This is a genomic window from Kitasatospora sp. MAP5-34 (assembly GCF_029894335.1).
In the GTDB taxonomy this organism is placed as follows: Bacteria; Actinomycetota; Actinomycetes; order Streptomycetales; family Streptomycetaceae; genus Kitasatospora.
In genome coordinates this window covers 1-112,269 of the sequence record NZ_JARXZC010000001.1, presented here as the reverse complement: position 1 = coordinate 112,269, position 112,269 = coordinate 1, and the positions used below count along the sequence as shown (strand labels likewise).

Genomic DNA, 112,269 nt, shown 5'->3' with positions numbered 1-112,269 from the left:
GCTGGGGTGGCGGCCGGAGGTCTCCTTCGCCGAGGGGATGACGGAGTTCGCGGCGGCGCCCCTGCGGGGGTGACTGGTGGGCACCCGGGTTACCAAGAGGGGCGCGAGGAACTGCGCGAAGCGGGACGCTGCGGGCCTGTGCCTTCCGGTTTCGCGCGCGCAGTTGATGGAACAGAGCCCCGCGCCCCTGTCTGCGGCTGGCGCCTCACCGCATGGACGCCGCCGGGAGGGCGATCTCGAAGCAGCAGCCGCCGCTCACGTTGCGCACGCTGGCCCGTCCCGAGTGCGCCTCGACGATGCCCCGGACGATGGCGAGCCCGAGCCCGGCGCCGCTGTCGCCGTGCTCCGGCCGGCCTCCCGGCGCGGGGGCACGCGGGGTGCGGGCCGCGCCGCCGCGCCAGCCGGTCTCGAAGACCCGGGTCAGGTCCTGTTCGGGGATGCCTCCGCAGCCGTCGGTGACGGAGAGCACCACCTCGTCGGCCTCGCGGCGGGCCGCGACCGCCACCACGCCGTCCTCGGGGGTGGAGCGGATCGCGTTGACCAGCAGGTTCCCGAGCACCCGGGTGATCTCGCGGCCGTCCACCTCGACGGGCTCCGCCGCCACCTGCTCCCCCTCCAGGCGGATGCCGCGCTGCCGGGCCAGCGGGTACGCCCCGGCGATGGCGTCGCCGACCAGGTCGTAGACCGACACCCGGGCGAGCGAGAGGCTCAGTGCGCCCGCCTGGATCCGGGAGAGTTCGAAGAGGTCGTCGACCATCCCGGTGAGGCGGTCCACCTCGGTGCGGATGCCGAGCAGGTAGCGGGCCGGCTCCTCGGCCACCCCGTCCTCCAGCGCCTCCGCCATCGCGCGCAGGCCGGCCAGCGGGGTGCGCAGGTCGTGCGAGATCCAGGCGATCAGTTCGCGGCGGGAGTGCTCGAGGGCCTTCTCGCGCATGCGGGACTCGGCGAGCCGGGCGCTGGTTGAAGCCAACTCCTCACTCAGCGCGGCGAGTTCCGAGCCGAGCGGCTGGGCGGGGGCGGCGAAGCCGGTGTCGCTGCCGACCGTGCGGGCGGCCACCGTGAGGGCCCGGCTGCCCGCGACCACCTGGCGGCCCAGCAGGGCGGCGGTGATCAGCGAGACGACGGCCGCCATGCAGAGGACGGTTATCACCACGCCGAGGTCGTGGCCGGAGAGGAACATCGCCTGGGCGACGGCGACCGTCCCCGAGGTCATGGCCAGTACCGTGACGACGGCGACGGCGAAGAGCGAGAGGGCGACGGACCGGCGGCGCAGCAGCCGGATGACCGGCCAGCCGAGCAGTCCGGCGCAGCCGGCGCCGAGCGCGGCGAACAGGGCGATCAGGAGCAGGTCTTTCACGGCGGGTCAGCCCTTCACCGGGTCGAAACGGTAACCGACGCCCCAGACCGTGCTGATCAGCACGGGCGCGGCGGGGTCGTCCTCGATCTTCTCGCGCAGTCTGCGGACGTGGACGGTGACGGTGGAGAGGTCACCGAAGTCCCAGCCCCAGACGCGCTGCATCAGCTCCTCGCGGCCGAAGGCCGTCCCGGGGTGCCGGAGCAGGAACGCAAGCAGGTCGAACTCGCGGAGCGTGAGCAGGAGTTCACGTTCGCCCCGGTGGGCCCGACGGGCCTGCGGGTCGAGCCGCAGATCACCCGCCGTGACCAGCCCGGGGGTGGGGGCGGGTCCGGCGGCGCGGGCGCGGCGCAGTACCGAATGGACCCGGAGGACGAGTTCGCGCGGGCTGAAGGGCTTGGTGACGTAGTCGTCCGCGCCCAGCTCCAGACCGAGGATGCGGTCCGCCTCGTCGCCCTTGGCCGTCAGCATCACCACCGGGAGGGTGGCGCCGTGCCCGGTGGCGCGCAGGCGGCGGCAGACCTCCAGGCCGTCGATCTCGGGGAGCATCAGGTCGAGTACGAGCAGGTCGGGGCGGAACGCCTCGGCGCGGACGAGCGCCTCGCGGCCGTCGGCCGCGCGGTCGACCTGGTAGCCGGCCCTGGTCAGGTAGCCGACGACCACCTCGGCCACGGTGGGGTCGTCGTCCACCACCAGGATGCGGCCGGCGGGGGGCGGCGCGGCGGGGGCCGGCTCGGCGGGTGTCTGTGTCACACCTCTGAGGATAGGAACACCGCGCAACCGGCCGGGCCTGCCGACCGCCCCCGTACGACTTCCGTAAGGTGCCGATGCGGCAATTGTCCGGATTCCGGTCGGTAGCGTGAGCCGCGTGACCACTCCTCCCCTGTCTGTAGACGTGGTGCTGCCCTGCCTGGACGAGGCTGCGGCACTCCCCTGGGTCCTCGGCCGGATCCCGGCCGGCTGGCGCGCGATCGTGGTGGACAACGGCTCCACCGACGGCTCCGCTGAGCTGGCCCGCTCGCTGGGCGCGACCGTGGTCGCCGAGCCACGGCGCGGCTTCGGCGCGGCCTGCCATGCCGGGCTCCTCGCCGCCACGGCCGACCTCGTCTGCTTCCTCGACTGCGACGGCTCGCTCGACCCCGCCCAACTGCACCGGGTGACCGGCCCGGTGCTGGACGGCACCGCCGACCTGGTGCTCGGACGGCGGCGTCCGACCAGCTTCACCGCCTGGCCGCCGCACGCCCGCCTCGCCAACGCCGAACTGGCCCGGCGGCTGCGCGCCCGTACGGGAGCCCGGCTGCACGACCTCGGCCCGATGCGGGCCGCCCGGCGGGAACGGCTGCTCGCCCTCGGGCTGGGCGACCGGCGCTCCGGGTACCCGCTGGAGATGGTGCTCGCCGCCTCGGCGGCCGGGATGCGGATCGTGGAGCGCCCGGTCGACTACCGGCCGCGCGCCGGGCGGTCCAAGGTGACCGGCACGCTGCGCGGGACGCGCCAGGCCATCAGCGACATGCGGTCCGTCCTGGCCGCGCCGCCGCCGACGCTGCTGGTGATCGCCAAGGAGCCCGTCCCCGGCCGGGTGAAGACCCGGCTGACCCCGCCGTTCAGTCCCGAGCAGGCCGCCGCACTGGCGGAGGCCGCGCTCGCCGACACCCTGGACACGCTGTCGCAGGTGCCCGCCGGGCGGCGGCTGCTGGTGCTGGAGGGCACGCCGGGCCGCTGGCTGCCGCCGGGGTGGCAGGTGGCGGCGCAGTGCGGCGGCGGGTTGGACGAACGGCTGGCGGCGGCGTTCGCGCACGCCTCCCCGGACGCGCCCGCGCTGCTGGTCGGGATGGACACCCCGCAGCTGACCGGGCGGATGCTCGCGGAACCCCTGTCGAGCGCCCGGCGCGCCGGGGTGGACGCCTGGTACGGGCCGGCGGCGGACGGTGGCTTCTGGGCCCTGGGCCTGGCCCGGCCGACGGCGGAGCTGGCCCGGCGGCTGCTGGTGGGCGTACCGATGTCGACCCCGGGGACGGGTGCGGCACTGCTGGACCGGCTGGCCGCCGCTGATCTGACGATCGGTCAACTCCCGGCGCTGACCGACGTGGACACCGTACGGGAGGTGGATCAGGTCGCGGCGCTGGCTCCGAACGGCCGCTTCGCGGCCTGCCGCCGCTCCATGGACCTCGGGGCCGACTTCCGCCCGGGGGTGGCGAGTTGACCCTCACCATGACCACCGCCTGGGTCGACGACCCGTTCGCGGAGGCGATGCGGACCGGTCGCGGTCCGCTCTGGCTACGCCGGACGGACGGCGGCCGGCTGCGGCTGGAGGTCGAGCGCTGGTGCGACCCCGCCACGGGCGCGGATCACAGCCTGCTGCTGCGCTGCCTCCAACTGGCCTCGCCCGTACTGGACCTGGGCTGCGGGCCCGGGCGGCTCGTCGCCGAGCTGCTCGCCCTCGGCGTACCGGCGTTGGGGGTGGACGTGACTCACGCGGCCGTCGCCCGCACGCTCGGCCTCGGCGGGCCGGCGCTCTGCCGCTCGGTCTTCGACCGGCTGCCCGCCGAGGGCCGCTGGGGCACCGCCCTGCTCGCCGACGGCAACCTCGGCATCGGCGGCGACCCGGACGCCCTGCTCCGCCGCACCGCCGAACTCCTCGCCCCGCGCGGGGTGTTGCTCACCGAGGTGGAACCGGAGGAGCTGGACGAACGCTTCACCGTCCGGGTCGAGGGAGCGGGCGGGCGCTGCGGTCCGCCGTTCGAGTGGGCCCGCCTCGGCGCGGACGCCACCGCCCGCCGGGCGGCCCAGGCCGGGCTGACGGAGGTCGAGCGCTGGACCTCGCACGGGCGGCGGTTCCTGGCGCTGCGGAACGACCGGGGGCGGCCGACGCTCTGAACGGGGGCGCAGGGGCCGCGCGGGTGCGGGAGGCTGCTGCCTCTCGCTCCCGCGCGCGCAGTTGAGCAGACAGAGCTCCGCGCCCCTACCGTGGCTGCCCGATCGCCTCTTGGTCAGGCGAACTCCACCGAGCGCAGCACCAGGCGGTCCGAGGCGCCGATGCCCGGGTGGAGCGGCCAGCGGGCGCCGTGGCAGTCGGTACCCACGTACACGATGGCGAGCGCGTCGGTCCTGTTCTGCGGCGCGAAGGCGGGCGGCAGGTCGTCGTCCCTCCCTGGGAGGTTGAGGCACTCGCCGCTCGGTGGGTTGTTCATGAAGCCGACCATCTCGTAGCCGTCGGGGTTGATGAACGTGTACCGGAACTGACCGGTGGCGGCGAGGGCGGATCCGGGTACGGCCAGGACGAGTCCGAGAGCGGAAACGGCGGCGACGACGGCGTTACGAAGGCGCATGAGCGGTGGAACCTCTCCAGAAAGCGGGGGAACCCGTTGGGTCTTGACCAGCCTAGAGATGGAGAAGTCCGGAAAAACGTTTCTCCTAAGCCGCTTGGTCGGGCGCCGGATTGACGTCGCCGGGGAGCGACATATCCGCAGGTCAGAGTGGTTCCAGCCGCAGCATCCGGGCTGACGTCCGCCCCACGGGCATCACTCGTTCAAGTGATGACCCGCCTCTTCCCGTACCCGCTGACCAGGAGTGCCCCGCCTCCGAGCAGTCTGACGTCCCGTCAGCTGACGTATCGCCACCCCGGCCAGTACCACCCCGAGCGCGGCGCCGTACGCCTGCTGTTGCACCTCGCCGCCCAGCAGATAGAGCGCCTGCCCGGCGGCCGGGACGGCGAGCCACTCCCACCGGCCGTCGAGTGCGACCAGGGCCACCACCAGCAGGCCGTACCAGGGGTAGTTGGGCGCGATCACCAGCAACGCGGTGCCCGTGACCAGCAACGCGCCGCTCCACGGGCGGGCCGGATCGCCGCGCCGCAGGACGTACAGCACCACGGCCAGCAGCACCGCGCCCGCCGCGTACGGCGCCAGCGCGTCGGGAAAGACCAGGCGCAGCAGTCCGAAGCGCTCGATGTGACCGTCGTCGTAGCCCTCCTCCCGCAGATAGCCCGGCAGGTAGCCGAGCACCCCGGTGCCGGAGGCCGCGAGGTACGGCAGGTAGGAGAGCGCGAAGACGCCGAGCGCGACGGCGGGCAGCAGTAGGTCACGCGGGCGCGGGCGCCGCGCAAGCGCGCCCGAGAGCGCGCCCGGCAGGGCGAGAGCCGGGATGAGCTTGGTGGCGATGGCCGCACCGAGGAGTGCGCCGCCCGCCACCGCGCGGCCGCGCGCGGCGTAGCCGAGAGCCGCGACCATCAGCAGGACCCCGAGGGTGTCGACGTGCGCGTCGTTGACCGACCAGACCGCGAGGCCCGGGCACCACCCCCACAGGGCGGCCCGCCAGTCCCGCCGCCGGATCAGCAGCAGCACCCCCGTCGTCGCGACCGCGAGCAGTGCCCCGCCGACCTGTGGCCCGCGTACCCCTCCCCCGAACGGGTGCAGCGCGAGGAAGTACGCCTCGGCGACGGGCGGGTAAATCGTGTGCACGGCGGGCCGGTTGATGTGGGTGCAGTCCCCCGCCGCCGTCCGGCGCTCGTCCCAGCTCGTGCAGGAGCCGGCCGGGAACAGCCCGGGGTCGCGCAGCCCGGCGAGCGCCGGGTCGTCCGGCGCGTGGGCGTACGGGGAGATCCTGGCGGCCTGCACCCTGCCGTCCCAGACGTAGCGGTACGCGTCGTCGCTGGTCCGTGGCGGGGCGAGCAGGCCGGTGCCCGCGACCGCGACACCGCCGACCAGCACCAGCGCCGCCACGGACCGCCCGGGTACGCGCCGCAGCAGCGCGACGGCGAGTGCGAAGAGCGCGGCGTCGGCGAGGTACCAGCCGTACAGCGGATGGGGGTTGCCGAGCGTCCCCCCGCCCGTGACGGTACGGGCCAGCGCGGCGACGAGGGCGGCAAGGGCGAGGACGCAGGGCGGCACGGTACGGATGGGCACCCGCCCACCCTGCCACCGGGCGGCGGCCGACGGGCCTGGCGGCGGCGGGCCGTTCGACTTCCGTAAGCCCTGGAAGGCCCGGTCCGCAATTCCTGTCGGGCACCTGCCAATATTTCCGGACCATCACCCATCGTCACTGAATTGGGGCGCAGAGCGCCTGAATAATAACCTTCAGCCATCAACCGAAAAACGATCACCGGACGCCAAATTCAATCTTGGGACCACTCTGTTCGGGCCGTTGACACGAGTCTGAAACACATGCAAATCTGTCGATGCGTCAAGTCGGGTGAATAGTCGATCACGCGACGATCACGCCTCGTGCACCACTTTTGTGACGAGCTCCCGAGAAATCGGGTACGCCGATGCGCCCCCGCGCCCGGCGAAGTGCGAGAGAGAAGGAGAACAGCATGAAGAAGATCGCCGTTCGCAAGGCCGGCACCGTCCGGCTGACCTCGGCCGCCGCCTCCGCGTACTGCTGCGGCACCAGCGCCTGAGCCCTGGCCCGACCCATGCGATAAGCGCCATCCACCCCCGGTGAACCCGCCGGGTCCTGGAGGTGGCGCCGCAGGCCGGCCCGGGGCCCGCTCGTCGTGCCCCGGGCCGGTCACCAGGATTTCCGGCGACCTTGGGGAAAGCAATGGACCCGACTTCTGTGGATCTGGACAAGCCGCTCAGAGTTCACCCGTTGACCTATCTCGAAGAAGGCGACGAGGTCACCGTCGGGCGAGCGGACATCAATTCCTACGGCCTTTTCCCCACCGACGGCGCCGCACTGCTCAGGCATCTTGAAGAAGGGCATTCACCGAACGAATCGGCCCGTTGGTACGCCGAGCAGTTCGGAGATCAGGTCGATATACTCGAATTCCTCGAAGTGCTGACGGAATTCGAGCTGCTGGTGCAGGACGGCGAGGAGGCCGCCGAGGCCGCCCCGGTGCGTTGGCAACGGCTCGGCCGGGCGCTCTTCTCCCCCGTCGCCTGGGCGGCGTACGCGCTCCTCACGGGCGCCGGTGTGGTGGCCATGGTCCGTGACCACAGTCTGGTGCCGAGCTACCAGCACTTGTTCTTCACACGATCCTCGCTGGTGCTGCTGATGCTCGGGATCGTGCTCGGCCAGGTGCCGTGGATTCTGCTGCACGAGGCCTTCCACGCGCTCGCCGGACGGCGGCTCGGACTGAACTCGACGCTCCGGATCAGTCGCAGGTTCTACTACGTGGTTTTCGTGACCTCACTGGACGGCCTGGTCGCGGTACCGCGCCGAAAGCGGTATCTGCCGATGCTCGCCGGCATGCTGCTGGACGTCCTGGCGATCGCCGCGCTCACCCTCGGGGCCGCCGCCCTGCACTCGGCCGGCGGCTTCGGCGGCCTGGTCGGCAAGCTCTTCCTCTCGATGGCCTTCGGCGTGGTGCTGCGCCTCGCCTGGCAGTTCTACTTCTTCCTGCGCACCGATCTGTACTACCTGGCCACCACCGTGCTGGGCTGCAACGACCTGCACACCGCCGCCCGCCAGTTGATAGCCAACCGGGTCAACCGGCTGCTTGGCCGACGCGACAAGCTGGTCGACGAGGCCGACTGGCACCCCCGCGACGCCGCCGTCGCCCGCTGGTACTCGTGGCTGATGGTCGCCGGGTACGCGGTGCTGACCGTCCTGCTGGTCACCGCCGTCGTCCCGGCGGCGATCAGCATCACCCGGCTCGCCCTGCACAAGCTGGGCGCCGACCTGTCACCGCTGAACATCTTCGACGTCTGCCTGTTCCTGGTGCTCAACTTCGGCGAGCTGGTGCTCGCCGGGGTCCTGGCGCTCCGTCAGTACCGTCGCCGCGCCCGACCGACCGTCGCGTAGCGCGACGTCGTCTCACCGAGGAGGAATCCCCCATGGACGACGCACTTCCCCGCCACCTCTGGATCCTCGGCGGGCTGCGCACGGACCGGTCCGCGCTGGCGGCTACGCTGGAGCTGCCGCCCGCGCTGCTGCCGCCGGTGGACGCCCACCTCAACCTGCGCGGCCCGTACACGGCGGCCGGCACCCTGGCCCGCGCCCTGGTACCGGAGGCGCTGCACCGGGACCCGGCAACCGTACGCCGGTACGACATCGAACTCCTGTCGATAGCACCTGAGTTGAGCAGCATCCTGCCCAACTCCCGGGAGACGCTGACCTCCATGGCGATCCCCACCGAGCGGACCAGGTTCTACGCCCGGCTGCGCACCCGGCGGATCTCGCACGGCCTGGTCGAGTTCCTGCACTCCTGCCTCCGGGCGGACAGCCCGCGCACGCTGGTGGTGGAGAACGTCGACCACGCCGAGCACACCGACCTGGAGTTCCTCGCGGCCCTGGTCCGCCGCACCGACCCGGCCCGGCTCCGCGTGGTGCTCTGCTCGGCGGGCGACACCCTGCCGGACGAGCAACTGCTCGCCGACCTGCGGGCCCACACCGAACAGCTCAGCGCCGTCCGGGCGGAGAGCTCCTGGAGCGGTACGGACGCCGCCTGGGCGTACGTCAGCACGGACGGCACCAGCGACCTGCCCGCCCTGCTCGACGCCTACGCCGACCTCGACCCCGCCGCTCGCGCCGCCCTGCACGACCGGCGGGCCGCCGAACTGACCGCCCTGGACCAGCAGTCGCTACGCCTCGGCGCGATCCCGTACCACCTGGAGCACGGCAGCGACCCGGCCGGCGCAGGCGTCAAGGCGCTGTACGCCGCGCAGGATTACTGTGTCTGCATCGGCTTCTACCAGGCCACCGTCGGCTACGGGCAGCGCGGGCTGGCGCTGATCGACCCCCGGGAGTCGGAGCACCAGTGGTGGGCCGTCGCGCTGGAACTGGGCCTGGCGCTCTCCATCCTGTCCCGCACCCACGAGGCGATGCGGCTGTACGACGAGGCCCGGCTGGTCTCCACCCGCCCGGCCGTCCACATGGCGGCCGCGTACTCGACCGCGATGCTCTACACCCGGCACAACGAACCCGAGGAGCGCGACGAGAAGTTGGCCAAGTCCTGGCTCAACTCGGCGATCGCCACAGCCTCGTTGCTGGAGGACCGCAGCGAACGGGCCTTCCAGAGCGCGTTCTACCGGAACGGCAAGGCGCTGGTCGAGGTCAACCTGGGCGACCTCGACGAGGCGTTGCGGCTGGTGAACGAGTGCGTCGCCTCGCTGGACGAGCTGCTGACCCCCGACGAGCACCGGCTGCACCGCTCGGTGCTCAAGAACAACCGGGCCCGGGTCTACCTCGGCCTCGGACGGCTGGACGAGGCGCTCGCCGACTACGCCGTCGTCATCGAGCAGGACCCCAACCACGCCGAGCACTACCTCGAGCGCGGCAACATCCTGCGCCGTCTCGGCCGGCCCGAGGAGGCCGCCGCCGACTACCGGCGGGCCATCCAACTCTCCCCGCCCTTCCCGGAGATCTACTACAACCGGGCCGACCTGCTGCTCGGCGAGGGCGACACCGAAGGCGCGCTCGCGGACTTCAGCTACGTCCTGGAGCTGGAACCCGACTTCGTCGACGCGTACGTCAACCGGGCCGGCATCCACCTGGAGGCGGGCGACCTGGCGGCGGCCGAACAGGACGCCGTCGACGGCCTGCGGCGCGACCCGGAGAACCCCTACCTGCACGCGGTGCTCGGGCAGGTGCGGGCCGAGCGGGAGGAGTTCAAAGCCGCCCAGGAGTCCTTCGACCGGGCGGTGACCGCCGACCCCGGCATGATCACGGCGCTGGCCGGCCGGGCCACCGTCGCCTACCGGACCGGCAACCTGACCGCCGCCCTGGCCGACCTGGCGCATGCCGTCGAGCTGGAGCCGGACGATCCGGCGCTGCGCTACAACCGGGCCTTCGTCTACCAGGACACCGGCCGCTGGGACGAGGCGCTGGCGGACCTGACCACCGCGTCCGCGCTCGCGCCCGAGGACGAGGACATCGCCTCGGCCCTGGAGATCTGCCGCCGCATGGTGGCCTCGGCCCGATGAGCAACGACGACGGACCCTCCGGACACCGGGCGCTGCGGGAGGTGCTCGGCCGCTACGCCACCGGCGTGGCGGTCGTCACCACCCGCCACCTCGGCCGGGCCGCCGGACTGACCGTCAACTCCTTCACCTCGGTCTCGCTGGACCCGCCGCTGGTGCTCTGGTGCCTGAACCGCGCCTCCGCCAATCGCCCGGCCTTCACCCTCAGCCCGCACTTCGCGGTCCACGTGCTCGCCGCCGACCAGCGCCGGCTGGCGGTACGGTTCGCCGGGCCGGGCGACCGCTTCGAGCGGCTGCGGCCGCTGTCCGGTCCGTACGGCCTACCGCTGCTGGAGGGCGTCCTCGCCACCCTGGTGTGCCGCCGGGAGCAGGTGATCACCGCCGGGGACCACGTGATCCTGACCGGTACCGTCCTGGAACACCGCGCGGAACCGGGACCACCCCTGCTCTTCCTCGACGGCCGGTTCCACGCCGGCCCCCACCCGGCGGCCGAGAACACGCACGCGGGCCTGCTCCCCGCACCTCCGGGAGCGGGCTGAGCCGGGCACCCTGGCTCAGAGGTTGGTGAGCTTCTCCCCCTTGAGGTCCTGCAGGGTGTGGTCCACGCAGACCGCAAGGATGAGCAGCAGCGTGGTGTCCTGACGGCTCATCACATCGACCGCGTAGGCGTCCCGGAGGCTGAACCAGCGCCGGGAGATGTGGGCCAGGGTGGTTCCCTCGTGCTGGATGTCGAACTCCCGGTCCCAGAAGTTGCCGACTATCCGCAGCCGTCGCCCGTCCCGCAGCCGGACCTTGAAGCGGTCCCCGAAGAGCTTGAAGATCCGCTTGCTGATCCGCGCCTCCACCACGCCGTCCTGCTTGATCAGGATGGTGTGGTGGAAGGTGAGGGCCTTCTTGACGATGCTCGCCACCTGCTCGCCCTGGGTGTCCACGAAGGCGAAGGTGCCCCGCAGCCGGAGCAGCTTCCGGTTGACCTTGTACACCTTCTCCCGGTGCTCGGTCTCGATCCACGCCTCCTCGTGAAAGGCGAACATGCGATCACGTATCAGGTAGCGCATGGGTAGGGGCCCCCGTCCAGCTCGGTCCTGCCACCAGGTCGGTGGCACTGTGTCGCCCCCGAGCCTAGTTGGGGGCGCCGGAACGGAACCGGAGGGGACACCTGGGCGGCTGCTCACCGGAGGTCGGGCCGGACGTCGGACCGGGGCACGGCCTGCGGACCGGGGGCCTGACCGGTGGTCAGCCGCCCAGCAGGAGCTTCTCCAGGGCCTCCCGGGCCCGGGCGTCGGAGCGGGCGCGTTCGGCGAGCGAGGAGGCCAGCGCCATCGCCCACTCGTCCAGCGGCACCGGCTTGCGCGAGAGCACCACGCCCCGGACGACCGTGGCGATCTCACCGGCCGGGCGGCCGTGCGCCAGGGTCAGGACGAGCCGCCGGTCGTCCAGCGAAACCTCCAGCTTCTCGACCTTGCCCGCCCGGCCGGCGAGCCGGTCGCTCATGCTGCGCCTGCGCTCCAGCGCGACCGCGCCGGGCGGCAGTGCCTCGGCCAGCGCGCCGGTCAGGACCTGGGCGTAGACCTCCAGATCGGCCGAGTCGCGGCGCAGCGCCGCCGCCAGCAGGTCGATCGAGGTGCCCGAGTCGGCAGGACCGGTGCCGGGTGCGGCGTCGCCGGGCAGCTCCGGCGGCCGGCCCGCCCCCTCCGGTACGCCTGGCAACGGATCGTGCTCACTCATGGGATTCCCTGCACTCTCGTACGTCGATGACCGAATTCCCGCCCTGTGGTGGAGGCGCGGGCGCGCCTCCACAACGTGTGTTACCCGTCCAGGCTGAGCACCATCGTCGGGCGCTCGATCTCGTGGTCCTCGCGCAGCGGTCGCACGGCGGTGCCGATCGAGAAGAACTCGGTGGTGTGCCCGCCCCAGCGGTGGTTGTGCGCGTTGAGCTGCACGCCCACCACGCCTTCGGCGTGCAGCGCCTCGGCCTCGGCCTGCATCCGCGCCATCGCCAACTCGCGGGCGTCGTAGAGCGCCTGGGTGAACTGCTCGATCTCGACGTTCTTGCCCATGTTGGAGAAGACCGCGCCCATCTTCTGGTGGGCGATGTGGTAGACGCAGGTGCCCATCACCATGCCGAGCGGCGCGTACCCCGCGCGGATCAGCGTCCAGAAGTCCTGGCCCGAGAGGTCGGAGGTGAACGGCTGGCCCTTGTTGTTGAGCCAGCTGGTGCCGCCCGGCGCCGGGCGGTCCGCCTTGACGGCCGTGCCGATGGCGATGAACTCGGCCACGTCGTTGCCGAACTCCCGGGCCTCGACGGTGAGTCGGACACCGACGATGCCGTCCGCCCCGAGTGCCGCCGCCTCCGCCTCCATCCGGGTCATCGCGAGCTCGCGCGCGTGGTACATCGCCTGGCTGAGCGTCCCCAGCTCCTGGTTCTTGCCCCAGCGGCCGATCTGGATGCCCACGTGGTAGATCGAGCTGCCCAGCACCAGGCCGATCGGCTTGAACCCGGCCTCGCGTACCAGCAGGAACTCGTTCACCGACAGGTCGCTGGTGAAGATCGATCCGGGCTTGCCCGGTTCCATCTCGGCGAGTCGGCGCATGGCGTCGGCCGGGACCCCCTGGGCCGTCGGGTCGAGATTCGTCATCTGACTACCCCTTTGTCCACTCTGTCCACTTGAACGTACTGATCTGACGGTTGGTTGCCCGACGCACGCGCTCAGCGGCTCCGGGCGGGCCGGTCACCCCTGACCGCCCACGTCGTTCAGCTCCTCGACGAGCTTGCGGTACTCCAGGCGGTCCCCGTACGGGCTGGACGCCACCGCCGCCAGCCGTTTGCGCAGCCGGTCGCCCCGGTTGCCCAGCGGCATCACCGTGAGGGTGGCGGGCCGGGTCTTCTTCGCCTCGAACCGCGCGATGGTGGTACCGACCATGGTGGCCTCGGCGACGTGGTCCTCCTGCTCCCCGGACGAGTTGAGACGACCGGCCGCCCGGAGGCAGCTCTCCCGCCAGACCCGCAGCGAGCCGCTCGCCAGGACGACCCCGTCCCCGCCCAGCCGCGCACCCTGCCGCTGCAACTGCCCCCGGGCATCGGCGCGGACGTCGTGCACCAACTGGCTCCACCCGGTGACCTCGACGTTCTGCCAGGAGTACGACTGGGACTGCGTCCGGTAGTCGTCGTGGCGGACCCCGACGGACATGCCCACCAGCAGCTCCACCGGCACCCAGCCCGCCATCACCAGCTTGGCGAAGCCCTGGCCGTCCAGGTGCGAGGTGAACGGGGTCTTCGGCCGTACCGGCCCCTGGGCCCGGACCGCCGTGCCGATCACCTTGAACTCCAGGCAGTTCGGCTGTGCCGGGAAGGGCTCCATCGTCAGCTCGGCGGCGACCACGCCGTCACCGCCGAGCGCGGCGCACTCGGCGGTCATCCGGTCCAGCGCGGTACGCCGGGCCTGTTCGAACACGTCCACAAGCGCGGCGGACGGCGCCCCCTGACCGGAGAGCGCCACCGGCGCGGGGCCCGCCCCGCCGCCGAAGCTGTAGCCGAAGCCCGCCCCGGGGTAGAGACAGTCGTGGTAGCCCCAGTACCGCCCGCTGCGGCCGACGTGGTAGACGGCCGAGCCCATGACCTGCCCGACCGGTTCGAAACCGACGCTGCGGACCGCCGCGAACTCACCCGTGGAGAGTGCGGAGGACCACGTCCCGCTCCCCCGCACCTCGGCCATCCGCTCCGCCGCAGCCGGCGGCAGCCCGCTCCCGCTCCATGACTCCGACACCTGTCATCCACTCCCATCCGGCGCATGACCGCAGACCCGACCACTGGCACATTAGCCTGCGTGTTTCGCTCCGCTCGGCCCGGCTCGTGATCGGGCGGGTGTTCGTGGCCGGCCAGGGGTCGGTCGGCGGGCAGGCAGGAGGGTCGCCAGTGGGGGACGCGAGCGCCCACGTACTGTCCGTACGACTTCCGTAAGCACGTCGAAGCCGCTCGGGAGGCCCTGCGGGCGGTCTGATGGACCGGTGAACGACGACACCTCCCGCCGCAGGCCGTACGACATCCCGCTGCCCACCCCGCCGGACGCCCTCCGGCGCGGGCCGCTGCGCGAAGGCACCTTCCGGTCGGCCCTGCACGACCCGCGCACCGCCGTGGTGCTCGGCCGCTGGCTCGGCGCCGCGCTGCTCACCTGCTTCCTGACCGGCCTGTTCAGCCATCTGCTTCAGCAGCCGCCGAGTTGGCTCGCCAACCGGCTGCCGAGCCGCCCGGTCAGCGGGTACCAGATCACCCAGGGGCTGCACGTGATCAGCGGCATCGCCGCGATCCCGCTGCTCGGCGCCAAGCTCTGGGTGGTCTATCCCAAACTCTTCGAATGGCCGCCGGCCCGCAGTGTCGGCCACGCGCTCGAGCGGCTCGGGATCGCGGTGCTGGTGGCCGCGATGCTGATGGAGCTGTTCACCGGGCTGCTCAACACCCTGCAGTGGTACGTCTGGCCGTTCCCGTTCCGCCAGACGCACTTCTGGGTCGGCTGGCTGGCCACCGGCGGGCTACTGCTGCACATCGCGGCCAAGGCGCCGCTGATCGCCCGACACTGGCGGCGGGTCAGGCCCGGCCTGGCGCAGCGCCGGGCGTTCCTCGGCGCGGTGACCGCCTCGGTGGCCGTTGTCACGCTCACCACCGCCGGGCAGACCGTGCCGTGGCTGCGCCACCTCGACCTGTTCGCCCCGCGCCGCCCGGACCTCGGCCCGCAGGGCCTGCCGGTCAACCGCACCGCCGCCCAGGCCGGCACCACCACGGCGCCCGCCGACTGGCGGCTGCGGGTCGACGGCCCGCAGCCGTACGAACTGACGATGGATCAGCTGCTCGCGATGCCGCAGTACGAGGCGGAGTTGCCGATCGCCTGCGTGGAGGGCTGGAGCGCCACAGCCCGCTGGGCGGGAGTCCGGGTGGCCGACCTGCTGGCCCGCGCCGGCGCACCGGCGTCGGCGCGGCTGCGGGTCACCTCGCTGGAGGCGGACGGCCCGTACCGGGTGATGGACATGCCCGCGACGTACGCCCGCGACCCGCTGACGCTCCTCGCGCTGCGGGTGAACGGACAGGTACTCGACCCCGACCACGGCTACCCCGCCCGGATCATCGCACCCAACAGGCCCGGCGTCCTGCAGACCAAGTGGGTCGCCCGGATGGAGATCCTCTGATGCGCACACTACGGACACTGCTCGCCCTGGCCGGCCTGGGCCTGACCGGGTTCGGCCTGTACGGGATCGCCACCGACCACTACATCGACCTCGGCCACCACCCGTTCGACATCCTGCGCTGGGCCATCGGCGGACTGCTGATCCACGACGGCCTGTGGGTACCGCTGACCTGTGCACTCGGGGCCACCGTCGCCCGCAGCACCCCCGTCCGCACCGGCCTCATCCTCGCCGCCGCCGTCACCGCAGTCGCCCTGCCCGCCGTCCTGCGGGCGGGCGTGGACCACGGCAACCCCACCCTCCTGCCACTCCCCTACCTGCGCAACTGGCTCCTGGCCCTGGCCGCGATCACCCTCCTCACCGCCGGCTGGGCAGCCCTGCTGCACCGCCGCCGAAGGCGCCGCTGACACCGCACGCCGCGTGACACCACAGTGGGCCCCCGGCAACCGCTCGAGGTGCCAGGGGCCCACCCGGGGACCTCAGTACTGCGTGGTGACCGTGACTCCACTGAACGTGGTGTCGGCGTACAGGCTGATGTACCGGTAGCCCGCCGTCGTGTTGGTGACGGTGAGGCTCTGGGCGGTACCGGAGGTGTCGTAACTCCAGCTCCATCCGCACTCCCACGCGCCCTCGCAGTGCAGCCGAGTTGCATGGTAGTCAGAGAAGCGGCTCAGGGGGTGCGTGAGTGCACCGAGGGACGGTCAGGCTTCGCCGGCGTGCCGGATGGCGTCCAGCACGATGTGCGCGATGTGCTCGTCGGTGAGCGAGTACTCGATCTCGCGGGATCTTCGGTGGGCGGTGACGATCCGCGAGGTGCGCAGGACTCTCAGGTGCTGGGAGACCAGCGGCTGGCTCACCCCGAGCGCGTCCACGAGTTCGTGGACCCGCCGGCGCCCGCCGGCGAGTTCGCGCACGATGCCCAGGCGCACGGGTGCGGCCAGTGCGCGCAGCAGCTCGCTGGCGGCCTGCAGGTCGGCGTGCGGCTCGTCCTGCCGGTCGGTGTGCGAATCGTCCTGCCGGTCGCCGGGGGCTGGATGCGTGGCCATATGCATACCTTAATACCTGGGAATGGATGTCATCTCCCCTCGACCGGGACGGAAACGCTCCGACCGGAACGCTCCGACCGGAACAGCGGAAGGCGGACCGACCCCGAGGGTCGATCCGCCTTCCAGCCTCCCGCCATGCGTCAGTGGTCGTCCCAGTGCCCCTCGTGGCCGGCGTGGCGGTGCCCGTCGTGGACGTAGTCGACGTGGTCCTCGTGCGGCACGGCGACGTGGCCGCAGCCCGCGCCGTGCTCGTGGCCCTCATGCCCCTGGTGCATCGCGTGCTCGGTGACCGCGCACTCGTCCACGTGGCCGTCGTGCACCCGGTGGATGTGGCTGTCGTGCGCGTAGTCGACGTGGTCGCCGTGCGGAATGGCGACGTGGCCACAGCCCTCGCCGTGAACGTGCGGGTGGTCGGCGTGCGTCTCGTGCTGCGTTGCGGTGGACATCCGGGGACTCCCTCTCGTATGTGTCGCCACGCCGGCTACCGGCACACAACTGCGGTGCGCGGCATGGCTGCTGCGCAGAACATCTACGAGTCAGCATATAGCAATGTGTGCATGTGTTGCACCCACGCCACCACAGTGAAGTGCGTGCCCCCGGTGCGGGAGATCAGCTGCCGGCGTCCGCCGCCACGCAGCCGACGCAGGTGCCGGCCAGTTCCACCGTGTGCTGGACCTGTGCGAAGCCCGAGGTCCGGGCGATCTCGTCGGCCCAGGCCTCGACCGGGCCCGAGTCCACCGGGACGCTGAGGCCGCACCGACGGCAGATCAGGTAGTGCCGGTGGTCGGTGTCGGGGCGGTAGCGGAAGAGCCTCTCACCGTTGACATCGCGGACCACGTCGGCCCGGACGGCGGCGGCGAGTGCGGTGAGCGTGCGGTAGACCGTGCTCAGGCCGACCCGGGAGCCGGCCGCGAGCAGGCCGGCGTGCAGCAGCTGGGCGCTGATGAACTCCTCGCAGCCGGCCAGGGCTTGCAGGACCTCGGTGCGTTGCGGCGTCGGCCGCCCGATCAGTTCGACCTCGTTCGGTGGCGCGGGCGGCCGCGCGGCATCGACCGCTCGGCTACCGCCGAAGCGGCTGGCGCTCCCGGCTGCCCTGCGGTCGAATGCGGCGGCGAGGGCGGAGACGCCCCGGTCGTTCATGTTCTTCCCCCGTGAGCCCACCATCGTCAGGCCGCTACCGGGCGAGCGGCTCGGCTCGGGCGGATCAGGAAGGTCGCGGCGTAGACCGCGCTCGCGGTGGCCATGATGGCGAAGCTGGGCGGCAGCTTGGGCGCTTCGGCACTGAGCAGCAGGCCACCCCACATCTCGCCGACCGCGAGCCCGGCGGAGAGCGCGAGTGCGTGGAAGGGCCGGTTGGTGAGGCGGATCGCGGCACCGGCCGGGGCGGCGAGCAGGCCGAGCAGCAGCAGCGAGCCGACGGCCTGGGTGGCCTCACCGGCGGTCGCGCCGACCAGGGCGAGGAAGCCGAAGCCGAGCAGCCGTACCGGGACGCCGCGCGCCGCCGCAACGGCCTCGTCGAGGGTGGCGAACAGCAGCGGGCGGGCGATCAGCAGCAGGACCACGGAGATCGCTGCGGCGATCAGCACGGCGAGCTGGGTCTGGCCGCTGCTCAGGCCGAAGATCGAGCCGAACAGCACGGTGGTGCCGGCGCCGCCCTGGGCACCGCTGCGGGAGGTGGTGTAGATGGTGAGGAAGAAGGCGCCGAGGCCGAGGATCCACGCGAAGACGCTGCCGATCACCACGTCGTCCGGGCGGCCCCGGCGGCCGATCCCGCCGAGCAGCAGTCCGACGCCGACGGTGGCGGCGAACAGGCCCAGGCGCAGGTCGTAGCCGCCGGCCAGCGCCGCCATCGCGCCGGTGAAGGCGACATGACTGAGCGCGTCGCCGGTGAAGATCTGGGCGCGCAGGACGAGGAAGTACCCGACCAGCCCGCAGGCGAGTGCGATGGCGGTGCCGGCCAGCAGGGCGTGCTGGAAGAAGGGCTGGGTGAGCACGTTCATGCCGCACCCCCGAGCCCGAACGAGGACCCCCGGGTACGGCCGAGCGCGCCGTGCAGGGCGCGGCCGAGGTGGGCCAGGACGTAGCCGGTGAAGGCGATGGTGGTCACGAAGAATCCGAGCGGGTAGGGCTGGTAGTAGGCGGCGATCAGCCCACCCCAGCAGCAGGCGAGGCCGATCAGTGCGGCGAGCAGCAGGCTCAGCCCCGGGCGGCCGGTGAGCTGCTGGGCGGTGGCGGCCGGCACCACCATCAGCGCGAAGACCAGCAGGGTGCCGGTGATCTGGCTGGCTTCGGCGGTCGCGGCACCCAGTAGGACGAGGAACAGGGCGGACAGCAGGCGCACCGGCACCCCGCGCCCGGCCGCGACTTCGGGGTCGACGGTGGCGAAGAGCAGCGGACGCCCGATGACGGCCAGGACGGCGAGCACGACCGCGCCGACGACCGCGAGCAGCAGCACCTGTCCGGTGGTGATGCCGAGGAAGCTGCCGAACAGCAGCGCGGTGGGGCCTTCGAGCAGGCCCTTGTACAGGCTGATGAACAGGTAGCCGCAGGCCAGCGCGAAGGCCTGGACCGTCCCGGTGACGGCCGACTCCTCGGCTCCGGCGTCCCGGCCTTTGCGGCCGAGCGCGGCGATGACCAGGGCGGCGGCCACGCAGAAGCCGAAGTAGCCCAGACTTGTGCTCACGCCGACCAGGATCGCCAGTGAGGCACCGGGGAACGCGGCGACGGACAGCGTGTGCCCGGCGAAGGTCTGGCGGCGCAGCACCATGAACCAGCCGACCACCGCGCAGACCACGGAGACGATCGCGCCGGCCCGGAAGGCGTTGACCATGAACGGGTACGCCCACATCTCCTGGAAGTCGGCGAGCAGGTTCCAGGAGAAGACGGGCGAGTTGGCGTCAGCCAGCAACATGGCCGCCACCCCCCGTCCCGGGCTCCGGGTGCCGGTCGCTGTGCAGCGCCGGGGCCTCGGGCTGGCCGACCACCACGAGCCGGCCGTCGCTGGTGCGCAGCACCTCGATCGGCGTCCGGTAGAGGCGGGTCAGCGTCTCGGAGGTGATCACCTCGGTGGGTGTGCCGGCGACGGCGCCGCCCTCGGCGATGTAGACGACCCGGTCGAGGTGGTGCAGGATCGGGTTCACGTCGTGGGCGACCATCACCACCGACACCTGCTCCTGGTGGCAGATCCGGCCCAGCAGGGCGGCGATGGCACTCTGGTTGGGCAGGTCGAGGCTGTCCAACGGCTCGTCCAGCAGCAGGACTTGGGGCCTCCGTATCAGCGCCTGGGCGATCAGCAGCCGCTGCTGCTCGCCGCCCGAGCACTGGCCGATCGGCCGGTGGGCGTAGGCGGACGCGCCGACGAGTTCGACGACCTCCGCCACCCTCTCGCGGGCGGCCTGGCGTCTGGCGCGGCCCAGACCCGGGACGGGGATCCCCCAGCGGTCCCCGTCCAGGCCCAGCCGCACCACGTCCACCCCACGGATGCGCACGCTCGCGTCGAAACTGCGCCGCTGCGGCAGGTACCCCACGGCGCCGCTGCGCGCGCCCGGCGCCCCGCCCAGCACCCGCACCTCGCCGGCCGCCGCCGGCAGCACCCCGAGCAGCACCTTCACCAGGGTGGACTTGCCGACCCCGTTGGGGCCGAGGACGGCTGTGAACTCCCCGGCCCCCACGGTCAGATCGACACCCGACCACAGGGTCCGCCCGCCCACCCGCACGGCCACGCCGCGTAGCGACAGCACCGGATCGGGCTCGGGCTGCTTCGCCGCCGCCATCGCTGGGACCTCTTCGGTCGGGTGGATGCTCACTTGCCCGTCGCCGCCTTCAGCGCGTCCGCGATGCCCTGCAGCTCCTGGGTCTGCCAGTCCTGGAAGGTGGCGCCGGCCGGGGCGAGGGTCTCGGTGACCTGGGCGACCGGGATGCCCTGTGCCTTGGCGGCGTTCACCTGGGCCACCACATCGGGATTGGAGTTCTGGGTGTTGTACACGTAGATCTTGATCTGCTTGCCGGAGATCTGCTGGTCGATGGTGGCCTTGTCGGCGGCGGTGGGGTCGGTGCCCTCGCTCTCCGCGGACAGGAACGTCGCGGGCGTCATCATCTTCAGGCCCGTGCTCTCCGCGAGCGGCGTCACGATCGACTCGGACGCACCGATCGGGGTACCCGCGTACTTCGCCTTGATGTCCGACTCCAGCTGGTTGTACTTCGCCAGCGTCTGGGTCTCGAAGGTCTGCTTCTGGGTGTCGAAGTAGGCCGCGTCGGCCGGGTCTATCTTCTTGTAGTCGGCGATGACCTGGTCGATCACCTTGTACAGGCTGTCGTGCGAGTACCACTGGTGCGGGTTGTCGCCCTCCTTCTTCCCCACCAGGTCACCGACCTTCAGCGTGGTGCGGCTCGGCGCCGGGTTGGCCGCCAGCAGCTTGTCCGACCACGCGTCGTACCCGATCCCGTTGGTGATCGCGTAGTCCGCACCCGCGATCGTCCGCGCGTCGCCGGCGGTCGGCTCGTAGGAGTGCGGGTCGGTGTCCGGGTTGGTGATGATGCTCGTCACCTTCACGTGCGAGCCGCCGAGTTGGGTGGCGATGCTGCCCCAGAAGTTCTCCGCCGCCACCACCTGGATGGTATTGGAGCCGGCCGCAGCGGACGGACTCGCCTTCGCCGTCGAGGAGGACGTCGAGCAGGCACTGGTGGCCGCGAGCGCGGCGACGGCCGCGGCGCTCAGCACGAGGCGAGCGGGGTGTCTGCGGACGGAACGGGGAAGGACGGCGCGCATGGTGAGGGTACTCCTCTGAGAGCTGCGGACCCCTGTGACAGGGCCCGCCTCGGCTGGACGATGCCAACGCTAGTCAGAAATGATTTTCAACACCAGTCCGATCGGCGTTGAGATGACAATCATTACCGAATCTTGACGCAGCCCGCCGCCGCCCTGTCGCCTGACCACCACCTGGCCGCCGCGTCGAGCCGCGCATCAGCTCTCCACCGTCGTCGGCGCCGACCAGATCCTCGTCGTCGACGGCGGCCGGATCACCCAACGCGGCGCCCACACCGACCTGCTGGCCGAGCCCGACGGGCGCTACGCCCGGATGTGGCGCACCCAACTCGCGGCGCGCAGCTGGCATCCGAGCGGGAGTGCGGCAGGCTGACCGATCCTCAGGACGACCCGGCCACTCCTCGCGTGGCGGCAGCCAATCGCACAAAATCGATCAGCCAAAGACATAAGTCAGCAACAAGTCTGTTGATATGTCACATGTGCAATTACAGTTCCCCATGGTGCGCATCCCCCACAGCAACGGTGAGGAACTCCCGGTGAACCCCATGCTCCGCAGCTCGCGTCGCCAGATGCGACGGTCCGTCAGAACAGTTGCCGTCACGGTCCTCGCGGTGCTGGCCGCCTCGGCCACGACACTCCCCGCGCAGGCCGCCCCGCAGCCCACCTCTGCGTCGGCCGCCGTGCAGCCGTCGGACGGCCGTTCCGTCACCGTGCACGTGGGCGGCAAGGACGTCCAGGTGCAACTCAATCCCCGCGCCGGCATCATCCCGATGCGCGGACAGCACACCGCTCCGCCCGCCGCACCACACCAGGCCGGCGCCGCCACCGTCTTCCCGCCCGACTGGCCGACCGCCGGCCTTCAGTACCGCTCCGGACCGGTGGCGACCGCCCCCAAGGTCTACCTGGACTTCTGGGGCAGCCAGTGGTATGCCAACAACCCCAACGAGAACGCCGTCGAGGGCTACCTGCAGGCCCTCTTCACCGGCCTCGGCTCGCAGAACGACACTTGGTCGACCGTCACCAGCCAGTACACCGACGGCCACGGCAACGCGCCGAGTTTCAACGGCCAGGTCCTCGCCGGTGCCATGGTCGACACCAGCAACCCCGTCCCGGTCTGGGCCCAGCAGGCCGACATTGCGGCCGAGGCGCAGAACGCGGCGCAGCGCTTCGGCGTCTCCGGCCCCAACGTGAACATCATCGTCGTCAGCCCGAGCGGCACCCACCCGGACTTCTTCCCGAAGCACGGGTTCTGCGCCTGGCACAGCTGGACCGGCCAGGTCGGGTACACCAACCTGCCGTTCGTCCAGGACGCCGGCTCCATGTGCGGCGCCAACTCCGTCCAGAGCCCGATGGACGGCTTCAGCATCGTCGCCGGCCACGAGTACGCCGAGACGATCACCGACCCCCAGCCCACCAGCGGCTGGGTGGACCCGAGCCGCGAGGAGATCGGCGACCTGTGCGCCTGGAACCACGACAGCCTCGTCACCCTGGGGCCCTGGAACTTCGCGATGCAACCGCTCTACAGCAACCGCGCCGGCGGGTGCGTCCTGTCCTCGAAGTGAGCGACTGACCCAACCGGCGCCGCCAGGACCTCGCGCACCGATGCGAGGTCCTGGCGGCCTTCGCGTCCTCTCGGGGCCGCACGCGGGGGACTCGTCAAGGGACGTGCAGGCACCTCGGACCGTGCCAGCCGGAAGGCTCTTGGGCCGATCGTCAGGGTGCGACCTTCTGGTAACGGAACGACGTGTATCCATCGGAGTCGGAGTAGATCCCGGCGGCGATCGTCGAGGTACCGAAGTTATTGACCCGCTTCACCTCCAGTCGGATCGCTGTCGGCGCATTCACCGTGATGCGCTCATTGATCGGGGAAGTCGCGTTTTTTCCGTATTGGGCGGCTCCCCGGTTTCCATCGATGATCTGGCTGACGAGCCGCTCACTGTGCGGCAAGGCGGTATCCGACGTGGCGTTCCAGAGCCGGGCGACGATGAACGCGTTGACGGGGGGAACGCTGTCGAGCTGTCCGCGGATGTCCACGTCGAGTTGGTACGTGCCGGCCTCCGGGAGCGTAACTTCCAGGCCAGTGTTGGTCCAGGCGCCGGATGCGGTCAGCTGCAGGTCGACGGTGGTCGACAGGTGGACGATGCCTCCGCTCGCCGGCGGGGTGCCGACGTGGAAACGCAGGGGCGCCTGGGTGTTGAGGCCGATTACGAGACCGTCCGGCTGCTGCACGTGATCGCCCGGTGCGGCATTCTGCAACGCCTGGACGTCGACCGAGTAGAAGCCGTTCTGCCTCTGCGCACCGGGGGTGAGGTTCACCGTGTGCTCGAACCGCAGCACCCGGCCGTCCCACTGGTACGGCAGATCGGTGTTTGTCCCATCGGCCTCGTTGATGTAGTGGACCGCGCCGGGCTGAGGGAACGTCACCCCCGGCGGGAACGTGACCCTGATCGTTTCCAGCCCGCTGAACGGGACATCCGAATCCACGTCGATCGTGAACGACGCCTTACCCCCGGGCAGCAGGTCCCGCGGAGCGGGATTCCCCTGATTGATGAACAGTGTCACTTCTCTTCTCCTGTTCCGAAACGTACCGTCGCCGATTGGGACGGGAGTCAAACTATCGTGCCGACCATCCCCGCCGTGCCAGCTTTCGGCGAGCAACGGACGGAAAATAGCCACATCAAGCCAACCCTTTTCCCGGCCACGCGATCACCTGGCCAGGAACTGACACCGGAGGAACTACCACCGCCCCGATTACACGTCAAGAGGACCCCTACCAGCACCTTATGAATGCCGTTTATCATTTGCCCAGCGCATATCTATTCATCATTCAGTGAGCGATTTGGCGCGATTCACTCACCTACGCTCAGGACTTCCAGGTAGCGGGCGAGCTGGGTGTCGGTGATGCGGTCCCAGTCGAGGTGGCGGACGGTGTCGGGGCCGGCGGCGCCGAGGGTGGCGCAGCGTGCGGGGTTGTTGGCGAGGTGGGTCAGTGCTTCGGCGTAGGCGGTGATGTCGCCCGGGGTGACGCGTACGCCGACTCGGTCGGTGACCAGGGTGCGTAGGCAGGGGATGTCGAAGGCGAGCACGGGGGTTGCGGTGGCGAGGGCTTCGGCGGCGACCATGCCGAAGGTTTCGTAGCGGCTCGGCATGCAGACCAGGCGTGCGCCGGCGAGGAGGTCGAAGCGGGCGGTTCCGTCGACCCTGCCGAGCCAGTGGACCCGGTGGGTGATGCCGAGTTGCTCGGAGAGGGCGCGGGCGCTCCGGGCGTGTGGGCCGTCCCCGGCGATGAGCAGGTCGGCGGTGATGCGGGGCGCCGCCTGGGCGTAGGCGCGCAGCAGGAGGTCCAGGCCCTTGGAGGTGGTTTCGAGGCGGCCGAGGTAGAGGAGGTCCTCCCGGGCCGGTACGCGCTGTGCGGTGAACGCGGCGGGGTCGAGGCCGTTGGGGACGACCGTGACGTGGGCGGCGGGGTTGCGGGTGCGCAGTTCGGCGGCGAGGTCGTCGCTGACGGCGATGAGGGAGGTGTGCGAGCGCAGTCCGCTGCGCTCGACGAGGTGGAAGGGGAGCTTGTACTCGCGGGCTTTGTCCGCGGCGAAGAGCCACTGGACCAGGCCCACGGTCGGGCGGCGGGTGAGGTAGGGGACGCAGACGGAGGAGAAGGGGGCGGCGAAGTCCTCCACGACGAGGTCCGGGTCGAAGCGCCGGGTCAGCCACCACAGGGTGGCCACGATCGCGGCGAAATAGGCGAGTTGGGAGGCGAAGCGGCTGCGGGCGAGCGGGCCGAGGTGGGCGGGCAGCGGCAGGTAGCGGACGCCGTCGCGGACGGTCGCGGTGCAGCCGGGCCAGGGTGCGCACAGGACGGTCACCTCGATGTCGCGGGCTGCCAGGCGCCGGTTCACCTCGTGGGTGCGCACCGAACCGCCGCCCGCACCGGGGCGTCGGGGATCTTCGAAGCCCAGGTGCAGCACCCGGTACGGGCCTGGCCGGCGGCGACGCGGACGGAGCGACACTGCGGCCGTCGCGAGCACGGCGCTCGCGCCCAGGGCCCACAGCACAGGGTGCACCCGCAGCGCGAACAGGGCGCACGCGACGGCAGCTCCCGCCGTGAGTGGGAGCGCCGCCCCGGCGGCAGGGCTGAGCCCGCTGACCCGGCGGCGGGCCGACGTCACGACGGCCACGGCGGTCGCGCCGGTGATGGCGGCGGCGCTCCACGCGAGCCGGGTGGGACTCTCGGCGGTGCAGGCGAAGGCGATGCCGCCCAGCAGACAAGCGGCACCGAGCACGGCGACCACCGGTCGGACCGGGCCCCAGGCCTGGAACACGGTGGCGACCAGGGTGATGGTGGCTCCGGCGAGACCGGCCAGGGCAAGTGGTGGCAGGAGGGCGGCTGACGCGGCGTAGGGTCCGGGTAGGACGAGGGCGAGTACGGGGGCCGGGCAGGTCGCCAGGACGACGGTGACGGCGGTGTTGCCAGTCCAGTGCAGTCGGAGCATGGCGCGGAACTCGTGGCTGCCGGTACCGGGACGCTTCGCCGCGAGCCGGGGGAAGACGACCGTGGCGAGGGCGGTGGCGAGGAACAGCGGGATGCGTGCCAGCACGAGCAGCGACTGGTACGGCGCCAGAGCGGCAGAGCCGTGCCGCACGGCGGCGCCGACCACGACGTCCAGTGTGAGCAGCAGGCAGACCAGGACCTGGATGCCACCGATGGCGGCGGCCTGCTGCCACAGGCCGGTGCGGCGCTCCCCGGCGACGTCGACGACGTCGGTGACGTCGGTGACGACGGTGACGTCGTGGCCCTCGTCCGCACCCACCGACTCGCCGGGCGGGACAGGACGACGGGTCAAGTCGCCTCGCATGGCCGTGAGTCCGGCGACGGAGGTGACTGCCGCCCCGACAGCGAAGGCGCCGACCGCCCCGGCGCTCCCCCACCCCGCGAGGACGGCCCCGACGGCGGCCGCGATGCGCACCGCCACCTCCGTCACCCGCAGCACGGCGAGGCGGCCGAAGTCCTGGCGGCCCTGGAGGTAGCCCGCGCCGGCGGAGTTGACCCAGATCGCCACGCACGCGGCGGCGATGGCGGCCAGCAGGCCCGGTCCGGCGTAGGAGGCCACCGCGCCGCACGCGGCGACGGCGCACAGGACGGACAGCGCGCAGGCGAGCCGCAGGCAGGCGCGGACCGAACGTCGGCGCCGGGCACTGCCGTTGGAGGTGACCGCGACTTCGCGGGCCAGCACCCACGGCACCGTCGCCCCGGCCAGGATCCCGACCGTCAGCAGCACGGAGGCGGCGGCCGCGTAGACCGCGTAGTCGGCGGGCGCCAGCAGATGGACCAGCAGGAGCGAGAGCCCGTAGTTGCCCGCGCCGACCAGCAGCGCGGAGAGGGTGAGCAACACGACCGAGCGGTCCGGGACTTGGCCGCGCGCCGTGGTGGGAGCGGCCTCGGCCGGGGCTGCGGGCTCACCGGTCAGGGTGCTTGGAGTCGTGGTCATTCCGGCCTCCCGTTCTGCGCGGCAAGCAGGGCGCGAACGTCGTACACGCGCAGCGCACCGACAGTGGGGCCGGGCTCGCTGTGGACCAGGGGGGCTCGCCGTTCCAGCGTGGCGAGCAGCCCCGGTGAGATGCGGGCGTACCCCTGGGCGACGAGCTCGGTGGACAGCACGACGTAGTCGACGTGGTGGTCCTCGAGGTCGCGCACGGTACGCCAAGTTCCGCTCTGGGCACCCCGGATGAGGAACGGGGGCGTCTCGTCGGTGGCCGCCACCGTGCTGCCGCCGGGCAGCCGGGCATCCGTCCACGCGACGGTACGCCAGTAGGCGTCGTCGTGACGGCTGTGGACGCGCGCCCAGACCCCGCCGTCCACGACCAGGGCGGCTGCGGTGAGCAGCGCGACCACCACGGCGGCGCAGACCGGCCGTCGACCGCCGCCGGCTCGACTGCCGCCGGCTCGGACGGCGGCGGGTCCGCGCAGCGGGGCCGGCAGCGCCAGGTCGGCGGTGAGGGCGAGGGCGGCCGTGCTGCTGACCACCAGCGGGTAGAACATCTGCTCCTCCAGGGTGCCCACCGCGACCGCGTACAACAGGTAGCCGAGCGTGCAGGCGGCCCAGGCGGTGACCACGGACCGTCCGGGAGCGTCGGCGAAGAGCCAGGGCCGCCGGGCCCGGCACCAGAGCAGCCACACCGTGGCGGCGGTGCCCAGGGCGATCAGCAGGTAGGGGACGCCGAACTGGCCGAGGTCGGCGATCAGCCGGTCGGTGAAGCTGACCTGGCCGTCGTGGCTGTTGAAGCCGGTGATCTGCTTGGCGCCCAGGGCCCGGGCGATGCCGTCGGTCTGCTGCGCCCACAGGGGCGCCCAGTTGCCGGTGGCCGAGGCCACCACCACGTAGACGCCGTAGCCGGCCGCCGTCAGGGCGGCGGCGGTCAACCGCATGCGACGCAGCGGTCCCCGGGCGGAGCAGGCGAGCAGCAGCACCGGTACGAACGTGACCAGGGCGTACGGCTCCTTGGTGGTGACCGCGAGTGCGAACAGCAGCCCTGCCCCGGACCCGACGGCGGTACGACCACGGGGTGTCGTCGCAGTGTGGGCCAGGACCAGCAGGCCGAGCACGGCGGCCGCGTTGGCCTGGGCTTCGAGCATCACGCGGCTGTCGAACAGATTGAGGAACGGGTCGACCGCCAGCAGCAGACCGGCCGCCAGCGCGATCGGCGCCCGGACGATCCGGCGCAGCAGCGCGGTCACCGCGACCACGGTCACCGACCCGGTGACGGCGATGACCGGCCGCAGGGCGAACACCGACTGCAGCAGATCGGCGTGTCGACCGCCGCCGACGCGCAGCGCGCCGGCCAGCACCGCGAACAGTGCCGGTGGGTGCAGCGCGAAGAACTGGCCCTGGAACGTGAGACCTTGGCCGGCGGCGAGGTTCCGGCTGATCGTTGTGTAGTACAGCTCGTCGACGAACACGTCGTACGACCGGTCGATGAACGCCAGCCTCAGCACCAGGGCCAGGGCGAACAGCGCACCGAAGGTGGCAGCCCAACGAAGCTTCCTCGTCGGGGACTTCGAGGCAGCCGCAGGTCGCGGCCGACGCAGCGGAGGGTGCTGTTCCCAGCCGAGGGTGTCGGCGTGACGGGCGAGGCGCACCGTCAGGCGTTCGTCACCGGTGTCGACGCCCAGGCGGGTGAGAGCGGTCTCGGCGTCCTGCTCGTCGGCGCCGACCAGGAGCAGCGCGGTCTCGGGGCCGGCGGTGTCCACCAGGTCGGTCGCGCGCAGCAGCCCCAGGTCGACCCCCTCGACCATCTCCGCAGGCAGGGTGACCACCGCACACGCGTCGCTCGGAGCGCGTCGTTCCTCGCGCGGGAGGCGGTGCAGCCGCCTCTCCTCGCCCGTGAGCGCGGCGAGCAGATGAGCCGTCGTCGCCGCCCAGCTGAACCGGCCCGCCCAGGCCCGGCACGCCTCGTCCCAGGAGGCCGCCCGCTCGGGGTCCTCCACCGTGCGCAGGGCCTTGACGAGCGCGGCGGCCAGGTCCTCGCCCTCGGCGAGCAGCCAGCCGGTGACGCCGTCGCGGATCGTGTCGCGCAGACCGGGCACGTCGTAGGCGATCGCGGGCACGCCGGCCGCCGCGGCCTCCATCACAGACAGGCCCCAGCCCTCCCCCAGCGAGGCCGTGGCGGTGATCCACGCCGAGTCGACCAGCGCGTCGCGCTGCGCCTGCGACACCCGACCGTGCAGGACCACGGCCTCGGCGACTCCGAGTCCGGCCACGAGCCGCTCCAGGTCGTGGCGGGTGTCACCGTCGCCGATGATGTGCAACTGCACGCCCGGCAGGTCGCGTTGGATCGACGGGACGGCGCCCACCAGCTGCTCGACGCGTTTCTGCGTGACCAGCCGGCCGACGCAGACGATGCGCGGGTGCGCGGCCCTGGCACGCGAACCGGCCACAGGCCGGTCGAGGTCGGCGGGGGCCAGGCCGCAGGGCGCCAGGTGCACCGGTCCGCGCAGCGACAGCTGCCTACGGATCTCCGCACGCGAGGACGGCGAGACCGCACACACCACCCGCCTGCCGTACACCAGGGCGCTGCCTCGATCCTCCAGCCAGCGCCCCAGAGCAGCGATCGGGCCCGGGAACCAGAGCGCGAACTGGCTCTGGTGGACGTGGTGGATGAGTAGCACGACCGGGGTACGGCGGCGCAGCACCAGCGGGGTGAAGAACGGGATGCCGTTCTGGGAGTCGATCACCCCGTCCACCCGGCGGCGGTGCGCCAGCAGCCAGAACAGGACGAAGAGGTAGACGGTCAGCCGTCCGCCGCCGCGCACCACCGTCCCGTACGCGGTGTCCTCCCGGCGTGCCGTGCCTCGTGGCCGGGAGGTCAGACAGGTGACGCGCACCCCCGTCTCGTGCAGCTGCCGGGCGGTCTCCTCGCAGTACAACTCCGCCCCGCCCGCCTGCGGATGCCGGCCGTCGCGCCAGTTGCAGACGACGACATGACGGCCACGCCACCACGTGACGCCCGGGAAAGCCCTTCGCAGGCCCTCCTCCGAACTCGCCTGCACGCTCATCCGGCTTCCCCCGCCGGACGTGACGCCAGACCTGACACGGTGCGATGCAATCGCCACAGCTCACCGGCCACCCGGCGGCCGTCGCTGAACGACCGGAAGCTGGAGCCCTGTTGGTCACTCCAGACCACCGGAAACTCCGTCATCGCAAGCCCCAGCGCCCGCGCGCGGGCGATCACCTCCAGGTCGAAGGCGAAACCGGCCGTCGTGACCTCGGCGAAGACCAACCGCGCGGCCTCGGCCTCGAAGAACTTGAAACCGCACTGCGTGTCCGCGACCGGGCCGGACAGGCGGCGCGTGAGCAGCCGGAAGCCCACACCGCCGACCCGCCGCAGCACGGGCTGGCGAACCGGAATGCGAGCGCCGGCACAGCGACGCGAGCCGATGACGACCCGCCAGCCGCCTTGCAGCAGCGCGAGCGCGTCGTCGATGGCGGGCGCCGGGGTCGCCAGGTCCGCGTCACAGAAACCCACCCAGCGGGCGCGCGAGGTGACCATCCCCCGGGCCACGGCCGCGCCCTTCCCCCGCCGCGAACAGCCCACCACGCTGACCGGAATCCCGGACGCGGCCAACCTGTCCACGCACTCGGCCGTGCGGTCGCTACTACCGTTGTCGACGACGCGTAACGCGGTGGTCAGCGGTAAGCGCCACAGGTGGTCGGCGAGGGCCTGCACAGTGGCCGCCAGGCGGTGTTCCTCGTTGTAGGCGGGGATGACGAGTTCGAGATCGACGACGGCGACCGGGCTCGTGCCGGCTGCGGGCAGTGGTGGTGGGGCGGACTCCGGCCGCTGCTGTGTGCGTATGACGTCCAACGCGGTTCTTCCTCTTTCTGCGGTTCTGCGGTTCTGCGGTCATGGTGAAGCCGGCAGCCTCGTTCGGTGAGGCTGCCGGCTCGATGGGCACTGCTTACCGCCGCGGTGGGGCTCCACCGATCACGAGGAAGGAGAAGTGCCGGTCCGCGAGATTGCCGGTCTGGTCGCCCGTGTAAATCCTGACGTAGTGCGGCAGGATGTCGCGGGCCTGGACGTTGTCCAGGAGACTGCCGTGGCTGTATATCGTCGCCAGAACGGCCACCCTGGAGATGAACGGGTTGTCGAAGATGATGTCGTAGACCCCGGGCCCCTGCTTTTTGACCTGGAAATCACCTGAACTCGAGTCCGCTTGGATCACACCCAGATCGTTGACGAGTCCGTACACCCGCTGCTCCACCGGGGGCAGCGGGGGCGGGGTTCCGATGAGAATGCGCAGCTCCGCCGTGACGCCGGCGATGCTCAGCGCGTTCGGCTGCACCCGTTCGCCCGGTGCAGCACTCGACAGAGCCTGGATGTTGATCGAGTAGAACCCGTTCTGGCCCGGCGTGCCGTCGTTGAGGTGTAACGCGTGCTGGAAGCGCAGCTGCTTGGTGTTCGGGTCCCACGTGGCCGGCAGAACGTTGTTGACCGTTCCACTGGCCGCGATGTAGCGGACCTCCCCGCCCGGCTGAGGGAACGCCAGCCCCTCCGGGAACGTGACCGCGATCCACTCCGCCTGGCCGCTGATCGGGACGTCCGAACCCACGTCGATCGTGAACGACGCCGTACCCCCCGGCAGCAGATTCTGCGGAAACGGATGTCCCTGCTTGATGGTGAACGCCATTTCTCTTCCCCTACCCCTACGTCGTGCCGCCGATTGCGACAGATTGACAGTACGGCATCAGTTCGGGCCGTCAACTAAACGGTCATTAAATAAATGATTGCAGCACTGATATCCGGACAGTGGATCAATGAAAGCCGGCTCAAACCGCCAACGAACAGGCATTCGTGCGATACGTCCATTTCCAACCTTCGTCAAGACGGTCGCCAGCAGCGCACTTACGACCGTCGCCATCCGCCGCACCGGGGAAGATTGATCTTTCTGCTGGCATATGCTTGGCGGAATATCGCCGTTCGGCCGCCTGCCCTGTGCGACAAATGTGTCCCACCTGCCCCACGCGCCCCACGTGTTCTGCCCGTCCTGCCACCCGAGCCCCGCTGCCCGCCGGGCACGGGCGACGCGGACGGCCGCCGATGAGCGTCTGCGGACCCAAGAGCGGGCCCGGCTCTCCGATCCGAGTGTCGTGACGGACTATCACAAGGCGCTCTGTCTACGATGTTTCACAGTCGGCGTCTGGCCGTTCAGCGGTAACGTCCAAGCCGGGTCGACCTGGATCGGCAGCTGAGTCTCCGTGGACTCGCGCGGCCATCCTGATAGTTGTTACCGAAATCGCAATTCCTGACAACTCTGAAAATCATCAAACCGTGGGCCCGAAGGGTTGTTGCAGAGACTCGCCCTGATCGCGTGATCCGCTGCGGGCCCCGGACCTCTCGGGAGCCCGTACCACTCGACGTCCCAGTGCCGAAGGTGTTCGAACCGAGGAGGATTCCATGCTGTTTCGACGATGTCTACGTAGCAGGGCCAGGAGGCTCGCTCTCACTGTGGCGGGCGTGGTGCTCGCCATGCTCTCCACCGAGCTGGGATTCGCCGGTCCGGCGACGGCCTCCGGATCGACCCCGGGCTCCTACACCAGCTACGCCTTTCCGTCCGGCACATCGGCATTGAGCAAGGTCAGCTTCGACACCCTGGTGGAGTCGGATCCCGGGCAGGGGAACGTGTTCTGGTCGCATCAGTTCGCATTCACCAACAGCGTCAGCGGTTACATCGGGATGCAACGACACCGCACCGATCCCGGTATGTTCCTGATCTCGCTCTGGAACGCGACGGCCGCAAAGCCCGGCGATTCCGGGACCTACTGCCAGACGTTCACCGAGGGCGGTAGCGGCTACACCTGCCGTCTCGACAGCGGCTTCACGGCCGGCCACAACTACCTCTACGACCTCACGCCCGCGTCGGACGGCTGGTACCAGGCGAAGGTCACCGACACCACGGCCGGGACCTCGTTCGTGCTCGGCACCCTCCAGGTCGGCTCGGGCGCGCAGATCAGCGCAAGCGGCATGACGGACTGGGTGGAGTACTTCGACTGGAACTACGACGCGGCCAACTGCGGCGACGAGCCGTACTCCGTAGCAGCGTTCTCCGCCCCCACCGGAACCGACGCCTCCACCGGAGCGCGGGTGGCCGCCTCCGTGAGCAGCACACGGCTGAGCAGTACGTGCTCGGCCCAGGGGAGCGTCACAACGGACAATGAAGTCACCACGCACAGCGATGCCATCGGCAACTCCTCCTCCGGACCGATCACCGGAACCGGCGGGAAATGCGTGGACATCAGCGGCGCCAACGGCATGCCCCTCCAACTGTGGACGTGCGGCCAGTGGAGCGACAGCCAGAACTGGGTAGTGGCCAACGACGGCACCATCCATGCACTGTTCGAGTGCATGACCGTCAACGGCACCGCCGTCCAGCTCTCGACCTGCAACGGCTCCGCCGGTCAGAAGTGGCAACTGACCGCCGGGACCCTGGTCAACCCGAACACCAACAAGTGTCTCGACACCACCGGCGCCAGCAGCGCCGACGGGACGAAGTTGAACGTCCAGGACTGCAACGGCGGCGCGAGCCAGCAGTGGTACCCGCCGTTCCAAGCGGGCTGACTGCCAGCCGGCTCAGCGCACGGCGACCAGGACGCAACTGTTCCCGTACTGCCACACCGGACCGGTGTGGCGGAACCCGGCCTCCCGCAGCAGCTGCTCGTGCTGGGCTGCGGACAGGCCGTTGCCGTCACCGTTCGCAGGGGCCGGCTGCCTGGCTCGTACCGCCAACAGGTCAGCGAATTCAGGGACTTGCCCAGCGGCGGCCCACCAGGCCGCCCAGTCCTCCGCTTCGTCGACCTCCTGCCGCAGCGAGCGGTGGCGGCCGACCGCAGTGGTGAGCGCCGCGAGCGCCGGGTCCTCGGGAAGCAGGTGGTCGCCGTTGACCAGCACACCGCCGGGTCGCAGCACAGCCGCGAGCTCCCGGTAGATCTCGCGCAGGTTGTCCGGCTCCGGGTAGTGCAGTGCCGTGGTGGACACGGCCGCGTCCAGCGGCCGGTCCAGCTCGAGTGCCTCGATCCACCCTTCCTGCCCGATCAGCACCTCGACATAACGGGCGGCGTCCGGAGTATGGGTCCGGCCCAGCTCCAGCAACAGGGGGTCGATGTCCACCGCGACGACCTGCGCGTGCGGAAGCCGCGTCGACAGGCGCGTCGACAGTGAGCCGGGTCCGCTGCCCAGGTCGACCACCAGCGGGCTCTGCTGCCCCTCGGTCGTCCACTGCACCACGTCGGCGATCACGGTGAATCGCTCCTCGCGGCTCACCGCATACCGCTGCTGCTGATGCTCCCAGCGCTCCACCCAGGTCTCGGCCAGCGTCATGCTCAGACCCATCGGCGTTCCTTCCCCGATTCAGGGCTTCAGGCGCACCTCGGGCGCCGGCTGTCACCTCCCAGACTAGCGCATAAATGGAAACGAAAACCATTTCGATATGGCTTGTGGACGACGTCACCTTCACGGGGCCGACGACACCGCCGCAGACTGAGCAGCACTCAGCTCCTCGGCCCGGTCCCCGCGCGGCGACAGGGCACCCGGCCAGGCCGCCACCCCTGCGGCGACCGCCGTTGCGACGGCTGCGGCCATGAAGCCCCAGGCCCAGCCGCCGGGATGGTCCACGATCACCCCGCCGGCCGCCGAGCCGAGCGCTGCCATGGACAGGTTCGTGGTGGTCAGCCAGGTGTACGCCTCGTTCAGCATGCTCTCCGGTGCGAGCCGGGCCACCAACCCGGCCTCCACCGTCATGGCGGGGGCGATGACCGCTCCGGTGAGCAGGAGCGCCACCCCGAGCGTCAGCGAGTCGGGCATCAGCGCCCAGATCGCGTAACCCGCCGCCAGGCCGACCAGCAGCACGACGAACTGCCGGACCTGGGATGCCCGGAACTGCCGGGTGCCGTACCAGAATCCGGCCACCGCACTGCCGATGCTCCAGACCGCGATCAGTACTCCTGTCACGCTCTCGGCGGCATCGCCGTCGTGCACCCGGGCATAGGCCGCCAGCGCCACCGGCGAGGCGCCGAAGGAGAAGGCGATACCGGCCGCACAGAGCAGCAGCAGCGGGAATCCCGGCGCGCGCAGCGCACCCAGGCCCCGGGCCCGCGCCTGCCCGGGGGTCGGACGCAGACCGCGCATCGCGCGTCCGGTCGTCAGCGCCAGCGTGCCCAGGCCGGTGAGGAGGGCGGAGGCCGCCAGGGCGGCGGCGGGCCCCGCGATGGCGGCAGTCGTGCCGAACAGCGAGCCGAGCGGCTTTCCGAACAGCATGAAGCCGGACACCAGCAACGGACCCACCACGAAGACCACTTCGAACAGGGTGGACTCCGCCGCCATCGCGGCGGTCCGGGCCTCGCTCCGGCCGCTGTCCGGACCGGTCAGCACCGTCCAGGCCGCCCGCAGGGCCGGCCCGACCGACGGGAAGAAGGCGCCGGAGAGTGCGGCGACGGCACACAGCAGCGGCACCGGCATCCGCTCCAACACTGCTGCCAGCAGACCCAGTTGGGTCAGCGAGTACACCGTGGCGAAGCACAGCAGCACCCGGCCGGGGCCGAACCGGTCCGCCAGCCGGCCGCCGATCGGGGCGGCGCAGGCGGTGGCGACGGAGGTGGCTGCGCCGACCGAGGCGGCGAGGCCGTAGCTCCCCGTCGTCTGCTTGATCAGCAGCAGCCAGGCCAGCACCGTGACCCCCATCCCGAGTCGTGCGACCACTCCTCCGACCAGGAGGAGGGGCGCCCCCGGGACGCGCCAGATCTGCCCGTACTGCCGAGTTGAGAACATGTGCGGCTCCACGCTGCGAGATGGGGGTTCCGGGCGGTGTTCAACCCGCTGGTGAGGGAGTGCTGTTGACTACGGCGGGACGGCCGGGGACCGGTTCGGCGCGGACCCGGAAGTCCCTCGCGGTGGTCAGTACCGCTTCCTCGACGGCGGCGCTGGTCGCCCCCCGGAACCGGAAGCGCCCGCCGACGTGCTCGTAGTACGCGTCCGCCGCCGGCACCACCTCACCGGGCGCAGGCAGCGCCTGCGCGTACGGGCCCGGAGTACGGCCGAGCATCGACGTCGCCTCCTGGATCCGGCAAGGCCGGGCCGTTGGCGCCGGAGCGAGCAGCCAGCCGCCGACCTCGTCGTCGGCCACCGGGTGCCACGGCTGCGGGGGTTGTCCGAGGGCGATCCGGAAGGCCGCCTCCATGAGGTCGTACCCGTGCACCTCGCGCCAGAGGAAGGGGATCTCCGCGCCACCGACGCGTGCGCCGATCTCCAGGAAGGCGCAGCCCGGCGGGCCGCCGTCCCGGTCCTCGACGAAGACCTCCAGGTGGAACACCAGGGCCGAGGCCGACAGCGCCCGCAGTACCCGGTCGGTGAACTCCCCTATGGTGACCAGGACTTCGGGGTCGTCCTCCTCCACCGAGCCGAGCGGGTCACCTTCACGGAAACCCAGACAGGAGTTGAGGTAGCGCGAGGCTCGCCAGGGGCCGAGGGCTGTGCCGTCGAAGACGCCGTCGACGTGGTAGATCCGGTGCGGGTTGTACGCCTGGACCATCAGACCGGCGCCCACCACCACGGCGGCGAGCTCGTCCGCCGAGGCGATCTTCACCACGCCCTCGCTCGAACTGCCGATCCGTGGCTTGAGGACGACCGGCCAGCCGTGCAGCTCCGCGAAGGCGCGCACCGACCGCTGGTCGGTGGCCGGGGCGAAGGCCGGGAGGGCGACTCCCGCCGCCGCCACCGCACCCGCCATCAGCAGTTTGTCCCGGAAGACCATCAGCTCCCCCGGGCTGCGGCCGGGGCACCCCCACTCGGCGGCCAGCTCGGCAGCGACGAGCAGGTCGTCCTCCTTGAGCGCCACGATGTGCCGGGGAGGCCCGTGGCGCGAGGCGAGTGCGTCGACCTCCTTCCGGACGGCCGTCATGTCGTCGGTCGCGGCCACCGTCACCACCTCGACGGCGGCGTCCGGTACGGCTTCGACGCCGATCTCGGTGGTGAGGTAGCTGACGGCGTACCGCTCGTGGTCGAGGTAGCGCGCGTACTCGGCGTACCTGGCCCGCCAGCGGTGGATCACCACCACGTGAGTGCGGGGGCTCATGACGCGCCCCCGTCGGGTTCCAGGTCGTAGAAGCCCCGGCCGTCCAGGTAGCAGAGCGTCCCGAAGTCGCGGGCCACCACCTCCTCGACCGGGTGGGCCAGGCTCACCATCATCGGCTCGGAACTGTCGTCCACGGTCAGCGGCAGCCGGTCGCCCGGCTTGACGGTCATGTGGAGGTCGTGGAAGCTCTCCAGCTGCTCGACCTCGCCCAGCAGCGGGTACGAGCGCAGCACGCCCGCCACCGGAGAGGTGAGGAACGCCAGCGCCACATGGCGCTCGACCCGGTACGGGGTGCGGTAACCGGCGAGGAAGCGGTCCGGGTCGACGTAGGCGTCGACCGTCCAGTCGATCTGCGACTCGCCTGCGGAGACCTCCGCGTAGTAGGCGGTGTCCGCGCCGCAGAGCCGCACCCCGACCTCGACCAGGCACGGTCCGTCAGGCGTCAGCATCACCTCCAGGTGCGCCGGGCCGTGTCGCACCCCCAGGGCGTCGAGAACGCCGAAGGCGTACGGTTCCAGCTGCTCGCGGGCCAGGCTGTCGGACGGCACCAGGAGGGCTCCGCTGATCCGGTCGCGGACTCCGTTGGCGGACATCTTGGTGTACTTCCACAGGTCGGTGGCGCGGTGGTGACCGTCCCTGCTCACTGTGTTGACCACGTACTCACCGCCGGCCAGGTACTCCTGGGCGACCACCCCCTCGTTGCGGTTGGCGAAGATGTTGGTGCGGTCCTTGATGTCACGGTAGGCGGCCACCGACTCGGCGGGGGTGTCGCAGAACGAGACCCCGTCGTTGCCCGCGCTGCGGATGGGTTTGACGACCACCCGTCCGCCGATCTCCCGATGCCAGTCGGCGAGTTCGCTCTCGCCGGTGACCAGGAGCTGCCGGGCGCCGCGCAGTCCGGCGGCCTTGAGGGTCTCGATCTGGACGTACTTGTTGCGCCGCGCCTCGCTGAGTGCGCTGCCGTTGCTCGGCAGGCCGAGCGCCTCGCTGATCCGGTCGGCGAGCTCGACGCCGAGCTCGCCGCCGGTGATCACCGCGACCGGGGCGTGGGCTGCGACGGCCGACACCGTCGCCGCCAGATCGCCGTGGTGGACGATGTTGTCGGCGAACTGGTCCAGGCTGAAGCTCGACCGGTAGACCGGCGGTACCTCCAGGGTGCTCTGCACCCGGACGCAGGCGTAGCCCGCCTTGATGAACGCCGCCGCCAGCCGCATGGTCGGCGCGTAGACGTCGACCATCACCACGGTGCCCTTGTTCGTCATCTTTGCTACCTCAGTCTCCTGATCCGGCGTCACATCGTGCGTAGGACGGTGAGCAGCCGGTCGATCTCGTCCGGCGTGTTGTAGGCGTGCAGGCTCACCCGCACCGAGCTGTCGCTCTCGCCCGCGCGGCCCTGGCAGTGGCCGTCGGCGCGGACCATGAAGCCGTGGGTGGACAGCACGAAGCCCAGGTCGTTGGAGCCGATGTCGCGGTGCCGGAAGGTCACGATCCCGCTGCGCTGCTGAACCTCGGAGTCTGCGGCCAGGCTCTGTTGGCAGCCGAGGACCTCGTAGGCGTCGAGGTTTCGCAGTGCGTCGGTGAGGCGGGCGGCGAGTGCGACCGTCCAGCGTTCGATGCGCTCCGGGCCGGCGGCGTCGAGCCAGTCGAGGGCTGCCTCCAGGCTGGCGATCCCGGTGGTGTTCGGGGTGCCGGTCCAGCCTCCGGGCTTGAACTCCGGCCCCCGCGTGTTGCGGGCCCAGACCGCTCCGCTGCCGGGCAGGGCCATCGCCTTGTGGCCGGAGAAGACCACGAAGTCGACGTCGAGGGCGCGGACGTCCACCGGCAGGTGGCCGACACTCTGCGCGGCGTCCAGGCAGATCGGCACGTCGGGGCCGACCGCGCGGCGGATGCGGTGCACGTTCATGTTCCCGCCGTAGACGTGGTGCACGTGCGTGGCCGCCACGAACGCCGTTCGCGCGGTGACCAGTTCGGCGAGCGCCGCCGGGTCGTAGTCGTGGGAGGCCGGCTCGTACGGCAGCTCGCGCACCACGATCCGCACGCCCTGGCTCGCCAGCAGTTCCTGGGCTTCCAACCAGGGCAGCGCGTTGGCCTGGTGGTCGGCGAAGGGCACGATGATCTCGTCCCCGTCGGACAGGTACCTGGGGAACCAGTCCCGCGCGACGGCGCGCAAGCCCTCGGTCGCGCCGCTGACGAAGTGGACTCCCGAGCGCTCCGGCTCCGGGTCGCCGAGGTGGCGGGCGACCCGGTCCCGGGTGCGGGCGACCAGCGCGGTGGTGTCGTTGGCCCAGGTGTAGGTGCCCCGACCGGCGTTGGCGTTGGCCGTGGTCAGGTAGGTCTGCACGGCGTCCAGGACGGCCTGGGGTTTCTGGGAGGTCGCGGCGCTGTCCAGGTAGGCCAGTCCGGGGTTGGCCACGATGATCGGGAACTGGGCCCGCAGCGCGTGCTGCCAGTCCCGGAGCTCGTCGAAGGTCTCGCTGGTGGTCATCGCGCGGCCCCTCAGTCCCGGACCAGCGGGGCGCCGGCGTCGCGCCAGCCGATGATGCCGCCGGACAGGCTGCGCACGTCGGGGTGTCCCATCCGGGTGAGCAGGGCGGCGTACCGGACGGACTTCTCGCCGACCGGGCAGGCCAGCAGCACCGGCCGGCTGCGGCCGAACGGCAGGCCGCCGTGCAGGAGTTCGTCGAACAGCTCGTCCACGATGTTGATCGAACCCTCGATGTGCAGCGCGGCGTAGGCGAACGGGCCGCGCAGGTCGATCACCAGCGGGTGGTCCTCGGCGATCCACTTCTGCGCCGACTCGACGTCGATGACGGTCGCGGCGGTGAGCTCGGCGGGGGCGAGGCCGGCCACCGAGTTCTGCCTCGGCGGCTGGTTGAGCAGCTCGGGGCGGCGCTTGCGGACGTAGCTCATGTAGCTCTCGACCCGGTCGCAGACGATGAACACGGCCGTCCGGCGCTCGGTCAGCTCGGCGTCCACCTTCCGCAGGTGGCGGACCGCGCCGTGGTACGCGCCGCCGCCGGTGGGGCCGGCCAGCATGCCGCAGCGGCGGACCAGGGTCAGCATGCCGTCGATGGCCTCGTCCGCGCTGACCGACTCGATGGTGTCGTAGGTGGCCGGGTCGAACAGGCCGACCTCGTGCACCTCGTCGATGTTGCGGATACCCGGGATGAAGTCGGACTTGTGGGCCACCAGCCCGACCACGTCGATCGCGGGATTGTGGCCGCGCAGCACGGTCGCGACCCCGGTGGAGGACCCGGCGGTGCCGACACAGGCGATGAAGTAGTCCGGGGCGTGGCCGTCCAGGTCCCGCAGGATCTCCGGGCCGGTGCCCGCGATGTGCGCCTCGGTGTTCAGCGCGCTGTAGTACTGGTCGGTGTGCAGGTAGCCGGTCTCCGACTCGGAGAGCACCCGGTGGATCCTGGTCAGCGGGTCGTCCGTGTTGGTCGGGTCGAGGCACTCCGTCTGGCCGGGCAGCTCCTCGATCTCCGCGCCGAGCAGCAGGAGCAGGTCCTTGATCTCCGGGACCTTCATCCGGTTGGTGACGCTCTTGAACGGCAGACCGTGCAGCCCGGCGATGACGGCGAGGGCCTTGGCCGTGTTGCCGCTCGACAGTTCCACGATGGAGTCCCCGCGCTCCATCGCGGTGGCCAGGCCACCACGGGTCATGTTCCACGCGGCACGGTCCTTGACCGAGCCGAACGGGTTGAGCATCTCCAACTTCGCGTACAGATCGATGTTCTTCAGGCCGTGCACCGCCGGGCTGATCCGGACCAGCGGGGTGTTGCCTATGACGTCGGTGATGCTGTCGTATCTCAACTCTGTTCCCCCGTACACGTGATGGGCCAGTACTGCTCGTCGAGCCGCCAGCGCCAGGTCCCGTTCTCCTGGTACGCGGCGACCTTGCGGGCGATGGGCTGCTGCAGGGCGTGGTCGGCGCTGAAGTCCATGAAGTAGCCTGCGGTGTTGGCGAACGCCAGCAGGTCACCCGGCTTCGGCAGGCCGGGAAGGAAGACCATCCGGCGGGTGATCAGATCGGCCTCCAGGCAGAGATTGCCGATCAGGTACACCCCGACCGCCTCGGCATCCGGAGCGGGACGGCTCCCGTCACGCGGGATGACGACCGGGTCCATCAGCACCCCGTGCTCCTCCAGGCTGACGTCGCCCCCGTTCATCTCCACCCGCACCAGGCAGTCGCCGGTGGGGGTGTGACGTACTTCCAGGACTCGTGCCAATGCCACGCCGCACTGGTCGACCAAGGCCCGGCCCGGCTCGATGACCAGGTCGTAGAGGTTCTCCAGCAGGAGCGTGGCCAGCGGGCGGCCCAGGGACGGCGCGGGGTACGAGAGCAGTTCGTCGAGGTACCCCTCGGCGGCGACCGGCCGGTGGGCCGGGTAGAGGCCGAGCGCGCCGCGCAGGGTGCCGGACTCGCTGCGCAGGCCGTAGCCGTGCCCCTGCCAGGTCAGCGCGGGGCGCCGGCCCAGCACGGCGTTGGTCAGTTCGGTCGTGTACCGCTCCCACTGCCCGCCGTCGGCAAGGTAGTTGACACCGAACCCGCCACCGATGTCGATGGCGCGGGGCTGCAGCCCTCGGCGCTGGCACTCGTTCATGACCCTGATGCAGGTCTCCAGGGCCACGGCCTTCTCGGGCAGGCCGATGGTGTCGAGGTGGTAGGCGACACCGATCAGCTCGACGGCGTCGCGGTGCCGCTCGACCGCGTCCAGCAGGGTGTCCAACTCGCTGACATGGGAGCCGAATCGGCTCGGCCGGCTGAGCACCTTCACCCCGGGCGCCTGGAAGGCCGACAGTCGCAGCATGACCCGTACGCGGGGCAGTACGTACTTGCCGACCAGCTCGGCCAGGCTCTCCAGCTCGGCCTTCGAGTCGAGGTTGACGATGACGCCGGCCCGAGCGGCCAGCCACAGGAATTCCCGGTTCTTGGGGCCGGTGGCCATGATCCGGTCCGGGGTGAAGCCGGCGCCGAGCACGTGCTGCAGCTCGGCGAGGGACGCGACGTCCATGCCCGCGCCGGTCACCGCGAGCTGCCGCACCAGCGCGCTCGACCGGTTCGCCTTGTGCGCGAAGTAGAGGTCGCCGGACAGGTGGTGGCGCTGGTAGACGGCCCGGAATCGCTCCTCGTTCTCGGTGATCTGCTCGGGCAGGACCACGTTGAGCGGGGAGCCGAGGGCGTCGACCAGGGTGTGCAGGAAGTCGGTGGCCTGCAGAACCGATCGGAGCCTCGGCTCCAGCCGTGGTTCCAGGTACAGCGGCGATGAGCGCATGGTGACGCAACTCCCCCGTGAGAATTCATGACGTGCTTCCCCTGCGAGGTGGCCGAGTCTGCGCAGCCGTCGTCCCGGCTGCACGCCCCATCTCGAGGCCCCTCAGTCCGGAACGATAACTGTTTTCATTGCGGAATGACAGGCTTCCCGTTGCGCTGCCGCAATGCTCCCGTAATCGGACGCGCAGCCTCCGGACGGGCCGCCGAACCTGAGCAATCCCTATCCGCCGGTCACCACCCCGCGACCCGCAGCGAATGTGAAGGGCGGCCGGACAGTGCGCGTAAGCGGATGCAACGATGGTGGCCATCGTGACGTCCTGGCTCCCTCGCATGCTGCGCGCCGCCGTCTTCGCCGCCCTGTGTGTGGCGTTGGCCGCCACCGCGCACGTCACCATGTCCGACGCCGGGTTGCCCGCCTATGTCCTGGTGGCGGCGTCCGCCGGAACGGTAGGCGCTACTTGGCTGCTGGCCGATCGTCGGCGAGGGCTTGCCGTGGTGGGCGGGTGGATGGTGGCGGTTCAGGCCGCACTGCACCTGTTCTTCGAGGCTGCGGCCCCGATGGGAGGGCCCGCAGGCCGGCTGGGCTACTCCGCACTCGACCTGGTGAACCACCTGCTCCTGTGCGGGCCCGGGCAGGCGTCGACCGGGATGGCCCCGGACGAGGTGGCGCCGGCGGCGGGCCTGAATGCTGACGTCCTTTCGGTGTCCGTGGTGGACTCAACGCCCGATATGCAAGGCCTATCGGGTATGCCTGACATGACGACCATGCCCGGAATGCCGGGCATGACGCGCGCCGGCTCGATGGGGCTCACTCACGGCATGTCAGTCGGCATGCTCTTCGCGCACCTGCTGGCCGCGCTCGCGTGTGCCTTGCTGCTGTGGCGGGGTGAGGCTGCGGTGGCCGGGCTGTTCGAGCTGCTCTGTGCGGCGGCCGGCGCGGTGGTTCCGGTCCTCCTGCTGTTCGTGCCGTGCCGCCGTGAACCAACGCCTCGGTGCCGTCCGGCGGCCCACCGTCGAGCACGCCTTCCTCGGCCGGTCCTGCTCCTGCACACTCTCGTACGGCGCGGGCCGCCATCCGTGTTCGCGGTCTGAGAGCGCCCGCCTTCCCGAGACCTTGTACGCCCTTCCGGAGCTTCCCCGCTCCGGCACGGCCGCACGCCCAGGTGCGTCGGCCGGGGCGGTCTCGACTGTCGGCGGGCAGGTCGCCCCTGCTCGTCTCCGCCGGTGTGCGGGAGCGGGGCGCGGTCAGGATGCTGCGAACGGAACGTCACCCGGTCGGCAGGTGATCAGCCGCCGCGCTGTGGCGGAGTCCGTTGCGGCATTCCTGGACCTACCGCCTTGCGGCGGTGCCGCCACGGGCGGTACCGCTGTACTTCCTGCGTTCAGGACACAGCATGACGATCAGAGAGATGATCACTTCGGACGGGCGACTCCGCCTCGACCGAACCCGAAAGCCGGGCCACCAGTTGCTCGGTCCACACCTTGGAGGGGACAGCAGCGCCGCGCGCGAGAACCTTGAGCCGCAGCGCGGCGGCGAGCCAGTCCCCGCAATCCGCGCACGCGGCCAGATGCGCCTCCAGGCGTTCGAGCGCGACACCTTCGTCGACGCCGCTGCCTGGTTCGGCTGCAGGCTCGCCGTCGAGACGGGCGGACATTCCGGCACAGTGGTCGGCGCAGTTCATGCCGCCATGGTCTCGCACCGCATGGCTGAGCCCGGAGGGGCGGGTGCGAGCCGTGGATGACGAGCAGCTGACCGCCCTGGCCCTGACCGCCCGGGACGGCCGGGCCGAGGACATCGAGGCGTTCGTCCGGGCCACTCAACGGGACGTGTGGCGGTTCGTCGCCCACCTCACCGACGTCGAGTCCGCCGACGACCTGGCGCAGGAGACGTTCCTGCGGGTCCTGCGCGGACTGCCCGGCTTCGCCGGGCGGTCGTCGGCGCGGACCTGGCTGTTGTCGATAGCCCGGCGCACGGTCGTCGACCGCTATCGCAGCGCTGCGGCCCGCCCCCGGTGCGCCGTCCTGCCGGACTGGCAGGAAGCCGTCGAGCAGCAGCGCCCGCAACAGGCTCCCGCGTTCGAGGACGAGTTGGCGCTGACCGACCTGCTGTCCTGCGTGCCAAGGCAGCGGCGGGAGGCCTTCGTGCTGACACAGGTCGCCGGGCTCAGTTACCTGGAGGCCGCCGCCGTGTCCGGGTGCCCGGTGGGCACGGTGCGCTCGCGGGTGGCCCGGGCCCGGGACGAGCTGGTCGCGTTGCTGCGCTCGGCGGACGCCGCGGGCGAGGCCGAGCCCGCCGACGGCGCGCCGGTGCCGCTCGTCGCACGGCTGACGGTCTGACCCGTCCGTCCCTCAACCTTTCACCGCTCCGCCGACCGAGGCAGCGTCGGCGGAGCCACCACTTGGAGAAGCTCATGGCATCCATTCCAAGCCCCGTACCCGACAGGGGCACCCAGGGCCGTATCGAGCAGCGGCCGAGCCGCGCGCTGCTCGCCTTCGTTTTCGTACTCGGGCTGCTGTTCGGCAGCTCTTTCGCGGTCGGCCGCCTCGCCGGACCGCTGACGCCCGGCTCGCACAGCAACAACCCCGGCCCGGGCATGTCGGGAGACATGCCCGGTATGCAGATGGACGGCCTGCGGCCGCTCACCGCGCCGGAGGTGGCCCGATGAGCGCGAATCCGATCGCTGTCGAGGGTCGCACCACCGAGCTCGTGACGACGGACCTGATGGTCGGCGGGATGACCTGCGCGGCCTGTGTGTCCCGGGTGGAGAAGAAGCTGACCCGTATCGCGGGTGTCTCCGCCGGGGTCAACCTGGCCACCGGGCGGGCCCGGGTGCTGCACCCGGCGGAGGTTCCGGTCGCCGACCTGGTCGCGGCCGTCGAGAGCGGGGGCTTCACCGCCGAGCCCGTACCCGACCAGGCACCGCCCGCCGCGCCGGTGGAGGATGACCGCGGCGATCGGTTGCGGCTGACGGTTGTCGCCGTCCTGGCCGTGCCGGTGATCGCGCTGTCGATGGTGCCCGGCCTGCAGTTCGACCGCTGGCAGTGGCTCTGCTTCGCGCTCGCCGCGCCCGTGGTGACCTGGGGTTCGCGGACCTTCCACGAGCGGGCCTGGCGGAGTCTGCGGCATGCCGGCGCGACCATGGACACCCTGGTGAGCCTCGGGGTGATCGCCTCCTTCGGCTGGTCGGCGTACGCGCTGCTGTGGGGTGGTGCCGGTGCGGCCGGCATGCGGATGCCGTTCTCGTTGACCGCCGGAGCGGATGGCGGCGCGCACGTCTACCTGGAAGCGGCGGTCGGCGTGCCGCTGTTCGTGCTGGCCGGGCGCCTGATGGAGGGCCGGGTCCGGCAGCGGACCGGCTCCGCGCTACGGGCGCTGGCCGAACTCGGCGCGCGGGACGTCTGCGTACGCGAGGCCGACGGCGTCGAGCGCCGCATCCCGATCGGGCAGCTGCTGCCAGGCCGGGAGTTCGTGGTGCGTCCCGGCGAGAAGGTCGCTACCGACGGTGTGGTGGTCGAGGGCAGTTCGGCCCTGGATCTGAGCCTGCTCACCGGCGAGAGTATCCCCGTGGAGACCGGGCCCGGCGATCGGGTGGCCGGAGCGACCCTCAACGTCGGCGGCACGCTGGTGGTCCGGGCCATCGCTGTCGGCGCTGACACCCAGCTCGCCCGGATCACCGCCCTAGTGACGGAGGCGCAGGCGGGCAAGGCGCGCGCTCAGCGCCTGGCGGACGCGGTGGCCGGGGTGTTCGTGCCGTGTGTGCTCGCCATCGCGGTGTGCGTGCTGGGCTTCTGGCTGGGTGCCGGGGCCGGCGCGCAGGACGCGGTCACGGCGGCGGTCGCGGTGCTGGTCGTCGCCTGCCCGTGCGCGCTCGGGCTGGCCACCCCGACCGCGCTGCTGGCGGCCACCGGACGGGGCGCCGAACTGGGCGTCCTGGTCCGGGGGCCCGAGGGGCTGGAGAGCCTGCGCCGGATCGACACCGTGGCCCTGGACAAGACCGGCACCCTGACGACCGGGCAGATGCGGCTCACCGCAGGCACTGCGGCCCCCGGCCAGGACAGCCACGCGGTGCTGCGGCTGGCGGGTGCGGTGGAACACCGCTCCGAGCACCCGATCGCCCGCGCGCTTGCCGCGGCGGCCGGGCCGGAGCTGCCTGCGGTGACCGGGTTCCGGGAGACGGCCGGGCTCGGGGTTTCGGGCGTAGTTGAGGGCCGCCGGGTGCGAGTGCTGCGGCCGGATCAGGCACCGGAACTGCCCGGCGAGCTGCGGGAGGCGCTGGCCTGCGCCGAGCGGGACGGCCACACGGCGGTGGTGGCCGAGGTGGACGGGGAGCCCGCCGCGCTGTTCGCGGTCGGCGACACGCTGAGGCCCGGCAGCTACCGGGCCGTGCACCGGCTGCGCGGGATGGGCCTGGAGACCATCCTGCTGACCGGTGACCAGCCCGGCGCCGCTCGCGCGGTCGCCGAGCAGCTCGGCATCAGCGAGGTGCACGCCGGTGCCTCCCCGGAGGGCAAGGCCGAGCTGGTCGCGGAACTGCGCGCGGCGGGCCGGACGGTCGCGGTGGTCGGCGACGGCGTCAACGACGCGGTCGCCCTGGCCTCGGCGGATCTGGGCATCGCGCTCGGCTCCGGTACGGACGCCGCGATCGGCGCGGCCGGGCTGACGCTGGTGCAGGGGGACATCGAGGCCCTGGTGGTCGCGGTCCGCCTGGCCCGGCGGACCCTGGCCACCATCCGGGTCAACCTGGTCTGGGCGTTCGGCTACAACGCGGTGCTGATCCCGCTGGCCGCGACAGGCCTGCTCAACCCGATGCTGGCCGCCGCCGCGATGTCCGCCAGCTCGCTGCTGGTGGTCGCGAACAGCCTGCGGCTACGCACCTGGCAACCGGCTCCGCGCCGCAGCGCCCGCACGACCCGCTGACGTATCGAGTTCTCGTTCGAGAAATCTACGGACGTTCGGGAACTCGGACGGTCCGGCATCCGACTGCTGTGGAGGACGTCGCCGCTCGGCGGCGTCCTCCATCGCGGAGGGACGGATCATGCCAAAGTCGGGCCCGTACGTCCGGTGCCGGAGAAGACCCGTACCCGGAGCCCGTCGATGACCCCCGTAGCCACCGCCAACCCTCCAGTGGTCAAGGACCGTTGGAGCCTGGTCGGCGTCGCCGGGATGCTGTCGTTCGTGGCAATGCTGGACATGAACATCGTCAACATCGCGATGCCCACCCTGTCCCGCAGTCTGCACGTCTCCCTCGAGACCGCCCAGTGGGCCGCCCTCGGCTACCAACTCCCGGTGGTGGCCCTGCTGCTGCCGGCCGGGCGCTGGCTGGACCAGGTCGGAACGCGCCCCGCGCTGCTCCTCGCCACCACCGGCTTCGCCCTGTGCAGCGCGGCGGCCGCCGCGGCGCCGTCCGCAGCCTGGCTGCTCGCCGCCAGGATCGCCCAAGGTACCTTCGGCGCCCTGCTGTTCGTGCTGATGCCGGTGCTCGCCGCCCGTTCCGTACACCCCCAACTGCGGGGCCGGGCGATGAGCGTGCCCGCCACGCTCGGTCCGCTCGGTGCGGTCACCGGGCCCGCCGTGGGCGGCCTCCTGCTGGACCACCTCGGGTGGCGCGCGATCTTCCTGGTCAAGCTGCCGATCTGCCTGGTCGCGTTGGTCATCGCGTACCGGTCCGCGCCGGTCGGCGGGCGACTGCGCCTCCCGGACCGGCCCGCACTCACCGAGGCGGGCCTGATCGGCGCCGCCACGGCCGCCGTCCTGCTGGCACTGACCTTCTCCCCGAGTTCGACTGCATGGCTGTTGCTCGCCGTTGCGGCCGTGCCGCCGCTCGTCCGCTGGCTGCACGGCCCAGCCGGACGCTCGCTGACGGCCGTCCTGCGCGACTCCGGCGCCGGCGGGGCGCACGGGGCCGTCCTCTGCATCGCGGCGGGCTTCGCCGTGATGCGCTACCTGGTGGCGCTCCACCTGCAGGACAACGACGGGGTGAGCGCCACCGTCACCGGGCTGACGGTGCTCGCCTTCCCGCTCGGAATGGCCCTGGCCGGACCACTCGGCGGCCGGCTCGCGGACAGGTTCCCCCCGCGCAAGGTCGCCGTCACCGGTACCGCCATCACCGCCTTCGGCCTGCTGCTGCTCGTCCCGCTCGGCGACAGCTGGTCACCACCCGACGTCGCCTGGCGGCTCGGCCTGGCCGGACTCGGCATGGGCCTGTACGGCGGGCCGGTCCAGAAGCTCGTCATGACCGCCGCCCCGCCTGACCGGATGGCCACCGCCGGCTCGGCCGTACAGCTGGCCCGCAGCCTCGGCTTCACCCTCGGCCCGGCCCTCGCCACCGCCGCCTGGGGCCTGGCCGGGGGCGGCACCGGCGGGGTCCACACCGGACTGGTACTCGCCGCCGCCATCGCCTGCCTCGCCGTGCTGCTGCTCGCCACGGGCCGCAGAAATCGTCACCTGATGCCTCACCAGAAGGACTCCGCATGACCTCGCCCGACCCCACCCCGGCGCCCGCTCCTCGCTGCCCGATCACCGGCGCCGGACTTCCCGAGCCCGTGCCGCTCTACGGCCGCGAGTACAAGCGCGACCCGTACGACCTCTACCGCGAGCTGCACGACGCCGGGCCCGTGCACCGCGTCCGGTTCCCCTCCGGTATCGCCGCCTGGCTGGTCACCGGCTACGAGGCCGCCCACCAGGCGCTCAACGACCCACGGTTGGGCAAGAACCACAGCCTGGGGAACGACAATTGGCGCGCTCTCGCCTCGATCATGCCCGAGCCGCAGCACTCCCAGCTCCAGGTGCACCTGCTCCACCAGGACCCGCCCAAGCACACCGACATGCGCCGCCTCGTCCTGGACGCCTTCGCCCCGCGCCGTATCGAGGCCCTCCGGCCGCGCTTCCAGGAGCTCGCCGACGCCCTCGCGGACGCCCTGCCCGACGCCGGGGGCGCCGACCTCGTCCAAGGCTTCGCCGCGCACTACCCCTTCCAGGTGCTGGCGGAAGTCATCGGCCTGCCAACGGAGTTGGCCCGGCGCTTCGACCGCGACTGGGGCAAGGTCGTCCAGCCCGTCGGCCCCCAGGACCCGGGCCGCCCCGCGTACGAGGGACGGCTGCGCGGCCTGCAGACGTACATCGCGGACGTCGTCGCCCACAAGCGCGAGCACTGGGACGACGACCTGCTCAGCCGCCTGGTGGTGGCCCGCGACCGTGGGGTGCTCAGCCAGGAGGAGCTGGACTCGATGGTCTTCCAGCTGCTCGTGGCGGGCCAGGAGCCGGTCACCAACCAGATCAGCACCATGTTGATGACCCTCCTACGCCACCCCGATCAGCTCGCCCGGCTGCGCGACGAGCCGACCCTGCTGCCGCAGGCCGTCGAGGAACTCCTGCGCTACGACGGCGCGTTCGAGCTCACCACCTGGCGGTTCTTCGCCGAGGACAGCCAGCTGCACGGCACCCGCATCCCGGCCGGGGACTCCGTGATCGTGTCACTCGACGCCGCCAACCGCGACGAGCGACAGTTCCCCGACGCCGACACCCTCGACTTCGAGCGCTCCCCCAACGCCCACCTCTCCTTCGGTCGCGGCATCCACTTCTGCCCCGGCGCCGCCCTGGCCCGAGCCGAACTCCAGGTCGCCCTCGGCACCCTGCTCGCCCGCCTGCCCGGGCTCCAACTGGCCTGCCCGGACGACGAGATCGAGTGGATTCCGGCTGTCCTGGCCCGTGGTGTCAACCGGCTGCCGGTCGCCTACGACAAGCGCGTCTGACGCACAGCCCCCGTTACCCCGCGTTCCGGCATTCGCGCCGGGACGCCATCCCGCCATGCCCTCGTGGAGGACCGCATGCCGCCCGTCGGCACCATCACACCGCCCGTGCCGTCGGTCGAACGGATCTGCACCTCGATCCTGGAACTCCTGCTGCCGCACCGCCGCGCCGCCGACCCGGACGAGCCCGCCCCGGCCGCCGCCTTCCCCCTCCAACTCCAGCAGTTGGCGGGCTTCGTCACGGCCGGTGAACCGATCCTCTTCACCTTGCCGGGCTTCCCCTGCAAGTCCCCCAACACCCGCAAGGTGCTGGGCCACCTCCCCGACGAGGGCGAACGCCTCGCCCTCACCTTCCTCGACCGGCTGTGCGCCGCCGTCGAAGCGGTGTACGCACCCGGTGCGCGGATGCTGATCTGCTCGGACGGCCATGTCTTCGGCGACCTGATCCGCGTCCCCGACGACCACATCGACGCCTACTCCGACGAGTTGACCGCCATGATGCGCCGCGAGGGACTGCACCACCTCGCCACCTTCGACCTGCGCGACGTTCTCGGGGATCTCCCGTACGACGAGAAGCGGGCCCGCGTCCACGCCCAGTACGCACCCGGGCTGGAGGAACTGCGCGCCGAGGTCCTCACCGACGAGGACACCAAGCGCCTCTACTGCGGTATCACCCGCTTCCTGCTCGATGACACCGCCGACTTCACCGGCACCAGATCCGCTCTCCAACGTGAGTGCAGACAGCGCGCCTACGGCGTCATCCAGCGCAGCCGGGCCTGGGGCGAGCTGATCGCCCACCACCACCCGGGTTCGGTCCGGCTCTCCATCCACCCGCAGCCGCGCGGGGCCGCCAAGTTCGGCATCCGGCTGCTCGACCACCGCGACGTCTGGGCCACGCCCTGGCACACGACCGTACTCCACCGGCCGGACGGTCAGTGGGAGTTGATGCACCACGCGGCAGCCGAGCAGCTCGGCACACTGGTGTGCCAGGACGGACGCCCGAGCCACTTCGAGGCGTGAGCCCCTGGCGGCCCGGGGAGCCCGTCAGCGGACCGGCCCCCCGGGCAGTACGCCGACGGTCGCCCGGTGGTCGAAGGCGATCAACGGGTCACCCGTCAGTGGGTGTTCCACCACCACCGCCCGGACGCCGAACACCTCGGCCATCAGCTCGGCGGTCAGCACCTCCCGGGGCGTACCGGAGGCCACCACCGCGCCTTCGTACAGCACGTGCAGCCGGTCGCAGACAGAGGCCGCCGCGTTCAGGTCGTGCAGCGCGATGAGCGTGGTGCGACGCTGGGAACGGAGCAGTGCCAGCAGCTCGACCTGGTGCTGGACGTCCAGGTGGTTGGTGGGCTCGTCCAGCACCAGGATGTCCGGCTGCTGCGCCAACGCCCGTGCCAGCAGGATGCGTTGCCGCTCACCGCCCGACAGCTCCGAGAAACGCCGGGTGTCGTGGCCCGCCAGTCCGACGTGCCGAAGCGCGCCGTCCACGAGCTCACGGTCGGCGGGGTCCTCGCCCGCGAACGCGCGCTTGTACGGGGTGCGGCCCATCGCCACCACCTCGCGGACGGTCAGCTCGAAGTCCCCGCCGCGCTCCTGCGGCAGTGCGGCAATGTGCCGGGCGGACTGGACCGGCGTCAGCTCGGCGAGGTCCCGCCCCGCCAGCAGCACCCGGCCGGCCTTCGGCTTCAGGTGCCGGTAGACGGTCCGCAGCAGCGTGGACTTGCCGCTGCCGTTCGGCCCGACCAGCCCCGCGATCTCGCCTTCCTTGGCGACCAGATGGACGCCGGCCACCACCGTGCGCCCGGCCAGCGCGACGTGCAGATCCTCGACGGCGATCCTCAACTGTGATGCTCCATACGTCGGTCCAGCAGATAGAGCAGGGCGGGTGCGCCGATCAGCGCGGTGACCACGCCGATCGGCACCTCCTGGGTGTCCAGGACGGTACGGGCCAGGGTGTCGACCACGACCAGCAGGACGGCTCCGGTGAGCGCGGAGAGCGGCAGCAGACGGCGGTGGTCGCCGCCGACCAGCAGGCGGCAGACATGCGGCACCATCAGGCCGACGAAGCCGATCGCGCCCGAGACGGCCACCAGAACGCCCGTCAGCACGCTGGTCACCACGAACAGCTCCCGCCGCAGCCGGGCGACGTCCACCCCGAGACTGGCCGCCGTCTCATCGCCCATCAGCAGCGCATTGAGCGCCCGTGAGCGTCCCTGCAGTACGGCCAGGCCGACCACCACTGCGGCTGCAGGCAGGGCGAGTTGGCTCCAGGTGGCGCCACTGAGGCTGCCCATCAGCCAGAACAGCACGCCCCGGGTCTGCTGCTCGTCTCCGGCCTGCAGCACCAGGTAGCTGGTGAAGCCGGACAGGAAGTGGCCGATGCCGATACCCGCCAGCACCAGGCGCAGCGGCGAGAATCCCCCGCCTCGCCGGGCGATCGTCCAGACCAGCGCGAAGGAGCCGAGCGCGCCCGCGAAGGCTGCGGCGGAGACGGTGAAGCCGACGGCGCTGCCGACGCCCACGCCGAGTACGGTCGCCGCGACGGCGCCGAGCGAGGCGCCCGAGGAGATCCCGAGCAGGTAGGGGTCGGCGAGCGGGTTGCGGACCAGCGCCTGCACGGCCGTGCCGACCAGCCCGAGACCGGCCCCGACCACGGCGGCCAACAGGGCGCGTGGGGCGCGCAGTTGCCACACGATCAGGTCCCGCGTACCGGTGGCGGGCGGACGGCCGGTGAGCCTGCGGGCCACCACGGACCACACCTCGGCGGCCGGGATGTCCACCGCGCCCAGCGAGACGGCGGCGGTCAGCGCGCCCACCAGGGCGAGCCCGAGCACAGCGGCGACCCGGCCGGCCCGCAGCGTGCGGGTCGGCCGGGTGCGCTCCGGGCGTCGGAGCAGGGATGCGATGGCCACTTACCGGCCGCTCTTGACCAGGTCCGGGTGGATGGTCGCGGCGATCTGCTGCACGGTGTCGGCGTTGCGGATGCCCGCGATCGTCGTCACCTCGGAGCCGATCCGCACGAAGTGCCCCTGCTGGACGGCCTTCAGGCCCTGGGTGGCGGGGAAGGTGCGCAGGAACTGCTCGGCCTGGTCGAACGCCTTCTGGTTCTCCGCGTCGCTGCCCCGGTTGCGGACGCCCAGCTGAATCCAGTCCGGGTTCTTCGCCACCACGTCCTCCCAGCTCACCGGCTTGAAGTCCGCGTCGCAGTCGCCGTAGACGTTGCGGGCACCGGCGAGGGTGATCACCGCGTTGGCAACCTGCTTGCCGCACACCGCCATTGGCTGCTTGGTGCCCGAGTCGAAGTCGAAGAAGAAGTAGCCCGGCCGCTGGTCCGCGGTAAGGTCCTTCAGCGCCGCAGCCACCGCGCCGGTCTTCTTCTCCATGTCCGCCGTCAGCTCGTCCGCCTTCGCGAGCGTGCCGGTGACGGCGCCGAGGCGCTTGATGTCCTGCTCGACGTCCGACAGGTCCGTCTTCGCGGTCTTGCCCGTGGCCGCGCAGGCGGTGGACAGCAGGTACAGGTGGTTGATCCCGGCGGCGGTGAACTCCTGCGCGGTGGGAGCGGCACCCATACCGCCGCCCATCGCCTTCATCGCCCCGAAGGTGTCGACGTACAGGTCGGCGCCGGAGCCGAGCAGCTTCTCCTTGGCAATCGCGGTCTTGCCGAGGACAGGCACCTTGGCACCCTGGTCCGCGACGTCGGCCGGCAGGTAGCCCTTGCCCGGCGGGAATCCCGTGCCGATCACACGGTCACCGGCGCCGAGTTCGAGCAGCATCTCCAGGCTGGATGCGTTGCTCGTGACGATCTTCTTCGGAGCCTCGGTGAAGGTCGTCTCCTTGCCCATACAGTCGGCGACCTTCACCGGGAACGTCGTGGCCGCAGCCGCCGGAGCGGGCTTCGCGTCACCGGCCGTGCCGCCTCCGCCGCTACAGGCTGTGGCGAACAGGGCCACCGCAACCGCGGTACCGCACAACACGCGAGGACGCATGCCAACTCTCCTGGAACTCCGGGAACACAGTGAGCCCGCCGCTGCGGACCCCGGACCAGGTAGTCGTGCCGATCGTCGTGGAAGTTCCCGCCGGAACCGAGATCTTTCTGAGAGCGACCGGCAAATGGTGGGCGGATGAAGGAGCGGCGTCCGGGCCGAGTCTGGGCGGTGCCGACGATGGGGGCACCTCCCGGCCGAAGGCTGGGGAAGAGTCCATGCCGAGCATCGGCGACTGAGGAGAAGCCGTTCAGGCGAGAGTCCGGGCGTCGCGACGCCGCCCACCATTTGCCGGTCGCTCTGAGTGGGCGGCCCTACAGGAGGGTGCGCCAGTAGTACCAGAAGCGGTTGAGGCCCCGGCATCCCCGGCATCCCCGGCATGTCAGCCATGTTGGCCAGCCGAGCCAGACCGGTCGGCCGCCCCGGATGCGGCGCGGCCCGCCGTGGACGGCTGGACGACGAGTACGTTCGAGTGCCGGCACGGCCCCAGGCAGTCGGTCGTACGGACCGCGAGCGTGCCGTCCGAGTCGGCGGCGGCCTGCCGCAGTAGGGCGAGCTGCCCGCCGTGGTCGGGGCCCGGGTGCTCCCGTACGGTCCCGCAGCAGCAGCCCCGGCAGGCCGGGACGGCGCAGGGCGATCCGCCGGGGCGCACGGTCACCGCGCCAGGCCGTCCGGCAGCGGCCAGGCCTCCACCCGCCCTTGGTAGTCGGCCAGCACGAGCAGGCCGGGCCCCGACCACGCCAACGCCACTACGGCATCGGTGAGTTCGCGCTCGTACGCGGGCCGGACCAGGGCGCCGGCCCGGCCGGAGCCCGCGCGCCAGAAGGCCACCGTGCCCTCCGCTCCGGCGCTGGCCAGGACCGCGTCGCCGCCGGGGCGCCAGGCGAGGGCGGTGACGGTCTCGTGGGTGCGCAGGGAGCGGGGTTCGGTACCGGCGGGGCCCTTGCCGGAGAAGTCCCAGACGGTGATGTCGGGTGCGCCGTCGGAGGCGAGCCACTGACCGGTGTCGTCGAAGGCGAGCCGGGCGATCTTGTCCGGGTAACCCTGCATGGTGAGGTCGTCGCCGTCCCGCGTGCGCCAGATGTGGATGCTGGCGTCCTGGTTGCCCGTACAGATCCAACGGCCCGTCGGGGCAAGGGCGATGGCGAGGTGGGAGCCGAGGTAGCGGTACTCCGTGACGGGCTTGTCGGTGTGCCGTTCGTGGCAGCGCACGCCGCCGTAGGCGGAGCTGGCGAGGCGTCGGCCGTCGCGCAGCCAGGCCAGGTCGGTGACGGTGCTGGGGGCCGGATCGGTGGCCCACAGCTGGGTGCCGTCAGTACTCAGGACGAGGGCGCGGCGGCCGGAGGCGACCGCGACCCGGTCGGGGCCGGCCCAGCGGACGGCGCCGGACCAGGCGCCGGTCTGCTCGGCCACGACGTGGCCGTCGGAGCGGCGCCACAGGGCGTGGCCGGAGGGTCCGGCCAGGGCGAGGTGGCTCGCATCCGGGGAGAAGGCGGCGGCGAGCAGGCCGCCGGGCAGGGTGACGGTGCCGACCGGAACGCCGGTGGCGGCTTCCAGTATCCAGGCGGTGCCGTCCGCGCCCGCGATCGCGACCAGGTCGGCGGCGGTGGCGACGGCGATCGGGGCGTCGTCGACTGCGGTGGTCCAGGCGGAGGCGATGGTGGCGTTCGTCATGCGCTCACTTCCGCAAGGCAGTTGGCGAAGCCCTCGTTGAGGGTGGCGCGGTCCAGGTTGCGGCCGATGAAGACCAGGCGGTTGCGGCGGGCCTCGCCGTCCCGCCAGGGGCGGCCGTTCTCGCCCTCCAGCAGCATGTGGACGCCCTGGAAGACGTACTGCCGCCCGGACCCGGCGATGGCGAGGATGCCCTTGGAACGGAAGAGGTCGGCGCCTTTGGTGCGCAGCAGGTGGCCGAGCCAGGTGTTGAGCCGGTCCTGGTCGAGGTCGCCGGGGAGGTCGATGCCGACGGAGGTCACGGTGGTGTCGTGCTGGTGCTCGGTCTCGGTGAGGAAAGTCGGGTCGCCCTCGAGCACCCGGTCGAGGTCGAAGGCGTGCACGTCCAGGATCTTGTCGAGCGGGACCTTGGCCTGCTGGGCACGGATGATCTCGACCGGGGTGTTGATCGCGCGGATGCGGGCGGTGACCTCGGTGAGGTGCTCCTCGGTGACCAGGTCGGTCTTGTTGAGGACGATCTTGTCGGCGAACGCGATCTGCTCGACGGCCTCGTTCTCGACACCCTCCGGCTTGACCTCGTTGAGGTGGTCGAGGATGTGGGCGGCATCGACGAGGGTGACGATGGCGTCCAGGCGGAGCTGGGAGGCGATCTCGTCGTCCATGAAGAAGGTCTGGGCGACAGGGGCCGGGTCGGCGAGGCCGGTGGTCTCGATGAGGATCTGGTCGAACTTCTCGCGGCGGCGCATCAGCGCGCCGAGGATGCGGATGAGGTCTCCGCGCACGGTGCAGCAGATGCAGCCGTTGTTCATCTCGAAGATCTCTTCCTCGGCGTCGAGGACGAGGGCGTCGTCGATGCCGACCTCGCCGAACTCGTTCTCGATGACGGCGATCCGCAGGCCGTGCTGCTCGGTGAGGATGCGGTTCAGCAGGGTGGTCTTGCCGGAGCCGAGGAAACCCGTCAGCACGGTGACGGGGACGCGGGTGTCGACTGCGGTGTCGGTGGTGTCGGTGGTGTCGGTGGTGGTGACGGTGGTGGCGGTCACGTTCGTTCTCCTTCGGACGTGACCGGCGGTCCGGCCAGCGTCTGGGTGAGCAGCTCGGGGGTGATCTCGTCGATGGGGTGGTGCAGCGTCCAGCGCCGGGTGCCGCCGGACGCGGGCAGCACCGCCACCACCGTCTCCACGGGCGGGCAGCCCGGTTCGGTGCAGTCGAGCTGGCTGAGCAGGACGGTGTCGTCCTCGGCCAGGTCGAACTGCTCGCGGACGTGCTTCTTGAGGGCGGCCAACTGGGCCATGCGGCGTGGCGAAACAGGTTTGGGCATGACGAAGCTCCTGTCGTAGCGGGGGGCCTCAGCTCGCGGAGTCGACGGCCAGGCAGGTGGTGCAGGTGCCGGCGTGGTGGACGGCTCCGAAACCGGAGGTGCGGGCCGTCTCGTCGCCCAGGTCTGGACCGGGCCAGGGCCGGACCGGGCCGGAGTCCACGGGGAGGCTGAGCCCGCACCGACCCGGGAGACGACGGGGAGCAGACGGACGGGCGGGCGGCAGCTGGGTGCCGATGAACTCCGGCCCGGTCGACCAGGATCAGGACGTCGGTGTGAGCAGTCCTCGCTCGTAGGCGCGGACCAGGTTGCGCGGCACCAGGTGCTCGCGGCCGTCGATGGTGATCGTCACCAACTGGGGTGTGGTCGCCTTCCACCGGGCGCGGCGGTGGCGGGTGTTGCTGCGGGACATCTTGCGCTTGGGTACGGCCATGCGGGGTTTACTCCTCTTGAGTGGTGGTTAGTGCAGCAGGTGGTCGTGGTCGTCCTGGAGGGCGTACTCGTCCCACTCGGGGAACGGGTCCTCGAAGGCCGTCCAGGCCTGTGGTCCGGCCGTGTGCTCCGGGTCGTCCAGCAGGCAGCGGGTGAGTGCGGCGCGCAGCTCGTCCTGTCGCAGGCCCGTGCCGATGAAGACGAGCTCCTGGCCGTTCTGCACCTGTTCGTCGCCCAGTCCGCCCAGTCCGCTCAGGGCCGTGGCGTCGGTCAGGCCGGTCAGCGCGGTGCCGTCCGCCCGAGCGGTACGCATGCCCGAGGGCTCGAACCGGGCGACCGAACCCGCCTGGGACCAGATCCCGGTGACGGCCGGCCGGGAGGCCAGCCAGAAGAAGCCCTTGGAGCGCAGCACCGACCCGAACTCACCCGCGTCCAGGCGCTCGCTCACCAACTCCCAGAGCCGACCGGGATGGAAAGGCCGTTCGGCGCGGAAGACCAGGCTCGTGATGCCGTACTCCTCGGTCTCGGGCACGTGGTCGCCGTTGAGTTCGGCCACCCAGCCCGGCGCCTCCTGGGCTTTCGTCAGGTCGAACAGACCGGTGCCGAGGAGTTCGGCGGGCGGGACGCGCCCGCCGGTCGCGCGGACGATGCGGGCGGCGGGGTTGAGTCTGCTGAGTGTGGCGGCGAGCCGGTCCGCGTCGTCGGGGGTGACCAGGTCGGTCTTGTTGAGGACGAGGACGTCGGCGAATTCCACCTGGTCCATCAGCAGGTCGCTGACGGTGCGTTCGTCGTCCTCGTACTGGTCGAGCCCGCGCGCGGCGAGTTCGTCGCCACCCCGCAACTCCGGCAGGAAGTTGGCGGCGTCGACCACGGTGACCATGGTGTCCAGGCGCGCGAGGTCGCCGAGGGTGGCGCCGTCGTCGCGGGCGAACGCGAAGGTGGCCGCGACCGGCATCGGCTCGGAGATGCCGCTCGACTCGATCAGCAGGTAGTCGAAGCGGCCTTCACGGGCCAGCCGGTCGACCTCCTCCAGCAGGTCGTCCCGCAGGGTGCAGCAGATGCAGCCGTTGGTCATCTCCACCAACCGCTCCTCCGTCCGGGAGAGGGCTCCCCCGCCCTCCCGGACCAGCGCGGCATCGATGTTGATCTCGCTCATGTCGTTGACGATGACCGCGACCCGCAGGCCCTCCCGGTTGTTCAGGAGGTGGTTGAGCAGCGTGGTCTTTCCCGCGCCGAGGAAGCCGGACAGGACGGTGACGGGGAGCCTGACGTTGGTCAACAGGTCGGTCACCGGCCGGACTTCCCCGAGCTGGAGCTGTAGGGAAGCAGTGCCATCTCGCGGGCGTTCTTGATGGCCCTGGCCATCGCGTGCTGCTGCTGGACGGTGAGGCGGGTGACGCGTCGGCTGCGGATCTTGCCCCGGTCGGAGATGAACTGCCGCAGGAGGTTGGTGTCCTTGTAGTCGATGTAGGTGATCCGGGCCGTGTGCAGCGGGTTGGGGCGCAGCGTGCGCTTCCCGCGCGCCGGGGCGATCTTCACCATTGGTCGGTTCTCCTTGAAACGGGTACGGGTGGTCAGGACCCGACCGGGTCGAGCAGGTCCTCGAAGGCGTCCGGCAGGGCCTTCCAGCCGGGCTCCCCGGCGGCGAGTTCGGCGTCGGTGAGCAGGCAGGAGTCGAGCAGTTCGGTGATCCCGTCCACGTCCAACCCGCTGGCGGTGAAGCTCAGTTGCTGCACCCGATCACCGTGCAGGGAGTCCCAGTCCAGGGCGGCGGCGGCCCGGCGGGCGGGCGGGTAGAGCTCCCAGGCGGCGTCCGGCAGCGAGGCCAGCCACGGGCCGCACTCCTCGACCGCCAGGTTGGCCCCGGCCGCGTCCCAGGCGAGCATCAGGTCGGGGCGGTTGGCGAGCCAGAAGCGTCCCCGGCTGCGCTGCGCGGCCGGGACGAGCTGCTCCAGCGCCTCGTGCAGCCGGGCCGGGTGCAGCGGCCGGCGCCGCTCCCACACCAGCGTGGCGACGCCCGCCTCGTCGGCCGCCTGCGGCAGCAGCGCGAGCGCCGGGTTGACCCGGTCGCGGGCGGCTGCCACGTCGAAGCCCGCGAGCGCCGCGCGGGCCAGGGCACCGGTGCCGAGCCGTACGGCGCGGGCGGTCGGGTGGAGTTGGCGCAGCATCGCGATGCCCGCGTGCAACTCCGCTGTCCCGGCTGCCTGTTCGGTGTGCGAGACCGCCAACACCTCGGCGTACTCGATCTGGTGGGCGAGCGCCTCGGCGAGGGTGCGGTCATCGTCGGCGCAGGTGTGCAGGTCGTGCTCGGCGAGTTCGTCGGACACCGAGAGATCGGGGACGACCCGGAGCGGATCCACGGCGGTGATCACTCCGGCGATCTGCACCACCTCGTGCATGCAGCGGCCGTCGACCTCGCCGCCCGCGATCACCTCGACCAGCTGGTGCGGGTCGCTGCCGCCCCACAGCTCCACCACGGCGAGGCGGTGGCGGCCGGCCTCGGCGATCTTCAGCAGTTCGGGCAGCAGGTCCTCGCGCAGGGCGCAGCACGGGCAGTCGTTGGTGAGCGGCAGGTGGGCGTCGCCGAGCGGGCCGGAGGTGTCCCAGACCCCTCGGTAGACCTTGCCCTCCCCCGCGCGGGTCAGGTCGTGGTGCAGGACCACCGTGCCCTCGCACTCGGCGAGCAGCTCCAGGACGGCCTGGCGGCGCTCGGCCTCATGGAGGCCACCGACCACCACCACGGGCAGCAGGCTCTGTTGGGACACGGATCTTCCTTTCGGGAGGCTCTGGGGATACGGGAGGTCGCGCCCGGACCACGCAGGCCGGGAGAGTCCGAGTGGCACCGGGCGCGACCGGCTCAGGTGGGCTGTTACCAGCTGGACTTGCGGACGCCCGGGAGGAATCCGGCGTGCGCCTGGTTGCGTACGCCGATGCGGGAGAGACCGAAGGCGCGCAGGTAGCCGCGCGGGCGGCCGTCGACGGAGTCGCGGTTGCGGACCCGGGTGGCGCTGGCGTCGCGCGGCTGGCGCTGCAGCTCGGCCGCAGCGGCGGCGCGGTCCTCGGGCGAGGTGGCGGGGCTCGCGATCAGGCGCTTGAGTTCGGCGCGGCGCTCGGCGTAGCGGGCGACGATCACCCGGCGGGCGTCGTTCTTGGCGATCTTGCTCTGCTTGGCCATCAGACCTTCACCCCGCGACCGCGCAGGCGCGCGACGGTGCCCTCGATGCCGAGCTTGTCGACGGTCTTGATGCCCTTGGTACTGAGCGTGAGGCGGACGAAGCGGCCCTCGCTCGGCAGCCAGTAGCGCTTGGTCTGGATATTGGGGTCGAAGCGGCGCTTGGTACGGCGGTGTGAGCGGGAGATGGCGTTGCCGAAGCCGGGCTTTCGTCCGGTGAGCTGGCAGTGGGCGGACATGGCGACTCCGAAGCACAGGAGGAGGGCGACGGCAGGCGGGGAATGCCACCGCTGCCGCGAACGTTGAGCCGACAGTACACCAGATGAAAACGAAAACCATTACGCTAGAGTTGGTCCAGCAACGGCCAACCGCCCTCTGGCACGCCCGAAAGGAACCCGATGGCCCGCAACGAACTGCGCCCGATCATCAAGCTCCGCTCGACCGAAGGGACCGGATACACGTACGTCACCCGCAAGAACCGCCGCAACAACCCCGACCGGCTCGTCCTGCGCAAGTACGACCCCGTCGCCCGCGCCCACATGCTCTTCCGCGAAGAGCGCTGACCCCAACCCCCCAAGGGAGACACCCATGCAGCACGGCATCCACCCCGAGTACCGCCCCGTCGTCTTCCGCGACAAGACCGGCGGCCTCTCCTTCCTCACCCGCTCGACCCTCACCAGCACCCGCACCGTCGAGTGGGAGGACGGCAACACCTACCCCGTCGTCGACGTCGAGGTCTCCTCCGCCAGCCACCCCTTCTACACCGGCAACGCCCGCGTCATGGACACCGCCGGCCGCGTCGAGCGCTTCCAGCGCCGGTACGGACTCACCGGAGCCCGTACTGACAAGCGAACTGACGCCTAGTCAGATCCGTCGACCGTGTCCAGGAGGAGTGGGATGAGCCCGCAAGACAGACCGGGACGGCTGCCCGTCAGCGTGCTCGGCGGACTCGCCACCGGCGTCCGCGACTGCGTCGCCGACCTGGCCCGCATCGAGATCCCCGGGCTGGCAGTCCTCGCCGTGCGGGTCACCCCCTGCGGCGGGACGGTCTTCTGGCGGGTGTACGAGCGCTCCGGGCCGGTGGACGGCGGCTCACTGAGGCCGGCGCGCCCGTGCTCACCGCACCTGCTGCCCTCGGCGATCCTGCCCGTCCTGCTGCTCCTGGCACGGTCCGGCCGCTACCGGCACCTGCTGCTGACACTCCCGCCCGGCCTGCAGGCCGACCTGGTCGCCCTGGGTGTGGTGCACGGCCACGCCCGGGGCCAGGCGCTCGCCGACCACCTGCACATCGACACGGTCGGCGTCGCCATCGACCTCTCCCGGCTCCAGGACGATCTCGACAGCGGCGACCACCTCGGTGACCACGGCCTGGCCCTGGGCCCCGGCGACCGGCGCACCCTCGCCGAGACGGCCGCCCATCATCTCGAGGGCGCCGACACCGTGGTGACCGCGAGCGTGAACGATCCGGACCCGGCCGCCTCCGCCCGCGCCGTCGCACTGGTGCGCCACCTCGCCCCACGCAGCTCGATGGCCCACATCTGCCACGATCCGCTGACCGGTGCGCTCCGGCTCCCCGACATCTCGGCCCTGCTCGGCGGCCACCTCTTCGATGCCGACCGCGTCTGGGACCGGCACGGACCCCTGCCTGTCCCCCGACAGCCGCGCGGACCGGAGTACGGGGTCCGCTCCACCCGCTGGTCCTCCCGACGGCCGCTGCACGCACAGCGGCTGCACGACGCGCTGGCACAGATCTGCACGGGCGTCATACGCGGACGCGGGCACCTGTGGCTCGCCAACCGGCCGGGCTCCATCTGCCGGTGGGAGTCCGCCGGCGAACACCTGTTCATCCAGACCGCAGGTGCCTGGCTGCCGGAGCAGGGCGCCAAGGAGTGGCAGAGCGCGTCGCCGGAGCGCCGCACCCTCGCCTCCCTGCTCTGGGACCCCTACTACGGCGAGCGCCGCTGCGAACTGACCTTCACCGGCATCGACCTGGACGTCCCCGCACTGCACCAGCTGCTGGACAGCTGCCTGCTCACCGACGCCGAACTCTCCCTGGGCGCCGAGCGGTGGCGGCAGTCCGACGACCCCTTCGCCGAAGCCTTGGGATCACCGCCAACGCCCTGATGCCCGGCGCCGAGGCGACCGGGAGCAGGAATCCGAGGATCGACGTGACCGGCACCAGGGTGACGCCGAACGCGAAGGCCGACCCGATCACACCCATGGCCGCGATCTCCTCGCGCAAACGCCGACGGGCGAGAGGATGATGTCCATCAGGAATACCGAGGAGGTTTCCGCACATGGAGATCTCGTTGACCACCGATCGGCTCCTCATCCGGGACTGGTCCGTCGACGACGCCGGACAGGCACTGGCGATCTACGGGTCGCCGGACGTGGCACGATGGCTCACCCCGGCGATGGATCGCGTCGGCGACGTGGCGACGATGCGCTCGGTGCTGCACGCGTGGCAGGAGGCGCAGCCGAATCTGCCGCCGCCTCGGGGACGGTGGGCCGTGCAGCGCCGGGACGACCAGGTGCTCGTCGGGGGTCTCGGGATCCGGCTGCTCCCGCCGTACGAGGACGACCTCGAGGTGAGCTGGCAGCTGGCCCCGGGAGCGTGGGGCCAGGGCTATGCCACCGAGGCCGCCCGCGCGTTGATCGCCTGGGCGTTCACGCAGGACGTCGGAGAACTCTTCGCGGTCGCGCGGCCGAACAACGTCCGCGCCATCGCCATGGCGAAGCGGATCGGCATGCAGTGGGTCGGCGAGACCACCAAGTACTACGGACTCAGCCTGCAGGTCTACCGCGTCCGGCCCAGCGACCTCCCCAGCTGATCGCCCGGGTACCCGGCACCCGGCATCACCACGACCGGAGCCCAGCCCGTCGAGATGCCGTGCGGTGAGCCGATCACGTGGTGCGACGGCCCCTGGAAGCCGCCGAGGCTGCGCCCGGCGCGTTGGTGTTCGCCGGGGCGCAGCAGCTCGCCGTATGCGGTCAGCTGCCTTCGGGCTTGACCTCGGTGGCGACGAAGTCGCCGATGGCTCCGAAGACCGCGCCGGGCTGCTCGAGGTGCGGGAAGTGCCCGGCCTCCGGGACGGGCTGGAAGGTGGCGCGGGGGAAGGAGTCGGCGAGGGCGCGCCCGTACGCCAGGGGGACGATGCCGTCCTGCTCGCCGGCCAGCACCAGGACCGGGACGGTGACCCGGTGCAGGCGGCCCCGCAGCTTCGGATCGTGGCAGAAAGGGTCGCCCGCGTAGACGCCCAGGGTGCGCTGGTTGGCGCCCATCACGGCCTTCTGCTGGTCGCTGAGCGCGGCCGGATCGAGGCGGAACTCGGGCTTGTGGAAGGCGAGTTCGCCGGTCCTGACCGGGCCGAGGTCGGCGGGGTTCGCGATCTCCAGCGGGGGCTCGGGGGTGATGCCGGTCGAGCCGAGGAGGACCAGGGCGCTGATGGCTCCCCGGTTGTCGCGCAGTCCCATCTCTGCGGCGATCCAGCCGCCGACCGAGCTGCCGGCCACCATCACGCCATGCAGGCCGAGTGCGTCGAGCAGGTCCAGGTAGGCGGTGGCCAGGTCGGCCACGGTGTCGGCCCAGTCCGGTCGCGGCGTGCCGTCGAATCCGGGGTGGGTCGGGACGACCACGTAGGCATGCTGGGACATGCCGGCGGCGAAACCGGCCATCGAGCGAGGTCCGGCGCCGCCATGCAGCATCAGCACGCCGGTGCCGTCGGTGTTCTCGCCGAACTCCTGGACCGTGAGGGTCAGGCCGTTGCGCAGGTCGATGGTGCGGGTGGTGGTGGGGGCGGTGACGGTCATGGTGGCGGTTCCTTGTCGTCGGACTGATAGCAGTCAGCCCTCCTTGCGAGAGTCAACTGTCATGACCATAGGACACTCCTACTTCGTTATGCAAGTACTCTCTCATCATTAGAGTTGGCTTGCTGCGGTGGCGCCACCACCGCTGCCAGTTCGGGGGGTGGACGCAGCGAAGGGCTGGATGTCGCCACGGCAGTAGGTGGTCTTCGGTGCCGGAGCCAGTGGGCGGAGCAGATAGTCGTACATCGTGTTCGTGACGCACGCGGACGTCAGCAGAGCCTCGTGCCCCCAGTTGTCGCTGGAGACCAGGCGGCTGTCGGGCAGCAGCCGCGCCACCTTGACCGCGCTGTCGTAACTGGTGGCCGGGTCCCATGTGCTGCCGACCACCAGAACAGGCGCGGCGGTGCGGCGGTCGAAGGGCCCTCGGTAGACGTCCTCGTCCTCCGCCGTCCAGGTGTTCCGCGCGCACTGGACGGATGCCCAGGCCCATTCCGCTCCGAAATACGGGGTGCGGCGGTCGGCAGCAGCGGCGGCTGCGGGCCAGGAGGCGGCGTCCGCAGCGTGCAGGCTGTCGGCGCAGAGCACGCCGGACACGGCTTCGAGGCGGTTGTCGTAGCCGGGCCCGGACGGTTCCTTCGGGTGGCGGAGCAGGAAGCGCCGCACCACGTCGGCCTGGTCGGGGCCCGCCCCGCCGGGCGCGGTGAGCTGCGCCAGGTCGGTCAGGTCCGCGAAGAGGTCCCGGTACCCGTCGGGGTCGCGCAGGTGCTGCCCGGTGCCGGCGATCAGGTCCGCGTACGTGTACGTGGTCGCCGTGGTGCCGGGAGCGGTCAGGCTCAGCGGCCGGCTCCGGAGCCGGTCGGCCAGCCGGTCGAACCGGGCCTGGGTGTCCGCGTCGGCGAAGGAGCACACGGACCGGCCGGCCCGCTGGCAGCGCGCCAGCAGTTCGTGCAGTGCGCGGTAGCCGGCGGCGGCGGAGCCCATCCGGTCGAATACCGGCTCGTTCGCGGTGGCGGGCGTACCGACCCAGGCCTGCGGATCGACGATGCCGTCGATGGCCACCGCCCGGACCCGGTCGGGGAACAGGTTCGCGTAGACCTGCCCGAGGTAGGAGCCGTAGGACAGGCCGAGGTAGGTCAGTCGGCGGTCGCCCACAGCACGCCGCAGGACGTCCAGGTCACGGGCGTCGTCCTTCAGGAGGTACCCGACCGCGCCGGAGCCGTCCGCGAGCAGGTCGGCGGCGTAGGACGCCTCCACGTACTGACTGAGCATCAGCACGGGGGCACCGGGCAGGTGCGAGCAGGCGGTGATCGCCGCACGCAGGCCCTCGTCCGTGTGGGTCGGCGGCATCCGCACGTCAACGACCGAGACGTCCGGGCGGTGTTCGAGCACCGCTTCGACCAGGGCGGGGCCGTCACCGACCGCAGCCACCACCTGGTGACCGTCCTCGACGAGCAGCCGGACCAGGCCCTCGCGCAGCAGCACCTAGTCGTCGGCGACGACGATCCGCAGCGGACCGTGGACCGCACGGCCCGGTGGCGATGCGGACGCTGCTTCGTCCGGGCTCAGCAGCACGGCAGTTCGGCGGTGATCGTCGTCGGGCCGCCGGCGGGACTGCTGACCTGCAGCCGACCGCCGACGGCGTGCGCCCGCTCGTCCAGTCCCCGCAGGCCGTGGCCCTTGTCCAGCGCCGCACCGCCCACTCCGTCGTCCGTCACCCAGACCCTCAACGTTTCCTCACTGTGGCGTAGTCCGATCACACACCGGCGGGCGTGGCTGTGCTTGGCCACGTTGGTCAGGCTCTCCGCGATCACGAAATACGCGGCGGTCTCAACTCCCGTCTCCAGCCTACGGTTCAGCGGGGCGGTGTCGAGTTCGGCGGGGACGGTCGAGCGCGCGGCCAGCGCGGTGAGCGCCTCGAGCAGGCCACGGTCGACGAGGATCGGTGGAGCGATGCCACGCGACAGGGCCCGCAACTCCTCCAGCGCCTCCTGGGTCTGGACGATCGCGTCGGCCAGGGCCGCCCGGACCGCCTCCGGCCTGCTGTCGAAGTAGCGCTGGGCGCGGCCCAGTTCCATCGCCAGGCGGACCAGTCGCTGCTGCGGTCCGTCGTGGAGGTCGCGTTCGAGTCGGCGCAGCGCGGTCGTCTCGGCCGCCGCAGCGGCGACGGTCTGCGCGCGGGCCGCGTCCCGCTCCTGTTCCAGCCCGCTGATCCTGCGGTGCAACGCGGACGCGTCGAAGAGCAACGCCTGTCCCAGTGCGGTCTGGGCGGCGACGCACACCCGGGTCACGAGCGGCAGGGTGAACAGCAGCAGCAGGCCGAGCGTGGTCCCGAAGGCAACCCGCCCGACCGGCGACGACAGCCCAAGGCTCACGCTGAGGTGCGACTGGGCGCTGCCCGCGTTCAGGGACATCGGCCGCAGCGACTCGGACGACGCGTACCGGCCACGCAGGGCACACGTCGCGCCGGCGAGAGCGACGAACCACCACAGCGCCGTCAGCGCCGAGGTGACCAGGGCGACGGGGAGCACCACCACCGCGTGCGCCGCGTCGAGCCACGGCCCGGGATCGGGTGCGGTGGCTCTCCACTGCGGCCTCGGCCCGGACCTCCGCTCCACGCGGTCCGCCCCCGCAACCGGCAGGCGCACCTTGGCGATTCGCCACCGCTCCAGGTCGGCGAACCACCGCGCCGGCGTCAGCGCACCGGCCACGGCCGGCGGACCGCCGCGCAGCAGCAGACCGACCGTCGCCACGAACACCCCGCCGACGGCCGGCAGGAGCCCGGCCGCAGCCGCCACCGGCGCGGTGAACAGGTAGAGCGACTCCACGAGCGTGCGACGCCCTGCGCGGGAGAGGAGCAACCCCGCGCCGGGCCACCACCGACCCCGGACTGCGAAGGAGCGCGAATTGGTCATGTCCCCAAGCTAATACGGCAGTCCGGCAGTCCTGGCGGTTGTTTCAGCCGGTTGAGGGGTGGGCCTGGGGCCCCGGCCGAGGGGTGGGCGGCGGGAGTGCCGGGCTCCTGGTCAGGACAGGGCCACGTCGACCGACATGCCGGGCAGGATGTCCGGCTGCTGGGTGTCCATGGTGATCGTGACGTCGTAGTAGGTCGCGCTGGGTACCCGGGCCGGGTCGAGCAGGATCCGGCTGACCCGGCCGGGGACGGACCGGCCGGTGGCCGTGATGGCCAGGGTGGCGGCCTGACCCTGGTGGGTGCCCGCTATCTCGGACTCGGGCAGCTGGGCGGTGACGCTCAGCGCACCCGAGTACACCGTGATCAAAGCGGAGTAGGCGGGCTTGTCGGTGGAGCCGCTGCCGGGGGCGGCGCTGGGGACGAACAACTGCATCCCGGGCTCCTGGTTCACCAGCGTGCCGGACTGCGCCGCCGGGCCCGCATAGCTGTGCACGCCTTCGGGGCCGACGATGTCGCCTGCGGCTCCGGCCGTGTCCGCCACGATCCCGTCCGCCGGTGCGACGATCGAGGTCTGCCGCAACGCCAGTTCGTCCGCAGCCAGTTGGGCCTGGGCCGACGCCAGCTGCGACTGGGCCTGGGCGATGGCGGCCGGGGTGAGGGCGGTGCCCTGGGCACCGACCCGGGCTTGGGCCGCCTGGAGTACGGACTGGCTCCGGGACATGCTGCCCACGTCCTGCTGCTCCTGCGCCTGGTTCGAGGACTGGATCGTGCCCAGGTTGGCCTTGGCCAGGGCGAGCGCGGCGGAGTCCTTGTCGATCTGGGACTGCAGCCCCTGGCAGAACTGCTCCTCCGCCGGGGTCGAGCCGGACGGCGAGGGCGAAGGCGCGGGCGAGGACCGCGAAGGAGAGGGCGAGGGCGACCGCGACGGCACCGATGCGGATGGCGACGGCGAGCGCTTCGGGTCGGGCCCGGAGGGTACCGACCCGACCGGTACCGACCCGTACGGCATCAACGCAGCCGGCGAGGCGCCCGGGGACGCCCCGGGAGCCGGTGTGGAGCAGTACTGCGCATAGCGCGTGGTGTCGTTGTCCAGCGTCGTCTGGTCGGAGCCGACCACCGCCGTCTGGGCGGTGACGGCGTTCTGCGCGCTGTTCTGGACGAGCGCCAGGGCGCCCTGCGCACTGTCGGCCGCTGCCTGGGCCTTGGCCACGTCCAGCTGGTTCTGGGCCAGTTGGGAACCGGTGGTCTGCGGGTTCCGGTCCTCCGCGACCAACGCGGTGTCGGCGGCCACGGCGGCCTGGGCGGCGGCGAGGTTCGCCGCCGCCACGCTGCTCACCTGGGTCGCCAGCACCTGGCCGGCCTTCACGTGGTCGCCGGGCCGCACTGTCAGGGTCTGCACCGTCCCGGTGGTGGGGAAGTCCAGGTAGTAGGCGTGGTCGGGGGTGACCTCACCGCTGAAGCTCACCGGGCGCGAGGCGATCGCGTGGTAACTCCAGACACCGATGCCCGTGCCGCCGACCGCCACGCACAGCGCGACCGCCAACTGCTTGAATCCCAAAGGCGTTCGGACCGGCCTGATCTCTCCGACCCCCGCCTCGCCGCTGGCGAGCGCGGCGTTCATGCCGCGTGCTGGTCGCGCCGACTTGGCCATCTCTCTCTTCTCTCCTGCGGTGTGGGGTGTGCAGACTCCAGGAGCGGCTGGGCACCGGGGTATCAGGGCCGCCCGGTGCCCACCTGCTGCGGAGCCGCTTACGGAAGCGGAGCGGGCGCGGCGAGCGGCGTCGGCAGCGGCGTCGGCAGGGGCGTCGGCAGGGGCGTCGACCCGGCTGTCGGCAGCTCGGTGAGCAGGTCCTCGGCGGTCTCCATCCCCCGGCGCCACACCGACCTGGCGATGATCTTGCTGAGATCGACCCGGGACCGGTACCGGCCGGCGATGCCGGTGCACTCGTCGAGCAGGCCCTCGGACAGGGTCGTGGGCTCCAGGCCGAGCGCGAGGAAGCGGTCGTTGCGGACGGCCAGGTCGTTCTCCTCGGCCTCCCGGCGCGGGTTGGGCAGGTTCGCCACGGGCACCCCGGTGAGGCTGCTGACCAGCTTGGCCAGGTCGCGCACGCGGTGCGTCTCGGTCACCTGGTTGAAGACCATCGGCTTGTCGCCGGCGGCCGGCGGGTTGGCCAGCGCGATCTCGATACATCGGACGGTGTCCCGGAGATGGATGAACGCGCGGGTCTGGCCACCGGTACCGTGCATGGTCAGCGGGTGGTCGATGGCGGCCTGCATCAGGAAGCGGTTGAGCACCGTCCCGTAGTCGCCGTCGTAGTCGAACCGGTTGACCAGCCTCTCGTCCCGGACCGTCTGCGGGGTCTGGGTGCCCCACACGATGCCCTGGTGCAGGTCGGTGATCCGGACCTGGTCGTTGGCCGCGTAGAACGAGAACATCAGCTGGTCGAGGGTCTTGGTCAGGTGGTAGACCGAGCCGGGGTTGGCCGGGTGCAGGATCTCGCGTTCGAGATCGCCGTCCGGGGTGGGCACCTTGACGGTCAGATAGCCCTCCGGGATCGGCGCGGACCCGGACCAGCCGTAGCCGTAGACGCCCATCGTGCCCAGGTGCACCAGGGCGGCGTCGGTACCGGTCGCGACCAGCGCGGCCAGCAGGTTGTGGGTGACCCGCACGTTGTTGTCGACCGTGTAGCGCTTGGCCCCGACGGACCGCATGGAGTACGGCGCCGCGCGCTGCTCGGCGAAGTGCACGATGGCGTCGGGGCGCAGCTCGGTCAGCAGGGCGGCCAGGCGGTCGTACTCGGTGGCCAGGTCGAGCCGGACGAAGCCGATCTCGCGCCCCGACACCTCACGCCAGGCGCGCAGCCGCTCGCCGATGGGCCGGATCGGCGTGAGCGACTCGACCTCCAGTTCCAGGTCGATCGCGCGGCGGCTCAGATTGTCGACGATCGTCACGTCGTGGCCCCGGTCCGACAGATAGAGCGAGGTCGGCCAGCCACAGAATCCGTCGCCACCGAGAACGAGGACATGCATATTTCCACCTCCGTGCAGAAATGCTGCGAATACGAACATGGTCCGGTGCAGAATTGCCGTGCGAGATGGTGCCAGAAAGCGCGAAATGGTGCGAAAGGGCGACTGTAAAAGGGCGCGCAGCCGCTCCGGGAAGGGGGGTGCGGCGTCACCGGACAGGATCATGGGGCGGCAAGCCCGTAGGGGAGGCTGCCGGACGTCCAACGGCTCTGCCACAAGATCGGTGCAGGTGCGGTGAAGGGTGCACGGTGCAAGTCGGCGCCGAGAAGTGACCGCCGCATCGTCGGCAGTCGTCGATCCATGCAGGTGAGCACCCCGACGATGACGGAGGGCGCCACGCTGAACTCGCCGGTAACTTTGACATGTCTCAGCCATGAGCGCAATAGGTCAATCACGGATAGCCGAAGCAGCCGCCCTGCCCAAGATCACCGGCGGGCCAATTCAAGATCGCCTGATTATGCACCGGCCCTGATTCGGATCGGGAAACTTAAAGTTTACCGGGAGGGCCTGACATCGAATGCACGTTCGCTGTATACCTGGGGTACCACTCGATCCGGGGAAAGGCAGCTCCAATGGAAAATAGAGCCCGTTCCGACGGGGAATCGGATACCCCGCCACCCGTCGGCGACATCGGACTGCGCGCACTCGCGGACGAGGCCGACGCAAGACTCGCACACGCGGACGCCGCCGAGACAGTCACCTGGGCTCACCGTACCTTCGGCGCGGGGCTGGTGGTCGCCTCCTCCATGGCGGACACCCACCTGGTCCACCTGGCACAGGCGGTCGTACCCGGGATCGACGTGCTGTTCCTCGACACCGGCTACCACTTCGCCGAGACGATCGGCACTCGCGACGCCGTGGCACAGACGTACCGGATCAACCTGGTCTCCCTGACGCCACGTCAGACCACGGCCGAACAGGACGCCGCGTCCGGCCCGCGACTGTACGAACGCGACCCGGACCACTGCTGCGCGCTGCGCAAGGTCGAGCCGCTGGAGCGCGGACTGCGGCCGTACACGGCGTGGATCAACGGAATGCGCCGGGCGGAGTCCCCGGGCCGGGCCGGCATCCGGGTCGTCGACTACGACGCCGGGCGCGGCATGGTGCGGATCTCCCCGCTGGCGGCCTGGAGCCAGGACGATGTCGAAGCCTACGCGGCGCGGCACGGCGTCCTGGTCAACCCCCTGCTCCTGGACGGCTACACCTCCGTCGGCTGCGAGCCGTGTACCCAGCGCCCGCTGCCCGGACAGGACTTACGCTCCGGTCGCTGGGCCGGTACGGCCAAGACCGAGTGCGGGCTGCACGGATGAGCGCGCGGGAGGAGATCGTGCGGCCGGCCGAGAGCCCGTCGGGGCTTCGCCGGCTCTCCCAACTGGACGTGCTGGAGTCCGAGTCGGTGCACATCTTCCGCGAGAGCGCGGCACAGTTCGAGCGGTCGGCGCTGCTGTTCTCCGGCGGCAAGGACTCGATCGTGATGCTGCACCTCGCACTCAAGGCGTTCTGGCCCGCGCCGCTGCCCTTCGGGCTGCTGCACATCGACACCGGGCACAACTTCCCGGAGGTGCTCGCGTACCGGGACCGGACGGTGTCCGGGCTCGGGTTACGGCTGACGGTCGCCCTGGTACAGGAGTTCATCGACGCCGGACGGGTGCAGGAGCGCCCGGACGGCACCCGGAACGCGTTGCAGACGGTGCCGCTGCTGGACGCGATCGGCAAGGGCCGGCTCGACGCCCTGTTCGGCGGCGGCCGACGCGACGAGGAGAAGGCGCGCGCCAAGGAGCGGGTGTTCTCGCTGCGTGACGAGTTCGGGGCCTGGGACCCGCGCCGCCAGCGGCCGGAGCTGTGGTCGCTCTACAACGGCAGGCACCGCCGGGGCGAGCACGTCCGGGTCTTCCCGCTGTCCAACTGGACCGAGCTGGACGTCTGGGAGTACATCGCCCGGGAGCGGATCGCGCTGCCCGGGATCTACTTCGCCCACGAGCGCGACGTCTTCCGCCGCGACGGCATGTGGCTCACCGGCGGCGACTGGGGCGGGCCGAAGGACGGCGAACCGGTGGAGCGGCGCCAGGTGCGCTACCGCACCGTCGGGGACATGTCCTGCACCGGCGCCGTCAACTCGCAAGCGGTGACGGTCGACGAGGTGATCCGCGAGATCACGGCCTCGACGGTGACCGAGCGGGGCGCCACCCGCGCGGACGACCAGGTGTCCGAAGCAGCCATGGAGGACCGCAAGCGCGAGGGGTACTTCTGATGACACCTGATCATCCGACATCCCATCATCTCGAGGCTCCGGCCGGCCGGGCGTCGCTGCTGCGACTGGCCACCGCCGGGTCGGTGGACGACGGCAAGTCGACCCTGGTCGGCCGGCTGCTGCACGACTGCCGCGCCCTGCTGGCCGACCAACTCGCCGCCGTGGAACGGATTTCCCGCGAACGCGGGCTCCCGGCCACGGACCTCGCGCTGCTGACGGACGGCCTGCGCGCCGAACGCGAGCAGGGCATCACCATCGACGTGGCCTACCGCTACTTCGCCACCGCCAGACGCCGGTTCATCCTGGCGGACACCCCGGGCCACGTGCAGTACACCCGCAACATGGTCACCGGCGCCTCCACGGCGGACCTGGCCGTGATCCTGGTCGACGCCCACCACGGCGTCACCGAACAGACCCGCCGCCACGCGGCGGTCGCCGCCCTGCTGCGGGTGCCGCACCTGGTGCTGGCCGTCAACAAGATGGACCTGGCCGGCCACGACGAGTCGGTATTCGCCGCCATCGCCGACGAGTTCACCGGCTACGCGTCACGGCTGGGCCTGCCGGAGGTCGTCCCGATCCCGGTCAGCGCCCTGCACGGGGACAACGTGGTGACCCCGTCCGCGTCGATGGACTGGTACAGCGGGCCGACCCTGCTGGAGCACCTCGAAGCCGTCGAGGTGGCGGAGGACCAGTCCGCGCGGGCGGCCCGGTTCCCCGTCCAGTACGTCCTGCGCCCGCAGACCACCGGCGAGTTCCGCGACTACCGTGGCTACGCCGGCCGCCTGGTCTCCGGCGTGCTGCGCCGTGGCGAGCCGGTCGTGGTGCTGCCCGGCGGGCAGCGGTCCACCGTCGCCGCGATCGACCGGCTCGGCGAGCGGGACGTGGACTTCGCGGTGGCACCGCAGTCGGTCACCCTGCGCCTGGCGGACGATCTGGACGTCTCGCGCGGCGATGTGATCGTGCCGCAGGCCTCGCCGCCACGGCTCACCCGGGAGGTGACCGCGACCGTCTGCCATCTCGCCGACCGGCCGCTGCACGCGGGCGACCGGGTCCTGCTGCGGCACGGGAGCAGCACGGTCTGGGCGGTGGTGCGCTCCCTGGACTCCCGCCTGGACATCGGCACCCTCACCGCCGACCCCGCGCCGACGAGCCTGTCGGCCAACGAGATCGGCCAGCTCACGCTCCGTACCGCAGCCCCGCTGCCGCTGGACGACTACCGGACCGACCGCCTCACCGGCTCGTTCCTGCTGGTGGACGAGGCCGACGGGGCAACGCTCGCCGCCGGCCTGGCCGGTGCCCTCGAGCTGGGGGCCGCCCGCCATGGCGACTGAACCGGTCCGGCCGGCACCTCGGAGCATGATTGTCATGCTCATGATCGCTTTGGTAGGCCTGCTGGCCGGCTGCGGGACCGGAGCGGCAGCCACCCCCCGGCCCGCCGCGACGCTCCGGCTCGGCTACTTCGCGGACCTCACCCACGCGAGCGCCGTCATCGGGATCGCGAGCGGAAGCTACGCCCGCGACCTCGGCCCGACAAGACTGGACCCGCAGGTCTTCGAGGCCGGCCCGACCGAGATGACCGCCCTGCTCGGCGGGCATCTGGACGCCGCCTACGTCGGCCCGTCCTCCGCCCTCAACGCGTATGCGCGCAGCCACGGCGAGGCACTGCGGGTGGTCGCGGGCGCCACCATCGGCGGAGCCGAACTCGTCGTACGGAAAGGTATTGTGACACCGAGTCAGCTCAAGGGACGTACCCTCGCGACCCCGCAGCTGGGCAACACCCAGGACGTGGCCCTGCGCTACTGGCTCGGACAGCAGGGTTTCGCCACCGACCCGAGCGGCGGCGGCGAGGTCGCCGTCGTCCCCGAGGGCAACGCCACCACGCTCCAGCAGTTCCGCGCCGGGCGGATCGACGGCGCCTGGGTGCCCGAGCCATGGGCCTCCCGGCTGGTCGACGAGGGCGGTGGACACGTGCTGGTGGACGAGCGGTCGCTCTGGCCGGGCGGACGGTTCGCCAGCACGGAACTGGTCGTCGCCACCTCCTTTCTCAGCGCGCACCCGCAGACCGTTCAGGCCCTGATCAACGCTCAACTCGACACCGAGGACCGGATCGCCGCCGATCCGGCCGCAGCGCAGCGGACCGCCGGGTCCGCGTTGCGCTCGCTGACCGGCATCACCCTGGCACCCGCCGAACTGGCCCGGGCCTGGAGCGAACTGACCGTCACCGACGACCCCGTCGCCGGCTCGCTGCCGGCCGTGCTGCGCCACGCCGAAGCCGTCGGCCTGCCGCAGCGCACGACGGCCGACGCGATCTACGACCTGACCCTGCTCGATCGCGCCCTCGCCACGCGCGGCCGACCCGCCGTCGCCGGGTGAACGGACCGGAGCCCGCGAGAAACAGTCCCTCGGAAGGAGAAGGCCTTGACCATCGCACCGAGCACGGCACCGGCCGTGCCCACGGCGGAGTCGGCGCCCGAGCCGGCCGTCCGCCTCAGCAGCGTCACCAAGACCTACGCCGGGCCCGGCACCGACCGGCCACCCGTCCTGGAGAACATCGACCTGACCGTCCCGCCGGGCGGTTTCACCTGCGTCATCGGCGCCTCCGGCTGCGGCAAGTCGACGCTGCTCACCCTGATCGCCGGACTGGACGAGCCCACCTTCGGCCGGATCGACGTCGCGGGCGGCCATGCCGCGTTGATGTTCCAGGACGCCGCCCTGTTCCCCTGGCTCACCGCCGGCCGCAATGTCGAGCTCGCGCTGCGGCTGCGCGGAGTGCGGCGGGCCGAGCGCCGGGCCGAGGCCGAGCGGCTGCTCGCCCTGGTACGGCTGGACGGAGCCCGCGACCAACCCGTCCACCAGCTCTCCGGCGGGATGAGACAACGGGTCGCGCTGGCAAGGGCGTTGGCGCAGCAGAGCAAGGTGCTGCTGATGGACGAGCCGTTCGCAGCTCTCGACGCGATCACCCGCGACGTGCTGCACGACGAGCTGATCAGGGTCTGGCAGGAGACCGGCTGCGCCGTGGTGTTCGTCACCCACAACGTCCGCGAGGCGGTGCGGCTGGGCCGCCAGGTCGTCCTGCTCTCCTCCCGGCCCGGCCGGATCGCGGGCCGGTGGGAGGTCGAGATCCCGCAGCCGCGCCGGATCGAGGACGCCGGGGTGGCCGAGCTGGCCGGCCGGATCACCGAACACCTGCGGGAGGAGATCAGCCGCCATGCCCGTACCTGACAGCGAACCGGGCTCGATACCGGGCCTGCTGGAGGCCGGACTCGACGCCCTCGAGGCCCGCGCCCGCAGACCTTCGGGGGCCGCCGCCACCCTGCGCCGCTCGGTCCTGCCGCCGCTGCTCGCCGTCGCGCTGGTGGCCGCGCTCTGGCAGGCGGCGTACGTGGCCCGCCTCGAACCCGACTGGGTGCTGCCCGGGCCGGCCGAGGTCTGGCAGAGCCTGCTCGGCGCGCTGCGGCAGGGCGACGTCTGGCCCAGCATCGGCCAGAGCGTGTCGCGCGGGCTGCTCGGCTTCGTCGCCTCGGTGCTGATCGGCACGCCGCTGGGGCTGCTGGTCGGCACGCTCCGCCCGCTGCGCGTCGCGGTCGGGCCGGTGCTGGCCGGGCTGCAGAACCTGCCGTCGGTCGCCTGGGTGCCGCCCGCCGTGATGTTCTTCGGGGTGACCCCGGCCGCCCTGTACTCCGTGGTGCTGCTGGGCGCCATCCCCTCGATCGCGCTCGGGCTGGTCTCCGGGCTGGACCAGGTACCGCCGCTGTTCCTGCTGGTCGGCCGCAATCTGGGCGCCCGCCGGCTGGCCTCGGTCCGGCATGTGCTGCTGCCCGCCGCGCTGGCCGGCTACGTCGGCGGGCTCAGGCAGGGCTGGGCGTTCGCCTGGCGTTCGCTGATGGCCGCCGAGATCATCGCCGTCTCCCCGTCACTGGGCCACGGCCTCGGGCGGTTGCTCAAACAGGCCCAGGACGCCGGTGACATGGGCTTGGCCTTCTGCACGATCATCCTGATCCTGTGCGTGGGCATTCTGGTCAATCTGCTGGTCTTCGCCCCGCTCGAACGCAGAGTGCTGCGCTCGCGGGGGCTGGCCGGCCAGGACACGTGAGGACCTGGTCCACGGGATGTACCACTCCAACGCCATCACCCTGCTCACCGCCGACGCGGCCCTGCTGCTGCTCCTGGTGCGCCAACCGCTGTCCCGGCGCTTCGACGACTCGGACCGGGGCGCGGGCCGGATCGTCCAACTCCCGCCGATCCGCAGGCCCTCGCTGCCGCGTCTGCTGAGCTTCCTCGTGGTCGGCGCGGCCGTCTGCACCGTGATCGTCGCGCTGCGCCGCCCCCGGCTCGACCAGGCGTACCACTCCCTGGTCGCCGACACCCTGTCGGCCGCCGACAGCAACTCCCATCTGACCGCGATGTACGCGCACAGCCTGCCGCCGCTGATACCGGCGGCCATCGTCGGCTACCTGGTCACGATGGCCGTCGTGCTTCCGGCGACGCCCGGACGGCGGCTGATGATCCTGGCGCACGCGCCACTGTTCGTCGCCCTGTCCGTGCTCGCCGACTGCTTCACCGCGATCCTCGGCGCCACCACCGGCCTGCCGCTCGGTCCCGCCCCGCTGCTCACCCTGCTGCTCCAGTCCACGTTCGGGTACTTCCTGATCTACCGCCTCACCTTCACCACCTACCAACTGCCCAGCCCCACACCGCTTCCCGCGCTGCGGCGGGGCGACTGGCACGACAACCTCGTCCTGTCGCTCTGCCTCCTCGCCGCTCTAAGCATCGTCGCGACGATCGCGCTGGCACTCGTCCAGCGGGTCGGGGACCACCCGTTCGCGGTGTTCCTGATCCTGGCCAGCCTGCGGTCCGGCGTCACCGACGTGACGTTCATACTGCTCGGGTTGGTCCGCCTGGCGGGCGCGCGCAAGCCGTGCCTCGGCGCGGAACGTCCCGCGCTCGACGTGATCATCCCGGCCTACAACGAGGCGGCCGGGATCGAACGGCTGCTGCGCTCCCTCGACCGGGCGGCGGCCCGGTACGGCGGGCCGGTGCACGCGGTGATGTGCGACGACGGCTCCACCGACGACACCCGCGCCCTGGCCGAGGCGGCCGTCGCCGGCTACCGACACGCCACCGGAGAAGTCATCCAGGGCCCGCACGCCGGAAAGGCGAAGGCGCTCAACCTCGCGCTGGAGCGCTGCACCGCCGACTTCGTCTACCGCGTCGACGCCGACTGCGCGGTGGACCCCGACGCGTTCGTCAACTCCATCCCGCACTTCCTCGCCGATCCGCGCGTCGGCACGGTCGGCGCGCTGACGCTGCCCAAGGAGCCGTACGGCACCTGGATCGACCGGATGCGCGCCATGGAGCAGCTGTTCACCTACGGGCTCTGCCTGGCGACCCTGAGCACGATCGACGCCGTGCCGTGCGTCCCCGGCACCTTCTGCGCCTTCCGCCGGCAACCGGCGGTGGACTTCGGCGGGTTCATCCACGGCATGTTCGGCGAGGACGCCGAGTTCACCTGCGCGTTCGGCCGGCTGGGCTGGCGGACGGTGCTCGACCCACGGGTGGTCTCCTACGAGGATGTGCCCACCCGGGTAGGGCAGTTGCGCGTGCAGCGCTTCCGCTGGGGGCTCGGCGGCATGATGAACTTCGCCCGGTACACGCCCTTCGGCCAGGGCGCGCCGGGCACCCGGTTCTGGTTCCAACTGCCGAGGAGCGCGGGGATCAGGCTGATCTCCCCGATCCACCTCTTCGTGACGATCCTGGCGATCCTCTACGGGACGTTCCAGCCCCAGCCGCAGCACAACCTCGCCCGGTTCGCCGTCATCTTCGTGCTGGCGCAGCTGCCGGCGCTCGCCCCCCGGCTCTGCGTGATCCTGTACTACCGGCGGGCACACCTGCTGGCCTGGGTCCCGTTGTGGCTGCCGTACTCCCTGCTCAAGCGGTTCTTCCAGCTGGAGGCGGTACTGGCCTGTGGCACCCGGCCGGTGCGACCTCCCATGGCCCTGAGGCAGCTGACGCTACATCAGGTGATGCAACGTCAGTTCACACGCCAGTCCCGGCCGGCCGAGGAGCGGATCTGATGATCCGTTCCCGAACCGTCGCGGCGATCGCCCTCGGGCTCGCGCTGGCCGCCTTCGCCACGTTCGCGATCCTGACCACAGGCGCGGGGGGCCGGTCCGGCCCGTCCTCCCTCCGGGCGCTCCCGTCCGGCAGTCCGGGCGCCGGCTCGGGGACGTCCTCGGGGACGTCATGGATCGTCAGCGGCAGCACCCTCACCCGGCTGCTCGCGGCGGACCCCACCGGCGCGACGGCCGCCCGGAAGTTCGACACGCCCAACGCCTACGTGCTCACCGGCGCCGCCGAGTGGGCCGTCCCGGCCGGCTGGCGCAGCACCCCCACCGCCAGTTTCACCAGCTACGCCGCGCTCCAGTCGGCCTTCGCCCGCCACAGCCTGGACCCACGGATCCGCGCGGTGCTCTACGACAACGAGCACTGGTCCCTGACACCGCAGCGGGAGCAGGCCGATCCGGCCCACTACGACCAACTGGCGGCCGAGTTGGTCCACCAGCATCAGCTGCTCTTCGTCGCGGCGCCCGCCACCGACCTGGTCAACAAGCTGACCCCGAACGCCGCCACCGGTAACTTCGACAGCTTCCTCGGGCTGGGACTCGCCGCACAGATCGCGCGCTACGCCGACGTCCTGGACATCCAGTCGCAGGGCGCCCAGAACAACCCCACCCTGTTCGCCTCCTTCGTCTCGGCGGTGGCCACCCAGGCGCGGCAGGCCAACCCCGGCGTCAAGGTGCTCGCCGGGATCAGCACCAACCCGTCGGGAACCGCCGCCACCGCCGCCACCATGGACCGCGCCGCGCGGGCGGTGCGTACCCACGTCGACGGGTACTGGCTCAACGACCCGGCCGCCTCGCCGGCCTGCCCCGCCTGCGCGGGCCCGTACCCGCAGGTCGCGCTGGCCGCGCTGCGCGGCCTGAGCTGACGGCCGCGATGAACTGGAGGGTGCCGGGAGGGAGTTCGCCCTCCCGGCACCCTCCGGTTCGTCGTGGGTCAGGCGGACAGCACCGGCCCCTGGGCGAGATCGAGCGACGCCGTCGACGAGTTGGCGATCGCGGCCCTGTTGGAGCCCACGAACTGGCCGATCCAGCTGCGCGGCATCTTGGCGCCGTGGTTGTGCACCAGGTTCCCGCTGTACTGGCCGCCGCCGTGGGAGGCGAAGTCGGCGGCCGAGAAGCCTTCGAAACGGGCGAAACTCGCCACGGTCGTCGACCCGTTGAGGTCGAAGACGTTGCCGGTCAGCACGGCCGCCGGAGCCGAACCGGACGTGTTGAGGCCCGAACCGAAGGCGATCGCCGTCGTGTTGGTCAGCGCCCTGAAGTAGTTGCCGATCGCCTGGAGGCCGTGACCGTGGCAGTCCACATGAACGTCCCGGCAGAGGTCGAAGTAGCAGCCCTCGATCCTGAGTGTCCAAGGGGTGCCCGCGTAGCCGTAGTTGACATGGCTGTAGCCCTCCGCCGAAGAGAAGTGGCACTCCATGACGACCCACCCGCCGGCGCCCGCCAGGCTGGGGCCGAGTTCGACACCGTGGGCGTGGCCGTTGACCTGGCAGCCCATGATCCGGCCGTCGGTGCTACCGCCTCCGGGGTACGCTGTCGACAGGCCGTCGGCCAGGACGAAGGTGCCGGCGCCGTACGAGGAGCAGAACAGCACCCGGCCGCTCACCGAGAAGACGTTGGCCGTCCCCGAGGAGAGGAACCGCACGAAGCCGCCCGTGCCCAGGCCGCCTGGCGGGTAGGCGTGGAAGGCGGGCGCGCCGCAGTAGAGGTCCCGGCAGTTGCGGAACGTGACACTGGACGTGTCGACGACACTGGCGCCCCAGAGTCCAGGGGCGGCCGTCCCAGCGGGTGTCGTACCGAGGAACCCGAGACCCTCGACGTTCAGGCCGTGCGGATTCCGGTCGACCCCCACGCCGTTGCCGCTCGAACCGATCGTGAGCAGCGTGGTGGTCGTGGAGTTCAGCGGCGCGAGCACGGACCCGGCGAGGGAGACCACCGCCGGCCCGTGCGCACTGTAGAGGTCGGAGTCTCCCCGCAGGCAGCCGACGCCGCCCGGCACCGTCAGCCCGGAGGTCCGGTAGCAACCACCAGGTGCCGGTGGGAAGTTGACGACAGATCCCTTGACGGCTCCGGCGGCGGCGAGCGCGGCCTGGATCGCCTTGGTGTCGTCGGTCTTCCCGTCCCCGAGCGCACCGTACGCCGTCACGTCGAAGACGCTCGCCGTCCGCTGCGCCCCGGACGGCGACTGGGCCCCGGACAGCGGGCGAGCTCCGGACGGCGACGGTGGAACCAAGCTACCGCCGCCGGTCATGGCCGCGAGCCGCAGCGCATCACGGCGGCCGAGCGCATGAAGACTGATCACCGAATTTCCCTTTCGCCAGAAGAGGATGAGCGGGATACGGGAGGACTCGGCTCGCGGGCCGGCCGGTCTGCCGATGGTGGCGACGACGGCAATCCGCGAACAGGGCCCGGTGTGCCTGACACGCCGTCGACTTGGCCGTATCACTCAGCAAGAAGCCAATCTCAATGGTGGCATGAGCATGCCACCTGTCACAAGGCATAAACCCCGCCCTTGATTTGCGTCGGACCTTGGAGATAAAGCGAATTGATCATTCGTCAGAAATTCGACACACCTAGGGCGCTACTCCCGGCAATCGTCAACTGACCCTCTGTGACCCGACCTTGCAGCGAGTCACCCCGGGGCGGGAGCATCGGCCGGCATCGGCGGGCATCGGCGGACCTCGGCGGACCTCGGGGGATAGGAAAGCCTTACCTATTGCACTAGAGTCCCCTCGAAATTCCACGACATCACCACCCGAGGACGAATCCGATATGCCCGAACAATCCCCCACAGAAGCAGAACTGATCGTCAGTGACCAGGCGGAAGCCGCCCGGGCCGGGCGCCTGCGAATACGCCGGACCAGGCGCGCGATCCACGTGCTGACCGTCGTGACCCTGCTGACGGCTGCGGCCTTCGGCAGCCAGGCGATGGCGGCCGCACCGGCGACCACCCCGCCACCGCCGCCGTCGACGGCCCAGCAGGAGAAGGGCATGAAGGCCGGGGCCCCCCTCCACGACCCGGCCGACGCGGACACCATCGCGCACCCGAAGCTGACGATCACCCTGGACGCCACCCGGACGAGGTTCGACCTGTCCGGGCGCGAGGTGCAGGGCGACTCCTACACCGGTACGTTCGTCGCCCCGACCCTGCACCTGGCGCCCGGCGCCAAGGTCACCATCAAGCTGGTCAACCACCTGCCGGTGGCGACCAACCTGCACTTCCACGGCCTGCACGTCTCCCCCTCCGGCCAGTCGGACGACCCGTTCCTCTGCGTGGCCCCGGGCGGCTCGACCACCTACCAGCTGGCCGTTCCCGCCGACCACCCGCTCGGCACGTACTGGTACCACAGCCACGCCATGGGCACCACCTGCCCAGATCCCAACTCGCCTGCCGCGCAGGCGATGCAGGACATGTCCGGCCCGGACTTCAAGCCCGGTGACGTGGAGAACCAGATCTTCGCCGGCCTGTCCGGAGCCCTGGTCGTCGGCGACGACCGCACGCTGCTGCCCCCGGCACTGCGGCACATCACCGCGCACACTCTCGTGCTGAAGGACGTGCAGATCGACCCGTCCGGCCACATCGTCCAGAACACCGGCAGCACGTCGATCAACTCGAACAACCCGACGGTACGGCTGGTCAACGGGCAGCTGCGGCCCGTCCTGTCGATGAAGCCCGGCGAGACCCAGCTGTGGCGGCTGGTCAACGCGGGGGCCGACATCTTCTACCAGCCCCACCTGGACGGCTACCACTTCACCGTCATCGGCGAGGACGGCACCCCCGTGTCGCGGATGACCACCCCCGACACACTGCTGCTGCCGCCGGGCAAGCGCTACGACGTACTCGTCACCGCGAACAGCAAGCCCGGCCGCACCACGCTGCGGACCACCGCCTACAGCAACGGCCCGCAGGGCGACTCCTACCCCGACGCGGTCCTGGCCACGATCAACGTCACCGGCCACGCCGTGCGCCGACTGCCCACCGTCTCCGGCGCCGTCCCGACCGCACCTGTCGACCTGTCGGGCCGGTCGGTCGCCCAGCACCGCACCCTGGACCTGTCCGAGAACGCCGACGGCACCGTCTTCTACATCAACGGCCGCCAGTTCTCGATGGACAGCTCCGTCTTCGCCACCCCCGCCAAGCTCGGGACGGTCGAGGAGTGGACCATCGTCAACCAGAGCGGCGAGGACCACCCCTTCCACCTGCACACCAGCGCCTTCCAGGTGATGTCGGTCAACGGCGTTCCCCAGCCGTACACACACCGGCAGGACATCGTCCCGGTGCCGCACGCGGTCAACGGCGTGCCCGGCAAGGTCGTGGTGCGGGTGGTCTTCGCCGACTACCCCGGCCGGTGGATGTTCCACTGCCACATCGCGGCTCACGAGGACAACGGCATGATGAGCTACATCAACGTGGTCCCGTAGGCGGCGGTCCAGGGGGTACGGCCTGCGGAAACACCCGCAGGCCGTACCACGGAACCAACGGTTCCACCAAGGCCGTGGACCTGATCGACCATCCGGAGTCAGCAAAAAGTCAGCATCAGACCGTGACCTTCCCGGGGCACGAGGTGATGCGGCACGATCCGTCGTAGCGGGTCTGCAGCGACCCCTCCGGACGGAGGACCGCAGACGGGCCGGCCGACGGGACGTCGGACAGGCCATCAAACGGGAACACCCAATCAACCGCGGGGAGCGTCACCGCCACGATCTCCCCCACGTGTATGTCCACGGTCCGATTGTCGTCAGAGCTCGTCACCGTCACGTCTGCCGGCGGCGACAGGTGAGGTGGACCGGCGGCGTGCTGCCGGAGCAACCGGACGACACGAGACAGACGAGCAGGGTCATTGCCAACAGGCGCACCGTACGTCGCATACCGCTCTGACGTCCTCGTGGGCGAACCGGTTCCCGCTTCACGGCGTCCGCAGGCTTCACCTCAATGCGGGGGCGCAGGAGGTTGACCTGCACATTCGGCTGTCCGGCCCGGCCGGGAAGCGTCTGCAGGCGCCGGCGCGGAACAGCCGGAATCCGTTGGGCTGGAGACTATCCGGGCCCTGGCAGGTGAACAACGGGCGCGCTGTGGGGTCGCTGACCGGTGCCCAGGTCCCACACACTCACCAGCCCGTCAGCACAGCCCGCGATGGCGAGGGTTCGGCCGTCTACCACGGCGGTCGCCAGCGCCGTCACCGCGTCCTCGTGGCGGGTGACGGGTTCGGCGACCTGTGCGCGGGTGACCAGGTCCCACACCCGGACCGTCCCGTCGGCATCGCCGGTGACGGCATGGGCCCGGCCGTCCACCGTCGCCGTCGCCACCGCGCACGCTGCGTCGCCCTGGCCGGTGAGAGGTTCGCCGACCGGCTCCCGGGTAGCCAGATCCCACAGCCAAACCGTCCCGTCCTCGCCGCCGGTGACAGCGAGGGTCCGGCCGTCCAGCAGCACCGTCGCCGCCACAACCACCCTGCCGATGTGGCCGATGAGGGCTCGCCCGACCTCCTTGGCGGCGGCCAGGTCCCACACCCGCACCATCTCGTCGTCGCCGCCGGTGACCGCCAGCGTGCGGCCGCCGACCACGACGGTCGCCACCGCCCACACCCCCTCGGCATGACCGGTAAGGGGCTCTCCAACCTGCCGACCAGTGGCGAGGTCCCAGATCCGGATCGTCCCGTCCTCCCCGGCGCTGACGGCGACGGTGCGCCCGTCCACCACCGCAGTCGCCACCGCGCACACCCAGCCGGCATGCCCGGTGAGCGGTTCGCCGACCTGCTGCCGGACGGCCAGGTCCCACACCCGGACCGTCCCGTCGACATCGCCGGTGACCGCCAGGGTGCGGCCGTCCAGCACGACGGTCGCCACCGTCAACACCTCAGCCACCCAGCCGACGAGGGAAAGGGGGTCGCCGACCTGCTGCCCGATGGCCAGGTCCCACAGCCGCAGCGTCCCGTCCTCGCCGCCGGTGACGGCGAGGACGCGGCCGTCCAGCAGCACAGTCGCCGCCGCGCACACCCTGCCGGTGTGGCCCGTGAGCACGTGCTGCCTCCGCCGACTCCCGACCGGGGAGCCAGAGGACCAGTCCGCCCCCCACTGCGCCGCCGGTTCAGTGTGGAGGGTGTCGTTCGGCGTGGTGTCGGACATGATCGGGACTCTAACCGGCGCCACTGTCACGGGTGCTCAGGACAGGCAGTCCTCCAGCCCGCCGTCCCGCCGGATATCCAAGGTGGCGCAATGGAAGCCGCCACCCAGCACCCGGGAGTGCCACAGCCGGGGCGGGAGCACGCTGATCCCGAGGTACTCCAACTGCTTGATCAGGCTGTGCTGGTCGGCCGCCACGATCGCCGGCTCAGGGCTGACCATCAGCAGGTTCATACTGATCCAGTTCTCGCTGAGGGGTGTGGGGGGCGGCGGCGCGGCCGACACCCAGGCCCCGGCCCGGCCTCGGTGGGCGCGTTCGGCATCGGGACGTAGCTGGCCGGCCTGCGTGCCGCCGCCGCCGAGGTGCCAAAGGGCCGGCCGGTGGAGCTGTCGACCGGGGACGTCATCCTCTGCACTCACGAGGCCGGTCACTACGACCCGGCCGAGCTGGTGGCGTGGACGAAGGGCCCGGGGCGTCGCAGCAACCCGGTTGAAGCTGAGGGCAGTTCGTCTCGGGGGATGCCGAGGCAGGCGGTGAGCAGCCCTGACAATGCCGGGACGGGCTGGCACTGCCAGACGGTTCCGGGAGCCTGCCACTACAGCGGAGCATGATGGGGTCACCAACCGTGGGTCACCCCATGGCCGGTCAGGTCAGGTGGTCGGCGACCAGAGCCGCGAACTCCTCCGGGGTGATGACCCGGATGCCGAGCTCTTCGGCCTTGGTGCGCTTCGATCCGGCCTTCTCGCCGGCCACCAGCAGGGTGGTGCGCTTGGAGACGCTGCCGGACGCCTTGCCGCCGGCCCCCTCGACAAGCTCGTTCATCTCGTTGCGGGAGAGCGCGGCAAGTGTGCCCGTCATCGCCCCGGTGACCACCACGGTCTGCCCGGCGAGGGGGCCCACCGCCTCGTCGGCCTCCGGCGCGACGGCGGTCGGCTCGGTGACGGCGGTGCCGACTCCGGCGGCGATCAGCTTGTCCAGGACCGGGGCGAGCCCGGCGAGCTCGGCAACGACCAGGCGGGCCTTCCCGGTGCCGATCCCGTCCACCGCCGCGAGGGTCCCGGCGTCGGCGGTACGTATCGCGGCCATGCTCCCGAAGTGCGCGGCGATCCGGCGCGACATCGTCCGCCCGGTCCCCCGGACGCCGAGCGCGCAGAACACACGGTTCAGCGCCGCGCCGCGGGCGGTCTCGATCGCGGCGAGCAGGTTGTCGGCGCTGGTGCCGCCCATCCGCTCCAGCGTGAGCAGCTGCTCCCTGGTCAGGGTAAAGAGGTCGGCGAGGTCGGCGACCAGTCCGGTGTCGACCAGCTGGACGGCCCGGGTGCGGCCCAGGCCCTCGATGTCGAGCTGGTCGCGGCCGGCCGCGTAGAGGATTGACGCGACGGCCTGGCAGCCGCGCCCGCGGACGCAGCGCCACCGCTGTTCCGAGGTGTCGATGCGGTCCCCGCAGAGTGGGCAGACCTCCGGGAAGAGGATCGGCATCTCGGCGCCGGTGCGCTGGTCGGGGAGCGGCGCCTCCACCCGGGGGATCACGTCCCCCGCCCGGTAGACGAACACCTGGTCGCCGAGCATCGAGCCCGGCCGCCCAGTGGGTCAGTTCTTCGTCGGAGAACACGTTGTCGAGCGACAGCATGGGCACCGAGTGGGGTATGTCGCCGACCGCCGCGCCTCCCGCGACCTTGCCGGTCGGGGACTCGGGCACGACCTCGTCCGGGTTGGCGGCCTCGTATGCCTCGATGGCGCGTACCAGGGCGTCGTACTCGTCGTCGCCGAGCGGCGTGGTGCCGTCCTCGTAGTAGGCCGCTGCCGCCGAGACGGCGGTGGTCACAGCGTCGGCATAGGCGGCAGAGGAGGCCAGAGCGGCAGGGGGGTTCATGGCCGCCATCCTCTCGGGCACGACTGACAACTGAGGCTTGCGGTTCGGGGTGACGGTCAGGATGGGGTGAGGGTCAGTCCGGTTTCGCGGATGAAGCCGTCGAGGAGGTCGGTGCGGTCGGGTAGGACCGCTGTCGCCTCCCAGGGAACCGGACTCGTCCTCCGTGCTGTCGATCACCACATGCATCCGATAATTCAGCGTGGCAGCGTCCTCCTCCGACAGCTGCTGCTCTTCGGCCGACTCCAGGCACGGAGCTGCGCCTTCGCCGTCGCGCTGTTCGCAGGCATGGCTTCGGTACGGTTGCTGCCAGTGACTCCCATCGCCCCCTACGACCTTCTGCTCCTCTACGGGCTGCTGCTGACGGCGCTGGCCTGGCTCGTCGGCTGGGAGTCCCGACGCGAGATCGCTGTGATCGCCGCCTGCCATCTCCTCGGCCTGGTACTGGAACTGGTGAAGGTCGGCGTCGACTCCTGGAGCTACCCCGAAGCGGCCCTGACCAAGGTCGCCGGTGTCCCGCTCTACAGCGGCTTCATGTATGCCGCCGTCGGCAGCTACGTCTGCGCCGCCTGGCGGATCATGGACCTGAAGGTCAGCAGGTACCGGCCGAACGTGGTCGCCGCGGTTGCGGGAGCCGCCTATCTGAACTTCCTCGCCGACCACTGGATCTCCGACCTGCGCTGGGTGCTTGCCCTGACACTGTTCTGGGTGTCGGCGGGCAGCACGGTGCACTTCACCGTCGGTCGGACGCGGCATCGGATGCCGTTGGCCCTCGCTTTCGCCCTCAACGGCTTCTTCCTCTGGCTCGCCGAGAACATCTCCACCCGCCTGGGGGCTTGGCGGTACCCCTACCAACTGCCGACCTGGCACCCGATGTCGATCGGCACGTGGTCGTCCTGGGCGTTGCTGATACCTGTGATGTTCGTACTCGTCCACCGGCTGGCCGGGCCACCAGGACAGTCGGGACGACGCGGTAACGCGCGGTATCGCGGAGTGAGCTCCCCGACCCCACCCCGGCCAGCGGCATGAGCCCGGGCCGCCACTGACCACCGGCCGGTGAACTCCCCACCCCAGGTCAGCGGCGCAGCGCCGGACGGTCAACCGCGACCTGGTCATCCGCGCCCGTACACAGCTCGGCGGCCCGATCGTGCTCGTGTGGGACAACGTGCGACTGCACCTGGTCACGCCACTGCGGGAGTTCTTCGAGGCCAACGCCGACTGGCTCACCGTGTTCCAACTGCCCACATATGCCCCCGACCTCAACCCGCAGGAGGGCATCTGGTCCCTGGTCAAACGCGACATCGGCAACCTCGCCGCCGCCGACCTGAGCCAGATCGCCAGAGCCGTGAAGCGCAAGCTCAAGCAGATCCAGTACCGCCCCGACCTGGTCGACGGCTGTTTCGTCAGCACAGGCCTGAGCGCGGACGACTGAGCCGAAAACGCCACCCACCCGGTGCTCTGGCTCCCTAGGCTCGGGCCATGCGCGTACTCTTCACCTCGCCTGCGGGAACGGGCCACTTCACCCCACTGGTGCCCTTCGTCAACGCTTGTTCGATCCGCGGGGACGATGTCCTCGCGGTAGTGCCGCCGCCGCTGGAGCACCTGCTCACGGAGCGCGGGATACCGTTTCGGACCGGGGCAGAGCCGGAGCCGGCCGACAGGGCAGCGATCCGCGACCGGCTGCCGAGCGCGTCCCGCGAGGAGGCGGCGGTGCTGGTCAACCGGGAGCTGTTCGGGCGACTGTGCACCGCGGCGATGATCCCGGCCGTTGAGGAGGCGTGCCGCCGGTGGCGGCCCGACCTGGTGCTGCACGACCCGTGCGAATACGCCTCGGCGGTGGTCGCCGAGCGGCTCGGCATCCCGCACGCCCAGGTCGCGACCTCGCCGGCGAACATCGAGGCGTACTCGCTCGACCTCGCGGCCCCCGCTCTGGAACCCTACGGTCGCCGGCTGGTGGAGCGGTTGCGGGCGACGCCTTACCTGACCCGTTTTCCGGCCTCACTGGACCCGTCCCCGTACACCATGACCCGCCGTTTCCGGGAAACAGCCCAACCGGTCTCCACGCCGAAACCGCTGCCCGACTGGTGGGGCGACTGCACGGACCCGCTCGTCTACGTGACCTTCGGCACCGTGTCGGGCGGCATGCCGGCCGGCGCCGCAGCCTGCCGGACTGCGCTGGACGCGGTGTCCGGGCTGCCGGTGCGAGTACTGCTGTCCGGCGGCCGTGCCACCGACCTGTCCGAAATCGGACCGCTGCCGGACAACGTCCACGTCGAGGAGTGGGTCTCGGCCCCGGACGTGCTGGCCGCCGCATCCGTGGTGGTCTGCCACGGCGGTTCCGGTACCACCTACGGCGCACTGGCGGCCGGCGTCCCGCTGGTCGTCGTGCCGCTCTTCGCCGACCAGCCCACCAACGCCCGGCTCGTCGAAGCCGCCGGCGCCGGAACGGCCGTCCTCCCCACGGGCGGCCCCGCAGACGCCATGGGCCTGCCCGGTCCCGCCGACGTCCCGCGCCTGCGGGCCGCCATCGAGGCCGTTCTCGCCGACCCGTCGTACCGGACGGCGGCTGGCCGGATCGCCGCTGAGATGCGGACCGCACCCACGGTCCACGAAGCGCTCGTCTCCCTCACCGCCGAGCTCGGCCTTCACCTATGCCCATCGAGGCCGCCTCAGAAGTAGCCGCTCGATCCTGCCTGGTGGCCGACATCACGAATTCAAGTTCAGTTGTTTCGCTAGTCCTGCCAGTAGAACAGCAGGGTGTCGATGGTGAGGGGCACCCGCCCGCCGAAGTAGTAGACGCACAGGTCGGTGACCTTGATCGCACCGGTCTCGTCGTCGATCCAGCGGAACCCGGCCGCCTCCAGGACCTGACGGGCCGTGAGGTCGGCGTCGTAGCCGGTGGCGAACCGGCCGAGGGTGCTGATGCGCACCAGGCTCCCCCCGCACGCGATCACGTGGTAGGTCCCCTCGCCCTGCTGGTGGTGGTCGCCGGCGGAGACCGGGGACGCCGGTTCGAGGCCCGCCGCGGTCAGCGCGGCCATGGCCCGGCCGAGTTGCCCGTCCTGGTCGGGCCGGGCCGACGGCTCGGTGCAGAGCACCTCGACGCGCCAACGCGGGTCGCTGCGCGCCTTGCAGTCCCCGGCGTACTCGTGCACGATCACGCCGCGCAGTTCCTCGTCCAGGCCGGCCACCTCGACGCGGGGGCGGCCCAGGCGGTCGTAGATCGCCCGGGTCTCGACCGCGTCCTCGGTGAGGTGGTACAGCGCGTACGCGGCCCAGAGCTTCGCCTCGGTGGTCGGCGCCTCGTCCAGGTAGGCGCGCACGCGGTGCTCGTCCGTCAGCAGCGACTGGGCCAGGAAGGCGACGGAACGGTCGGGGTCGGCCAGCGCGAAGACGGCCAGCTCCTCGTCCTGCAGCCGGAGGCGGGCCGCCCGGTCCTCGGGCTGCCCGTCGCCGAGGTCGGCCAGGATCGCCTCGTTCCCGTACCGCCGGGCCAGCGCGTACAGCCCGGCCTCGCCGACCGCCCGCCGGTGCGGCCACTCGGAGGCGGCCAGGGCCGCCAGCTCCGGTAGGGCCGAGCGGTCGCCGAGCCGGCCGCGGGCCTCGAGAAAGGCCTCGCGCATGCCGAAGTCGTCGTCTCCCCGCCGGTCCTCGTGCCGCAGCCAGGGCAGCAACTCTGCCCGGTCCGCGAGCAGGTCGAGCAGCGCGATGCGGACTTCGGACGTGTCGTCCGGGTCCTGGACACGGGCGATCAGCTCGGCGACCCGCCCCTCCGGCACCCGATCGGCCAGCGCCCGCACGCACGGCTCGCGCCGCCACCACGGGTGGGCCGGATCGGCCACGTACCGGGCGAGTTCGTCGGCGTCCAACCCGCGCAGGCCGACTGCGTCGACCTGCCGAGCGGCCGGCGCCAGTAGTTCGATGTTTCGCACGGGCAGAGGCTACCGACCCGAGCACACCACACGCCGTGGAATTTCGCGGCCGCGGCACCGCCGGAGTCGACGGACGACCGCCCCGTCCGTCTCGGATCCGAGGTTCGAGACCGGGCTGGACTGGGCGCGGGGGTCACTTGAGTTCGACGAACATGACGTGAGTACCCGTCGTCCCGATGTTCTCGCCGGCGTGGGTCTGGGCAGGCAGCCAGCCGGCCTCGTATGCCGGCTTCTCGATCTCGACCATCTGTTCTCCCACGGTCAGCCTGCGCCGGAAGTTGCTCAGCGTGATCATCAAAGTGTCGGGGTGGTGATGGAGTTCGGTCCGATCACCTGGGTTGTCGCGGTACTCCAGCACCCGGACGCGCTCGTTCTCGAAGATCACTTTGTAGAACTCTGGGTTGGTGATCGTGGGATCTTGATCCATGGCAGTTCTCCTTGGTCATCTGGTGATCTGAGGCATCCTCAGGCGTGCAAAGGCGTGTTCGGGCGGGACAGCGATAGACGGCGGCCTGCTCGCCGGCGAAGAGCTCAAACGAGCAAACGAGCAGACGATCCGGTCGACGGCGGTTCACGACGGATGCGCTTGCACAACTCCACGCACGACAACAACCCGGCCTCCCGACATAGCCGCGATGCCGCGATCGAGAACGAGGCACAGCCTGACGCCGCCAACCGGAGCAACCGACCAATTACGCCATCAGAAGTCGTGTCGACCCCGCGAACCACAGGTGGGACCCCTTTTCCCTGCAACAACCCGGGAGCCACCCGACCCGCAGAGCTGGGCCACAGGAAGTGCTTACAGACACCCGCCCTCCGAACGGCGCGCCGCCCTGATGCGGTCAGGGCGCATCCCCGGACCAGTCCCACCGCAGCCGATCACCTGGACGCGGGGCGTAGTGCGCCCGCCCACCGGCCCCGAACGCCCCGATCTCCGTATGGAGCGCGGCGCCGTCGGCGAGTTCATCACCACTCCAGCCGGTGACATCGAGCAGCAGGCCGTCCAGGGGTCCGGCGACCAGTTCGCGGTAGAGAGACACTGGACTGAACCCGCTCCCCACGCCAACACTGAGGCCCGGTCTCCGAATACTTGGAGACCGGGCCTCAGTGGTTCGCGGGTCAGGCGACCTGTGCGGGTTCGTGTTCGGTGGTGCGCCGGGCACGGGCGCGGGCTGCGGTGGTGAGGGTGCGGCCGCCCGAGCGGAGCAGGGAGTCGTGGATGCCGTCGGCGTAGAGCAGGCCGCCGAGGCCGGCGCGGGCCTTGGCCAGGGTGGAGTGGGCCTGGAGGCCGCCGGCGCCGACGAGCAGGGACAGCTCGGCGACCGCGCGGTTGGCGGTGTCGACGGCGGTGGCCTTGACGGAGCGGGACCAGGTGTCGGCCTGCGGGTGGCCGGTGGCGGTCAGGCGGGCGCCGGCGAGGGCGGCCAGGAGCGCCGCGTACAGCTCGGACTGGGTGCGGCCGAGGGTGACCAGGGCGGTGTCGCGCAGGCGGGGCACGATGCCGGAGGCCACGCGGGCGGTGAGCGCGCTGGTCACCTGGGCGTGGATGCCGGCGGCGGTGCCGAGCGCGGTTGCGGCGACCAGCGGCCGGAAGGCGGCGAAGTGCTCGCGGAACACCCGCAAGCCACCGCCGGGGCCGGCGAGCAGGTCGGCGCTGAAGGCCGGGGGCGTCGGCGTCGATGGCGGCGGCGGCGATCCGCCCGTCCGGGTCCTTGAAGAAGACGACGAAGGCACTGGCCCCGGTGAGGCGGGAGACCCAGCACTTCTCGCCGTTGAACCACCAGCCGCCGCTGGGCCTGGCGGTGGCGCTGGTGGTACGCCGAAGCCCTGGTACTCGGGTGGCTCTTCTGCGTCAACTGAGCGGTTGGAACCGGCCAATCGGAAGCGAAGTGACCACGCGACTCGAACCGTCCGACTACAAATAGTGATGCTAGATTCACTTAGCGTATCGGCAGGGTTTCTGTGACCGCGTCGCGGGTCGCCGGGCACCGGTCCGGTCGGCGCCCGACATGCCACGGCCCGAAGGACTTCAGCGGATGTAGGGGTCCGGCCGCTACTGTCCGGGTCCATCAGTCGTCAACAGGAAGGCAGACGCGGTGAGCGACGAGAACGCGCAGCTGATCTACGGCCAGGGAGAAGAGGCGTGCCCCGAGGGATGCTTCGGCCTCTACCGCGCCACCAACTTCAACATCGGCCAGAGGCCGGGCGTCGGTGACAAGATCCTGGTCATCCCGGTCGGCACGTACGTCAACGACTTCTCCGTGTACGGCTTCGACCACAGCGGCGACGGGGTGAGCAGCGTCGTCAACCGCACCAATGAGGACAACGCGCTCTTCTCAGCCGCCGACCAGCGTGGGCATTCGTTGCCGGTGGACCGCAGGTCCGCGATCGCGGACCTGCGGCGGATCGCGATGGCCGACAGTCCGAACGGCACCTGGAACGACCAGCCACAGTCGGCGCTGGCGGCTCCCTTCCTGGGGAACCTGGTCGTCGAGCAGGCCTTCCTGGGCAAGTGGCAGGACTGGGAGACCCAGAAGTGGATCTACTCCTACCGAATCACGGTGCGTGCCGCGCGGACGCGCGTCGTGAAATGGGCGCTCGGCTTCGGTGACCTGCCCGAGGGGACCTCCCTGTACAAGGGCTTCACCGATGTCTTCTGGGGCCAGATCCTGCGGGACGGCACCGAGGGCAGCGTCCTGCTCGGCTCCCCGGCGGGCGGCGGACACACCATCGACCCTGGCACCGACCTCGCCATCGACATCCAGGTCCTCTACGCGAAGGAAAGTCCCGCTCACGAACACCTCAGGAGCCTGAACGCCCAGCAACTGGGCTGAGCGCAGACACCACCGAACCACCCAGCCGCAGGCCGTTCCCCACCCAGGGGGACGGCCCGCGCGCCACCCACCCAACCCCAGCTTCGTCCAGAACCGGTGCCGGACGCAGCGCGGCCCGGACGCAGCGCGGCCCGGACGCAGCGCGGCCCGGACGCAGCGATCTGGCACCCGCTCAGCGACGGCGGGCGCCCGCACGACTGGAGTGTCGTCGGCGGCGCGTCAGGCGTTCGCTTCCTGGTAGGAGGGGAAGCGCCGGACGCATACCGCCGACGCGCCGCCGACGCCGCTCACCTGGAGACAGGGGCGGCAGGGTGTAGAAGTGAACGCGGCCTGTTCCGCGCCGACGCCCCGACACCCCGACTGGAGTTCCCGGATGAAGGCTCTCGTAGCCCGCGAGTACACGACGCTCGACGGGGTCATCGTCACCGACCTCCCGAAGCCCGTCGCAGGTCCCGGTGAGGTGCTGCTCAAGGTAGAAGCCGCAGCCCTCAACCCGCTGGACCTCGCGCTGATCACGGGCGCGATGAAAGACCTCTTCCCCGTCGAACACCCCCTCGTCGTGGGGATGGACGCCGCGGGTACCGTCGCCGAACTCGGTCAGGGGGTGACGGCCTACGCACCGGGTGACCCGGTGCTCGCCTTCACCGGTCAAGCCGGGGCCGTCGCCGAGTACACCGTGGTCGCGGTGGGCCCGCACCTCGCCAAGCGGCCCGCCGGCCTCGCCGCACCGCACGCCGCGGCCATCCCCGAGTCCGGGATGACGGCCACGTGCCTGCTGCGCGCGGTCGGCCTCGCAGCGGGTGAGAGCGTGCTGGTGGTCGGTGCAACGGGAGGTATCGGCCTGTACGCGGTACAGCTCGCCGCCTCGCTCGGCGCCAAGGTGATCGCCACCGCGACCTCCGAGGACGCGGACTACGTGCGCGGGCTCGGTGCGCGGGGCACTGTCGACTACAAGGCGGGCGACGTCGCGGAGCAGACGCTGCGCCAGGTCCCGGACGGCGTGGATGTGGTGGTCGACCTGATCAACCGTGGTGACACGCTCTCCACCACGGCCCGCGCGGTCCGCGACGGGGGCCGGCTGGTCTCCCCCCTCTTCGGGCCGCAGGACCTGGGCCGGGGAGTCACCGGCGTCTACATCGGCAGCTTCACCGCCGAGCCCGGCGACCTGGAGGACCTGGCCGCTCGTGCGGCCGACGGACGGCTGCGGGTGGAGACCGGCGCCACCTACCCGTTCGCCGACGCCCCGCAGGCGGTGGCCGACTTCGCGGGCAAGCACATCCGGGGCAAGGTCCTCATCACCGTCCCGTAGCGACGAACGACTGGTGGACTCCCATGTCGGGGTGCCGTTGAAGCTCGACGGCCTGGGAACCGTCGCCCTGGACTTCAGGGACGGACGAGAACACACCAACCTGGCGAGGAACCTACTAGAACATAAAGGGCACTACGCCTACGTCAAACGCCCTCGCATTGGTGGGAGAGGTGTGCTGCCGACCTGGACGAAACCGCGGATCAGGGCCTGGACAGCACTGTCGGCACGCGCAGGTGGGGCCACAGCCCCTGGAAACCGCCCAGGAGCTGAGGCCCCACCAACACAAGCGCGGTAGCAGTAGCAGCCAGGCCGGCTCAGCTCGCGGCCGGCCCACGGTGGCGGCGCAGATAGAACGCGCCACCCCCGACCGCCGCCAGCGCGGCGGCGCCACCTGCGGCGGGCTGCCAGGAGAAAGCCGGGGAGGCCGACTTCGGCTGGTCCTGCGCCACCAGGCCGTAGCCGCCGGCCAGCCCCTTACGGTCATAGTCGGAGCCGGGCAGTTTGTCGGCGTACCGGGCGGTGACCAGCTTCTGGTAGGCGGCGAGTGCGAGGCTGTGCTTGCCCCCGAGGCTGGTGATCGCCTCCTGGTTGAGCGGCTCGATGGTGCCGTTCTCGGTCAGCCGGTACCAGGCGTGGATCTGCGGCTCGCTGAAGGTGCGGGCCTGCGGGGTGCCGCGTTCGGCGAGGCTGACATCGGCGTCGCCGTCCCGGATGCCGGCCAGTTGCCAGCCGGGTCCCTTGGACTGCGGCGCGAGCAGCACGGCCGCCTGGTGGCCGTCGGCGGCGGACACCCGGGAGACCAGGTAGGACAGGCGGAGCGCGTTCTGCGAAGTGGCCGGGACCTTGCCGGTGACGAAGTCCGGGGTGAGCGTGTAGAGCGGTACCGGGTCCTTGAGGTCGAAACCGGGCGCCGGGCCGGCCGTGTTCGGCATGGCGCGCGGGGCGCCGACCGAACCGCCGTCGGTGGCGGGTGCGGTGGTGTGCTCGGCCGCGTTGAGGAACCGTGACACGGTGTCGTGCACCTGGCCGGAGTCAAGCGTCTGCTGAGCGGCGGCGTAGTCGGGCACGTCGGAGCCGTCGGTGGCCTGCGCCGGGGCGGTACCGCAGGCGGCGGCGAGGACGGCGGCGGCCAGGACGGCGGCGCGCGCGAGGGATCGCAGGGTCTGCATGGTCGGTCGCCTCCTCAGGCGTGGATGCCGATGCGGGAGTGGGTCCACTGGAACTCGTTGTTGCTGACGTAGGTGCTGTAGTTCCACCAGGTGTAGGTCTGGGTGCTGGGCCACGGGTCGCCCACCGCGATCATGCCGCTGGTGCTGTCATAGCCGTAGATCACGTTCATGTGGCCGCCGCCGGTGGACCAGCCGATCCGCACCGCGAACGGGCGGCCGGACGAGATCTCCCTGCTGGTCTCGGTGAAGGAGGCGCTGCGGCTCAGGTCGTAGCCGCTGTTGCGGAAGCCCACGTGGGAAAGGCCGTTGGCCATGTCGTCGAGGGTGGCGGGCTGATCGTTGCAGTCGAGCCGGCTGCCCTGTGCGGCAAGGCGGCAGAAGTCGTACTGGCTGTACTGGGTGTAGCCCCAGTAGTTGGCGATGGTCAGGCCGGAGGCGTCCCAGCACCACTCGTCCTGGGCCTGCTTCTGCATGGTGATGTTCAGTGCCGTCCAGCTGGTCGGGCGGACCGAGTTGCAGACGGGCAGGTTGCCGGTGTCCTGCTCGATGAACGCGTCGGCGATGTAGTACGTGCCGGACCAGATCCACCACGGGTCGTTCTCGACGGTGTCCCCGTTGGTGCGGCAGATCATCGGTATCCGGTCGCCGATCGCCGAGGTGCCGACGAGCTGGGAGGACAGTGACGGCAGGGTGCGCTGGTTGATGGTGCTGTAGTTGCCCTGTCCGGCGATGACCGTGCCGGTGATCGTCCCGGCCTCGGCGAAGGCGCCGGTGCCCAGTATGAGCGCGCCGCACAACGCCGCCACGAGCGTGGCTATCAGGGCTTTCCGGCGCGGTGATTTACGGAGTCTGTGCATGTAGTCAGATCTCATTCCCCGTCAGATGAGCGAATGCGGGGAAGTCTGCCAGAGCCGACCGGCTGTCGATACCACTGGTCTGCGCGGGAAGAATTGCCCCCGACGCATCTAGGTGACGGATCATCAGAGTGCGTTGATTCTCCGCCAGTTGCGACTGATGAGGCACTGTGGTCTAGTCCAATGTTATGGAACTGTTATCATGGGCCGGTCGCCGTGAGACTGAATGTCAGCATGTGCAATTGCATACAGTAGGTGCAATATCACTGTGCATGACGACCCAGAAGCAGACTTTTCCAATGCATAGCCACTACTTATGGCGCGAACCGCGCGACGCTCACCGGCGGTAAGCATTCACGAGAGGTGGGCGGCTGTGACGTCCTGACGATGTGACAGGTGGGCAACGGCGAGCAGCAACACCGCGCCCCGGCCCGACCGCCACCGGGGCGCTCCCGAACGCCCCGGTCGCCGTCTCCTCGTCGCAGATCTGGACGGGGCGGTCCGAGTACCCGGGTCGGCAGCTCGCATTGGCGCGAGCGCAGGCGCGGCCCGGGAAGGGGGATCCGTGGACGCCCGGGGTGCGGGCGAAGCCCTGTGTCCGAGAAATCGGGTGGGCCGTGCGGGGGTTCCCGGCCGACGCCGGAGGCGGGTGACGGTCGGGCGGGTGACGATCAGGCGGGTGTGGCGAAGACCTGTGTCCACCAGGGGCCGTCGGCGCCGAAGTTGACGCCTACGCCGATGACGGTGAAGGTGCAGTTGAGGATGTTCTCGCGGTGGGGCGGGCTGTGCATCCACTCGTCCACCACGGCGGCCGGATCCGGCTGCCCGTACGCGATGTTCTCGCCCCAGGAGCTGAAGCTGTAGCCCGCGGCGATCAGTCGGTAGTCGGCGTGGTGGCCTTCGGGGTCGGGGTGGTCGAAGTAGTGGCGGGCGACCATGTCGTCGGAGTGCACCTGGGCGGCGGTCTGCGCCTGCGGGTTGACGGTGAGCGGGCCGCAGCCGGCCTTGGCGCGCTCGGTGTTGGTGAGGTCGGCGACCTGCCGGGCGAACTGTGCGGCGGTCCCGGTGGCCGGTGGCGCGGTGGTGACGGCTGCGGTGCCGCCGGGCCGGCTGTCGTCGGATGCCGTGGCGGTCGGTGTGGCGGTGGGTCGGGCGGTGGGTCGGGCGGCGGACTTCTTCCGGTAGGTGCCGGCGCCGGCGGAGGGCGAGCCGGCTGCCGGTGCCGTGCTGCCGGCCGGGGCCGACGGGCTGGCGGAGGCCGGCACGGACGCGGTGGTGGAGGCGGAGGAGAGGGCGGCGGGCGTACCCGGGGTGGTCGGCGCCGGTGGCAGGTCGCCTGCGGCCACCGCCACCGCCGCGTTCCCGGCGCTGGAGTGGGCGGCGGACATGACGCCGTGTCCGGCTACGGCGGCCACGACGAGCGCGGCGGCCGCCGAGATCACCGCGGCCCGGCGCCGGCCGGACCCGGCATCACGACGCCGGGAACCCCGGCGGCGCGCCCTCGCGCCGGCCGCCGCTGCGGCTGGATCCTCGCCGGTCACCGGGCCGTGCCCGGGCCCTTCCCCGAGGTCGCGGGGTAGGGGCGTCGTGAGGTCGTCGTTCATACTGGTCTGCTTCCTGGGCGGATTCGCGCCGGTGTTCGTTCCGACGCCCTGGGAGACCGCCGGACGAGGCCGGGATAACGAGAAAACCCCGACCGGAATCCACGGCGGGATTTCCGTTGTCCGCCGCGCCGCGAGGGGTCTCCAAAGGCACGGGGGTCCGTGCGGTCGAAACTTGTGAGGACAGCGGATGTACAGGGAGGGCGGCATAGGCACCGAGGTGGTCGCGGCTGCGCGCGCCGGGGACGAAGAGGCCCGGGACCGGCTGATCGCCGGATACCTGCCGCTGGTGTACAACGTCGTCGGACGCGCGATGAACGGCCGCCCGGACGTGGACGACGTGGTGCAGGAGACCATGATCCGGTTAGGCCGCGCCCACCCCCGCGTCGGCCGATCGCGGGATGGCGGGGTTTCGCCTCCCGGCCGCTGTCCTGGGTGCACTGCGGGTGCCGAAGGCGCGGGAGGTCCGCGTCGTCCCCGGGATCACCGCTGTGAGGAAGGTTGGCCGGTCTTGCTGTCCGGAGCGCGCTGCGTCATGCGAGCGATGGTTGGCGCCCTCCGTGATCGCGCTGCGGTGGGCATGCGCCGGGTCTGCCTCCCCTCGGTTCTGCGGCGGCGCCCGGGGCGCCCCGTGGACCACCGTCGGCTGTGGGCCCCCTGAAGGGCCGGCCAGGCCAGATGCCACGATATGCCCTTTCATACCTGAAAGGAGCGCCATGGAGCCGGTGTCCGACGATCTGCTGCCGGGCGAACGCCTGCTGTGGACGGAGCGGTCCGACGGCGGTGGGCGGAGCGTGTCCGAATGGCTCGGGCTCGCCGCCCTGTCCGTCATGGCGGTCGCCTCGGTCGCGTATGCAACGGTGACCTGGCAGGCAGGCGTCCCATGGTCGGTGAGGGCCGCGGTGCTGGTCCTCCTGTCCGGCTGGTGGACGCAGTTGCTGCTCGATGCCCGCCGACTGCTGCGGGTACGTCCGGCGGTCCGGCGGAGCCTGGTCTACCGTGTGACGGATCTCAGGGTGGTGGTGTCGAGCACCGACGGCACTGCTTCGTGGTGGCTCGACCAGCTGCCGGAGCCGGTGGTGCGCGGCTGCGACCTGGTGTTCCGCTCCGCGCGCCCGACCAGTCTGTTCGAGCTGGTGGCCGACAGCTTCCGGTCGCAGCCGGTGGCCGGGTGGATGCCCCGGCTCCGCGCGCTGACCGATGCCGAAGCGGTGCGGCGAACGGTGACACAAGCCGCGCAGACGATGGCGGCCGGGGCCGACCGGGGGGATCAGGCCGTGACACCGCTGGGAGGATTGCCGCCCGGTTTCACTCCCGCCCCCGGCGAGAGGGTGCTGTGGACGGGCCGCCCGGCGAAGGTGAGCTGGTGGTACGGGCCGCGAGACGCCCGGCAGGCGCTCGCCGCAGTGCTGTTCACCCTCGCGGCCGTGCTGGTCAACTGGGACTTCCCCGCTCCCGTCCAACCCGCCACCACAGCGATACCCGTGGCGGTCGGACTGGCCGCGACGATCGGCGGCCCCCTGCTGCGCCGGGCAAGAGTCGCCAGCTCCGTGTACGTGCTGACGGACCGCCGGCTGACGGCGATCTGGCGGCTGCGCCGCCCGACTGTGCGCGAAGCGAACCTGGCCACGCTGGGCCCACCGGCGGTCCTCGACGGCAACGTGGTGTGCGCGCCGACCCGGCGGGAGCGGCCAACCGGGACGGCGGTATGGCCGCTGGCCTGCGGTCAGGCCCCGGTCCTGCTCGGCCTTGCCGACCCTCAGGAGGCAGTGCTCGCCATATCCACAGCCCAGTTGGCACACCGAGTTCGCGGGGCAGCCGCCCCGTAGGCCGCCGTCCTTCTTCCCTGGACGCCGGACCGGCACGGGGACAGCGAAGGGGCGGAGCCGATGCTGCCCCGCCCCCTTCCGATCGCTGCTCCCGGTGAACCCACTGGCTCAGTTCACGGCTCAGCCCCGCTTCTCCCCCGGCTTGGAGGTGGAGGTCGTCTCCTGGCCCGCGCCCTGGTGGCTCTTCTCGATGTAGCCGATCAGAGGGGGTTGGCCTGCGACGGGGAGAAGGCGCGGACGGGTGGGACAGTGCGGAGCGAAGGGCTCCGCGCGTGCCGCAGGCGAGGTCCAGGGTGCCGACCTGGTGCCGGATGGCGGCCCGTCCTCGGCCGAACCGGGGATGGGCCGCTCGGGGGTCGGGCGCGGCAGCGCAGCATCGTGAGCGGGGGGGGTGGCGGCGTAGTCGTCCCAGAAGTCCTTGCCGTACTCGCGCACGTCGGCGGCGGAGACCTCCAGGGGAACCCAGGCGCAGCGATGACTTTCCGAGCCCGGCAGGTCGCGCCGCCAGGCCTCGTGGGGCGACTCCTGATCTGCTTGGGCAGTGCGACTACTGCAGGGTCCGCGCCGCTTCCGCCGCTACCGCCGTGGCGACCGCCGCCAGCGCGGGCGAGTCGAGGCGCCACTGCTGCCAGTAGAGCGGAACTTCGGCTGTGCGGCCCGGGAGGAACTGGACCAGCGCACCGCTGCGCAGCCGGGGCTCGGCCTGGCTGCGAGGGACGAGGCCCCAGCCGAGGCCAGCCGTCACCGCGTCGGCGAAGCCCTCGCTGGACGGGACGTAGTGCCTCAGCAGGCTGGCTCCCTGACCATCCGCCAGCTCGTTGGCGAAGGCGTCCTGCAGCTCGTCGCGACGGTCGAAGCAGACCACGGGGGCGTTCGGCAGCAGCAGGGCCGCGTCGCCGTCGAGCCAGCGAGCGGCGAACTGCGGCGCGGCGACCGGGAGGTAGACCATCGCGCCGAGCCGGCGCACCGAGCAGCCCGCTACCGGATCGGGCGAGGAGGTGACCGCCGCCATCACCTCGCCTGCGCGCAGCAGGGCGGTCGTGTGCGCCTCGTCCTCGCGGCGCAGGTCGACGTGGATCCGCGCGTCCCGCGCGAGTGAGGCCAGCGCGGGTACGAACCAGGTCGCCAGCGAGTCCGCGTTGACCGCGATCGGCAGCCAGGAGGGGCCCGACGGCTCGGCGCCCTCTCCACTCTCGGCCATCCCGAGCGCGTCACGTGCGTCGCCCTCCAGGCGGGCGAGCTGGCGGCGCTGGGCTTCGGCGCCCGCCTGCTCGCCGGCTTCTTCCACCGTGCCTCCTCCTGGCGCGTCCTGGACGCCCTGGTCGCCCTGGTCGCCACGACAATGCTGTTCACCGGCCTGTCCCTGGCCACGGGGGTCTGACGTCCGCAGACTCCCGACGGCCGAGCGGCTCACGCGGTCCGCGTGACAACAGCGGGCAGAGAAATCAGAACGGAACTGCGGTTACCAGCCCCTGGACTTGTGTCACTTGCCCTTCGCCGCGTCCTTCAACTTGGAGCCGGCGCTGACCTTGACACTGTGCCCCGCCGGGATGTCGATGGGGTCGCCGGTCTGGGGGTTGCGTGCGGTGCGGGCGGCGCGCAGGGTCCGCTCGAAGCCGAGGAAGCCGGGGATGGTGATCTTCTCGTCCCCCTTGGCGACGACCTCGCTCGTGATCTCTGCGAAGGCGTTCAGGACCGCGTCGGCGGCCTTGCGGTCCACCTCGGCGCGCTCGGCGATCGCGATCACCAGTTCACTGCGGTTCATGTGTACAAACCTTCGATCGAGGGGTCTTCTGATTCCCCGCATGCTCCCAGGCCACACCGGCAACAGCCCGGCCCGACACTCCCACGTCCCCCAAACGGCGAACATGCGTCCAACACGCCCCGCCAGGACCCCGGCGAGATGAGCAGCGGGCAGCAGCTCGACGCGGGGCTCCGGATCGAGCGCCAGTCGCATCGATGACGCAGCCGCTGTACTGAACGTGGGTGGCGGGCGGCGTGTCGCGGGCCCGTGCTGGCGTGGACGGGCGGGAGGGGGGCAGGGTGCCCATGTCCGAACGACGCGACCGCCGCCGTCTCCACGCCGTCTCATCCGCGCGCTCCGCCTCAAGAACCGCGCCGAGCGCACCACCCAGCGCGCACGCCAGGCCCTCGCCAACCTGGCCGCATGAACAACCCCGATCACAACAGGCCGCCACCAACGCATCGGTGACGGCCCGTCCTGCTTCCCACATCGAAGGGTCCACTGCGAACCGGATGTGAACGGACGCGGTCCAGGGCTGCTGCCGGTGTTCCGGGAGCTGGTGGGGCGGGGTGCGGCGGTCCGGTAGTGGTCGTAGGAGGCGATCTTGCTGATCAGCCAGCCGGCCCGGGCCATCGTGCCGAGGTGGCGGCGTACCGTCCTGGTGCTCTTCGCCGTCGGGGTGAGCCAGGCATGGAGTTGAGCGGGCATCGCGACCCCGGTGCAGGCGAGCAGCTGCAGAATCCGCACGTCATGCCCGACACCCCGCCCGGTGACAGCGGGGGAAGAGGAAACTCGGCACCATTGACGGCCCGGCTTGCGGGCCTGTGCATCGCGGAAACGCACCTCGGGCCGGTCTCAGCCGCATCCTCCCGGCACCCGTGATCGTGCTTCTGGGTGCGCCCGTGCTCGCGTCCCTGGGTACCGGTGCGGGCCGGGGACGGGCCCGGTGCGGCGGGGCCCGCAGCGACTGCCTGAGCTGGTCGATCATCTCCGCTCCTCCACCGCCATCGAGCGGCCCCGGCCAAGCTCCCCGGGCCTGCGGATGGTCTCAACGCCAGTCGTCGATCACATAGGCGCCGGGGTGGCTGTAGCCGGGATCGTTGGGCCTGTGCATGGTGACGCCCTGCAACCAGGTGCGGAAACCACGGTCGGCCATTCGCCGGTAGGCATCCGGGCGGCCCAGGTTCATTCCGGCGTCCAGCTGTCCCAGGCCGCGCTCGGAGGCCAGCCGCTCGCACGCGTCGAGCAATCGCTCGAACCGGTCGGCGGCCTCCGGGCCGGGGCGTACGGCGCCGAATTTGACGAAGCACACGTCCTCGCCGGCCTCCGATCCGGCTCCGCAGTGGCAGACGGCCAAGCCGTCGAGTGTGGAGCCGCCGCCCTGGAGCAGGATGGTGTCACCAAGTCCCTGCACGTGCGTGGCCACGATCTCGCGTTCCAGGTCCAGGCCCTCGTACACCGCCCCGGTCAGTTCCCGACCGGCATCCAGCCAGTCGGGCCGCTCGGCGGCGGGCACCTCCCCGTACAGCACTCGGCCAGGGACCGTCGCACTGCCCGCGACCTGCTTCTTCATGACGGCCGTGAGGAATCGGGGCCAGAAACCGTATCTGCGGTAGAGCTCAAGGTGCTTGGGGCTGTGCGAGAAGGTGAACAGGCCGAGGTGGCGGTTTCCCCAGGTGTCGAAGCAGTCCATGACCGGCTCCATGAGGCGCTTGCCGATGCCCTGGTCCCACAGATCCGGACGCACGGTCAGCGGTCCGAAGTACCCGACACTGCCCCAGTTGGCGGCGAAGTTCGATCCCGCGAGTTCGCCGTCGACCGTCGCGGCGAAGGCCGCCTGCGGATCGGCCGCCCAGCGGGTGCGGACGTACTCGGCACTCCCGAAGAACGTCTCCGGCTCGGGGACTCCGAGGAACGTCCCGAAGGCGACCCTGAAGATCTCGTCCGCCCGGTCCAGGTCCGCCTCGCCCAGCGGGCGCACTGACACCGGGCCCGCAACAGTCCTCCGCTCCGCTGCCGGTGAGGTCATCGCTCTCTCCTTCCCGCGCCCCCGGTTTCATCACACCACCAGGGGCGCCGCACGGCGAAGCGAAACGTCCGCCGACACCCCTCCACGCCCCATGTCTCCCGTGCAACAGGCCCCGGGGTGCCGAGGCGGACCGAATCCCCGCAGCAGGGTCCTGTCGGGCTCGGAAAGTCATCGCTGCGCGTACAGCCGGTGGCCGAGCTCGTACCCCACGAGCCGGACGCAGACGGCGAGCCCCTCGATCGCCTGCTCCAGCTCCGCGAGGCGAGGGTAGCTGGGCGCGATCCGGATGACCGCGTCGCGCGGGTCGTCGCCGTACGGGTGCGTGGCGCCGGCCGGGGTCAGTACGATGCCCGCCTCGGCGGCACGGCGTACGACCTCCTTGGCACAGCCGTCCGGCACCTCGAGGGTCACGAAGTACCCGCCCTTGGGCGAGGTCCATGTCGCGAGCCCGGTCCCGCCGAGCTCGGCGTCCAGGATCCGCGCCACCACCTCGAACTTGGGCTGCAGCAGGGCACGCTGGCGCTCCATGTGGGCTCGCACCCCGTCGGCGTCCCGCAGGAACAGGACGTGCCGCAGCTGGTTGACCTTGTCGGGACCGATCGACCGCTTGGCGTTGTTGCCGAGCAGCCACTGCACGTTCGCGGGCGACGAGCCGAAGAAAGCGACGCCCGAGCCCGCCGAGGTGATCTTCGAGGTGGAGCCGAACACGAACGCCCGGTCCGGGTTCCCGGCCCCGGCACAGGCGGCGAGCAGATCGGCGATCTCGACGGGCTCGTCGGTGAGGTGGTGGACGGTGTAGGCGTTGTCCCAGAAGATCCGGAAGTCGCATGCGGCGGTGCTCATCGAGGCGAGCCGCGCCACAGTCGCGTCGCTGTAGCAGACGCCGTCCGGATTGCTGTACTTCGGTACGCACCAGATGCCCTTGATCGTCGGGTCTTCGGCGACGAGCCGCTCCACGACCTCCATGTCCGGGCCCTCGGCGGTCATCGGCACCGGGATCATGTCGATCCCGAACCGCTCGCAGAGCGCGAAGTGCCGGTCGTAGCCGGGTACCGGGCACAGGAACGCGATCCGCTCCTGCTCCACCCAGCGCGACTCGGCGCCCGGCAGCAGGCTCAGCAGGGCGTGCACCAGGCAGTCATGCATCAGCTCGAGGCTGGAGTTCCCGGCCGCCAGCAGCTGCCCCGCCGGCACCTGGAGCATCCCGGCGAAGATCTCCCGGAGTTCGGGCAACCCCTGCAGACCGCCATAGTTGCGCACGTCCGTGCCGTCGGCGGAGGCGTGCCGCCCGCCGGGCAGGCTCAGCAGGTCCTCGGAGAGGTCGAGCTGCTCCGGTGCCGGCTTGCCCCGGGTGAGGTCGAGCGAGAGCCCGCGTCCCGTGAGGTCCTGGTAGTCTTGGCGGGCCCGCTCAAGGAGCCCGGTCAGGGCATCAGGGCTCAGCTCGGTGGTCATGCTGTTTCCTCTCACAGGTGCCGCATCGACGGGGTGGCGCCTGCCGAGAATACAAACCGGCGCGGGGACGGCCCGGGAGCCGGGCGCCCTGCGGGCGTTAGGCGACGTCATGAAGACCCCATGCCCGCCCGTGCCGCACCAGACCCCGCACCCCTACCCCGGCAAGATCCGCCGGACAGCGGACCACCCTGCTTCGCCGCGGTTCCAGCCGGCCGGCCAGCTCGAGTTCCTGCGGCGGATCGGCAGTACTGCGCGGCGCTGGCGAATGGCGAGCCCGCCGACCCTCCTGGCCGATGGACCCGATCTTCGCCGAACTCGCCTCGCGCTCCTTGGCACTGCGTTACGAGCGTCACAGTGCCTGGTGCCCGCACTGAGGTCTCTGAGCCCCCTCAGCCGGGGCCGGGCTGGGTAGGGCCCAACCAGCTGCCGCCCGGCCCTGCCGGACGGGACGGCGCCGCGAACGCGGCCGCCAGGGCGAACCGGCCACCAGGGCCGTCCACTGCGGGTCCGCCTGGCCCGGCACAGTCCGCCCCGCTGTGGACCAGCGCCGCGCGAGCTCGTTGAAGATCGGTTCGTCGGGCAGCTGCAAAACCGTTTCACCGCGCGCGGCCACGGGACGCCATGCCCTCGTCATCGCCGTCACGCCCCTTCAACACCCGCCACCGCCCCCAGGTCACCCCTTCACGGTCTCCGGTCGCCCGAACGAGGACCAGTGACGCGCTCCTGCCAGGGTGGCTCCAGAAACGGTGCGCCACAGCGGTCGACAAATATCGCATTCTGCCCACAGCGGGGAGACTGAACTTGTCGGGTTGTGAGGTCGCGCGACGCTGCAAGCGGAGGCGGAAGCATGAATACTGGCGAATTGCGCCGCTCGATGGGCGCTGGAATCGCGTTCGTGGTCCTGTTCGTCGTAGGCGTCCTGATGATCAACACGCCGAATATCAAGTCGAGCGATACGGACGCAGGCGCCGCGCAGAAGTACGTGAACTATCTGTCCGACAGCGGCCACCGAGCTCAGCTCCTGATCAGCGCCTGGCTGCTCGTCCTCGCTGCCCTGGCCTTCGTATGGTTCACCACAGGGCTACGGTCCTGGTTCGCGTCCCAGCCCATGGCCGGACGGCTCACAGCACATCTCGGTGTCCTCGGCGCCGCCGGAATAGCCGCCGGCTCGACAGCGGGCGCCGTCGTAGCCGGGTCGGTGGCGTTCGGAAACGAGCCGGTGCCCAACGGAGATGTGATCCGGATCGTCATGGACCTGGAATTCCCACTCCTGTTCATCGTCTTCGGCCTGGCCAGCGCTGCTGTGATCGCGACCGTGTCCGTCGCCGTGCTGCGCACGGGGGTCCTGCCGCGCTGGGTCGCGCACACTGGCTGGGTCGCGGTGCTCGGCAGCCTGACCGGTGTCTTCTTCGTTCCCCTCGTGCTGCCGCTCCTCTGGTACCTCGCCGTCGGCATCCTGGGATCGCGGCGTTCCGCGGCATCGGCCGTTGTGGACCGGACCGCCTCGGTCCCGACCGTGACTCCCGGCGGGTAGCCCAGGGCGCCACAGGCCGGACCGCCGTTACGGAGGTCCGGCCTGTTTCAGACGTTACGCGGCGACTCGGGGGAAGCCGGTCCAACAGGCCCGCCAACGCGTTGACCGCGTCGGCCGCCACCTGCCCAGGTCTACCTGGCCGCGGTCACCGACCGGATAGCTGCCTCGGGCCTGCGGCGCGGCCACCCGAGCCGGTCCAGAGCCTGGTTCAGACGTTGCGCGGACGAGATGCCCTGCAGCAAGAGCCCGGACACCGGCACGGGCACGCTGGCATCGATCATCTCCTCGCCCGACAGGGCGACACTGCCGAGCGTCCCTCGGAGCCACCAGCCGAAGACGCTGCCTCGAACGTCAGTTGGTTCATGCCGCCGGCTTGGCAAAGCTGCCGGGCCCCGACCCCCACCTTCTGCCGAGTTCCGGGCCGACGCTCCCTCCGGCGGTCCACAGCCCACACCCTCACTGACACAGCCAAGCGGATCACCGGCCCGAGGCTCGTAGTGCGCCCATCCGCCGGCCCCGAACGCCCCGATCTCGGTGAGCAGCGCGGCGCCGTCGGCCAGTTCCGCCGCTCGATGCCCTGCTCGGGATCGGGGAACTCGGCCCCGCTGCGCGGAGATCCCGTCGGAGTAGCTGAGCAGCTCCTCCAGGGCTGCGGCGCGGGCGTGTTCGAGGGTGATCAGATCGGCGGGGATCTCGGGGGCGTCCACGGTTTGCAATCGTAGGAGGGGGCAAGTCAGCGGGGTGGTCGGGCGGGTGGTGACGACCACGCTGTCCAACCTGCAGCAAATCGCCCGCCCCGACATACGCCGAACCGACCGACTCGGCGGCCTCCTCCACGAGTACCAACACACTGCCTGAGCAGGGCGGATGATGTTTTCGGCAAGCGCACGGTCACCACGCCGCGCGAAGTCCCTGACTGCGCTGGGAACGTGAGGAACGCTCATACGACTGGCCACGGGTGGCGGTGTCCATGGTGTTCATGGTGCGTTCCTCTCCCTGCGTCGTCCGGTGCCGTTGTGCCCACTGTGCATCAGGCCCGCCAGGAGGGACAGCCGCTTTCCGTGCCGCGTCGCGGCATCCATTCCGGTGCGGGGGACGGCCGTGGGCCGTGCGGTCGTGTGCGGAGGCTGGGCGGGCGGGACGGGACCGGGCGCGGCACGCCGACTGTTGGGGGGTGCAGGGCCTCGCCGCGCTCGGGGGTGCGCGGCGAGGCCGTGTCGTTCCAGGATGATGGCGGAGCCGGTGGGCCGCTTCCGCGGGTAGACCGTCAGGACGTATGACGGCCGCAGGGCGCCGGACGGCGCGGGGCACCGCTACCTGCGGCGGGTCGTCCAGCCGCAGGTAGCGCGTGCTGTTCAACGCCCCTGATTCCCGCTCAACCTGACACGGCTGTGGCACGGTTCCGTCGGCTTCTTCGAAGCTCCGCCCGGATCAGTACCACGACCAACATCAGGCATGGGAGAACGCCCCACAGGAGCATCCTCACTGCCGCCGCCCTGTCGTCCTCTTGGCCCGTGTAGGTACCGAGCGACGATGAGTAGCTCGTAAGGAAGGCCACAAGGTCGGCCACCGCGAGCGTGAGTACGAGCGCCCCGACGGCTACCACGCCGAGAAGCCACAGCACTCGGCCGATCCGCCCCCGCATCCTGCCTCCTGCGCCTGCCGTTGTAGCACCGGACCCTACTCGCTCAGAAATCCCACGCGCAGGTGATGGCGCACGCGGGCGGTGGAGTCTCGATGACCGAAGTCAAACGGCAGGACCGGAACCGGGACGGCCGGGTTGTCGGCGGCACTGTCGCGCACCAGTGCGACCGGCACTCTCGTCCCCGCGTGCCGTACCTGTCACAATCCAGCGGTGAGCGAGACGGTCTTTCGGTACACCCGGCGGCAGCGACGCGGCGTTGTGGGCTCTGCCCTGGCTCTGGGCGCGGGCGCGCTGGCGGTCATGCTGTACTGCGGCGTCCTCGTCGTGCATCACCGGATCGCCGAGGCGGCCGGCACGTGGGGCACGCTGGGCTTCACGCCCTTGGTGCTGGGCGCCTTGGCAGTCGGCCTGGCAAGGGGTTCGACCCGCGTTGACGACCACGGCATCCACGCCAGCAGCGTCTGGCGGCACTGGCGCTGCTCCTGGGCGGAGATCCAGAGCGTGGACGAGGTCACGGAGTGGGGGCTTGGCAACACCATCACCCGGATCCGGATCACGCGGTCCAACGGGCGCCCCTTCAAACTCCCGGCTCCCTACGATTCGCAGAACATCGGGCGGGACCCCGACTTCGCCCTCAAACTGACCCGGATACAGCAGACGTGGAAAGCGGGCCGCAAGGCCGGTTCAAGAAGCGCGTGAGAGGTCGTACCTGGTCGGTCCGGGCACTGCGACCTGCGACCTGCGACCTGCGAACGGGCATGAGGTTCCTCCGGGATGCGGGTCGTGGTTGAGTCTGCTGGAGATTCGCTCCCCGCCATACTTGCGGCATGGACAGCTATGACGGCACCGCGACGCTCGAATGGTGGGCCAACCCATCGACATACCTGGGCAGGTTCCGTGTGACCCTCACAGTCTCGGCGGTCAGCGGCGGCTGGAAGGGCGTCGCGATGTCCGACACTCCCCTGTCGGAGCCTCACAGAGAAGGCCTCGACCTTCTGATGCAGCTCGATCCGGTCTTCACTCTACGCTTCGCGGACGACAGCACCGTCTTGGTCAACGTCATCGCCGAAGGGGCCGACGAGCGTCTCATCCTCAACCCCTTCGAATCGGGTCAACTCGCGGGCTCCCGGACAGGAGTGGAGTTGTAGCCGGTTCTCGAAGCCCCGTTCAGTGCATCCTGGTTGAGGCGAGTGATGGGGTGTCGGCGCACACGTGAACGTCCCCAGTCGCGGATGGAGAACGTGCCCCGGCGCCCGGCAGAATTTCGGCATACCCCGCTGACGGCGCTGCCTACCGGAAGATCCCCACGAGGCCGTCCCCGCCCTTGGCACACACGAAGGTGCGTGCAACGCAGCTCCCACTTGTCGGGGGCTCCCAGCAGGACCAGTTGTGACCAGCCCCCGACTGATGACAGCGGCCCCCGGAGCCGTAGCCCCAGTGGCCGGGCGGCGGACTGAACAGTTCAGACCTCTTCGTCCCGCAGTGGAGCGCTGTGCCAGCGGTCGAATGCGCGGCGAGGGTGTGTGGGCAGCTCGGCGCGCCCGGTGGCCCAGAGCAGGGTGGGCCACCGGTCCGTGTCCTTGGGTGCCTCGGGGAACAGCCGGGCCAGGGCTCGGTCGCACAGGTCGGCGGGCGGCTGCGGTCCGGGGTCCGGGTCGTCGTGGTCCGTACACCCGGCCCCGCATCAACGCCTCGTCATCCATACCCACCAAATAACGATCTCTACCAGTAGACACCTGCCGCGAGTACCCGTCGGCGGGCACCGGCGGCTCGGTGACCGCCGCTGCCCGCCACGTTCAAACTGGTCGGCCCGCCGCCGCTCACCCAGCCCGAACGTCCCGGTCTGATCCACGACCTGTTGCTCAGCCCACTGGAAGACCCGCAGCAGCCCGGCCGTTGGGTCGAAGCTGCCGAAGCCCTGGAAGCGATCGCGGCCGGCACGGCCCGCTGGGCTGACCAGCAGTCCAAGGTGCCTGGGGAGGGCCTCAGACGAAGAACGCGTCCATGCCCGGCACGTCGGAGAGGTAGGTCTCGATCGCGCCGATCCGCCCGTCGCGCACGAAGCAGACAGTGGCCAGGTACTCGTCGAGCACCAGACCGTCGCGCTCGGCGGTGTTGTGCAGCGAGAGCGCGAAGTTGTCCCGACTGACCAGGACGCGCTGGAGCTCGAAGTTCACGCCGTAGCCAGCGATCAGCCGGATCCGCTCGACCACGGCGTCCGCGCCGCGCGCCTCGCCGGAGATCCGGTTACTGCCGGGCAGCGTCCACGTCGCGTCGTCGGTGAGCAGCGAGCGGAACAACTCCCAGTCGGCGGTGCCCAGGACGGTGCGGAACTGCTCTGCGAGTGCGAGTGCGAGCGCCGATGTGGTGCTGGTGCTGGTGCTGGGTGTAGCGGACATCTGACGGTCCTCCGGGAAGTCGTGTGCGTGCTCTGTCCTGTCGGCCGGGCGCCCGTGGCTCCAGCATCCTGGGGGCCGCGGGGAAACGGAAATGCCGCCCCGACCTGGAGTTCATGCGCCGCGTGCATAATGCCGCCATGACCGTGGAAGAGCTGCGCTGGTTCCTCGCCGTGGCCGAGACCGAGCACGTCACCGACGCCGCCGCCCTACTGGGCACCTCGCAGCCGACACTCTCCCGGGCCATCGGGCGCCTGGAGCGACGCGTCGGTACCCGGTTGTTCGACCGCGACCAGCACCGGCTGCGGCTCAACGACTACGGCCGGGTCTACCGCCGCCACGCGCAGCGGGCGCTGGACGAACTGGACACCGCCCAGGACCGGATCGCCGCCCTGCTGCAACCGCCCGCCGACACCCTGCGGCTGGCTTTCCTGCATTCGCTGGGCGGCTGGCTGCTGCCCGAACTGCTCGGCACCTACCAACGCGAGTCGCCCAACGCCCGGTTCACCCTGCACCAGGAGTCCGCGACCACGGTGCTGGAACTGCTCCAGGACGGCTCCGCAGAGGTGGGCCTCACCAGCCCGCGGCCGTCCGGCGCCGGGTGGGGCTGGCTGCCGCTGCGCGAGGAGCGCCTGCAACTCGCCGTCCCGGTCGGCCACCCCCTGGCGGACCGTACGGCGCTGCGCCTGGCCGAGCTGGTGGACGAACGCCTCATCATCATGCGGCAGGCGGCGGGCCTGCGGCAGATCACCTGCCAGATCTTCCACCGGGCCGGCGTCACGCCCTCAGTGGTGATGGAAGCCGGCGAGGTCGCCACGATCCGTAGCATGGTCGGGGCCGGGCTCGGCGTGGCTGTCGTCCCGGCAGGGGACGGCGGCGCGCCCCAGCCCGGCGTGCGGCTGGTGCCTCTCACCGACCCGGACGCGTTCCGTAGCATCGGCCTGCTCTGGCACCAGGAGCGGCCTACCTCGCCGGCCGGCCGTCGCTTCCGCGCCTTCGCCGGCCGACAGGCAGGCGAAAGCCAGCGGCTGGTGAACCCGGCTGATCCGCGCTAGGTGGCGGAGAAGGCAGGATTCGAACCTGCGTGTGCTTGCACCCGATCGGGACCAGAGCCCCGGCCCCCGATCAACCACTCCGGGCAGTTGACCCTGTCGAGAAGGTCGAGCGGATCATGCGCGAGCGCGACATCCGGGGTATCACCCGCCGCAGGCGCCGCCACCTGACGAAACAGGACACCAAGGCCGCCCCGGCCCCCGACCTGATCGGCCGCGACTTCACCGCGAAGCGGCCCGGTACGAAGCTCGTCGGGTCGGGTAGCCGGAGGGAACTTCCCCCTCCGGCTCCCGCAGAACCGTGCGTAACAGTCTCCCGTTACACGGCTCTTGTCACCCTGAGCACCA

General features: G+C 71.2%; 102 protein-coding genes and 9 pseudogenes (1 of these 111 only partly in view). 46 read left to right on the top strand and 65 right to left on the bottom strand.

Annotation, left to right across the window (positions count from 1 at the left end):
* Window positions 1-73: the final stretch of an NAD-dependent epimerase/dehydratase family protein gene (locus tag P3T29_RS00560; protein ID WP_280714167.1), read on the top strand. The gene continues 983 nt to the left of window position 1, outside the view; only the last 73 of its 1,056 coding nucleotides appear in the window; the start codon falls outside the window, past its left edge; it ends in the stop codon at window positions 71-73.
* Window positions 74-205: 132 nt separating this feature from the next.
* Here P3T29_RS00560 and P3T29_RS00555 read toward each other — a convergent pair whose 3' ends face one another.
* Entirely contained in the window at window positions 206-1,357 is a 1,152-nt protein-coding gene (locus tag P3T29_RS00555; RefSeq protein ID WP_280714166.1) for a HAMP domain-containing sensor histidine kinase, read from the bottom strand.
* Between the two features lie 6 nt (window positions 1,358-1,363).
* Window positions 1,364-2,107, bottom strand: coding sequence for a response regulator transcription factor (locus P3T29_RS00550; RefSeq protein ID WP_280714165.1), 744 nt, complete (start codon window positions 2,105-2,107; stop codon window positions 1,364-1,366).
* Between the two features lie 106 nt (window positions 2,108-2,213).
* Between P3T29_RS00550 and P3T29_RS00545 the strand changes: the two are divergent.
* From P3T29_RS00545 to P3T29_RS00535, 3 genes and pseudogenes are all read left to right on the top strand, one after another.
* Window positions 2,214-2,891 (top strand): annotated as a pseudogene (locus P3T29_RS00545) (glycosyltransferase family 2 protein); the annotation flags it as partial.
* Entirely contained in the window at window positions 2,865-3,557 is a 693-nt protein-coding gene (locus P3T29_RS00540; RefSeq protein WP_280714446.1) for a DUF2064 domain-containing protein, read from the top strand. The pseudogene P3T29_RS00545 and the gene P3T29_RS00540, both read left to right, overlap by 27 nt.
* 8 nt (window positions 3,558-3,565) lie before the next feature.
* Window positions 3,566-4,231, top strand: coding sequence for a class I SAM-dependent methyltransferase (locus P3T29_RS00535; protein WP_280714445.1), 666 nt, complete (start codon window positions 3,566-3,568; stop codon window positions 4,229-4,231).
* A 113-nt stretch (window positions 4,232-4,344) separates the two neighbouring features.
* On the opposite strand, the gene P3T29_RS00530 is transcribed toward P3T29_RS00535, so the two are convergent.
* Entirely contained in the window at window positions 4,345-4,683 is a 339-nt protein-coding gene (locus tag P3T29_RS00530) for a hypothetical protein (RefSeq protein ID WP_280714164.1), read from the bottom strand.
* Window positions 4,684-4,875: 192 nt separating this feature from the next.
* The gene (locus tag P3T29_RS00525) at window positions 4,876-6,258 is read right to left on the bottom strand and encodes a glycosyltransferase family 87 protein (protein ID WP_280714163.1); all 1,383 of its coding nucleotides are present in this window, start codon (window positions 6,256-6,258) and stop codon (window positions 4,876-4,878) included.
* A 362-nt stretch (window positions 6,259-6,620) separates the two neighbouring features.
* Between P3T29_RS00525 and P3T29_RS00520 the strand changes: the two genes are divergently transcribed.
* The 4 genes from P3T29_RS00520 to P3T29_RS00505 all read left to right on the top strand — a co-directional run bounded on the left by P3T29_RS00520 (window position 6,621) and on the right by P3T29_RS00505 (window position 10,754).
* Entirely contained in the window at window positions 6,621-6,752 is a 132-nt protein-coding gene (locus P3T29_RS00520; RefSeq protein ID WP_280714162.1) for a hypothetical protein, read from the top strand.
* A 191-nt stretch (window positions 6,753-6,943) separates the two neighbouring features.
* Window positions 6,944-8,098, top strand: a complete 1,155-nt coding sequence (locus tag P3T29_RS00515) for a hypothetical protein (protein ID WP_280714161.1) — start codon at window positions 6,944-6,946, stop codon at window positions 8,096-8,098.
* Between the two features lie 32 nt (window positions 8,099-8,130).
* Complete coding sequence (locus P3T29_RS00510) at window positions 8,131-10,218, top strand: tetratricopeptide repeat protein (protein WP_280714160.1); 2,088 nt, start codon at window positions 8,131-8,133, stop codon at window positions 10,216-10,218.
* A complete protein-coding gene (locus P3T29_RS00505; RefSeq protein ID WP_280714159.1) occupies window positions 10,215-10,754 on the top strand; it encodes a flavin reductase family protein in 540 nt (179 codons plus the stop codon). Before P3T29_RS00510 ends, P3T29_RS00505 begins: the two co-directional genes overlap by 4 nt.
* A gap of 15 nt (window positions 10,755-10,769) precedes the next feature.
* Here P3T29_RS00505 and P3T29_RS00500 read toward each other — a convergent pair whose 3' ends face one another.
* The 4 genes from P3T29_RS00500 to P3T29_RS00485 form a co-directional block, all read right to left on the bottom strand.
* Window positions 10,770-11,249 carry an LURP-one-related family protein gene (locus P3T29_RS00500; protein WP_280714158.1) on the bottom strand — a complete coding sequence of 160 codons (480 nt, stop codon included), beginning with the start codon at window positions 11,247-11,249 and terminating at the stop codon, window positions 10,770-10,772.
* A gap of 202 nt (window positions 11,250-11,451) precedes the next feature.
* Window positions 11,452-11,943 carry a hypothetical protein gene (locus tag P3T29_RS00495; protein ID WP_280714157.1) on the bottom strand — a complete coding sequence of 164 codons (492 nt, stop codon included), beginning with the start codon at window positions 11,941-11,943 and terminating at the stop codon, window positions 11,452-11,454.
* A gap of 80 nt (window positions 11,944-12,023) precedes the next feature.
* Window positions 12,024-12,854 carry a heavy metal-binding domain-containing protein gene (locus P3T29_RS00490; protein ID WP_280714156.1) on the bottom strand — a complete coding sequence of 277 codons (831 nt, stop codon included), beginning with the start codon at window positions 12,852-12,854 and terminating at the stop codon, window positions 12,024-12,026.
* 93 nt (window positions 12,855-12,947) lie between these two features.
* Window positions 12,948-13,982 carry a heavy metal-binding domain-containing protein gene (locus P3T29_RS00485; protein WP_280714155.1) on the bottom strand — a complete coding sequence of 345 codons (1,035 nt, stop codon included), beginning with the start codon at window positions 13,980-13,982 and terminating at the stop codon, window positions 12,948-12,950.
* Window positions 13,983-14,301: 319 nt separating this feature from the next.
* Here P3T29_RS00485 and P3T29_RS00480 point away from each other — a divergent pair, with 319 nt between their 5' ends.
* Both P3T29_RS00480 and P3T29_RS00475 read left to right on the top strand, forming a co-directional pair.
* The gene (locus P3T29_RS00480) at window positions 14,302-15,396 is read left to right on the top strand and encodes a molybdopterin-dependent oxidoreductase (protein ID WP_280714444.1); all 1,095 of its coding nucleotides are present in this window, start codon (window positions 14,302-14,304) and stop codon (window positions 15,394-15,396) included.
* A complete protein-coding gene (locus tag P3T29_RS00475; protein WP_280714154.1) occupies window positions 15,396-15,800 on the top strand; it encodes a hypothetical protein in 405 nt (134 codons plus the stop codon). Before P3T29_RS00480 ends, P3T29_RS00475 begins: the two co-directional genes overlap by 1 nt.
* A gap of 294 nt (window positions 15,801-16,094) precedes the next feature.
* Here the strand turns inward: P3T29_RS00475 and P3T29_RS00470 are convergent, their stop codons facing one another.
* The 7 genes from P3T29_RS00470 to P3T29_RS00440 all read right to left on the bottom strand — a co-directional run bounded on the left by P3T29_RS00470 (window position 16,095) and on the right by P3T29_RS00440 (window position 21,207).
* Entirely contained in the window at window positions 16,095-16,439 is a 345-nt protein-coding gene (locus P3T29_RS00470; protein ID WP_280714153.1) for a metalloregulator ArsR/SmtB family transcription factor, read from the bottom strand.
* 140 nt (window positions 16,440-16,579) lie between these two features.
* Window positions 16,580-16,885, bottom strand: a complete 306-nt coding sequence (locus P3T29_RS00465) for a hypothetical protein (protein WP_280714152.1) — start codon at window positions 16,883-16,885, stop codon at window positions 16,580-16,582.
* 163 nt (window positions 16,886-17,048) lie between these two features.
* Window positions 17,049-17,579 (bottom strand): transcriptional repressor, encoded by a 531-nt coding sequence (locus P3T29_RS00460; protein ID WP_348532779.1) that lies wholly within the window; start codon window positions 17,577-17,579, stop codon window positions 17,049-17,051.
* A 26-nt stretch (window positions 17,580-17,605) separates the two neighbouring features.
* Window positions 17,606-18,439, bottom strand: coding sequence for a metal ABC transporter permease (locus P3T29_RS00455; RefSeq protein ID WP_280714151.1), 834 nt, complete (start codon window positions 18,437-18,439; stop codon window positions 17,606-17,608).
* Window positions 18,436-19,350 (bottom strand): metal ABC transporter permease, encoded by a 915-nt coding sequence (locus P3T29_RS00450; RefSeq protein WP_280714150.1) that lies wholly within the window; start codon window positions 19,348-19,350, stop codon window positions 18,436-18,438. The genes P3T29_RS00455 and P3T29_RS00450 overlap by 4 nt, the downstream gene beginning before the upstream one ends.
* Window positions 19,337-20,245 carry a metal ABC transporter ATP-binding protein gene (locus P3T29_RS00445; protein ID WP_280714149.1) on the bottom strand — a complete coding sequence of 303 codons (909 nt, stop codon included), beginning with the start codon at window positions 20,243-20,245 and terminating at the stop codon, window positions 19,337-19,339. Before P3T29_RS00445 ends, P3T29_RS00450 begins: the two co-directional genes overlap by 14 nt.
* A complete protein-coding gene (locus P3T29_RS00440) occupies window positions 20,242-21,207 on the bottom strand; it encodes a zinc ABC transporter substrate-binding protein (RefSeq protein WP_280714148.1) in 966 nt (321 codons plus the stop codon). Before P3T29_RS00440 ends, P3T29_RS00445 begins: the two co-directional genes overlap by 4 nt.
* Before the next feature lie 190 nt (window positions 21,208-21,397).
* Between P3T29_RS00440 and P3T29_RS00435 the strand changes: the two are divergent.
* A pseudogene (locus tag P3T29_RS00435) lies at window positions 21,398-21,577 on the top strand (hypothetical protein); the annotation flags it as partial.
* Between the two features lie 124 nt (window positions 21,578-21,701).
* Window positions 21,702-22,766 (top strand): hypothetical protein, encoded by a 1,065-nt coding sequence (locus P3T29_RS00430; protein ID WP_280714147.1) that lies wholly within the window; start codon window positions 21,702-21,704, stop codon window positions 22,764-22,766.
* A 151-nt stretch (window positions 22,767-22,917) separates the two neighbouring features.
* On the opposite strand, the gene P3T29_RS00425 is transcribed toward P3T29_RS00430, so the two are convergent.
* The 5 genes from P3T29_RS00425 to P3T29_RS00405 all read right to left on the bottom strand — a co-directional run bounded on the left by P3T29_RS00425 (window position 22,918) and on the right by P3T29_RS00405 (window position 31,387).
* Window positions 22,918-23,766 carry a hypothetical protein gene (locus P3T29_RS00425; protein WP_280714146.1) on the bottom strand — a complete coding sequence of 283 codons (849 nt, stop codon included), beginning with the start codon at window positions 23,764-23,766 and terminating at the stop codon, window positions 22,918-22,920.
* 287 nt (window positions 23,767-24,053) lie between these two features.
* Window positions 24,054-26,690 carry a glycosyltransferase family 4 protein gene (locus P3T29_RS00420; protein WP_280714145.1) on the bottom strand — a complete coding sequence of 879 codons (2,637 nt, stop codon included), beginning with the start codon at window positions 26,688-26,690 and terminating at the stop codon, window positions 24,054-24,056.
* Entirely contained in the window at window positions 26,687-29,755 is a 3,069-nt protein-coding gene (locus P3T29_RS00415) for a glycosyltransferase (protein WP_280714144.1), read from the bottom strand. Before P3T29_RS00415 ends, P3T29_RS00420 begins: the two co-directional genes overlap by 4 nt.
* Complete coding sequence (locus P3T29_RS00410) at window positions 29,752-30,564, bottom strand: glycosyltransferase (protein ID WP_280714143.1); 813 nt, start codon at window positions 30,562-30,564, stop codon at window positions 29,752-29,754. The genes P3T29_RS00415 and P3T29_RS00410 overlap by 4 nt, the downstream gene beginning before the upstream one ends.
* A gap of 94 nt (window positions 30,565-30,658) precedes the next feature.
* Window positions 30,659-31,387 carry a hypothetical protein gene (locus P3T29_RS00405; RefSeq protein WP_280714142.1) on the bottom strand — a complete coding sequence of 243 codons (729 nt, stop codon included), beginning with the start codon at window positions 31,385-31,387 and terminating at the stop codon, window positions 30,659-30,661.
* 767 nt (window positions 31,388-32,154) lie between these two features.
* Between P3T29_RS00405 and P3T29_RS00400 the strand changes: the two genes are divergently transcribed.
* Window positions 32,155-33,315 (top strand): ricin-type beta-trefoil lectin domain protein, encoded by a 1,161-nt coding sequence (locus tag P3T29_RS00400; protein ID WP_280714141.1) that lies wholly within the window; start codon window positions 32,155-32,157, stop codon window positions 33,313-33,315.
* A 12-nt stretch (window positions 33,316-33,327) separates the two neighbouring features.
* On the opposite strand, the gene P3T29_RS00395 is transcribed toward P3T29_RS00400, so the two are convergent.
* From P3T29_RS00395 to P3T29_RS00365, 7 genes are all read right to left on the bottom strand, one after another.
* Window positions 33,328-34,086, bottom strand: a complete 759-nt coding sequence (locus P3T29_RS00395) for a class I SAM-dependent methyltransferase (RefSeq protein ID WP_280714140.1) — start codon at window positions 34,084-34,086, stop codon at window positions 33,328-33,330.
* Between the two features lie 120 nt (window positions 34,087-34,206).
* Window positions 34,207-35,520, bottom strand: a complete 1,314-nt coding sequence (locus P3T29_RS00390) for an MFS transporter (RefSeq protein WP_280714139.1) — start codon at window positions 35,518-35,520, stop codon at window positions 34,207-34,209.
* 40 nt (window positions 35,521-35,560) lie between these two features.
* Window positions 35,561-36,823 carry a biotin carboxylase gene (locus P3T29_RS00385; protein WP_280714138.1) on the bottom strand — a complete coding sequence of 421 codons (1,263 nt, stop codon included), beginning with the start codon at window positions 36,821-36,823 and terminating at the stop codon, window positions 35,561-35,563.
* Entirely contained in the window at window positions 36,820-38,085 is a 1,266-nt protein-coding gene (locus tag P3T29_RS00380) for an ATP-grasp domain-containing protein (RefSeq protein ID WP_280714137.1), read from the bottom strand. The genes P3T29_RS00385 and P3T29_RS00380 overlap by 4 nt, the downstream gene beginning before the upstream one ends.
* 29 nt (window positions 38,086-38,114) lie before the next feature.
* Window positions 38,115-39,308, bottom strand: coding sequence for an aminotransferase class V-fold PLP-dependent enzyme (locus P3T29_RS00375; RefSeq protein ID WP_280714136.1), 1,194 nt, complete (start codon window positions 39,306-39,308; stop codon window positions 38,115-38,117).
* 11 nt (window positions 39,309-39,319) lie between these two features.
* Window positions 39,320-40,639, bottom strand: coding sequence for a pyridoxal-phosphate dependent enzyme (locus P3T29_RS00370; RefSeq protein ID WP_280714135.1), 1,320 nt, complete (start codon window positions 40,637-40,639; stop codon window positions 39,320-39,322).
* Window positions 40,636-42,102, bottom strand: a complete 1,467-nt coding sequence (locus P3T29_RS00365; protein WP_280714134.1) for a Y4yA family PLP-dependent enzyme — start codon at window positions 42,100-42,102, stop codon at window positions 40,636-40,638. Before P3T29_RS00365 ends, P3T29_RS00370 begins: the two co-directional genes overlap by 4 nt.
* A gap of 296 nt (window positions 42,103-42,398) precedes the next feature.
* Here P3T29_RS00365 and P3T29_RS00360 point away from each other — a divergent pair, with 296 nt between their 5' ends.
* Window positions 42,399-43,193 carry a hypothetical protein gene (locus P3T29_RS00360; RefSeq protein WP_280714133.1) on the top strand — a complete coding sequence of 265 codons (795 nt, stop codon included), beginning with the start codon at window positions 42,399-42,401 and terminating at the stop codon, window positions 43,191-43,193.
* Window positions 43,194-43,483: 290 nt separating this feature from the next.
* Here P3T29_RS00360 and P3T29_RS00355 read toward each other — a convergent pair whose 3' ends face one another.
* A complete protein-coding gene (locus P3T29_RS00355) occupies window positions 43,484-43,783 on the bottom strand; it encodes a hypothetical protein (RefSeq protein WP_280714132.1) in 300 nt (99 codons plus the stop codon).
* Here P3T29_RS00355 and P3T29_RS00350 point away from each other — a divergent pair.
* From P3T29_RS00350 to P3T29_RS00325, 6 genes are all read left to right on the top strand, one after another.
* Complete coding sequence (locus P3T29_RS00350) at window positions 43,782-44,438, top strand: sigma-70 family RNA polymerase sigma factor (RefSeq protein WP_280714131.1); 657 nt, start codon at window positions 43,782-43,784, stop codon at window positions 44,436-44,438. The two genes, P3T29_RS00355 and P3T29_RS00350, sit on opposite strands and share 2 nt — an antisense overlap.
* Window positions 44,439-44,512: 74 nt before the next feature.
* Window positions 44,513-44,767 (top strand): hypothetical protein, encoded by a 255-nt coding sequence (locus tag P3T29_RS00345; protein ID WP_280714130.1) that lies wholly within the window; start codon window positions 44,513-44,515, stop codon window positions 44,765-44,767.
* Window positions 44,764-47,019: a heavy metal translocating P-type ATPase gene (locus tag P3T29_RS00340; RefSeq protein WP_280714129.1), complete on the top strand. Its 2,256-nt coding sequence runs from the start codon at window positions 44,764-44,766 to the stop codon at window positions 47,017-47,019. Before P3T29_RS00345 ends, P3T29_RS00340 begins: the two co-directional genes overlap by 4 nt.
* A 177-nt stretch (window positions 47,020-47,196) precedes the next feature.
* On the top strand, window positions 47,197-48,576 hold the full coding sequence (locus tag P3T29_RS00335; RefSeq protein WP_280714128.1) for an MFS transporter: 1,380 nt from the start codon (window positions 47,197-47,199) through the stop codon (window positions 48,574-48,576).
* Complete coding sequence (locus tag P3T29_RS00330; RefSeq protein WP_280714127.1) at window positions 48,573-49,853, top strand: cytochrome P450; 1,281 nt, start codon at window positions 48,573-48,575, stop codon at window positions 49,851-49,853. The genes P3T29_RS00335 and P3T29_RS00330 overlap by 4 nt, the downstream gene beginning before the upstream one ends.
* A gap of 75 nt (window positions 49,854-49,928) precedes the next feature.
* Window positions 49,929-50,870: an isocyanide synthase family protein gene (locus tag P3T29_RS00325; protein WP_280714126.1), complete on the top strand. Its 942-nt coding sequence runs from the start codon at window positions 49,929-49,931 to the stop codon at window positions 50,868-50,870.
* A gap of 24 nt (window positions 50,871-50,894) precedes the next feature.
* Here the strand turns inward: P3T29_RS00325 and P3T29_RS00320 are convergent, their stop codons facing one another.
* From P3T29_RS00320 to rpmB, 13 genes and pseudogenes are all read right to left on the bottom strand, one after another.
* A complete protein-coding gene (locus tag P3T29_RS00320) occupies window positions 50,895-51,695 on the bottom strand; it encodes an ABC transporter ATP-binding protein (RefSeq protein ID WP_280714125.1) in 801 nt (266 codons plus the stop codon).
* Window positions 51,692-52,750 carry an iron ABC transporter permease gene (locus P3T29_RS00315; RefSeq protein ID WP_348532784.1) on the bottom strand — a complete coding sequence of 353 codons (1,059 nt, stop codon included), beginning with the start codon at window positions 52,748-52,750 and terminating at the stop codon, window positions 51,692-51,694. Before P3T29_RS00315 ends, P3T29_RS00320 begins: the two co-directional genes overlap by 4 nt.
* 15 nt (window positions 52,751-52,765) lie before the next feature.
* Window positions 52,766-53,839 (bottom strand): ABC transporter substrate-binding protein, encoded by a 1,074-nt coding sequence (locus P3T29_RS00310; protein ID WP_280714124.1) that lies wholly within the window; start codon window positions 53,837-53,839, stop codon window positions 52,766-52,768.
* A gap of 424 nt (window positions 53,840-54,263) precedes the next feature.
* Window positions 54,264-54,494, bottom strand: a pseudogene (locus tag P3T29_RS00305) ((2Fe-2S) ferredoxin domain-containing protein); the annotation flags it as partial.
* Window positions 54,491-55,510: a hypothetical protein gene (locus P3T29_RS00300; RefSeq protein WP_280714123.1), complete on the bottom strand. Its 1,020-nt coding sequence runs from the start codon at window positions 55,508-55,510 to the stop codon at window positions 54,491-54,493. The pseudogene P3T29_RS00305 and the gene P3T29_RS00300, both read right to left, overlap by 4 nt.
* Entirely contained in the window at window positions 55,507-56,550 is a 1,044-nt protein-coding gene (locus P3T29_RS00295) for a GTP-binding protein (protein ID WP_280714122.1), read from the bottom strand. Before P3T29_RS00295 ends, P3T29_RS00300 begins: the two co-directional genes overlap by 4 nt.
* Window positions 56,547-56,828 (bottom strand): hypothetical protein, encoded by a 282-nt coding sequence (locus P3T29_RS00290; RefSeq protein ID WP_280714121.1) that lies wholly within the window; start codon window positions 56,826-56,828, stop codon window positions 56,547-56,549. The genes P3T29_RS00295 and P3T29_RS00290 overlap by 4 nt, the downstream gene beginning before the upstream one ends.
* 259 nt (window positions 56,829-57,087) lie before the next feature.
* Window positions 57,088-57,258, bottom strand: a complete 171-nt coding sequence (rpmF, locus tag P3T29_RS00285; protein WP_280714120.1) for a 50S ribosomal protein L32 — start codon at window positions 57,256-57,258, stop codon at window positions 57,088-57,090.
* Window positions 57,259-57,285: 27 nt separating this feature from the next.
* The gene (locus P3T29_RS00280; protein WP_280714441.1) at window positions 57,286-58,536 is read right to left on the bottom strand and encodes a GTP-binding protein; all 1,251 of its coding nucleotides are present in this window, start codon (window positions 58,534-58,536) and stop codon (window positions 57,286-57,288) included.
* 8 nt (window positions 58,537-58,544) lie between these two features.
* Window positions 58,545-58,799, bottom strand: a complete 255-nt coding sequence (gene rpsR, locus P3T29_RS00275; protein ID WP_280714119.1) for a 30S ribosomal protein S18 — start codon at window positions 58,797-58,799, stop codon at window positions 58,545-58,547.
* A 32-nt stretch (window positions 58,800-58,831) separates the two neighbouring features.
* On the bottom strand, window positions 58,832-60,022 hold the full coding sequence (locus tag P3T29_RS00270) for a GTP-binding protein (RefSeq protein ID WP_280714118.1): 1,191 nt from the start codon (window positions 60,020-60,022) through the stop codon (window positions 58,832-58,834).
* 104 nt (window positions 60,023-60,126) lie between these two features.
* Window positions 60,127-60,432, bottom strand: a complete 306-nt coding sequence (gene rpsN, locus P3T29_RS00265; RefSeq protein WP_280714117.1) for a 30S ribosomal protein S14 — start codon at window positions 60,430-60,432, stop codon at window positions 60,127-60,129.
* The gene (rpmB, locus tag P3T29_RS00260; protein WP_280714116.1) at window positions 60,432-60,668 is read right to left on the bottom strand and encodes a 50S ribosomal protein L28; all 237 of its coding nucleotides are present in this window, start codon (window positions 60,666-60,668) and stop codon (window positions 60,432-60,434) included. The genes rpsN and rpmB overlap by 1 nt, the downstream gene beginning before the upstream one ends.
* A gap of 159 nt (window positions 60,669-60,827) precedes the next feature.
* On the opposite strand from rpmB, the gene rpmG reads away from it, so the two are divergent.
* The 4 genes from rpmG (at window position 60,828) to P3T29_RS00240 (ending at window position 63,260) form a co-directional block, all read left to right on the top strand.
* A complete protein-coding gene (gene rpmG / locus P3T29_RS00255) occupies window positions 60,828-60,992 on the top strand; it encodes a 50S ribosomal protein L33 (protein ID WP_280714114.1) in 165 nt (54 codons plus the stop codon).
* A gap of 25 nt (window positions 60,993-61,017) precedes the next feature.
* Complete coding sequence (locus tag P3T29_RS00250; RefSeq protein WP_280714113.1) at window positions 61,018-61,293, top strand: type B 50S ribosomal protein L31; 276 nt, start codon at window positions 61,018-61,020, stop codon at window positions 61,291-61,293.
* 33 nt (window positions 61,294-61,326) lie between these two features.
* Window positions 61,327-62,553 (top strand): GTP-binding protein, encoded by a 1,227-nt coding sequence (locus tag P3T29_RS00245; RefSeq protein WP_280714112.1) that lies wholly within the window; start codon window positions 61,327-61,329, stop codon window positions 62,551-62,553.
* Window positions 62,554-62,726: 173 nt separating this feature from the next.
* A complete protein-coding gene (locus P3T29_RS00240) occupies window positions 62,727-63,260 on the top strand; it encodes a GNAT family N-acetyltransferase (RefSeq protein WP_280714111.1) in 534 nt (177 codons plus the stop codon).
* Between the two features lie 160 nt (window positions 63,261-63,420).
* Here P3T29_RS00240 and P3T29_RS00235 read toward each other — a convergent pair whose 3' ends face one another.
* The 5 genes from P3T29_RS00235 to P3T29_RS00210 all read right to left on the bottom strand — a co-directional run bounded on the left by P3T29_RS00235 (window position 63,421) and on the right by P3T29_RS00210 (window position 70,177).
* Window positions 63,421-64,239, bottom strand: a complete 819-nt coding sequence (locus P3T29_RS00235) for an alpha/beta hydrolase (protein ID WP_280714110.1) — start codon at window positions 64,237-64,239, stop codon at window positions 63,421-63,423.
* Window positions 64,240-64,347: 108 nt separating this feature from the next.
* Window positions 64,348-65,718: an alpha/beta fold hydrolase gene (locus P3T29_RS32655; protein ID WP_348532778.1), complete on the bottom strand. Its 1,371-nt coding sequence runs from the start codon at window positions 65,716-65,718 to the stop codon at window positions 64,348-64,350.
* Window positions 65,719-65,798: 80 nt separating this feature from the next.
* Window positions 65,799-67,148, bottom strand: a complete 1,350-nt coding sequence (locus P3T29_RS00220) for a sensor domain-containing protein (RefSeq protein ID WP_280714109.1) — start codon at window positions 67,146-67,148, stop codon at window positions 65,799-65,801.
* A 111-nt stretch (window positions 67,149-67,259) separates the two neighbouring features.
* Window positions 67,260-68,798 carry an HlyD family efflux transporter periplasmic adaptor subunit gene (locus tag P3T29_RS00215; protein ID WP_280714108.1) on the bottom strand — a complete coding sequence of 513 codons (1,539 nt, stop codon included), beginning with the start codon at window positions 68,796-68,798 and terminating at the stop codon, window positions 67,260-67,262.
* Window positions 68,799-68,896: 98 nt separating this feature from the next.
* Window positions 68,897-70,177 carry an NAD-dependent epimerase/dehydratase family protein gene (locus P3T29_RS00210; RefSeq protein WP_280714107.1) on the bottom strand — a complete coding sequence of 427 codons (1,281 nt, stop codon included), beginning with the start codon at window positions 70,175-70,177 and terminating at the stop codon, window positions 68,897-68,899.
* 569 nt (window positions 70,178-70,746) lie between these two features.
* Between P3T29_RS00210 and P3T29_RS00205 the strand changes: the two genes are divergently transcribed.
* The 8 genes from P3T29_RS00205 to P3T29_RS00170 are packed head-to-tail and all read left to right on the top strand — an operon-like array spanning window position 70,747 to window position 79,413.
* Window positions 70,747-71,484: a phosphoadenylyl-sulfate reductase gene (locus P3T29_RS00205; protein WP_280714105.1), complete on the top strand. Its 738-nt coding sequence runs from the start codon at window positions 70,747-70,749 to the stop codon at window positions 71,482-71,484.
* Complete coding sequence (gene cysD / locus P3T29_RS00200) at window positions 71,481-72,425, top strand: sulfate adenylyltransferase subunit CysD (protein WP_280714104.1); 945 nt, start codon at window positions 71,481-71,483, stop codon at window positions 72,423-72,425. Before P3T29_RS00205 ends, cysD begins: the two co-directional genes overlap by 4 nt.
* Entirely contained in the window at window positions 72,425-73,756 is a 1,332-nt protein-coding gene (locus P3T29_RS00195; RefSeq protein ID WP_280714103.1) for a GTP-binding protein, read from the top strand. The genes cysD and P3T29_RS00195 overlap by 1 nt, the downstream gene beginning before the upstream one ends.
* A gap of 40 nt (window positions 73,757-73,796) precedes the next feature.
* Window positions 73,797-74,798 (top strand): ABC transporter substrate-binding protein, encoded by a 1,002-nt coding sequence (locus tag P3T29_RS00190; RefSeq protein ID WP_280714102.1) that lies wholly within the window; start codon window positions 73,797-73,799, stop codon window positions 74,796-74,798.
* Between the two features lie 51 nt (window positions 74,799-74,849).
* Window positions 74,850-75,647: an ABC transporter ATP-binding protein gene (locus P3T29_RS00185; protein WP_280714439.1), complete on the top strand. Its 798-nt coding sequence runs from the start codon at window positions 74,850-74,852 to the stop codon at window positions 75,645-75,647.
* On the top strand, window positions 75,634-76,518 hold the full coding sequence (locus P3T29_RS00180; RefSeq protein ID WP_280714101.1) for an ABC transporter permease: 885 nt from the start codon (window positions 75,634-75,636) through the stop codon (window positions 76,516-76,518). Before P3T29_RS00185 ends, P3T29_RS00180 begins: the two co-directional genes overlap by 14 nt.
* 16 nt (window positions 76,519-76,534) lie before the next feature.
* Complete coding sequence (locus tag P3T29_RS00175; RefSeq protein ID WP_280714100.1) at window positions 76,535-78,499, top strand: glycosyltransferase; 1,965 nt, start codon at window positions 76,535-76,537, stop codon at window positions 78,497-78,499.
* Window positions 78,499-79,413 (top strand): hypothetical protein, encoded by a 915-nt coding sequence (locus tag P3T29_RS00170; RefSeq protein ID WP_280714099.1) that lies wholly within the window; start codon window positions 78,499-78,501, stop codon window positions 79,411-79,413. Before P3T29_RS00175 ends, P3T29_RS00170 begins: the two co-directional genes overlap by 1 nt.
* A gap of 68 nt (window positions 79,414-79,481) precedes the next feature.
* On the opposite strand, the gene P3T29_RS00165 is transcribed toward P3T29_RS00170, so the two are convergent.
* Window positions 79,482-80,849 carry a glycosyl hydrolase family 28-related protein gene (locus P3T29_RS00165; RefSeq protein WP_280714098.1) on the bottom strand — a complete coding sequence of 456 codons (1,368 nt, stop codon included), beginning with the start codon at window positions 80,847-80,849 and terminating at the stop codon, window positions 79,482-79,484.
* A 470-nt stretch (window positions 80,850-81,319) separates the two neighbouring features.
* On the opposite strand from P3T29_RS00165, the gene P3T29_RS00160 reads away from it, so the two are divergent.
* Window positions 81,320-82,969, top strand: a complete 1,650-nt coding sequence (locus P3T29_RS00160) for a multicopper oxidase family protein (protein ID WP_280714097.1) — start codon at window positions 81,320-81,322, stop codon at window positions 82,967-82,969.
* A 615-nt stretch (window positions 82,970-83,584) separates the two neighbouring features.
* Here P3T29_RS00160 and P3T29_RS00155 read toward each other — a convergent pair.
* The 3 genes and pseudogenes from P3T29_RS00155 to P3T29_RS00145 form a co-directional block, all read right to left on the bottom strand.
* Window positions 83,585-84,673, bottom strand: coding sequence for a WD40 repeat domain-containing protein (locus P3T29_RS00155; RefSeq protein WP_280714096.1), 1,089 nt, complete (start codon window positions 84,671-84,673; stop codon window positions 83,585-83,587).
* A gap of 36 nt (window positions 84,674-84,709) precedes the next feature.
* The gene (locus P3T29_RS00150) at window positions 84,710-85,090 is read right to left on the bottom strand and encodes a hypothetical protein (protein WP_280714095.1); all 381 of its coding nucleotides are present in this window, start codon (window positions 85,088-85,090) and stop codon (window positions 84,710-84,712) included.
* A gap of 226 nt (window positions 85,091-85,316) precedes the next feature.
* Window positions 85,317-86,553, bottom strand: a pseudogene (locus P3T29_RS00145) (BRCT domain-containing protein).
* Window positions 86,554-86,724: 171 nt separating this feature from the next.
* Here P3T29_RS00145 and P3T29_RS00140 point away from each other — a divergent pair.
* The 3 genes from P3T29_RS00140 to P3T29_RS00130 all read left to right on the top strand — a co-directional run bounded on the left by P3T29_RS00140 (window position 86,725) and on the right by P3T29_RS00130 (window position 89,220).
* Window positions 86,725-87,570, top strand: coding sequence for a DUF817 domain-containing protein (locus tag P3T29_RS00140; protein ID WP_280714094.1), 846 nt, complete (start codon window positions 86,725-86,727; stop codon window positions 87,568-87,570).
* Between the two features lie 79 nt (window positions 87,571-87,649).
* A complete protein-coding gene (locus P3T29_RS00135; protein ID WP_348532783.1) occupies window positions 87,650-87,973 on the top strand; it encodes a transposase in 324 nt (107 codons plus the stop codon).
* 47 nt (window positions 87,974-88,020) lie between these two features.
* Window positions 88,021-89,220 carry a glycosyltransferase gene (locus tag P3T29_RS00130; protein WP_280714093.1) on the top strand — a complete coding sequence of 400 codons (1,200 nt, stop codon included), beginning with the start codon at window positions 88,021-88,023 and terminating at the stop codon, window positions 89,218-89,220.
* Between the two features lie 53 nt (window positions 89,221-89,273).
* Here P3T29_RS00130 and P3T29_RS00125 read toward each other — a convergent pair whose 3' ends face one another.
* The 4 genes and pseudogenes from P3T29_RS00125 to P3T29_RS00110 form a co-directional block, all read right to left on the bottom strand.
* Window positions 89,274-90,473: a hypothetical protein gene (locus P3T29_RS00125; RefSeq protein ID WP_280714092.1), complete on the bottom strand. Its 1,200-nt coding sequence runs from the start codon at window positions 90,471-90,473 to the stop codon at window positions 89,274-89,276.
* 133 nt (window positions 90,474-90,606) lie between these two features.
* Window positions 90,607-90,900, bottom strand: coding sequence for a cytoplasmic protein (locus P3T29_RS00120; protein ID WP_280714091.1), 294 nt, complete (start codon window positions 90,898-90,900; stop codon window positions 90,607-90,609).
* A 415-nt stretch (window positions 90,901-91,315) separates the two neighbouring features.
* Window positions 91,316-91,504: pseudogene (locus P3T29_RS00115) on the bottom strand (hypothetical protein); the annotation flags it as partial.
* 88 nt (window positions 91,505-91,592) lie between these two features.
* Window positions 91,593-92,543: an acyl-CoA dehydrogenase family protein gene (locus P3T29_RS00110; protein WP_280714090.1), complete on the bottom strand. Its 951-nt coding sequence runs from the start codon at window positions 92,541-92,543 to the stop codon at window positions 91,593-91,595.
* 26 nt (window positions 92,544-92,569) lie between these two features.
* On the opposite strand from P3T29_RS00110, the gene P3T29_RS00105 reads away from it, so the two are divergent.
* Window positions 92,570-93,307: a hypothetical protein gene (locus P3T29_RS00105; protein ID WP_280714089.1), complete on the top strand. Its 738-nt coding sequence runs from the start codon at window positions 92,570-92,572 to the stop codon at window positions 93,305-93,307.
* Between the two features lie 373 nt (window positions 93,308-93,680).
* Complete coding sequence (locus P3T29_RS00100; RefSeq protein WP_280714088.1) at window positions 93,681-94,616, top strand: NADP-dependent oxidoreductase; 936 nt, start codon at window positions 93,681-93,683, stop codon at window positions 94,614-94,616.
* Between the two features lie 314 nt (window positions 94,617-94,930).
* Here the strand turns inward: P3T29_RS00100 and P3T29_RS00095 are convergent, their stop codons facing one another.
* The 3 genes from P3T29_RS00095 to P3T29_RS00085 form a co-directional block, all read right to left on the bottom strand.
* Complete coding sequence (locus P3T29_RS00095; protein WP_280714087.1) at window positions 94,931-95,785, bottom strand: hypothetical protein; 855 nt, start codon at window positions 95,783-95,785, stop codon at window positions 94,931-94,933.
* A 14-nt stretch (window positions 95,786-95,799) separates the two neighbouring features.
* Window positions 95,800-96,642: a papain-like cysteine protease family protein gene (locus P3T29_RS00090; protein WP_280714086.1), complete on the bottom strand. Its 843-nt coding sequence runs from the start codon at window positions 96,640-96,642 to the stop codon at window positions 95,800-95,802.
* Window positions 96,643-97,310: 668 nt separating this feature from the next.
* Window positions 97,311-98,243 (bottom strand): CAP domain-containing protein, encoded by a 933-nt coding sequence (locus P3T29_RS00085; protein WP_280714085.1) that lies wholly within the window; start codon window positions 98,241-98,243, stop codon window positions 97,311-97,313.
* A gap of 187 nt (window positions 98,244-98,430) precedes the next feature.
* On the opposite strand from P3T29_RS00085, the pseudogene P3T29_RS00080 reads away from it, so the two are divergent.
* Together P3T29_RS00080 and P3T29_RS00075 are read left to right on the top strand one after the other, a co-directional pair.
* Window positions 98,431-98,628, top strand: a pseudogene (locus tag P3T29_RS00080) (sigma factor); the annotation flags it as partial.
* Between the two features lie 328 nt (window positions 98,629-98,956).
* Window positions 98,957-100,069 (top strand): hypothetical protein, encoded by a 1,113-nt coding sequence (locus P3T29_RS00075; RefSeq protein WP_280714084.1) that lies wholly within the window; start codon window positions 98,957-98,959, stop codon window positions 100,067-100,069.
* A 120-nt stretch (window positions 100,070-100,189) separates the two neighbouring features.
* On the opposite strand, the gene P3T29_RS32650 is transcribed toward P3T29_RS00075, so the two are convergent.
* Both P3T29_RS32650 and P3T29_RS00065 read right to left on the bottom strand, forming a co-directional pair.
* Window positions 100,190-100,504: a hypothetical protein gene (locus P3T29_RS32650; protein WP_348532777.1), complete on the bottom strand. Its 315-nt coding sequence runs from the start codon at window positions 100,502-100,504 to the stop codon at window positions 100,190-100,192.
* Between the two features lie 112 nt (window positions 100,505-100,616).
* The gene (locus P3T29_RS00065) at window positions 100,617-101,357 is read right to left on the bottom strand and encodes an ArgP/LysG family DNA-binding transcriptional regulator (protein ID WP_280714083.1); all 741 of its coding nucleotides are present in this window, start codon (window positions 101,355-101,357) and stop codon (window positions 100,617-100,619) included.
* Here P3T29_RS00065 and P3T29_RS00060 point away from each other — a divergent pair.
* Window positions 101,313-101,450: pseudogene (locus P3T29_RS00060) on the top strand (amino acid transporter); the annotation flags it as partial. The gene P3T29_RS00065 and the pseudogene P3T29_RS00060 sit on opposite strands and share 45 nt — an antisense overlap.
* Window positions 101,451-101,552: 102 nt before the next feature.
* Here the strand turns inward: P3T29_RS00060 and P3T29_RS00055 are convergent.
* From P3T29_RS00055 to P3T29_RS00045, 3 genes are all read right to left on the bottom strand, one after another.
* Window positions 101,553-101,834: an HU family DNA-binding protein gene (locus P3T29_RS00055; RefSeq protein WP_280714082.1), complete on the bottom strand. Its 282-nt coding sequence runs from the start codon at window positions 101,832-101,834 to the stop codon at window positions 101,553-101,555.
* Window positions 101,835-102,861: 1,027 nt separating this feature from the next.
* Window positions 102,862-103,842, bottom strand: a complete 981-nt coding sequence (locus P3T29_RS00050; protein ID WP_280714081.1) for a GNAT family N-acetyltransferase — start codon at window positions 103,840-103,842, stop codon at window positions 102,862-102,864.
* A 168-nt stretch (window positions 103,843-104,010) separates the two neighbouring features.
* Complete coding sequence (locus tag P3T29_RS00045) at window positions 104,011-105,294, bottom strand: aminotransferase class I/II-fold pyridoxal phosphate-dependent enzyme (protein WP_280714080.1); 1,284 nt, start codon at window positions 105,292-105,294, stop codon at window positions 104,011-104,013.
* Window positions 105,295-106,156: 862 nt separating this feature from the next.
* Between P3T29_RS00045 and P3T29_RS00040 the strand changes: the two genes are divergently transcribed.
* Complete coding sequence (locus P3T29_RS00040; protein WP_280714079.1) at window positions 106,157-106,828, top strand: hypothetical protein; 672 nt, start codon at window positions 106,157-106,159, stop codon at window positions 106,826-106,828.
* A gap of 131 nt (window positions 106,829-106,959) precedes the next feature.
* On the opposite strand, the gene P3T29_RS00035 is transcribed toward P3T29_RS00040, so the two are convergent.
* Complete coding sequence (locus tag P3T29_RS00035; RefSeq protein WP_280714078.1) at window positions 106,960-107,535, bottom strand: hypothetical protein; 576 nt, start codon at window positions 107,533-107,535, stop codon at window positions 106,960-106,962.
* Window positions 107,536-108,683: 1,148 nt separating this feature from the next.
* Here P3T29_RS00035 and P3T29_RS00030 point away from each other — a divergent pair.
* Both P3T29_RS00030 and P3T29_RS00025 read left to right on the top strand, forming a co-directional pair.
* Window positions 108,684-109,172: a hypothetical protein gene (locus P3T29_RS00030; RefSeq protein WP_280714077.1), complete on the top strand. Its 489-nt coding sequence runs from the start codon at window positions 108,684-108,686 to the stop codon at window positions 109,170-109,172.
* 128 nt (window positions 109,173-109,300) lie between these two features.
* Window positions 109,301-109,621 (top strand): hypothetical protein, encoded by a 321-nt coding sequence (locus tag P3T29_RS00025; RefSeq protein WP_280714076.1) that lies wholly within the window; start codon window positions 109,301-109,303, stop codon window positions 109,619-109,621.
* A 314-nt stretch (window positions 109,622-109,935) separates the two neighbouring features.
* On the opposite strand, the pseudogene P3T29_RS00020 reads toward P3T29_RS00025, so the two are convergent.
* Window positions 109,936-110,109: pseudogene (locus P3T29_RS00020) on the bottom strand (VOC family protein); the annotation flags it as partial.
* Window positions 110,110-110,458: 349 nt separating this feature from the next.
* Window positions 110,459-110,872 (bottom strand): nuclear transport factor 2 family protein, encoded by a 414-nt coding sequence (locus P3T29_RS00015; protein WP_280714075.1) that lies wholly within the window; start codon window positions 110,870-110,872, stop codon window positions 110,459-110,461.
* 137 nt (window positions 110,873-111,009) lie between these two features.
* Here P3T29_RS00015 and P3T29_RS00010 point away from each other — a divergent pair, with 137 nt between their 5' ends.
* On the top strand, window positions 111,010-111,924 hold the full coding sequence (locus P3T29_RS00010) for a LysR family transcriptional regulator (protein WP_280714074.1): 915 nt from the start codon (window positions 111,010-111,012) through the stop codon (window positions 111,922-111,924).
* A gap of 116 nt (window positions 111,925-112,040) precedes the next feature.
* A pseudogene (locus P3T29_RS00005) lies at window positions 112,041-112,269 on the top strand (hypothetical protein); the annotation flags it as partial.

What these genes read in the sequence shown, in the direction of transcription:
- P3T29_RS00520 (WP_280714162.1), top strand. Translation starts at nt 6,621, where the DNA reads ATGCGCCCCCGCGCCCGGCGAAGTGCGAGAGAGAAGGAGAACAGCATG.
- rpsR (WP_280714119.1), bottom strand. Translation starts at nt 58,799, where the DNA reads ATGGTGAAGATCGCCCCGGCGCGCGGGAAGCGCACGCTGCGCCCCAAC.
- P3T29_RS00300 (WP_280714123.1), bottom strand. Translation starts at nt 55,510, where the DNA reads ATGACGAACGCCACCATCGCCTCCGCCTGGACCACCGCAGTCGACGAC.
- P3T29_RS00535 (WP_280714445.1), top strand. Translation starts at nt 3,566, where the DNA reads ATGACCACCGCCTGGGTCGACGACCCGTTCGCGGAGGCGATGCGGACC.
- P3T29_RS00490 (WP_280714156.1), bottom strand. Translation starts at nt 12,854, where the DNA reads ATGACGAATCTCGACCCGACGGCCCAGGGGGTCCCGGCCGACGCCATG.
- P3T29_RS00215 (WP_280714108.1), bottom strand. Translation starts at nt 68,798, where the DNA reads ATGGCCAAGTCGGCGCGACCAGCACGCGGCATGAACGCCGCGCTCGCC.
- P3T29_RS00335 (WP_280714128.1), top strand. Translation starts at nt 47,197, where the DNA reads ATGACCCCCGTAGCCACCGCCAACCCTCCAGTGGTCAAGGACCGTTGG.
- P3T29_RS00220 (WP_280714109.1), bottom strand. Translation starts at nt 67,148, where the DNA reads ATGACCAATTCGCGCTCCTTCGCAGTCCGGGGTCGGTGGTGGCCCGGC.
- P3T29_RS00470 (WP_280714153.1), bottom strand. Translation starts at nt 16,439, where the DNA reads ATGGCCACGCATCCAGCCCCCGGCGACCGGCAGGACGATTCGCACACC.
- P3T29_RS00190 (WP_280714102.1), top strand. Translation starts at nt 73,797, where the DNA reads ATGATCGCTTTGGTAGGCCTGCTGGCCGGCTGCGGGACCGGAGCGGCA.
- P3T29_RS00325 (WP_280714126.1), top strand. Translation starts at nt 49,929, where the DNA reads ATGCCGCCCGTCGGCACCATCACACCGCCCGTGCCGTCGGTCGAACGG.
- P3T29_RS00500 (WP_280714158.1), bottom strand. Translation starts at nt 11,249, where the DNA reads ATGTTCGCCTTTCACGAGGAGGCGTGGATCGAGACCGAGCACCGGGAG.
- P3T29_RS00120 (WP_280714091.1), bottom strand. Translation starts at nt 90,900, where the DNA reads ATGGATCAAGATCCCACGATCACCAACCCAGAGTTCTACAAAGTGATC.
- P3T29_RS00350 (WP_280714131.1), top strand. Translation starts at nt 43,782, where the DNA reads ATGCCGCCATGGTCTCGCACCGCATGGCTGAGCCCGGAGGGGCGGGTG.
- P3T29_RS00420 (WP_280714145.1), bottom strand. Translation starts at nt 26,690, where the DNA reads ATGACCACGACTCCAAGCACCCTGACCGGTGAGCCCGCAGCCCCGGCC.
- P3T29_RS00155 (WP_280714096.1), bottom strand. Translation starts at nt 84,673, where the DNA reads ATGTCCGACACCACGCCGAACGACACCCTCCACACTGAACCGGCGGCG.
- P3T29_RS00455 (WP_280714151.1), bottom strand. Translation starts at nt 18,439, where the DNA reads ATGAACGTGCTCACCCAGCCCTTCTTCCAGCACGCCCTGCTGGCCGGC.
- P3T29_RS00045 (WP_280714080.1), bottom strand. Translation starts at nt 105,294, where the DNA reads ATGACCACCGAGCTGAGCCCTGATGCCCTGACCGGGCTCCTTGAGCGG.
- P3T29_RS00085 (WP_280714085.1), bottom strand. Translation starts at nt 98,243, where the DNA reads ATGAACGACGACCTCACGACGCCCCTACCCCGCGACCTCGGGGAAGGG.
- P3T29_RS00050 (WP_280714081.1), bottom strand. Translation starts at nt 103,842, where the DNA reads ATGACCTCACCGGCAGCGGAGCGGAGGACTGTTGCGGGCCCGGTGTCA.
- P3T29_RS00430 (WP_280714147.1), top strand. Translation starts at nt 21,702, where the DNA reads ATGGTGCGCATCCCCCACAGCAACGGTGAGGAACTCCCGGTGAACCCC.
- P3T29_RS00405 (WP_280714142.1), bottom strand. Translation starts at nt 31,387, where the DNA reads ATGGCGTTCACCATCAAGCAGGGACATCCGTTTCCGCAGAATCTGCTG.
- P3T29_RS00175 (WP_280714100.1), top strand. Translation starts at nt 76,535, where the DNA reads ATGTACCACTCCAACGCCATCACCCTGCTCACCGCCGACGCGGCCCTG.
- P3T29_RS00180 (WP_280714101.1), top strand. Translation starts at nt 75,634, where the DNA reads ATGCCCGTACCTGACAGCGAACCGGGCTCGATACCGGGCCTGCTGGAG.
- P3T29_RS00100 (WP_280714088.1), top strand. Translation starts at nt 93,681, where the DNA reads ATGAAGGCTCTCGTAGCCCGCGAGTACACGACGCTCGACGGGGTCATC.
- P3T29_RS00460 (WP_348532779.1), bottom strand. Translation starts at nt 17,579, where the DNA reads ATGAACGACCGGGGCGTCTCCGCCCTCGCCGCCGCATTCGACCGCAGG.
- P3T29_RS00245 (WP_280714112.1), top strand. Translation starts at nt 61,327, where the DNA reads ATGAGCCCGCAAGACAGACCGGGACGGCTGCCCGTCAGCGTGCTCGGC.
- P3T29_RS00495 (WP_280714157.1), bottom strand. Translation starts at nt 11,943, where the DNA reads ATGAGTGAGCACGATCCGTTGCCAGGCGTACCGGAGGGGGCGGGCCGG.
- P3T29_RS00240 (WP_280714111.1), top strand. Translation starts at nt 62,727, where the DNA reads ATGGAGATCTCGTTGACCACCGATCGGCTCCTCATCCGGGACTGGTCC.
- P3T29_RS00010 (WP_280714074.1), top strand. Translation starts at nt 111,010, where the DNA reads ATGACCGTGGAAGAGCTGCGCTGGTTCCTCGCCGTGGCCGAGACCGAG.
- P3T29_RS00395 (WP_280714140.1), bottom strand. Translation starts at nt 34,086, where the DNA reads ATGGGTCTGAGCATGACGCTGGCCGAGACCTGGGTGGAGCGCTGGGAG.
- P3T29_RS00330 (WP_280714127.1), top strand. Translation starts at nt 48,573, where the DNA reads ATGACCTCGCCCGACCCCACCCCGGCGCCCGCTCCTCGCTGCCCGATC.
- P3T29_RS00210 (WP_280714107.1), bottom strand. Translation starts at nt 70,177, where the DNA reads ATGCATGTCCTCGTTCTCGGTGGCGACGGATTCTGTGGCTGGCCGACC.
- P3T29_RS00415 (WP_280714144.1), bottom strand. Translation starts at nt 29,755, where the DNA reads ATGAGCGTGCAGGCGAGTTCGGAGGAGGGCCTGCGAAGGGCTTTCCCG.
- P3T29_RS00385 (WP_280714138.1), bottom strand. Translation starts at nt 36,823, where the DNA reads ATGAGCCCCCGCACTCACGTGGTGGTGATCCACCGCTGGCGGGCCAGG.
- P3T29_RS00540 (WP_280714446.1), top strand. Translation starts at nt 2,865, where the DNA reads ATGCGGTCCGTCCTGGCCGCGCCGCCGCCGACGCTGCTGGTGATCGCC.
- rpmF (WP_280714120.1), bottom strand. Translation starts at nt 57,258, where the DNA reads ATGGCCGTACCCAAGCGCAAGATGTCCCGCAGCAACACCCGCCACCGC.
- P3T29_RS00390 (WP_280714139.1), bottom strand. Translation starts at nt 35,520, where the DNA reads ATGTTCTCAACTCGGCAGTACGGGCAGATCTGGCGCGTCCCGGGGGCG.
- P3T29_RS00235 (WP_280714110.1), bottom strand. Translation starts at nt 64,239, where the DNA reads ATGACCGTCACCGCCCCCACCACCACCCGCACCATCGACCTGCGCAAC.
- P3T29_RS00310 (WP_280714124.1), bottom strand. Translation starts at nt 53,839, where the DNA reads ATGCGTCCTCGCGTGTTGTGCGGTACCGCGGTTGCGGTGGCCCTGTTC.
- P3T29_RS00510 (WP_280714160.1), top strand. Translation starts at nt 8,131, where the DNA reads ATGGACGACGCACTTCCCCGCCACCTCTGGATCCTCGGCGGGCTGCGC.
- P3T29_RS00160 (WP_280714097.1), top strand. Translation starts at nt 81,320, where the DNA reads ATGCCCGAACAATCCCCCACAGAAGCAGAACTGATCGTCAGTGACCAG.
- P3T29_RS00375 (WP_280714136.1), bottom strand. Translation starts at nt 39,308, where the DNA reads ATGACCACCAGCGAGACCTTCGACGAGCTCCGGGACTGGCAGCACGCG.
- rpsN (WP_280714117.1), bottom strand. Translation starts at nt 60,432, where the DNA reads ATGGCCAAGCAGAGCAAGATCGCCAAGAACGACGCCCGCCGGGTGATC.
- P3T29_RS00205 (WP_280714105.1), top strand. Translation starts at nt 70,747, where the DNA reads ATGGAAAATAGAGCCCGTTCCGACGGGGAATCGGATACCCCGCCACCC.
- P3T29_RS00380 (WP_280714137.1), bottom strand. Translation starts at nt 38,085, where the DNA reads ATGACGAACAAGGGCACCGTGGTGATGGTCGACGTCTACGCGCCGACC.
- P3T29_RS00450 (WP_280714150.1), bottom strand. Translation starts at nt 19,350, where the DNA reads ATGTTGCTGGCTGACGCCAACTCGCCCGTCTTCTCCTGGAACCTGCTC.
- P3T29_RS00355 (WP_280714132.1), bottom strand. Translation starts at nt 43,783, where the DNA reads ATGAACTGCGCCGACCACTGTGCCGGAATGTCCGCCCGTCTCGACGGC.
- P3T29_RS00250 (WP_280714113.1), top strand. Translation starts at nt 61,018, where the DNA reads ATGCAGCACGGCATCCACCCCGAGTACCGCCCCGTCGTCTTCCGCGAC.
- cysD (WP_280714104.1), top strand. Translation starts at nt 71,481, where the DNA reads ATGAGCGCGCGGGAGGAGATCGTGCGGCCGGCCGAGAGCCCGTCGGGG.
- P3T29_RS00090 (WP_280714086.1), bottom strand. Translation starts at nt 96,642, where the DNA reads ATGCACAGACTCCGTAAATCACCGCGCCGGAAAGCCCTGATAGCCACG.
- P3T29_RS00195 (WP_280714103.1), top strand. Translation starts at nt 72,425, where the DNA reads ATGACACCTGATCATCCGACATCCCATCATCTCGAGGCTCCGGCCGGC.
- P3T29_RS00345 (WP_280714130.1), top strand. Translation starts at nt 44,513, where the DNA reads ATGGCATCCATTCCAAGCCCCGTACCCGACAGGGGCACCCAGGGCCGT.
- rpmG (WP_280714114.1), top strand. Translation starts at nt 60,828, where the DNA reads ATGGCCCGCAACGAACTGCGCCCGATCATCAAGCTCCGCTCGACCGAA.
- P3T29_RS00130 (WP_280714093.1), top strand. Translation starts at nt 88,021, where the DNA reads ATGCGCGTACTCTTCACCTCGCCTGCGGGAACGGGCCACTTCACCCCA.
- P3T29_RS00465 (WP_280714152.1), bottom strand. Translation starts at nt 16,885, where the DNA reads ATGTCCACCGCAACGCAGCACGAGACGCACGCCGACCACCCGCACGTT.
- P3T29_RS00095 (WP_280714087.1), bottom strand. Translation starts at nt 95,785, where the DNA reads ATGCAGACCCTGCGATCCCTCGCGCGCGCCGCCGTCCTGGCCGCCGCC.
- P3T29_RS00290 (WP_280714121.1), bottom strand. Translation starts at nt 56,828, where the DNA reads ATGCCCAAACCTGTTTCGCCACGCCGCATGGCCCAGTTGGCCGCCCTC.
- P3T29_RS00400 (WP_280714141.1), top strand. Translation starts at nt 32,155, where the DNA reads ATGCTGTTTCGACGATGTCTACGTAGCAGGGCCAGGAGGCTCGCTCTC.
- P3T29_RS00475 (WP_280714154.1), top strand. Translation starts at nt 15,396, where the DNA reads ATGCGCACACTACGGACACTGCTCGCCCTGGCCGGCCTGGGCCTGACC.
- P3T29_RS00530 (WP_280714164.1), bottom strand. Translation starts at nt 4,683, where the DNA reads ATGCGCCTTCGTAACGCCGTCGTCGCCGCCGTTTCCGCTCTCGGACTC.
- P3T29_RS00025 (WP_280714076.1), top strand. Translation starts at nt 109,301, where the DNA reads ATGGACAGCTATGACGGCACCGCGACGCTCGAATGGTGGGCCAACCCA.
- P3T29_RS00360 (WP_280714133.1), top strand. Translation starts at nt 42,399, where the DNA reads ATGGTGGCCATCGTGACGTCCTGGCTCCCTCGCATGCTGCGCGCCGCC.
- P3T29_RS00340 (WP_280714129.1), top strand. Translation starts at nt 44,764, where the DNA reads ATGAGCGCGAATCCGATCGCTGTCGAGGGTCGCACCACCGAGCTCGTG.
- P3T29_RS00170 (WP_280714099.1), top strand. Translation starts at nt 78,499, where the DNA reads ATGATCCGTTCCCGAACCGTCGCGGCGATCGCCCTCGGGCTCGCGCTG.
- P3T29_RS00505 (WP_280714159.1), top strand. Translation starts at nt 10,215, where the DNA reads ATGAGCAACGACGACGGACCCTCCGGACACCGGGCGCTGCGGGAGGTG.
- P3T29_RS00015 (WP_280714075.1), bottom strand. Translation starts at nt 110,872, where the DNA reads ATGTCCGCTACACCCAGCACCAGCACCAGCACCACATCGGCGCTCGCA.
- P3T29_RS00440 (WP_280714148.1), bottom strand. Translation starts at nt 21,207, where the DNA reads ATGCGCGCCGTCCTTCCCCGTTCCGTCCGCAGACACCCCGCTCGCCTC.
- P3T29_RS00055 (WP_280714082.1), bottom strand. Translation starts at nt 101,834, where the DNA reads ATGAACCGCAGTGAACTGGTGATCGCGATCGCCGAGCGCGCCGAGGTG.
- P3T29_RS00075 (WP_280714084.1), top strand. Translation starts at nt 98,957, where the DNA reads ATGGAGCCGGTGTCCGACGATCTGCTGCCGGGCGAACGCCTGCTGTGG.
- P3T29_RS00140 (WP_280714094.1), top strand. Translation starts at nt 86,725, where the DNA reads ATGCATCCGATAATTCAGCGTGGCAGCGTCCTCCTCCGACAGCTGCTG.
- rpmB (WP_280714116.1), bottom strand. Translation starts at nt 60,668, where the DNA reads ATGTCCGCCCACTGCCAGCTCACCGGACGAAAGCCCGGCTTCGGCAAC.
- P3T29_RS00110 (WP_280714090.1), bottom strand. Translation starts at nt 92,543, where the DNA reads ATGGACCCGGACAGTAGCGGCCGGACCCCTACATCCGCTGAAGTCCTT.
- P3T29_RS00365 (WP_280714134.1), bottom strand. Translation starts at nt 42,102, where the DNA reads ATGCGCTCATCGCCGCTGTACCTGGAACCACGGCTGGAGCCGAGGCTC.